Source organism: Actinokineospora enzanensis DSM 44649, from assembly GCF_000374445.1.
In the GTDB taxonomy this organism is placed as follows: domain Bacteria; phylum Actinomycetota; class Actinomycetes; order Mycobacteriales; family Pseudonocardiaceae; genus Actinokineospora; species Actinokineospora enzanensis.
This window is the reverse complement of record NZ_KB894436.1, coordinates 1-85877: the sequence shown is the minus strand read 5'-3', so window position 1 is coordinate 85877 and position 85877 is coordinate 1. Positions and strand designations below refer to the sequence as shown.

The following is an 85877-nucleotide window of genomic DNA, read 5'->3' as shown; positions in this document are numbered from 1 at the left end:
TGGGGGTGGCTGGGTTGGGGGTGGCTGGGTTGGGGGTGGCTGGGTTGGGGGTGGCTGGGTTGGGGGCTCAGCCTAGGTAGGTCACTAGGAGGTGGGTGAGTTCCTCTGGGCGGGACAGGGCGGGCACGTGGCCTGCGTTGATCTCCTCGGGCACGATGCCCAAACGGTCGTGCAGTACGCGTCGCTGGAACTCCGGTGGGAAGAAGCGGTCGTGTAGGCCGACGATGGCTCGGGTCGGGGTGTCGGGCCAGCGGTCGAGGGGCCATGGCTTGTCGAATGGGCCGTCCGACTGGCCTGGGGGCTGTGGCTCGGCCAACAGCTCGGCCAAGCGGTCCTTGGGGACGTCGTGCAGGAATGTGTCGACCACGTCTAAGGGGGCGTCTGGGTCGCGTCCGTCCGCTAGGGCGCTCGCTCGTCGTGCGTCGGCCTGGCCGGTGGCGGCCCACCAGTCGCCTGCGGACTCGCCTGCGAGTGGCACCATGGCGTTGACCAGCACGATCAGGTTCACCGGCAGCGCGTCGGCGACGATCGGGGCGACGAAACCGGCCATGGACTGGGCCACCAGGACCAGGTCACGCCGCTCCCCGATCGCGTCGATCACGGCGTCCGCGTACTCGGCGATCCCCGCCGAGTCGTCCGCGACGGGCATGTTCGGGGCGATCACCTCGTGGCCGAGCCCGGACAGCAGCGGCAGCACGTACCGCCAACCCCGGGCATCGTCACCCGCCCCGTGCAGAAGGACGAAAGTACTCATGGGCTCACCGTAATGGCGGACACCGACACCGTGTTATTGAACCAATTCACTCACGATGCGTCGCCAAGTTCAGCAACTGGCGGAGCATGGTGGTATCGGCCGAGTGAAACCCGGCCAGCGCCGCCTTCGCCGCCCGACACCGGTGGGAGATCATCAACTCCACGGTCCGCCGCGCCCCGGTCTCCACCAGCACCGCCCGCAACCGCGCGGCGTCCGGCGCGTCCAGTTGTGGGTCGCCGACGAGGTCATCGAGGAGTTTGTGCTGGTCGGCATCCGCCAAACGCCTTGCGGCAGCCAGCAGAACGGTGGGTCTGCCGATCCGGAGATCGACGAGATCGTGCCCAGGATCGCCGAAGACGGCCAGGAGATCGTCACGCAGCCTATAGGCCTCGCCCAGCGGAACACCGTAGGCAGAACAGGCCCTCAGGGTCTCATTGTCCGCGTGCGCGTACTCGGCACCGACGCGCAGTGGGTGCTCCACCGTGCATTTCGCGGACCTATAGGCGCAGACCTTGAGCGCTCGCGGAACATCCGCCGACGCGTTGTCCGCCACTGACTCCAGGTACTGCCCGACCAACGCCTCACTGCGCATGGTCGACAACACGCCCGGCGCCAGATCAGCGGCCCACGCGAACGCCAGATCACCCAACACGACCATGGCGTCGGTCCGCCGCGCCCCCTCGATCAACAACACCCGCCGCGCCGCCGGAATCCCGGCCGCGGCCTCGTCCCGCACCCGCGCCCCCACGTGGAACATCTCCAACGCGGCCGCCGCGCGGGCAACCTCCCCAGGTAAAGCCCCCACTCCCCCACCGACCCGCCACCCCGCCGCACAGAACGTGGCGGCGACCTTCCTGCTGCTGCCCAAGAACCCGCGCAATAACCGAACCGGCGCCGCCAACTCCGCCAACCACATCTCGCGCTCGGTCAAGAACTCGTCCAACACCTCGTCCACGACGGCAACATCCCCGTCCTGGACGACCCCGACAACCGACATGACTCCTCCTTTCCCTCCCCGAGCGTCCATATCGGACACTGTGCGGGCCACTCGAACCACTCGATCGAACGTCGTCATTCACCCCGGCAGGCGAAACAACACCCACTGTCACGACTTCGCGCGCTATCCCCACCGATCGGCGTAGAGCTTCTTTCCTTGGCACACAAGGAGATTCGCCGGTGTGGCCAGCCTATCCTCTATCGAGACAACGCCCGCACTCCCAGCGGTTTCGCCACGCCGCGCGAATGTGCGATTCCGAACTCGCACCGCGAGCCGTCCCCGCGCCCACACATGCCGAACCGAGCGGAGTGGGCACTCACTTCTTGCTTGACGGAGTGAGCACTCACTCCGTACCGTGGGTGTCATGACGGAGAACGCACCCCGGCGCCGGGCGCCGGGCATGAGTCCCGAGCAACGCCGCGAGATGATCGTGCAGACCGCGTTGCCCCTGGTGGCCGAGCACGGCACAGCGGTCACCACCGCCCAGATCGCGCGCGCGGCGGGGATCGGCGAGGCCACGATCTTCCGCGTCTTCGCCGACAAGGACGAGCTGCTCGACGCCTGTGTCGCGGCGGCGCTCCGCACCGAGCACGTCGTGGCGGAGGTGGCCGAGATCCCCATGGACCAGCCCCTGGCCGGGCGGCTGGCCGAGGTCGCGGCCGCGCTCGACGCCTACCTCGCGCGGATGGGCGCGGTGATCGGCGCGCTGCACAGCACCGGTCGACAGGGCCGGGGCGCGCACGGCGGCGGTCGCGCGGCCGACGCCGGCCTTGATCGGGACACGGCGCAGCGTCAGCTCGTCGAGGCCGTGGCCGAGCTGTTCCAACCGGAGCGGAGCGAGCTGCGCCTGGAACCCGAGGCCATCGCGTCGATATTCCTCGGCATGCTCTTCACCCGGACCAGGCGGAAGGAGGACGGGCCCGCGCTGGACGACTTCCTTGAGGTGTTCCTGCACGGGGCACTGACCGCGTGAACTACGACGACCTGACGCCCCGCGCCCGGACGGTGGCCACGTACGCCCTGCTCGGCTGCGCCTTCCTGGCCATGCTCGACAGCACGGTGATCGGCACCGCGCTGCCCCGGATCGTCGAGCAGGTGGGTGGGACCGGCTCCTGGTACACCTGGCTGGTCACCGCCTACCTGTTGACGTCGTCGATCAGCGTGCCGATCTACGGCCGCTTCTCCGACCTGTACGGCCGCCGCACGCTCCTGCTCACCGGCCTCGCCCTGTTCCTCGCGGGCTCACTCGCCTGCGGTTTGGCCGACTCCATGCAGGTCCTGATCGTCTCCCGGGCCGTGCAGGGCCTCGGCGCGGGCGCGCTGATCACGCTCGGCATGGCCCTGATCCGCGACCTGCACCCGCCGGGCCGCGACACCGGCATGATCCGCATGCAGACCGCGCTGGCCACCATGATGGTGCTGGGCATGGTCGGCGGCCCACTTATCGGCGGCCTCCTCACCGACCACGCCAACTGGCGGTGGGCGTTCTGGATCAACCTCCCACTCGGCGCCGCCGCCACCATCGCCCTCGCCCTGGTGCTCCCCGCCCGCAAACCCCCCGACACCAACCCCGGCCGTCTCGACATCGCCGGAATCGCCCTACTCAGTGCGGGACTGTCGCTCACGCTGATCGGCCTGAGCCTCAAGGGCAACACCAACGCCACCTGGACCGACGCCACCGTCACGATCCCGACCCTCGCGGGCCTCGCGCTCCTGGCCGCCCTCATCCCGGTGGAACGCCGCGCGACAACCCCGATCCTGCCCCCACACCTGTTACGCCTGCGCAACTACGCGGCCCTACTCACCGGCGGCTTCTTCTTCCAGATCGCCATCCTCCCCATAGGCGTCTTCCTCCCCCTGTACCTGCAACACGTTCGCGGCTACTCGGCCACCGCGTCCGGCCTGATGGTCCTGCCGCTGCTGGCAGGCATGACCATCAGCAACCGCCTTACCGCGTTCGTCATCCTGCGCACCACACACACGAAACCCGCCCTGCTGGCAGGCGCTGGTCTGGTAACCGTCGCCTCACTGGGGTTCATCAGCCTGGACGCGGCAACATCCCCGGTGACCACCGGCTTCTGGCTCCTCCTCGCGGGCCTCGGCGCGGGCCCGGCCATGGGCGGCATCACCATCGCCACCCAGAACAGCGTCCCCCGAGCCGACATGGGCACCGCCTCCGCCGGTTCCACCCTCACCAAACAACTCGGCGGCACGGTCGGCCTGGCCGTCGCCCAGACCCTGTTGGCGCACGACACCGGCCCACTCACCGCCTCGGCCATCGGCACCACCATCACCTGGACCGGCGGCATCGCGGGCCTCCTGGCGTTGACCGCGATCCTGCTCACCCGGGACATCACGATCCCCGTCAGTGGTAAACCTGGGTCGAGCCACTAGCCCACTGGGGGTCCCATGCGGAAGTACACCGTGCCCGTCCCACGCCGAGAAATAGCCATCCAGGACACCGGCGGCGAGGGCCACCCGGTCCTCCTCGCCCACGGCTACGCCCTCGACAAAACCATGTTCACCGACGTGGCCGAGATCCTGGCACCCCGATACCGAGTCATCGCCTGGGACAGCCCCGGTCACGGCGAGACCACGTCCACAGACACCGAGCCCTACTCGTACTGGGACATCGCCCGCGAACAACTCCACCTCATGGACACCCTGTCCCTCCCCCAAGCCACCATCGGCGGCGTCAGCCAGGGCGGCTTCATCGCGCTCCGCACCGCCCTGCTGGCGCCGGACAGGGTGCGCTCACTGCTCCTGATGGACACCCAGGCCGATGCCCTCGACCCGGAGGACCGCCCCCGCTACGAGCAACTGTTCGGCGCCCTCACCGAACACGGCCCCACCGAAGAACTCCGCACTTCCCTGGCCTCCCAAATCATCGGCGACCACCCAGCCGCTGTTGAATGGTCGGCCCGCTGGCAGGAGCGCGGCATCCCCCTCGGCCTCTCCGTCGACTGCCTCATGACCCGCGACAACCTCGTCCCCCGCCTCCCCGAGATCACCGCTCCAGCCTTGCTCCTGCGCGGCTCCCTGGACATGTCCATGCCCGAGGAACGCATGCTTCCGCTCTACGAGGGCCTCCCCCACTCCACACAGATTCACACCATCGAGGGCGCAGGCCACTCCCCGACGGTCACCCACCCGACCGCCACCGCCGCCGTGATCTCCGACTTCCTGACCCAACACGCGTGATTCCCCTGGTTGCCAAGCGATTCACGGATCGCTTGGCAACCTCACAACTCCAACACGTGCGCAACACCTGGATTTCCGAAAACCATAGCTATGGTGTTGCCGCGCCCAACCGCCATCCGATAAGGCGGTATTCGTCCTCCTTGAGCGAGCAGTTGCCCGTCCGGCATCACCAGCCGCCCGGTCCCCACCACCTCGCCAGTCTCTACATCAATGCGCGTGATCGCGTCATGCCGGTAACTGGACTCCCTCCGACGCCTGGAGAACTCGAACTTCCCCAACAACGTCGCCACCTGCCCGTCAAACGCGACCGCATTCAAGCCCGCCAGGCCACGAGCGCAGCCACCCAGCAACCCCTCGATACCGACCCGCACGACCGGCTGATCGGCATCGGTCACCGCGATAACCCCGTGCGGACCCGGATTGATCGACACACATGTCGACACCATGGCCCCATCCACCGCGAACACCCAGTGAAACTTCCCGTACTCGTCCCACCTCACCAGGCCCGGATGCCAGTACTCGACCCCACTCCGCCCCGTCGCGTCCGCACCATCCGGATATGGCCAGGGAATCGCGTTGTCCATGTACCCGACCCAGATGTTTCGCTCGGCATCCACGGCCACCGCCTGGACACACCGCCCGAAGTTCAACTCGGCCTCAACGACACCATCCGCGTCGACTATCCACGCCTCAGGCCGCTCCGGCGCCCAGTCACGTCCGGGTTCACGCCCGCTATAGAGGAGATATGAGTCCCCGATTCGATCCCAATGCCGAGCCCAAACCACATCACCCGACAGCTGGAGACAAAGATTTCCGTCCCAGAACTCCACCATACCGCTGTCGTCGACCACCGTCCGCAACACTGCCCGCGACAACGTCGGCTTCCATGCAGAAACATTCCCATAGTCAGGCAATGCACGCAGGCGATACACCCGATCCACGCTAGACACCGGAACCCTCACAACTCCAACACATGCGCAACCCCAGGATCCCCGATAACCATCGCGATCGTGTTCCCGCGCCCAACCGCCATGCGGTAGGGAATCACCCGCATCCCCAGCGGCATCGGGCTCCCGTCCGGCAGCACAACCCTGCCGGTCCCCACCACCTCACCGGTCTCCATATCGATCCGGGTGATCACATCGTCCAGACGCCCGGACTCGCCCCGGCGCTTCGGCCGCTCGAACCGACCCAGCACGGTGGCCACCCGACCGTCGAACGCCACCGCCTTCGGCCCCACCAACCCGCGACCGTGGCCGGTGATCAATCCCCCGGCACCCAGTCGCACAACCGGCTCATCGGCATCCGTCACGGCGACGACTCCATGCGGCCCCGAGTTGATCGTGTAAGTCGTCGCCACCATCGCGCCGTCCACCGCGAACACCCAGTGGAACCTGCCGTGTTCATCCCACCGCACCAAGCCCGGATGCCAGTACTCGATCCCAGTCCGCCCGGTCGCGTCGGCTCCCGGCGAGTACAGCCAAGGAATCGCATAGTCGCAGTAACCTACCCAGATGTTCCGATCGGCGTCCACCGAGACCATCCGGATCCAGTTCCCGAAGTTCAGCTCAGCCTCGATCACTCCGTCCGCATCGACAACCCACGCCTCAGGCCGTATCGGCGACCACTCGGCCCCCGACACACGCCCGTCGTACAACAGATACGAATCCCCGATCCGATCCCACTGTCGAGCCAATGCGGCCTCACCCGACGGCTGGAGACGATGGTCGCCATCCCAGAACTCCGCAGCGCCGCCATCGCCGACCACTGTCCGCAACACCGATCCCGCCAAGGACGGCTTCCATGCCAGAACATGCCCATACTCCGGCAACGCGCGCAGCCGATACACCCGCTCCGCGCTAGACACCAGAACCCTCACAACTCCAACACATGCGCAACCCCCGGATCACCGATAACCATCCCGATGATGTTCCCCCGACCAAAGGCCATCCGATAAGGAATCACTCCCTTCCCCAGGGGCAGCGGACTCCCATCCGGCATCACCACCCGACCGGTCTCCACCACCTCACCGGTCTCCATATCGATGCGAGTGAGCACATCATCCAGATAACCAGACTCCCCCCGCCGCTTCGGTATTACAAAGTCCCCCAATACCGTTGCCACCCGCCCATCGAACGCAACGGCACTCGGCCCCACCAAGTCACCTCCAAACCCGGCGATCAGTCCTTCCACACCAACCCGCACCACCGGTTCATCCGCATCGGTCACGGCGACAACACCGTACGGCCCCGAATTGACCGTATAACACGTTGCCGCCATGACCCCATCCACCGCGAACACCCAGTGAAACGTCCCGCATTCGTCCCACCGCACCAGAGCCGGATGCCAATATTCGACCCCGCTCCGCCCCGTCGCATCCGCACCTGGCGGGAATGACCAAGGATTCGCCTGATCCTGGTACCCGACCCAGATGTTCCGATCGACATCGACCGCTACCGTCCGGACCCAGTCGCCAAAGTTCAGCTCAGCCTCGACTGCACCCTCCGCGTCGACAATCCACGCCTCAGGCCGAGCAGGCGACCATTCACCCCCTGATGCGCGCCCGTGACAGAACAGATACGAGTCCCCGATCCGATCCCACTGCCGAGCCCGCACAGCGTCTCCAGATGGCCGAACGCGATGGTCCCCATCCCAGAACTCCCGGACGCCATCGTCGTCGAGCACGGTTCGCAACACCGATCCGGAGAACGTCGGTTTCCACGCCGAAACCCGCCCGTACTCAGGCAGTGAACGCAAGCGATACCGCGCCTCGACCCCGTCGCTCACCGGCCTAGTCCGCCAGTTCCAGTGCCTTTCGCATGGATTCGCGGGCGCGCGTACGGTCCCCGGCTACGTCATAAGCAACAGCCAACCGATACCAAGACCGCCAGTCCCCAGGAGCAGCCTCGGCCTCAGCCCGAAAGTCCTCAAAAAACGCGTCAGCAGCCGCCCGATCAACCCGCCCGGAAGGCATGCGCGGCAACTCGGACGTGTCCGGCAGACCATCCTCCGCCTGCAAACGGCGGCCCAACTCCTGTGTCCGCACACCGAATCGCAACGTCGACCACGCGACCCACGCGCCCACCAAGGGCAGCAGGATCACGCCGACGCCCAAGCCGACCGCAGCAGGTGACCCATCACGAAAAAGGGCCACCGCTCGCCCGCCGAGCAGCACGAAATAGAGCACCAGCACGGCGGTGAGCAGCAACGAAACGGTACGCGCGGACATGGCTTACAGGTCCAGCATGTTTTCCAGGCCGAGAATCAGCCCGTTCCGCCCGACGATGGTGCGCACGCCATACACGACCCCCGGCATGAACGACTTGCGATCCAACGAGTCATGCCGGATCGTCAGTGTCTCCCCGGTGCCACCGAAGATCACTTCCTGGTGCGCGACCAATCCACCGAGCCGCACCGAGTGCACCCGGATCGAGTCGACCAGCGCACCCCGCGCACCGTCCACTTCGGACGTGGTGGCGTCCGGTATGGCACCGAGACCGGCGATCTCCCGGGATTCGGCGATCAGGCGGGCGGTGTGGGCGGCCGTGCCGGACGGAGCGTCGGCCTTGCGGTTGTGGTGGAGTTCGATGATCTCGACCGTGTCGTAGTACTTCGCCGCCATCTCCGCGAAGCGCATGGACAGCACCGCGCCCAGGGCGAAGTTCGGCGCGATCAGCACGCCGACGGGAGGCGCGGTGTCCAGCCACGACTGGACCGTGTCGATCTTCGACTGGTCGAAGCCGGACGTGCCGACCACCGCGTGGATGCCGTTCGCCACGCAGAAGCGCACGTTCTCCAGCACCGCGTCCGGGTGGGTGAAGTCGACGACCACGGACGCGGGCCTGAGCCCCGCCAGGTCGTCGCCCGCGTCCAGGGCGGCGACCAGCTCCAGGCCGTCCGCCTCCTGGACCGCCGCGCACACCTCGGTGCCCATGCGGCCGCGGGCGCCGAGCACGCCCACCTTGATGTCCGTCACTTGCTCACCTCATGGAGTTGGACCGGCACGTCGTCGGTGTGAGCGTAGGGGCCCACGACGGCCGCGGCGAGCGGCCGGGCGAGCAGTTCGCGGGCGAGATTCGCCACGTCCTCGGGGGTCACGGCGGCGAAGCGTTCCAGTGTCTGTTCCACCGTCAGGTAGTCGCCATACGCCAGCTCGCCCTTGCCGATGCGGGACATCCGCGAACTCGTGTCCTCCAGCCCCAGCACCAGCCCGCCGCGCAGGCTGCCCTTCGCGCGCGCCACCTCCGCGTCGGTGAACCCGTCCCGGGCGACCTCGCGCAGCACCTCGCGCACCACGCCCGCGACCTCGCCGAGGCGGTCCGGCTGGCAGCCGGTGTAGATGGACAGGTGGCCGGTGTCGGCGTAGGCCGCGACCGACGAGTACACCTGGTACGCCAGCCCGCGCCGCTCGCGGACCTCCTGGAACAGCCGGGAGCTCATGCCCCCGCCCAGGGCCGCGTTCAGCACGCTCAACGTGAACCGACGATCGTCGTGCCGGTCGATCGCGCGCACGCCGAGCATCATGTGCGCCTGCTCGGTGTCGTCCGTGTGCAGCACCAGCCGCGGTGACGCGCCCAGTCGGGCCCGGCCCGTGCGGGGCGCGAGCGGCGCGCGGTCACCGGTCAAGCGGTCGCGCAAAGCCTTGCGTACCAACGTCAGCACACCCCGGTGCGACACGTTGCCCGCGACCGCCAGCACCATGCGCGGCATCGTGTAGCGGCGGCGGTAGAAGCCGTTGAGCGCCGAGCGGGTCATCGCGGTGATCGACTGCTCGGAGCCCAGCACCGGGCGGCCCAGCGGGTGGTCCGACATCAGCGCGGTGCAGAACGCGTCGTGCAGCAGGTCCTCGGGATCGTCGTCGCGCATGGCGATCTCCTCCAGGACCACCCCGCGCTCGGTCTCCACATCGGACTCCGCGCACACCGCGTCGAAGACCACATCGGACACCAGGTCGATCGCCAGCGGCAGGTCCTCGTCCAGGACGTGCGCGTAGTAGCAGGTGTGCTCCTTGGCGGTGAACGCGTTCAGCTCGCCGCCCACCGCGTCGATCTCCTCCGCGATCTGCGCCGCGGTGCGTCGAGCGGTGCCCTTGAACAGCAGGTGTTCCAGGTAGTGCGCGGCACCGGCCACCGACAGCGGCTCGTCGCGGGAGCCGACCGCGACCCAGATGCCGATCGACGCCGAGCGCACCCCGGGCACGTGCTCGGTGATGACCCGCAGGCCGCCGGGCAGCAGGGTCCGCTTGACCTCGGCGTCGCCGTCGCGTTCCAGCACCACGGTGCTGCCCGGCTTCTGCAGGTGGCCGGGGGTTCGGGAGGCGGAACGGCCGCGGGCACCCGAGGTGCCCGCGGCCGTCACGATGGAACGGGAGGTCACTGGGCGGGAGCCGCCTCGACCTCGGCCGCGGCGGCGGGCGCCTCGGCCGTCTCCTCTTCGCCGACCAGCACCAGGCTGATCTTGCCGCGCTGGTCGATGTCGGCGATCTCCACCCGGAGCTTGTCGCCGACCTTGACCACGTCCTCGACCTTGTTGATCCGCTTGCCGTTGCCCAGCTTGGAGATGTGCACCAGGCCGTCCTTGCCCGGCAGCAGCGAGACGAACGCGCCGAACGCGGCCGTCTTCACGACCGTGCCGAGGAACCGCTCGCCCACCTTCGGCAGCTGCGGGTTGGCGATCGCGTTGATCAGGCCGATGGCCGCCTCGGCGGACGGGCCGTCCGCGGCGCCGACGTAGATCGTGCCGTCGTCCTCGATCGAGATGTCCGCGCCGGTCTGCTCGGTGATCGAGTTGATCATCTTGCCCTTCGGCCCGATCACCTCGCCGATCTTGTCGACCGGGATCTTCACGCTGGTGACCCGCGGCGAGTAGGGGCTCATCTCGTCCGGGCCGTCGATGGCCTCGGCCATGACCTCCAGGATCGTGTAGCGCGCGTCCCGAGCCTGGCTGAGCGCCTGGGCGAGCACCTCGGACGGGATGCCGTCGAGCTTGGTGTCGAGCTGGAGCGCGGTCACGAACTCCTTGGTGCCAGCGACCTTGAAATCCATGTCGCCGAACGCGTCCTCGGCGCCGAGGATGTCGGTCAGCGCGACGTACCGGGTCTCACCGTCGACCACATCGGACACCAGGCCCATGGCGATACCGGAGACCGGCGCCTTCAGCGGCACACCGGCGTTCAGCAGCGACATGGTGGATGCGCAGACCGAGCCCATCGAGGTGGAACCGTTGGAGCTCAACGCCTCCGACACCTGCCGGATCGCGTAGGGGAACTCGTCGCGCTTGGGCAGCACCGGCATCAGCGCCCGCTCGGCCAGCGCGCCGTGCCCGATCTCGCGCCGCTTCGGCGAGCCGACGCGGCCGGTCTCGCCGGTGGAGAACGGCGGGAAGTTGTAGTGGTGCATGTAGCGCTTGTGCGTCTCCGGCGACAGCGAGTCGATCTGCTGTTCAAGGCGCAGCATGTTCAGCGTGGTGACACCCAGGATCTGGGTCTCGCCGCGCTCGAACAGCGCCGAGCCGTGCGCCCGCGGGATCAGCGCGACCTCGGCCGAGAGCGACCGGATGTCGGTGAGGCCGCGGCCGTCGATGCGGACCTTGTCGCGCAGGATGCGCTGCCGCACCAGCTTCTTGTTCAGCGAGCGGAAGGCCGCGCCGACCTCCTTCTCGCGACCGTCGAACGCGCCGCCCTCGACCGCGCCGACCTTCTCCAGGCACAGCGCCTTGACCTCGTCCAGACGGGACTCGCGGGCCTGCTTGTCGCCGATGGTCAGCGCCTCGGCCAGCTCGCTGCTGACCGCCTGCTCGACCGCGGCGAACGCGTCGTCCTGGTAGGCCGGGTAGGTCGGGAACTCGCGGGTCTCCTTGGCGGCGACCTGGGCCAGCTCGGCCTGCGCCTGGCACAGCGAGCGGATGAACGGCTTCGCCGCCTCCAGACCGGACGCCACGATCTCCTCGGTCGGCGCCTGCGCGCCGTCCGCGATCAGGTCCGTGACGTTCTCGGTGGCCTCAGCCTCGACCATCATGATCGCAACGTCATCCCCGACCACGCGGCCTGCGACGACCATGTCGAACACGGCCTTCTCCAGCTGCTCGTAGGTCGGGAAGGCGACCCACTGGCCCTCGATCAGCGCGACGCGGACGCCGCCGATCGGGCCGGAGAACGGCAGGCCCGCCAGCTGGGTGGAGGCGGACGCGGCGTTGATGGCCACCACGTCGTACAGGTCCTGCGGGTTCAGGCTCTGCACGGTGATGACGACCTGGATCTCGTTGCGCAGGCCGTCCACGAAGGACGGGCGCAGCGGCCGGTCGATGAGTCGGCAGGTGAGGATCGCGTCGGTGGACGGACGGCCCTCGCGGCGGAAGAACGCACCGGGGATGCGGCCGACCGCGTACATCCGCTCCTCGACGTCCACCGTCAGCGGGAAGAAGTCGAAGTGCTCCTTGGGCTGCTTCGACGCGGTGGTCGCGGACAGCAGCATGGTGTCCTCGTCGAGGTAGGCCACGACGCTGCCCGCCGCCTGGCGGGCCAGTCGGCCGGTCTCGAAGCGGACGGTGCGCGTGCCGTACGAACCGTTGTCGATCACGGCCGTGGTCTCGTGCACGGTGATGTCGGTCATGTAGCAGGTACTCCTCGTCTCAGGGCAGCCACACGGCCGGGGCACGGGGTCGCGTTCAGACGAGGCCGGTCTTCGATCGAAGCCTCCGGGGCGCTGCGACATCTCCTGTGTCGCTCCCGGAAACCACTACCGAGGACCGGCGAACTGGTCCCGTGCGCGCGGCGTGCTGCCCTGTCCTTGTGTTGTTCCCTATCGGTTATAAGCCCCGGGGGAGCGATCGGCGACCGCTCCCCCGGGGATCGAGCTATCGGCGCAGGCCGAGCCGCTGGATCAGCGACCGGTAGCGCTCGATGTCCACCTTGGTCAGGTAGTTGAGCAGCCGACGGCGACGACCGACCAGCAGCAGCAGACCGCGCCGCGAGTGGTGGTCGTGCTTGTGCTGCTTGAGGTGCTCGGTGAGGTCCTTGATGCGCTTGGTGAGCAGCGCGACCTGGGCCTCCGGCGACCCCGTGTCCGAGTCGTGCACGCCGTACTCGGTCAGGATGGACTTCTTCTGTTCGGTGGACAGAGCCACTCGTCTACTCCTCGGTGGTGCTTTGTGCCGTGCGGGGAAGACGGTGACGGCCGCCACGGACCGCAGCCGCACCCAAACACCAAGGTTAGCACCCTGCCATGCCGGAGTAGTCGGCGAGCAACCGCACCGCGCCCACGCGGGTGTAGATCCCGCCCTCGCTGGCGTAGAGCACCAGCTCGCGCGGGACCCACTCTGGCCCCCGGTAGTCGCGCAGTGCCGCGGCCACGCTCAGGTCCACCGGGTGTTCCCTGGGCCAGCGGGCGACGGTCACGTGCGGGACGTACTTCTGGTGGCCGCCCTCGGCTTGCCCGGCGGCCTCGGCGAGTATGGCGAGCGCGCCCCAGTCGGCGCTAGTGATTTTCCCGAACGCGACGCCGCCGAACGTGCCCGCGCCCTCGACCCGCAGCCGGGCGGGCAGCAGGCCGGTGACCCGCTCGGTCAGCTCGGCCATCCTGCGCCCGGGGTCGACGTCGCCGTAGTAGCCCACGGTGACGTGCCACTGGTGGCGCGGCGTTGGCCGCAGCGGCGGCACGATCGGGGGCAGGTGCGCGGCGAGGTCGTCGGCGACCTCGTCCGGCAGGTCGAACGCGGAGAAATAGCGCGTCACGGACGCTTGCCCGCCCGCCTGAGCAGGTCGGCGAGGTCGGGGAAGCGGTCGTCTAGCAGGCCCGCGGCGGCCGTCAGGTCGTCCGCACCGGCGAGCCTGCGCAGCGCCATGATCGCGCTGCGGCCCACGTCGACCGGTAAATTGTCCCTGGTCACGGCCGGTTTCGAGACCCGGACGTCGTCCAGCGCCTTCTGCAGCGCCTCGCGCCGCCCGGAGGCCACCTCGGGGGTCAGGATCTTGCGCTCCAACATGATCAACCGGGCCAGCACGGCCGGGTTGCCGATCTTCGCCCGGCGCCCGCTCATCACCTGGCTGAGCATCGGCGCGCTGATCCCCAGCACGTCGGCGAGGTTGGCCTGGGACACGTCGAACGCCACGACGAGCCTGCGCACCCGGTCACCGAGCGGCTCGCCGTACCACTCGCGCTGCAGCGCGATGTTGCGTTGGACGATCTTGTGGTCCTCCACCCTGGCCTCTCCCCTGCCGACAGCCCCCTGACCTGGGGAGTATCTTGCCGGCTCGGTGTTTCGTTTCGTGGAAGAACCACACAGCCCGCGCGAACGGGTCAGGCCAGCAGGTCACGGGTGCGCGCGACGTCCCGGTGCATCTCCTCGACCAGGGCCGCGCTGGAGTCGAACTTCTCCATCGCGCGCAGCCGCTCGACGAAGTCGATGGCCACCCGCTGGCCGTAGAAGTCCTCGTCCACGTCCAGCACGAACGCCTCCACCCGACGCTCGCGGCCGGAGAAGGTGGGGTTCGTGCCGACCGAGACCGCGGCCGTCAGCGGGCCCCTGGCCTGGTTGTTGAGCAGGGTGAACCGACACGCGTAGACGCCGTCGGCGGGGACCGCGGCGAACCGGGGCGTGGACAGGTTCGCGGTCGGGAAGCCCAGCTCGTGGCCGCGGCCATCGCCGCGCACCACGATCCCCTCCAGCCGGTGCGGCCTGCCCAGCGCGGTCGCGGCGGCGCGCACGTCGCCCGCGTCGATGCAGGAACGGATGTAGGTGGAGGAGAACGCCAGCTCACCGGCGGTCACCAGCTTGGCGCCCTCCACCGTGAAGCCGAACCGCTTGCCCAGCTCGACCAGCATGGGGACGTTGCCCGCCGCGCGGTTGCCGAAGGTGAAGTTCTCGCCGACCACGACCGACGCCGCGTGCAGCCGCTCGACCAGGACCTCGTGCACGAACTCGTCCGGGCCCACCTTGGACAGCTCGGGGGTGAACGGGAGCACGCAGAACGCGTCCACGCCGAGCGACTCGACCAGCTCGGCCTTGCGCCGCAACGTGGTCAGCTGGGCCGGGTGGCTCCCCGGTCGGACGACCTCGGACGGGTGCGGGTCGAAGGTGACGACCACGCTGGGCAGGCCCCGCTCGGTGGCCAGCTCGACCGCGCGCGCGATCAGCTCCTGATGGCCGCGGTGCACGCCGTCGAACACGCCGATGGTCGCCACACAGCGACCCCAGCCACCGGGGAGATCGGTCAGCCCACGCCAACGCAGCACGCCACCCAGCCTAGTGGGTCCGGGTCGGTGCCTGCCGCAACGACCCGACCGTGAGCAGGCACACGCGTAGCAAGGCTAACCATCAGTTGCCGCACCTGGTGCAATGGAGGGCGACGAAGGGAGCCGCCCGTGTCGGCCGCAGGACGCCGCGCACTCGGGATCTGGGCGACCGCGGTGGCGGTCTACCTGCTCGCCGTCTTCCACCGCAGCTCGCTCGGTGTCGCCGGATTGCAGGCCGCGGACCGGTTCCAGATCAACGCCGCCGCGCTGGGCACGTTCACCGTGCTGCAGATCGGCATCTACGCGTGCATGCAGATACCCACCGGCGTGCTCGTCGACCGGTTCGGTCCGCGCCGGGTACTGACCGCGGCCGCGGTCGGCATGGGTCTGGGGCAGGTGCTGTTCGCGATCGCCGATACCTACCCACTGGCGTTGGTCGCGCGCGGGGTGCTCGGCGCCGGCGACGCGATGACCTTCGTAAGCGTGCTACGGCTGATCGCCGCGCACTTCCCCGTTCGTCGCTACGCCGCGCTGGCCTCCGGCACGTCCGCGCTCGGTGCGGTGGGCAACCTCGCGGCGACGGTTCCGATGACGCTGCTGCTGCACCACGTGGGCTGGACAGTGACCTTCGCCGTGGCCGGTGCCGCGACCGCGCTGTACGCGTCGGTCGTCGCGCTGCGGGTGCGGGACGTGCCGGACGGGATGCCCGAGCAACGCAACCCGCCCGCATCCCTGCGCGCGGTGGTCGCGCAGGTGCGCGAGGCGTGGCGGGTACCGGGCACGCGGCTGGGCTTCTGGGTCCACTTCTCCACGATGTTCGCGCCCGGCGTGCTGGGGCTGCTGTGGGGCTATCCGTACCTGGTGCGCGCGCAGGGGATGACGCCGGGAACGGCCGGGGCCGTGCTGAGCCTGTTGGTGGTCGTGGCCATGGTGATGTCGCCGGTGACGGGTGAGCTGATCGGGCGCCACCCGACGTGGCGGGTGCATGCGGTCAGCGGCTACCTGGTCGTCGCGGTGGTGCTGTGGGGGCTGCTGCTCGGCTGGCCGGGCGGGGTGGCACCGAAACCGTTGGTGGTGGTCGCGTTCGGCGTGGTGGCGTTGGGCGGTCCGCTGTCCGGCGTCGCGTTCGCGCTGGCCCGCGACTACAACCCCCTGCACCGGACAGGCACCGCGAGCGGCGTGGTCAACGTGGGCGGGTTCGCCGCCGTCACGATCACCTCGCTGAGCATCGGCCTCCTGCTCGGCGGCAACGCGGCGGACGCGGACGCGGCCTCGTTCCGGGTCGCGTTCCTGGCCGTGGTGGTGGTGTTGCTGCTGGGTTCCTGGCGGGTGCTGGTGTGGTGGCGGCGCACGCGCGCGGTCCTGTTCGCCGCGCACGAACGCGGCGACGCCATCCCGGTGCGACTACGGCGACGGCGCTGGGACCTGGCACCGGACGCGGGCGCGGCGGCGTGAGCGGCTTAGGATTCCCGCTCGTGTCTCGTCCCGTGAAGCGCCCCACCGTCCCGCCCGGCTTGATCGTCGTCGACAAGGCCCCCGGCATGACCTCGCACGACGTCGTCGCCCGGGTGCGCCGGATCATCGGCACCCGCAAGGTCGGCCACGCGGGCACCCTCGACCCGATGGCCACCGGCGTGCTGGTGCTCGGCGTCGAGCGGGCGACCAAGCTGCTCGGGCACCTCGCGCTGGACCGCAAGACCTACCTGGCCAACATCCACCTGGGCGCCTCGACCACCACCGACGACGCCGAGGGCGAGGTGCTCACCACCGCCGACGCGTCCGGGGCGACCGACGCGGCCATCGCGGCCGGGATCGCGGACCTGACCGGGGCCATCCAGCAGGTGCCCAGCTCGGTGAGCGCGGTCAAGATCGACGGCAAGCGCGCCTACGCGCGGGTGCGGGCCGGTGAGGACGTGCAGCTGCCGCCGCGGCCGGTGACAGTGTTCCGGTTCGACCTGCTGAACACGACGCGGGTGGACGACCGGGTCGAGCTGGACGTGATGGTGGACTGCTCGTCGGGGACGTATGTACGCGCGCTGGCGCGTGACCTGGGCGCGGCCCTGGGGGTCGGCGGGCACCTGTCGGCGTTGCGGCGCACCACGGTCGGGCCGTTCGACCTGCGGGTGGCGCGGACGCTGGAGGCGTTGGCGGAGAAGCCCGAGATGTCGCTGGACATGGAGGCGGCGGTGTCGGCCGCGTTCCCCCGGCGCGACCTGGACAAGGTGGAGGCGGTCGCGCTGTCGCACGGCAAGCGCATCCCGGCGGCCGGGATCGAGGGCACCTACGGCATCTTCGACCCGCTGGGCAAGGCCGTGGCGCTGGGCGTGGACGAGGGCACCTCGGCGCGCGCCCTGGTGGCCCTGAACGTGCCCTGAACGTGCCCTGACCGTCGCTTGTGGACGGCTGGGTCAGGCCAGGACGGCGCCGACCACGGCCCAGCGGCCGGACCGCATGCGCAGCAGGACGGCGGCCAGCCGCAGGAACATGAACAGGGTCAGGCCGCTCCAGATGCCGACCAGGCCCCAGTCGAACGCCAGCGACAGCCAGATCGTGGGCAGGAAACCGGCCAGCCCGGCGACCAGCGTCGCGGTGCGCAGGAACGCGGCGTCGGCCGCGCCCAGCAGCACGCCGTCGAGCGCGAACACGACGCCCGCCACCGGTTGCAACGCGACGAAGTACCACCACGCGTGCGGTATCTCGGCGAGCACGGCCGCGTCGCCGGTGAACGCGCGCGGGAGCGCACCGGCCAGGACCGCGAACACGATCCCGAGCAGGACCCCGAACGCGAGCCCGTACCAGGACAGCCTGCGCGCGAGGTCCTTGGCCGTCGCGCTGTCGCCCGCGCCCAACGCGGCCCCGACAAGCGATTGCGCGGCGATCGCGAGCGAGTCCAGCACCAGGCTCAGGAACGTCCACAGCTGCAACACCACCTGGTGCGCGCCGACCGCGCCGACCGAGGTGTGCGCGGCGACCGCCGTGGCGGAGAGGAAACAAGCCTGGAACGCGAAGCTGCGCAGCACGAGATCGCGGCCCAGCACCAGCTGCGCGCGCATGACCGACAGGTGCGGCGCCAACGGCACCCGCTCGGACCGGAGCGCGTGCAGGAACAACACGGCCGCAACCGTTTGCCCCACCACGTTGGCGATCGCGGAGCCCTGTAACCCCCAGTCGGCGCCGTAGACGAAGACCGGGCACAGGACCGCGGACATGCCGTTGCCCGCCAGGACGTAACGGAGTGGTCGGCGGGTGTCCTGCACGCCGCGCATCCAGCCGTTGCCCGCGAGCGTCACCAGGATCATCGGCACCCCGATGAGCGCCGTGTGCAACCAGCCCGCCGCCGCGTCGGCCACCGGCCCGGACCCGGCCATCAGCCGCGCGACCGGCGCGGCCGCCACCTGCCCGAGCAGCGCCAGCACGACGCCGACACCCAGCGCCAGCCAGGTCGCCTGTACGCCCTCGGCCACCGCCCGGTCCCGGTCACCCGCGCCGTGCAGGCGAGCGGCACGGGCGGTGGTGCCGTAGGAGAGGAAGGTGAGCTGGGTGGAGAGCAGGGCGAGCACGATCGCGCCCACGCCCAGCGCGCCCAGCTCGGTGGCCCCGAGGTGACCGACGACGGCGGTGTCGACGAGCAGGTACACCGGCTCGGCGGCCAGCACCGGCAGCGCGGGCACGGCCAGGCCCAGGATCTGTCTGATCGGTGTTCGCGCCATGGTGTGTCACCCCCGGATTCGGTCGCCTCAGGACAGCATCGACCCTAGCCCGGCGCACCGACAGTCTCGTGTTGACCTCGTGTCGACCCCGGGAAATCCGGGCCTGTGGACAACTTTCAGCGGAGGCCGTCCCATCGCTCGTACTGTGCCGTCCTGGCGGGATCGCGGCGGCCGAGCAGCCAGTAGTCGATCCAGTCGAGGTTCAAGGACATGGCAGCGGCACGATGACGAGGTTGGTGCGGGATATGCGTTTCGTTCGGGTAGATCACGAGTTCGGTCGGCACGCGCAGGGTGCGGCGCAGGTAGTCGTGCACGGGGGTGACCATCAGGGCCGCGGGTCCCATCTGTTGCAGCAGCGGGCCGGTGAACCGCGTCGCCAGTGGCGCGCCGGAGCCGGGCACGAGCTCCTGCGTGGCATCGTCGGCGCCCACGGCCACGGCGAACGCCGTCGAGTGGATCATCGACTCGTCCGCGACCCGCGCGCCCCGGCTGTAGCCGAGGATGGCGACCTTCGCCGGGTCGACGAGTCCGGAGTCGACGGCGGCCCGCACGGCCGTCTCCATCGTGGCGCGCGCCTCGACGGTGTCAGCGGTGTTCGCGTTCGCGGGTTCGTTCACCAACAGCACGACATACCCCTTCGCCGCGTACACCTGCGACGGAAACGCCCACTCCTGCCGATCAGCCATGAACAACTCGCGCGCGTCATACCCGTGTGTGATCACCACCGCCGGACACCGCCCACACCCGGGCGGCACCAGCTGGTACCCGGTCGCCCGCAGCCCGGCGGGGTTCACCCACTCCACCGGCCGCGGCGCGATCACGCGTACCCGCTCCACCCATCGGTTCGGGTCGTACCCGTCCCTGATCGCCTGATTGTCGATAATGGACAGACGAGGAGGAGTCGCCGCACTCTGTCGTACGCACAGCCCACGCCGCCGCGCCGCGTCGAAGGAGCATTCCGAGAGGTTGTCGGGGAGCGTGAACACCGCCCCGCCGTCGGCGATCCGGTAGGGCGCCTCACGGCGTTCGTCCCGTACGCTCACGACATCGGCACCCCATGCGCGGGTGGCGGTGCCGCCCTCGGGCAACGCCCCGAGCCGGGCATGTCCCGGCAGCGCGACGACCGCGTTCCCCTCGACCCCGACCAACCGCCCGTCGGCCGTCCACGACGGCGGCAACGGCCGCGCCGCACCGGTGTCCATCACGGACACCTGCCCGCTGCCCAGGTCCAGTACGTTCACCCGATCGACCTGATCGGTGGGCTGCTGCGTACCGCGAGCCACGAACGCCAGCCGCTTGCCGTCAGGGGAGAACGCCATCTTCGGCTTCCCCTGCTCGGCCATCGGCCCCTGCACGGAGTCAACGACATGTCGCACCCGCACGGTATCGGCATCCCACAGCCACAGGGCGTTGCGCACCTCCTCGTACTCACCGGCGATCACCGCCCGCGGATCGCTGTACACCACGCCGTCCCCACTGGTGTCTCCCATGGGGCGCGGCGCGGTGAAGGCGATCGCGCGCCCGTCCGGGGCCCACTCGAACGCCAGCACCTTCGCCGCGTGCGGCGGCACATTCGGACTGATGAACGGCATATGCCCACCCCCGAACACCACCCCGGGAGCAGGCGACCCGAACACCTTCCGCGGCCGACCCCCACCGACATCCACCGCCCACACCTCATCGGCCCCGTCGAGCGGGGCGAGAAAGGCGACCGCACGCCCATCCGGCGACCAGCGCAGATTGGTCATTCGCTCGACCGTCCCCCGCACCTCGGCGAGCGTCCGCACCTCAGCGGGCCGAGCCAGGTCGAACACCACCAGCCTGCTGACGACCACATTGTCCACAACGGACGGTTCGGTGACCACCGCGGCCCCGGACCGGCCATCCACCGACACCGCGGTCTCGACGATCTGCCGAGACCGCACCACATCGTCGACCGTCATCGCCCGCTGCTCCACCGACCCGACGAGCTGCCCGGCCATGGTCGCGGCAAGAAAGCACTGTTGCCATCGCATACCCGCATCCTCTCGACGCACCCCAGCCTGGGCGACCGCGTCAAGGACCGTTTCCCACCACCGCCACGAGAGGTATTCCGTCAGCCACCTACACCCAGTGAGGTAGCCCTCCCGGTACGAACACGCCGCTCTCAGACTTCGCCCGGGGCGCGTCCCGTACCACTCAAGGAGTACAGGCCGCCGCCGGCTACGCTCGGCCGGGTGGATCACTGGGTGGCGCCACCGCTGGGTTGGTGGCAGGGACCGACCTGGCTGGGACGTGCCCTGCTGGTCTCCGCCTCAGTGGCGTGGGCACTCATTTCCGCGCCTGCCTGGGCGCTCGGCTGGTGGGTCCTCCCACTGTCGGCGCTCCAGATCGCCCCCGCGTTCCTGATCCGCGACCGCCCACTGATCGCCGCCCGACTCGCCTACACCGCCACCGCGCTCGCGATGGCGGTACTGGTGGTGCGCCCGGTCATGCTGCCGCACTGGCCGCTGGACGGTTACCTGATCCCGTTCGCCCCCGTGCTCGCCGTGCTCGTCGGCCGCAGCTCACCGGCCCAGGGCCTGAGATACACCCTGCTCGCCCTCGCCCTGCTGGCCACCGGCCTCCCCCTCTACGCCGGGTCCGTCGGCCCGGACGTGATGACCGGACCGCTGGCCGCCGCCACCCTCACCGCCTGCGCCGGGTTCGCCTTGGCCCACCAACGTCGTCTCACCGAATCCGCCACCCTCGCCGCCGCGGCCGAGCGGGAGGAACGCATCGCCCTCGAAGAACGCACCCGCATCGCGCGCGAGCTGCACGACATCGTCGGACACCACCTCTCCGCCATCGCCGTACGCACCGACAGCGCCCGCCACCGCCTCCCCCATGTCGACGAGACCACCCTCGCCGAACTCGCCGACCTGGGCACCGCCGCCCGCACCGCCCTCCACGAAACCCGCCAACTGGTCACCCTCCTGCGCGACGGCGACCCCGCACCCCACCCCACCATCACCGACATCCCCGCTCTCGCCGCCGCCTGCCGGGCCGCGGGCGAACAGGTCCACCTGGAGATCACCGGCGCACCCACCCACCTCCCGGCCGCCGTCCACACCGCCCTGCACCGCATCACCGGCGAATGCCTGAGCAACGCCCGTCGACACAGCCCCGGCGCCCCCATCGACATCCGCCTGCACATCACCCCCGACCGCACCGAACTGACCATCGACAACGCCCCACCCGGCGGCCGACTCCACGAACCCACCAGGCCGCACGAGGGCGCCCGAACGGCCACGACATCACCACGCCCCACCCGTTCGCTACCGGCGGCAGTCGGGCACGGGCTCATCGGAATCCGAGAGCGGGCGCTGGCACTGGGCGGGTCGTACCAGGCCGGTCCGCGTGCCGATGGCGGGTTCCAGGTCCGGGTGGTGCTCCCGACATGACGCCCACACCGAGGGAGACACCGTGATCCGCGTGTTCATCGTCGACGACCAGGCCATGGTCCGCGAGAGCTTCGCGGCGCTACTCGACGCCCAACCCGGGATGGCGGTCGTCGGCACGGCGGGCGACGGCATCGGCGCACAAGCCGGACGCCGAGCGGACGTCGTCCTGATGGACGTCCGAATGCCCGGGGTGGACGGCATCGAGGCGACCCGGCGACTGCTGGCGGGTCCCGACCCCCGGCCCAGGGTCATCATCCTGACGACCTTCCACCTCGACGAGTACGTCCACGACGCCCTGCGCGCGGGTGCCTCCGGCTTCCTGCTCAAGGACGCCCCCGCCACCGAGCTCATCAGAGCCGTCGAAGTCGTCGCCGCGGGCGAGGCCCTGCTCTCCCCCGCCATCACCAAACGCCTGATCAGCGTGTTCGCCCAGCACGCCCCACCCCGCCCGGCGCCGGACACGCTCACACCCCGGGAACTGGAGATCCTGCTGGCGGTCGCCAAGGGCCTGTCCAACGCCGAGATCGCCACCGCACTCGGACGATCCGAACTGACCGTGAAAACCCACGTCAGCCGCATTCTCACCAAGCTCGACCTACGCGACCGCGCCCAGGCCATCGTCCTCGCCTACGAAACCGGCCTGGTCACCCCGACCCGCTGAACACCAGGTCGGACACCCGAACAACGACGCCACCGAGACGCCCCAGTGCCCACCTGTGGACAACTCCGCGCACCTGCACGCCCAGGCAGGCAGGATGAAAACCGGGGGTCCCCCGCGAGTTGTCCACATGCCCGCGAACAATCGACAGCCGCCACCCGGGACTTGACCGACGCATCCGCACTGCGCCGACCAGACCCCGGCGCACCACGGATGCCGGGCCCGACGTGTCCGCCGGACCGGCCCGCATAGTCCTCAGTGGACGATCAGTGGGTGCGCCAGAACTCCGCCGAGCCCTTCGCCAACCCCTCGATGAACTGCGACGACGAGATGTTCCCCTTCAACAGGCTGTCGTTGAGCGGGTACAGCACCTTCGACACCCACTCGCCGCCCGCGATCGAGTTCACGCCGTCGAGGAACAGGGCGCGTTCCAGGTTCGGGTCGGACAGCGCGCCGTTGACGTCGTCGAGCACGTTCGGTACCGGCAGGTCGGCGCGCACGGTCAGGCTGTCCGCGACCGCGGGCAGTCCGCTCAGGTTGTCCTTGTTCAGCGCGTACGCGATGAACGCCTTGGCCGCGCCCGGGTTCTTCGCCTTCGCGGGCACTGCGAACCCGACCGGCAGCTGCTCCACCACCCGGTGCGTCGCGCCGTCCGGCTGCGGCAGCTGGAACGAGCCGAAGTCCATCGACTTGCCGTCGCCCTGCTTGGCCAGGTACGCGCCGGTCTCCACCGGGATCGCGGTCGAGCCGTACAGGTAGGTCGCGTCGCCCTTGGCCCAGCGCTGCTGCATCTGCGGGGACTTGGCGACGTCCCAACCGCTGATCAGGTAACTGCCCTGGGCGAGCTTCTCCACCAGGTCGGCCGCGCGCTGCAGGCCAGGGTCGTCGCGCCAGATCTGGCCGGTGCGGTCCGTGGCCGCCTTGTACAGGTTGCCCGCGCCGACGTAGCGCAGCGCGAACTGCGTGAAGAACGCGGCGTTCGCGGACTCCACGTCACCGTCGAGGGCGATCGCGCCGTGGCCGTCCGCGCGCGCCTTGTCGAACAGCGCGAACAGGTCGTCGGTCGTCTTCGGCAGCGCCGCGCGCCCGGCCGCGCCCTTGTCGTACCACCAGGCGCCGCCCAGCAGCAGGTACGGCACCTGGGCGAGCTTGCCGTCGGCGTTCTTGTTCTGCGGGATGTCGTAGTACCCGGCAGGCACGACGTCGCGGACCTTCTGTTCGCCCTCGCCGGTCTTGATGTCCAGCACGTCGTCGACCGGCTGCGTGCCACCCGCGTCGACCGCCGCGCGAACCTGGGTGATGTCCTGGTCGAACAGGTCCGGCACGGTGCCGGTGGACAGCGCGGGCAGCACGTTCTGCGCGAGCAGGTCGCGGCCCAGCCACTGCACGTTGACCTTGACGCCGGTCTTGTCGGTGAAGCAGCGCACCACCTTGCTCAGCACGCGGCCCTGCGGCTCGTCGGCGGTCCACATCGACCAGTAGGTGAACTCCTTGTCCCCGTCCGGTCGCAGACCGACATCGGGGCAGGGCGCGCCGAGATAGTCGTCCGCGCGCAACGGGGTCAGCGTCTGGTCACCGCTCTGGGCGCCACCACAGCCCGCGAGGAAGAGACTGGCGGCCAGCACCGGCACGACGATTGTTCTCGATCGCATGTCACCACCTGATCGCGTGCGGCGGGGGATCCGTTACCGACCCCACCCACCGCGGTTGTGCGCGCACATCCGCGTCGTTCCGACTTGTCCGCACCGGCGGACCCGGACCTGGCCCGCCACCGAACGGTTTATACCACCAGACCATAAGGCGTTCCGGCGAAAACGTCGCGAAGTCGCGGATCCGAGACCTCCGAAACCCGCTCGGCGACAGCCGATACACGCCTGCTCACACCGTGTTTCCAACGCCAATCAAGAATCCGGACCCGCCAAGCGTGGAATTCCCACGACCGGCGCACATCGCGTTAACAACCGACCGGTCCCATTCTCGACCACAGTGGACCGAATGCCCGCCGGACAGCCACCGGACATCGTATTGACGATACCTGCCCCGATCGAACAACACGTTTGTCAAGAGGGCGAGCGGTAATTCGCGCCCGATGTCGAGTGGACATGCCCACATCCGCACCATAAACACCGTACGGTCCGGCAATGATCATTCAGCAACTTGCAATGTCACCCGCGCCCGACGATCCGAGCGCTCAGGCGAAGGCGTTCTTGATCAGCATCAGCACGTCCTCGGCCGACCCCTGCGCCGGGAACCCGGCCGCCAGCCGGTGCCCGCCGCCCCCGTGCGCGGCCGCGACCGCGCGCACGTCGAACGAGCCCACCGCGCGCATCGACACCGACCACCGGCCCGGCGTCAGCTCCTTCGCCACCGCCGCAACCTCGGCTTCCTCCGTGGTCCGGACCAGGTCCACGACACTGTCCGCGTCCTCCGGATCCAGCCCCGCCAGGTCCGCCAGCGACACGACCGTCACCACCAGCCCCTGCCCACCGGCGGCGTCCGGCACCAGTTGGGCGCGCGACAACGCCGCGGACACCAGGCGCAGCCAGGCGAACGGGTGCGTGTCGCACAGTTCTCGGGTCACCGCCGTAGGGTCGACGCCCGCGTCGATCAGGCGGGCGGCCATGGCGTGGGTGTCGGCGGTGGCGCGCCGGAACAGTCCGGTGTCACCGATCAACCCGGCGTAGAGACAACGGGCGATGTCGGGCGTCAGCGACCACCCGAGTTCGTCCAGAAGGTCCAACACCAGGACGACGGTCGCCAGCGCCGTCTCGTCCAGCAGGTGATCGGTGCCGAACCGGGTGTTGGCCACGTGGTGGTCCACCACCAACACCCGACCGCCCGCGGCGATCGTCTGTGGAACCAACTCTGCCAGCACACCCAACCGCTGCGCGCTCGCACAGTCGACCGCGATGAGCAGCGGCGACACCGGCACCTCGGACGCGGGCACAACCAGGCCCGCGGTGTCCAAACCGCGCAACGACTTGGGAACTTCCGCCGGGAAACCGAACGACACCCGCACCGTCGCACCCCGCGCGCGCAACGCCAGACCCAGCGCCAACGCGCTGCCCAGCGCGTCGGGATCGGGACTGACGTGCGCCAGCACGGTCACGTCGGTGGCGGAACTGAGGAGGTCGGCCGCGGCGGCGAGATCATTACCCACCAGCCCAGGGTTCCGTGACCCACCGCGACCTGTCCAGTCGGACGCGCGTCAGTTCTTCTTGCCGAGCGCGTCACCGATGTTGCGCAGCACCTCGGGCAGCACCCGCTTCCAGTACGTCGCCGAGTGGTCACCTGGCGCGAACACCGCCGTCTTCGAGCCCGCCTTGTCGGCGAAGTCCCGTGCAGCCGGGCAGGCCGCGTCCTCGGTGCCGCAGTACACCGACACCGGCAGCCCGGCGATCGCGGTCAGGTTCCGCATCGGCTCCGTCTGCTGCCACTGCTGCTCGTCGGTGTAGATACCGGACTTCTCCGCGTCCTTCCACGACGTGTACAGCAATGGGCTCAACGCGGAGTACAGCGTCAGACCGGGCGTGCGCGCGTACTGGAACGCACCGACCGCGCCCCCCGAGACACCCAGCGTCGCGAACGGGGTGTCGGCCAGTTCCGCACGCGTCAACCAGTCCGGCAGCTCCTCCGCCAGCATCTTCTGCGGCGCGCCCAGCCAACTCTGCTTGCCGCCGTCCACCGCGACCACCGCGAACGGCCGGGTACCCGCGCGGACCGTCGCGGTGAGCAACGGCGGCAGACCCATGTCGACGAACTGGTTGGCGTCCTCGCCCTCGCCGTGCAGCGCCAGGCACACCGGCAGCGGCCCGGACACCTCGCGCGGGCGCATCACGATCATCTTCACGTCACCGATGGACGAACGCCAGGTCAGGTTGCTCACCGACGCGGCCTCCACCGCCGCGGTCGTGGCCTGCGCCGTGCGCGACGCCGTCTGCGGTGTCTGGGACTTGCCGCAGCCCGCCAGCGCCGCGGCTCCCACGGCACTCGCGACCAGGAAACCGCGTCGGGTCCAACGTCCGTCCACTCTGGAACTCCCGGGGGTGGGATGGTCTAGTCGCCCCGCCCCGCCGGGTGCGGCCCCCGACGCGGTCGGTGTCGCGCCGACCAGGCCGCCTCGACAGTGCGGGACCACAAGGTCTACACGACGAACGTCAGATGTGCGAGCCTACGAAGTACATCGCCTCGGGCAGCACCGACGTCCAATAGTTCGCGTCGTGCCCGCCCACCGCGGTCCGCGCGAGCACCGGCCGCGCCGTGTCGATCAGGCGGTTCGCCGACGGGAGCAGGGGATCCTTGGTCCCGCACCAGACCCCGAGCGGCACCTTGCCGAGTTCCGGGATGTGCCGCAACGGCTCGGTCTCCTCCCACAGCGCCCGAGTGGGAAATACGTCACGTGCGCGCGCGTCGTTCCAGGACGTGAACAACGCGGGACTGATGACGGCGGCGGCCTTGATGGAGTCGCGGTGCGCGCGCACGTAGTCGAGTGCTCCGTACGCGCCCATCGACACTCCGAGCACGGCGAACGGCGCGGTCGCGACATCGAGCTCGGCGAGCCAGCCGGGTAACTCGTCGGTCAACATCGCCACCGGATCGTCCTTGGCGCTGGTCTTGACCCAGTACGAGTCCCCGCCGTCGACGGCGACCACCGCGTACGCGGCCGCCGCACTGAGCTGACCGCCGACCCCGAGATCGGTGAACATGCTCGCCCCGGCCCCACGCCCGTGGAACGCGAGACAGACCGGCAGCGTGCCGCCCTCGGCAAGCCCATCCGGCCGATAGGTGATCAACTGGACGTCGCGCCCACGCGCCTTGGAGTGGACCTGCCGAACCTCCAACAGCTTCGGCTGCGCCTTGGACGACGGCGGCGGCCCCGGCTCCGGAATCGGCGTCCGCACCTCACTGACCGGCGTCTGATCGTGACGCAGCGCCCACGCCCCGAAGATCCCCAACCCGATCGTGGTAGCCCCAGCGCCTATCGCCCCCGCGATAGCCTGACGACGCGTGACGCGGCCGGACATGCACTCCCGGTCCCAGATTCCCCGGAGCCACCCCGACGCGCCTCCGCTCCCCCGCATCCTCCCTGGTGAACCCTGATGTCCGCCAGACCTTATGGCGATCGACACCAGATCTCCGCACGATCTTCACCCCTGTCGTGAACTTCACCCCCTCGCGTCACCCACCCCAGCGACAAGTTATCCACAGGCAAGATCAACACCAGCCTGCGCGACGCCCCGACCGAGTAGAATGGGCCTTGGGGGCTCCCCCTGGGAGCGGCGGGTTATATGTCCGGCCCGATTTCTCGATCTTGCGCCAACGTGGCGGGGGATGAGCCGCAGGCGACCACGAGCAGGCGACGCGAGCCGAGCAGTAGCGGCTGGTCACAGCGTCGGACGACCGCAAGTGGCGGGCTACCAGCAGTACGCGCAACAACTGCCTGCGCCGATCGCAAACGTCGGACGACCGCGAGTGACAGGCCGCCACGGCTGCCGGTGCCGATCGCAACGTCGGACGACTTCGAGTGACCGGCGACCACGAGCCATGGGCAACGCGAGCGTCAGCGAGCCACGAGAGCAACTGGTGGCACCGATCGCGAACCTCAGACGACTACGAGCAGCGGGCATCAGCGAGCCGCAGGCGGCGAGCGAGTCCAGAGAGACCAAGGCGCTCCAGCACCACGGCGAGGCTGAGGCGTTCAGCGACCGCACCACGCCGAAGGCGACAGGCGACAGGCGACTCGGTGCCGGGCAGGAGAACCACACTTGATCTTGGGCGGCCCTCGGCCCCCGGTATCCATTCTAGTCGGTGACACCGACAATCCAGGCGCCACAAGCGATCCCGCCTGTGGACAACCTCATCCCAGCCAGAACCGCCCACACCAGCCGAATGTCCACGAACGCAACACCGACACGGGCCATACCCGCGCGGCCCCAGGCCCACTCGCCTGGAGCCCACACACCCGTCAAGCCCGGCGGGGCGCCTGGGGATGGCTCAGCCCACTGTGGATAACTCCCAGGGGACCCCCGATATCCATTCTACCTGGGAAAACACCCAGCGCGCAGCGAGAACGATCTTGCCTGTGGATAGCTCGCCGCAACGGTTGACGGGTGCGCGGTCTTCCCGGGAGCGGGCCAAGATCCTGCTCCGAAGTCACCCTCACCCAGCCGAGGACGAACACCAGCCGGTGACGTTCACGCTGATCAGACGGCCCGCAACCAATGACTTTGACCGAGCGCTGCCCTCGGCCCCCCGGGATCCAGCCTAGCCAGGGGTACCGACAATCCGACCGCCCCGCGCACCCCGCCCTGTGGACAACCCACAGGCCCGCGCCCGTCAAGCCGGACGACGTGCCTGTGGATGGTTCAGGACCATGTGGACAACCAGCCGGGGGACCCCCGATATCCATTCTACCTGGACAAACCCGAGGATCCCCCGCCGAACGATCTTGCCTGTGGACAACCGGGACCGCTCAGTCCTCGTCGTCCTCGTCCTCCTTGGGCGCCCGATAAGGATCGGCCTCACCCGCGTAAACAGCCCCCGAGGCCTTCGCCGCCACCTCCGCGTCCGCGGCCCGCGCGCGGGCCAGCAGGTCATCGATGTGTCGTGCGTCGTCCGGGATCGTGTCGGCCACGAAGGTCAGTGTGGGGGTGAAGCGGACACCGGTCCCCTGCCCGACCATCGTGCGCAGTACCCCGCGCGCGCTCTCCAGGGCGGCGGCGGCGCCTGCGTGGTCGGGTTGGGTGTCGAGTTTGTCGCCGAGGACCGTGTAGTAGACCGTGGCATCGTGCAGGTCGGCGGTGACCTTGGCGTCGGTGATGGTGACGCGGGCCAGCCGGGGGTCCTTGACCTCGTGTTCCAGGGCGGAGGCCACGATCTGCGAGATGCGCTTCGCGAGCTTGCGGGCGCGGGGTGCGTCAGCCACGACGCTCCTTCTTTCTTCTTCGGTCGGTTGACCTGGTCAGTCTTCGGGGCCGATGAGCCTGCGCCGGGCGGACAGCAGGTCCAGCTCCGGGCGGCTCGCGACCAGTCGTTCGCACGCGTCCAGCACGTCGGTGACGTGGGCCGCGTCGGCGGCGACCGCCGAGACGCCGATCAGCGCGCGGCGGTGCAGGTCGAGGTGGCCTGCCTCGGCGACCGCGACCTCGAAGCGCTTGCGTAGCTCGGCCACCACGGGGCGGACCGCGGAGCGCTTCTGCTTGAGAGAGTGGACGTCCCCGAGCAGGACGTCGAGTTCCAGGGCACCGACGAACACCAGGCATCACCGAATGGGGTGAGTAGGAGGCCCGGGGGACCCGCGAACACGGGTCCCCCGGGCGACTGCCGACTTACGTGCGCGGCTTCTCGCGCATCTCGTAGGTCTCGATCACGTCGTCGACGTGGATGTCGCCGTACGAGCCGAGGGTGAGACCGCACTCGAAGCCCTCCCGGACCTCGACCGCGTCGTCCTTGAACCGGCGCAGCGAGCCGACCGGCAGGTTCTCCTGGATGACCACGCCGTTGCGCAGCAGGCGGGCCTTGGAGTTCCGGCGGATCTCCCCGGACATGACCATGCAACCGGCGATCGTGCCGACCTTGGAGGACTTGAACACCTCGCGGACCTCGGCGCGGCCGAGCTCCACCTCCTCGTAGATCGGCTTGAGCAGGCCCTTGAGCGCCGCCTCGATCTCGTCGATGGCCTGGTAGATCACCGAGTAGTAGCGGACATCGATGCCCTCGCGGTTGGCCAGCTCGGTGGCCTTGCCCTCCGCCCGGACGTTGAAGCCGATCACGATGATGTTGTCCGCGATGGCCAGGTTGATGTCGCCCTCGGTGATCGAGCCGACGCCGCGGTGGATGACCCGCAGCTCGACCTCGTCGCCGACGTCGATCTTCGTGAGCGCGTCCTCCAGGGCCTCGACGGTACCGGAGTTGTCGCCCTTGATGATCAGGTTGAGCTGGCTGGTCTCCTTGAGCGCCGCATCCAGGTCTTCCAGGCTGATGCGCTTGCGCTTCTGCGCGTTCTGCGCGGCCCGGTTGCGGGCGGCCCGCCGCTCGGCGATCTGCCGGGCGGTGCGGTCCTCCTCGACGACCAGGAACGTGTCGCCTGCGCCCGGCACCGAGGTGAACCCGATGACCTGCACCGGACGCGACGGGGTCGCCTCCAGGATGTCCTCGTTGAACTCGTCGACCATGCGCCGGACCCGGCCGTAGGCGTCGCCCGCCACGATCGAGTCACCGACCCGCAGCGTGCCGCGCTGCACCAGCACCGTGGCCACCGGGCCGCGGCCGCGGTCCAGGTGTGCCTCGATCGCCACGCCCTGGGCCTCCATGTCCGGGTTGGCCCGCAGGTCCAGCGCCGCGTCCGCGGTCAGCAGGATCGCCTCAAGCAGCCCGTCGATGTTGGTGCCCTGCTTGGCCGAGATGTCGACGAACATGGTGTCGCCGCCGTACTCCTCGGCCACCAGCCCGTACTCGGTGAGCTGCTGGCGGATCTTCTGCGGGTTGGCGCCTTCCTTGTCGATCTTGTTCACCGCGACCACGATCGGCACGTTGGCCGCCTGGGCGTGGTTGATCGCCTCCACCGTCTGCGGCATGACGCCGTCGTCGGCGGCGACCACGATCACCGCGATGTCGGTGGCCTGGGCGCCGCGGGCACGCATGGCGGTGAACGCCTCGTGACCGGGGGTGTCGATGAAGGTGATCAGCCGCTCGTTGCCCTCAAGCGCGGTGGCGACCTGGTAGGCGCCGATGTGCTGGGTGATGCCACCGGCCTCGCCCTCGTGCACCGTCGTCTTGCGGATGGTGTCGAGCAGGCGGGTCTTACCGTGGTCGACGTGACCCATGACGGTGACGACCGGCGGGCGGGCCCGCAGGTCCTCCTCGTCGCCTGCGTCCTCGCCGTAGCTGATCTTGAACGAGTCGAGCAGCTCGCGGTCCTCCTCCTCGGGGGAGACGACCTGCACCTCGTAGTTCATCTCCGAGCCGAGCAGCTGCAGCACCTCGTCGGACACCGACTGCGTCGCGGTGACCATCTCGCCGAGGTGGAACAGCACCTGCACCAGCGAGGCCGGGTTGGCGTTGATCTTGTCGGCGAAGTCGGTCAGCGAGGCGCCGCGAGCCAGCCGGATGACCTCGCCGCTGCCCTTGGGCAGGCGGACGCCACCGACGCTGGGCGCCTGCATGTTGTCCATGTACTCCTGGCGCTTCTGCCGCTTCGACTTGCGACCGCGCCGGGACGGACCACCCGGGCGCCCGAAGGCACCCGCGGCACCGCCGCGACCACCGGCACCGGGACGGCCGCCGCCGCCACCGCCACCACGGAAGCCGCCGCCACCGCCCGCGGGAGCACCGCCACCGCCACCGCCCCCACCGGGACCGCCACGGAAGCCACCGCCACCGCCGCCACCACCGCCGGGGCCACCGCGGAAGCCACCGCCACCGCCACCGCCCCCACCGGGACCGCCACGGAAACCGCCGCCACCGCCACCGGGACCGCCACGTGCGCCGCCGCCGGGGCCACCACGCGCGCCGCCGGGGCCGCCGCCAGGACCACCACGCCCGCCACCGGCGGGACGCGCGGGCCGGGGCGGCATCATGCCGGGGTTCGGCCGGGGAGGCATGTTGCCCGGGTTGGGCCCGGACGGCCGCGGCCCACCGGGCGCGCGGTCACCGCGGGGACCACCGGACGGGCGGTCACCGCTCGGACGCGGCCGGTCGCCGCCGGGGGCACCGCCACCGGACGGGCGATCGCCACCGGGACGGGGGCCGCCGGGACGCGGGGACGGGGCACCGCCGCCGACCCCGAACGGGTTGTTGCCGGGCCGCGGCGCGCGCGGACCGGGCTTGGGCGCCTGGGTGCGGGGCGGCACGACCTGGCCGCCCTGCTGACCGCCGCCGCCCTGGCCACCGCCGTGCGGCGACTGCGGGCGCTGCGGACGCTCGGGACGCGAGTCCTGGCGCTCCTCCTGACGCGGCGCGGGCTTCTGCTGCTGCGCCGGGGCGGCGGGCGCCGACTGCGCGGCCGGGGCCTGCGCGACGGGTGCCTGCGGCCGGGTCTCCGGACGCGGCGCGGGCTTGGGCCGCGGCGGTCCGGGCACGAAGCCGGGCTTGGGCGGGGCCGTCTGGCCGCCGCCGGTACTGGTCACGGGCGCGGGTGCCGCCTGCGCGGGGGCCTCGGCGGCTGCGGGCGCCGGGGCGCTGGTGGCCTCGGGGCGCGGCGCCGGGGGACGCGGGGTCGGTCGCGGACCGGGACGCGGCGCGGGCTTCTCGCCCTTGCCGGGGTAGGCATCCCGCAACCTGCGGGCTACCGGCGCCTCAACGGTGGAGGACGCGGACTTCACGAACTCGCCCATGTCCTTCAACTTGGCGAGTACATCCTTGCTGGTGACTCCGAGCTCCTTAGCCAGCTCGTGCACACGGGCCTTGCCTGCCACTGCTCTCCTCGTCTGATGAGGCCGGCGGCACAACCCGTCGACCTCGTCCTATCGTCGCGCGTTCATGTCTTCAGCTTCACGGCTGACTCATGACGGGTCGACCTGCTTCCTGTCCTTCACCACGGAACGGGAAGATCCCGTTCCGACATCGCCCGCGATCCGCGTTATCTCGGACCACAGACCTGCCACGTCGACCGTCCCCTGGACCCGGAGGGCCCGTGGGAATGCCCGGCGTTTCTCGGCCTTCGCCAGACACCCGGGGTCGGGGTGCACCCAGGCCCCCCGTCCCGGCATCCGGCGACGCGGGTCGGGGACCGCCGCCCCGTCCGCGAACACCACACGCAGCAATTCCGCCTCCGTCACCCGGGACCGGCAGCCGACGCAGGTCCGCACGGGGCCGGGCCTTGGTGGGCCGCCCCCGGGGCGAGCGGGAACCGGTTCCTGATGACGAACCATGGAAAGTGTATCTTGTCCGGCTCACTCAGCCGAACCGGATACCGGCTCGGGCTGAACGGGGGCCGCGTCGCTGCGGATATCGATGCGCCAACCGGTCAACCGGGCCGCCAACCGGGCGTTTTGTCCCTCTTTCCCGATAGCCAGCGACAGCTGGAAGTCCGGCACGACCACCCGGGCGGTCTTGGCCCGCTCGTCCACGACGGTGACGGACACCACCTTGGCGGGCGACAGCGCGTTGCCGACGAAGGTGGCCGGGTCGTCCGAGTAGTCGATGATGTCGATCTTCTCCCCGGCCAGCTCGCTCATCACGTTGCGCACCCGGGCGCCCACCGGGCCGATGCACGCGCCCTTGGCGTTGACCCCCGGCACGGTGGACCGCACCGCGATCTTGGACCGGTGCCCGGCCTCGCGGGCCACCGCCGGGATCTCCACGGTGCCGTCGTTGATCTCCGGCACCTCCAGCGCGAACAACCTGCGCACCAGGTTCGGGTGCGTCCGGGACAACGTGATCTGCGGTCCCCGTGTTCCCCGGGTGACGCCGACCACGTAGCACTTGATCCGGGTGCCGTGCTCGTAGCTCTCGCCGGGCACCTGCTCGACCGCGGGCAGCACACCCTCGGTGTCGCCGACCTGCACGACCACCATGCCGCGCGAGTTGGCGCGGGTGTCCCGCTGCACCACGCCCGCGATGATCTCGCCCTCCTTGGCGGCGAACTCGCCGAAGGTGCGCTCGTGCTCGGCGTCCCGCAGCCGCTGCAGGATGACCTGGCGGGCGGTGGTGGCGGCGATCCGGCCGAAGCCCTCCGGGGTGTCGTCCCACTCCTCGTCGACCTCGCCGTCCTGGCCGAGGGTGACGGCCAGCACCCGGACCACGCCGGTGCGCTTGTCGATGTCGATGCGCGCGTGCGGCTGGTGTCCCTCGGTGTGCTTGTAGGCGGTGAGCAGGGCGGTCTCGATGGCCTCGATCACCGTCTCGAACGGGATGTCCTTGTCCCGCTCGATGGCCCGCAGCGCCGCGATGTCCACGTTCATCGCGCGTCCTCCTCAGTACCGGACGCCCGACCGTCGAGCATCGTCAATTCCGCCACCGGCGGCTGCTTGAACTCCACCTCGACGACCGCGTGCGCGACCTCGCCGTACCCGACCCGGCGCAGCGCCCCGTCGACGAGCAGCTGGACCCCGCCATCGGGGTCCTCGTCCGCGATACCCACTCGGCCGATAAAGACCTGTCCCTCGATCGGGCGAATCTTCACCAGGCGCAGCTTGTTCCGCCGCCAGTGCCGCGGCCGGGTCAGCGGCCGGTCCAGGCCGGGCGAGGTGACCTCCAGGGTGTAGGGCCCGCCGAGCACGGCGTCGTGCTCGTCCAGGACCGTCGACACCGCGCGGCTGACCACGGCGACCTCGTCCAGGCCGACCCCGTCGTCCCCGTCCACCACGACCCGCACCAGCCTGCGGCGGCCCGCCTGGGCCACGTCGAGCTGCTCCAGCTCGAACCCGGTGGCGGCGATGGCCTCGGCGAGGACCGGCTCCAGCGCGGCGGTCACGGGGTCAGCGGGGCCGGGCTCCCGCTGCCCTGGTCGGCCATGTCCCTGGTTGGCCACGTTGGCCGCTCCCTGTTCTGCTCGACGACGCGATTGTCTGCCGGTCGGCGGAACCGTCCGCCGACCGTGGTCACCAAGCGTATCTCGCCCGTCCGGACGCAGCCGCTGCAGGCGATCATCCGCGCGTCCCGGTCGGCGCAACGCCGGGCCTGGCAGGATGACTGAACGTGAGCACTCCCCCCTCCCGGCTGACCCGCCGCTCCCTCCTGCTCGCCACCACGGCGGCAACGGTCGCCGCGTGCACACCCACCCCGGCGGCCCCACCACCCCCGGACCCCTTGGCCGCCCTCGCCGCCCGCGCCCGCGCCGACGCAGCCCTGGCAACCACCATCGCCACGGCGACCCCCGACCTGGCAACGTTCGCAAGCCAGGTAGCGACCGCGCGAACGGAACACGCAACGGTGCTGCAAAGGGAGGTCGACCGAGAACGCCCACCCAAGCCCTCCGCGTCGTCCTCCCCGGCCCCGACAGCACAACCACAGGCGCCCAGTGACGCGGCAGCGGCAAAGAAGGCTCTACTTGAGGGACTGTCCGCCGCCGAGAAGGAAGCAGCCGAGGTAGCCGTCACAGTGCCGCGCTACCGCGCAGGAATGGTCGGCTCAGTCGCGGCAGGCTGCGCAAGCCTGCGGGAGGTCCTGTGATGGTCCAGCCAAGCTCGGTCCCCCCGTCCCGAACCCCCCTCCCGGAGGACACCCTCGCCGCAGTCCAAGCAGCCCTAGGCGCCGAACACGCCGCAGTGTGGGTCTACGGCCTGGTAAGCGCCTACCTCCCCAAGGAATTCGACACCCCCATCGACGCGGGCGCAGCAGCCCACCGCTCCCGCCGCGACACCACCGGCCGCCTCCTGGGCGCCGCAGGCGCCGTCGCCAAACCGGCCGAACCCGCCTACGTACCACCAAAACCGGTGACCGACCAAGCCTCGGCCATGGAACTGGTAGTCACCGCAGAGCAAGACGCCACCATCGCCTGGCGCTCCGTCCTGGACCACTCTGACGACCAGGAAGTCCGCCGAAACGCAGTAACGGCGTTGAAAGACGCCGCCACCCGAGCCGTCCAATGGCGAAAACTGGCAGGCCTAACCCCCCTGACACCCCCCATGCCCGGCCAGCCACCAACCTAGGCCCCACCCACACTCCCCCGGGCCTCTTGTCCCCTCACCCCAACCACCACTAACCCAGCCACCCCAAACTCAACCACCCCTGACTGGACCACCACGCGGGATCGCGCCGGTCTCTTCCCACCCGATCCCAGGAGGCCCCCCGGGCCGAGTGGGATCGGGTGGGAAGAGACCGGCTAAAGGCGATCCCGCCGCGAGGCGAAGCCGAGCCAATAAACACAGCAGCAGCCGTTATCCCCGTCCCTGAGCCCCCAGATTGAGACCCCACACACCAACCTCAAGCCCCGGTGATGTCATCCCCCAGCCGGATCGCATCCGCGCTGATGTCCTTCAACCACTCCTGCTCAGTCTTCGACCGATCAGCAGAAGGCGCCCAGTCCGACTCCACGATCACCACCTGCGCCCCATGCAGCGCCGACTGAAACCCACCCTTACCCAAGCTGGGCAACCCATCGACCTTGACCAGCTTCGCCTTGATCGGATCGTCGACGTTCCCGGTCCCGTCCTTCTTCGTCAACGCCTGCAGATCCCCGGCAGCGTCCGTGTCCGGCATCTTCACCACCGACACCGACGTGTAGATCTTCTTGCCCTCGACCTCGGTGGTGAACAGCTGCCGGGTCAGGTTCACGCACGGGCTGTTGCCGAAGAACTTCGCGACCTTGGAGTTGGCGTACGAGTTCTTCGCGCAGTCGTTGTCGACCTGCGGGCGCGGCATGTCCGGGTGCGCGGTGAAGACGAACCGCCCGGCCTGGGCCTGGGTGGTGGGCCCCGGGTCGGCGGTGTGCTTGTCCGGGCCCTTGTCGTCGGCGATGTACCAGTAGACCAGCCCGGAGATGACCGCGACGGCGACCAGCCCGGCGATGCGGAGTGCCCAGGTCAGCGCGGGGTTGCCTGCCGCGGGCGGGGTCTCGTCCTGGAACTGGAAGGGCTCGTCGGGACGCCTGCCGCCCTGGACGCGGGGGATCCACTCGGTCTCGCCCGAGCGGTTGTACTGCTCGGGTGGCCAGGGTGCTCCGGGGCGATGAGGGTCCGACACGACCGCCGAGCGTAGTTGGTGTCGCCCGTCGGTGTCATTCGACCCGACCGGGTCGCAGCGCCGCGATCACCCGGTCGACGTCCTCGATCGTGTTGTACAGGGCGAACGCGAGCCGGGCCCGACCGGCCCGCCGGGAACACCGCACGCCCGCGCCGAGCAGGCGTTCGGCGGCGTCGGGCAGGTCGAGCGAGACGATGGCGGAGCCGCGCGGCGGCAGGTCGAGGCGGGCCCGCAGGTCGTCGGCCAGGCCGACGCAGTGGTCATGGACCGCGCGCCGGTCGAGCCCGACCAGCCACGGTAGTGTCGCGGCGGCGCCGACCTGGGTGAACCAGACGGGGGCGAGGTCGTAGGCGCGGGCGTTGTCGGCGAGCCGCAGCGGCAGCCCGTACACGGTGTCCCACGGGTCCTGCCCCGCGTACCAGTTCGCCGCGACGGGTCGGATCCAGTCCTCGGCCTCCGGCCGCACCGCCAGCCACGCGGCACCGCGCGGGGCGAGCACCCATTTGTATGAAGCGCCGACCACCCAATCGGCCCAGCCGAACTCCACCGGCAGCCAACCCACCGCCTGGGTGACGTCGAGCAACACCCGCGTACCCGTCGCACGCAGGCCGTCGAGATCGGCGATCGCGCCATCGGCGGACTGCACGGCGCTCACCGACACCAGATCGAACCCGGGCGCCCGCTCGACCAGCTCCGCCGGATCGACCTCGGTGACCGTCACCCCACGGTGCGCCTGCGCCGCGAACGGGAACGTGGCGCTGGTGAACTCCCCCCGCACCACGAGCACCCGCGTACCGTCCGGGATCCCGGCCGCCACCAGGCCGACCAGCTGCGACACGGCCGCACCGGACGCCACCCGGTCGGGGTGCACCCCGACCAGCCGCGCCCACCCCTCCCGCGCGGTGACCACGGCGGCGTCGAAGTCCGGCGGGTTGCTGCCGCCGCTCCGCCAGCGGTCCACGGAGCTCGCCACCTCGTCGGCGGCGAACGCGGGCGGGATGCCGATGCTGGCGGAGTTGAGGTAGCCGGTGGGGACGTCGAACTGCTGTCCGAAGGCGGTGCGCACGTCCCCGACCCTACGGTGGACCCGTGTACAGCGAAAAGATCGAGATCAATACCGGCGCCCGCGAGGTCGTGCACGACCTGACCGACCGGTGCGCGGAGTTCCTGACCGCGGCCGAGGCGGACGAGGGTTTGTTGCATGTGTGGGTGCCGCACGCGACGGCCGGGATCGCCGTGCTGGAGACGGGCGCGGGCAGTGATGATGACCTGTTGGCGGTGCTGGAACAGTTGCTGCCCAGGGACTTCCGGTGGCACCACCGGCATGGCACACCCGGCCATGGCCGGGATCATGTGCTGCCCGCGCTGATCCCGCCGTTCGCGTCCGTACCGGTGCTGGACGGCCGGATGGCTTTGGGCACCTGGCAGTCGGTGTGCCTGGTGGACACCAATGTGGACAATCCGATCCGCTCGGTACGCCTCAGCTACTTGCGCGGCTAGACACCAAACCATCCCCGGCCGACACAAACCCGCGACGGCGAACCCACCCGACTACGCCCGCTCCGCCGCCTCCCGAGCCGCCCGGTCGACCTTCTCGTGATACTCCGCCCACCATTCGGCCTTGTCCGAGGGCATGTTGTCCCGCCCGAGCCGCAACCCCACCGAACCGTCCACAAGCTCCCGCACGATGTCCGCGTGCCCCGCGTGCCGATTCGTCTCCGCGACCACGTGCACCAACAGCTGGTGCAACGTCGCCTCCGCGATCTCCTCCGGCCACCACGGCACCCGACCGACCGAGTCCAGCGACTTCTCCTCGATCGTGGCGTCCGCGTGCGCCCACACCGCGCGGTAAAGCTCGACGAGGTCGGTGCGGGACTCGTCCGGCCGCGCCCACATGTCGTCGTTGAGACCGGCGTCGTCGCTCGCCCAGACCGGCATGTCCGGGAACGGTCGGCCGAAGGTGCTGCCGAAGTAGCCCATCTCCACCGCCGCCAGGTGCTTCACCAGCCCGAGCAGGTTGGTGCCGGTCGGGGTCAGCGGCCTGCGTGCGTCGTATTCCGAGGTGCCGTCGAGCTTCCAGAGCATGGCGTTGCGCGCGGCCCGCAGGTACTGGTGCAGGTCCGACTTGTATTCCGAGCCAGTCATGCCGACAGCCTGCCACCGGGCACCGACAGCGGCCGGGTGCGCCGTGATCTACGGTTTCCCCGTGCGCAACCAGCGGGCCGTCATCGCCGCGACCTCGCTCACCGCGGCCTGCGGTCTGCTTGTCGCGGTCGCCGTGTTCGGCGCGGACGACCCGGAACCGGAGACCCCGCACGCGATCGTGGTCTCCCCCACCCGCACCCGTCCCGCGTCGCCGTCCTCGCCGGTGCAGCCCGGGTGGCAGGTGATCGACGACCCGCACGCCGGGCTGCGCTACGAGGTGCCGCCGGACTGGTCGCCCGCACCCGACACCGAGACGTTGGAAGCGTCCAACGGGGCGGTGTTGGGCCATCTGGTCGATTACGGCACATATCTGTGCCAGGGCGCGGAATACGGCCGCGCGTTCACCGGGACCGGCCGCGTGGACGGCGATCCGGCCAAGGTCGCAACGGAGCTGGCCGCGGCCATCGCGGCCGACCAGTACAGCGACGGCAGCCAGACCGCGAAGGTCACCCTCTCCCGCCCCACCCCGGTGGTCCGCGACGGCTCCCGCGGCACCCTGATCCGCGCCGAGGCCACGGCGACCGACACCGACACCGACCCCTGTGCCAGCGACCGCGGCACCATCACGGTGATCGCCCTGGCGACCCCCGCGGGCACCTCGGTGATGGTGACCGGCGCCGACACCGACGATCACAACGCCACGAACGCGCCGCTCGCGCCCGCGGAGACGCTGCGTGCTGTAACCGACAGTGTCCGACCACGCGGTTGAGCCGGTACTGTCCGGCCCCGTGACCTATCCCGGCAGCGACTACCAGGGGCTCGGCTTCTTCCAGCCCCCACCCGAACCCCCGCGACGACGCCTGCTGCCGATCATCCTCGCCGCCGTGGCCATCGTGCTGGTCGCGGGCGCGGTCGTCACCGTCGTCCTGCTCAACCGCCAGGCGGGCGGCACGGCCGCGCCCCCGAGCACCTCCGCGAACCGCCCCACGAGCACGACGACCACCACCACGACGGCACCGCGGCCGACCGGTGGGCAGTCCGTGCCGAACCCGGACTCGAAGATCACCTACGACGTGCCGAAGGAGTGGACGGTCCGCGCGGCGACGGACACGTACACGCTGCAGTCACTGCCCGGCGTGACGCTGACGCATTTGACGAGCCTGTCGCCCTATACGTGCGAGAACAAGAACTACAGCCGCGGAATAGTCGGAACCGGGACCGTCGAGCGCGCGGAAATCAACCAGCGCGCCACGGATCTGGCGAAGGCGTTCGGGACGGAGTTCTACGCGGGGACCAACACGGCCGAGGTCGTGGTGGGAACGCCCAAGCGGATCACCCGGACCGGGGACAACGGGGAGGAAGCGGTCGGGGTCGAGATCACCGCCACCGTGACGACCGCCGGGGACGGGTGTCTGGCGGGGCAGGGGGAGGTGGTCGTGGTGCTGCTGGACTACCAGGACCAGTTCCGGTTGTTGGTGGTGAACGGGGACCTCAAGGGCGGACCGGACACACCGCCGTCCCCTGGTGCCGACGACCTGGAGTCGATCGCCACCAGCGGCCGTCCGGTCGGCTGAGCCCACGAGGCGGGGGCGGGCGTCCGGCACGGTCAACCCGACCCGCCTGCCCGGCAACTCACGATCCAGCACGACCGACCCAAGATCAAAGACCTGCTCCGCCCCCCAGCGCCCCCACAACAAAGCCCACCGCTCCCAGGGGGATCCCCCTCGGCCATTCTACTCGGTGGGGGTGGCAAAGGATCTTGGAATGGGCTTCGAGGGGCGGGGCTGTGGATAACTTCTGTCGCTTGGTCGGGTGAAAATCGGGAGGGGGCGCGGGCGGGATCCACTGGTGGTCGGGCATGTCACGATGGCGGGGTGACTGAGCCGCGCATACTCGTCCTCTGGGATGTCGATCAAACGCTCGTCGACTACCGGGGCACCGGTCTCCGCTGGTACGCCCAGGCGTTGGGGACCGTGCTCGGGGTCGACATGGTGCACGTCCCCGCCTTCCCCGGTCGCACCGAGCGGTCGATCACCATCGAGGTGCTGGAGGCGCACGGGATCGACTGGACCGAGGAGCATGTCGAGCGTGTCTTCGCCGAGCTGATCGCGATCGCCGCCGCCGCGCGCCCCGAGTTCGCCGTGATCGGGCGGGTGTTGCCGGGGGTCGCCGAGGTGCTCGAACAACTCGGCGGGCGAGCCGATGTCGCGCAGTCGCTCGTCACCGGGAACCTGGTCGAGCTGGCCGAGTACAAGCTGGCCGCGTTCGACCTCCACCACCACGTCGACCTGGAGATCGGCGGCTACGGGTCGATCTCCACCGACCGGCACGAGCTGGTGGCGGCGGCCGTGCGCGCGGCGGAAGGCAAGCACGGCACGCGGTTCGCGCCGGAGGCCGTCGTGGTCATCGGGGACACGCCGCATGATGTGGCGGCGGCGGTCCAGCACGGGGCGGTCGGGGTCGGGGTGGCCACCGGGCGGTACGGGGTGGAGGAGCTGCGGGCGAGCGGGGCACATCTCGTGTTCGCGGACCTGTCCGACCCGGGTGCCGTCGTGGCGCGGTTGGTCGAACGCGCGGGTTCGGCGTCCGGGGAGGTCGGGGACCAACTACGGTCTGGCGCATGAGCAACCCCGGGGGTCCGTACTGGCAGGAGCCGTACCAAGTGGACCCGCTCACCGGCAAACCGGTGAGTTACCAGCCACCGCAGCCCACTGGGTACCAAGGTTTCGGCATGTACGACCCGCCGCCGCCCCCACGGCCGCCGCGCAACCGGACACCCTTGGTGGTCGGCCTGGCGCTCGCCGTGGTGGTGGCGATCGGCGCGGTGGTGACGGTCGTGCTGGTCAACCGGGACGACTCCGACCAGGTCGCGGATCCGCCGCCGACCACCAGGACCGTCGACCCGCCGCGGTCGGTGACCAAGCCGCCGACGACCACGCGCAAGCCGGGCAAGACGCCGACCACGACGCCCGCCGAGCCCGCGGTGCCGGGTTGGCAGCCGGTGCAGTCCGACCGCGAGCACGCGGGCTACGACGTGCCCAAGGACTGGGAGATCGCGACCCCGGACACGATCGTCGGGTTCGAGGACAACGACGGCAAGCCCACCGCGGTCATGCACGACGTGGCCACCTACAAGCCGGAGGCGTGCCCCAACTCGCGCGGCTCCTACCGCGGCCACACCGGGTTCGTCAGCGCGGGCACGGTCGACCCGCAGCGGGCCGCGGTGAACGGGGTGCGGTTGTTCGCCGAGGCGGCCGCGCTCAACAAGGACGGCTCCAAGGCGCCGGTCAGCACGGCCGACCCGACGCCGGTGAAGGTGGCCGACGGCAAGGTCGACGCGGTGCTGGCAACGGCGACGTTGACGGTGAACGAGCCGGGCGACTGCCCGTCGCCGACCGTGTCGTTCACCGCGGTGGCGTTCACGAACGGGTCGCAGACCACGCTGTTCATGATGTACCTGGACCAGGGCGTGCCGGACGCGCTGCCCAACGACGTCGCCGCCCGCGTGGTGTCCAGCCTGCGCCCGATCACGGGGTAAGGGCCGTGTTCCACGGCCGACTCGCGAGACGCCCCGGTCCGGGTCACGTGCGGAGCCGTACGGGCGGCTCGGTCGCCGCGCTCGCCGCAATGTCGGCCTTCGTCTGAAACGGAACGGGCCCCGCGATCCACTCGCGGGGCCCGTTCTCGATCAATCCGCCTCAGCCGCGGACCAGCCCGACGACGTGCGCCGCGACCTCGTCCACCGGCACCTCGGTGCGCGTGTCGGTCGCCCGGTCCTTGACCTCCAGCACGCCGTTGGCCAGGCCCCGACCCACGACCACGATCGTCGGCACGCCGATCAGCTCGGCGTCCTTGAACTTGACCCCCGGCGAGGCGGTCCGGTCGTCCAGCAGCACCTCGACGCCCTGGGCGTGCAGCTCCTCGGCGAGCTTCTCCCCCGCGGCGCGCAGCGTCTCCTCCTTGCCCGCGATCACCACGTGCACGTCGGCGGGCGCCACGTTGCGCGGCCACACCAGGCCCGCCGCGTCGTGGTACTGCTCGGCGATCACCGCGACCAGCCGGGACACGCCGATGCCGTAGGAGCCCATGGTGATGGTGACCGGCTTGGAGTCCGGGCCGAGCGCGGTCAGCCCGAGCGCCTCGGCGTACTTGCGGCCGAGCTGGAACACGTGCCCGATCTCGATGCCGCGCGCCGCGACCAGGGTGCCCGCGCCGTCGGGGGCCGGGTCGCCCTCGCGGACCTCGGCGGCCTCGATGGTGCCGTCCGGGGTGAAGTCGCGGCCCGCGACCAGGTCCACTACGTGGTGGTCGCCCTTGTCCGCGCCGGTGACCCAGGCGGTGCCGGTGACCACGCGCGGGTCGACCAGGTAGCGGACGCCGTTGTCGAGCAGCGCGCGCGGCCCGATGTAGCCCTTGACCAGGAACGGATGCTTGGCGAAGTCGGCCTCCTCCAGCACCGCGACCTCGGCGGGCTCCAGCGACGCCTCCAGCCGCTTGGTGTCCACCTCGCGGTCGCCGGGCAGGCCGACGGCCAGCAGCTCCCATTCCTTGGCCCCGGGCTTGCGGGTCTTGAACAGGATGTTCTTGAGCGTGTCGGCGGCGGTGAACTCGCGGCCGAGACCCGCCTGGTTGAGGAAGTCGACCAGGGTCTCGATGGTCGGCGTACCGGGCGTGTGGTGCACCTGCGCCTCGGGCAGGTCCGCCACGTCGCGCGCGGGCGGCGCGGTGGTGACCACGGCCTCGACGTTGGCCGCGTAATCGGAGGCGGTGCTGCGCACGAACGTGTCCTCGCCGATGGGCACCTCGGCCAGGAACTCCTCCGAGGCCGAGCCGCCCATCGCGCCGGAGGTCGCCTTGACGATCACGTACTTGAGGCCCAGCCGGTCGAAGATGCGCACGTAGGTGGCGCGGTGCGCGCCGTAGCTCGCGGCCAGGCCCTCGTCGGTGAGGTCGAAGGAGTAGGAGTCCTTCATCAGGAACTCGCGTCCGCGCAGAATGCCCGCGCGGGGGCGCGCCTCGTCCCGGTACTTGTTCTGGATCTGGTACAGCGAGACCGGGTAGTCCTTGTACGAGGCGTACTCGCCCTTGACGGTGAGCGTGAACAGCTCCTCGTGCGTGGGGCCGAGCAGGTAGTCGCCGCCCTTGCGGTCCTTGAGGCGGAACAGGTTCGGGCCGTACTCGGTCCACCGGTTGGTCGCCTCGTAGGGCTCGCGCGGCAGCAGCGCGGGGAACTGGATCTCCTGCGCGCCCATGGCGTCCATCTCGGCGCGCACGATGGCCTCGATCCGGCGCAGCACCCGCAGGCCCAGCGGCAGCCAGGAGTAGACGCCCGGGGCGACGCGACGGACGTACCCGGCGCGCACCAGCAGCTTGTGGCTGGGCACCTCGGCGTCCGCCGGGTCCTCGCGCAGGGTGCGCAGGAACAGCGACGACATCCTGGTGATCACGGTGAGGCTCCTCGGGGTCTTGCACGAGTGGTGCTGGTAGAGCGTAATGACCGACCGCTGGTCAACGCATCGGGGTTAGCACCCGCCGCTCCGTGACGATGGCGGTGACCAGGTCGGCGGGGGTGACGTCGAAGGCGTAGTTGAGCGCGGCCGTCCCGGGCGGCGCGGTGCGGGCGCCGGCGAACCCGGTGACCTCGTCGTCGGCGCGCACCTCGATCGGGATCGCGGCCCCGTCCGGGGTGTCCGCGTCCACGGTGGACTCGGGCGCGGCCACCACGAACGGGATCCCCGCGCGGGCGGCGGCCAAGGCCAGCGGGTAGGTACCGATCTTGTTGACGACATCGCCGTTGGCCGCGATCCGGTCGGCCCCGACCACGACGGCGTGCACCAGCCCGTTGGCGATCACCGACGGCCCGGCGGAGTCGACCACCAGCGTGTGCGGCACGCCGAGCCTGCCCAGCTCCCAGGCGGTGATCCGCGCGCCCTGCAGGAGCGGCCGGGTCTCGTCGGCGTAGACGTGCCCGAGGCGGCCACGCTCGTGCAGCGCGCGCAACACCCCGAGGGCCGTCCCCCACTCGACGCACGCGAGCGCGCCCGCGTTGCAGTGCGTGTGGGCGTTGACGAGGCCGGGGACGCGCTCGGCCAGCCAGTCGGCGCCGCGCTCGGCCAGGGCCCGGTTGCGGCGCACGTCGTCCTCCAGCACGAACGTCGCGGCCCGGACGACGGCGTCGATGCCGTGATCGAGGTGCCGGAGAACCTGATCGACACCCCAGGAGAGGTTCACCGCCGTCGGCCGCGCGTTGCGGACCCGGTCCGCCAGGGCGCGAACCTCGTCGAGATCCGAAGTGGACAACGCGGCGAGGGCGACCCCCAGCGCCCCGGCCACCCCGAGCGCGGGCGCGCCCCGGACGGCGAGCGCGCGGATGGCGTCGACGAGGTCGTCGACGGTGTGCAGGTCGAGAGTGCGAAGCTCGTCGGGAAGCCGGGTCTGGTCGATGATGACGATGCGGTCGTTCCGCCAGTCGATGGTGCGCACGGCACCCATTGTGTCGGTGGTCTGGGCTACGTGTCGGTGTTCTGGGCTACCTTGCCTGCATGAGCATCAGCATCGCGGGCGCCACCATCGACTGCGCCGACCCACGCACCCTCGCCGCCTTCTGGACCCAGGCCCTCGGCTACGAGATCCAGGCCGACTACGAGGGCGAGTTCATCTTCCTCGCCCCCACCGACCCGAACGGCCCCTCCACCTTCGTCGGCCTCCAGCGCGTCCCGGAACCCAAACTCGGCAAGAACCGCGTCCACCTCGACTTCCACACCGAGGACCGCCCGGCCGAGGTGGCCCGCCTCGTCGCCCTCGGCGCCACCGCCCACGGCGAACACTCCGTCCCCGGCATGACCTGGACCGTCCTCACCGACCCCGAGAACAACGAGTTCTGTGTCGGCTCCTCCGCCTGAGCTGTCCACAGGCAAGATCATCGCACTGGCGGACCGCCCGTTTTCCCAGGTAGAGTGGAATTCGGGGGTCCCCAGGGCAGTTATCCACATCCCCCCGAAGCATCCACAGGCGGCGCTCCGCGCTTGACGATCCCCGCGCCAGGTGGATATCCACAGGCAAGATCCACACCCGCCCCGCTCTCCGCTTTCCCCAGATAGAATGGATTTCGGGGGTCCCCGGCCAGTTGTCCACACCCTCGCCGAACCATCCACAGGCACCGATCACGGGTTGACCAGGATTCGGCCCGATGAGTACACCGAGGATTCCTCGCGCGGCCGGGTTCTTTACGCTCATCGGGTGCTCGTGCTGCTTCCGCCGTCGGAGACCAAGAGCGAGGGCGGCGACGGCGCCCCGCTCGACCTGGCCACGCTGTCGTTCCCGGAGTTGACCCCGGCCCGCGAGCGGATAGCGACCGCGCTGGTGAACCTCTCAGGCGACCTCGCCGCGAGTCTCGCGGCGCTCGGCTTGTCGGATCGGCAGGTCGACGAGGTGGAGCGCAACGCCGAGTTGTTCACCTCGCCCACCCGCCCCGCGCTGCAGCGCTACACCGGCGTGCTCTACGACGCCATGGAGATCGGCAAGTTCACCAAGGCGCAGCGCAGGCGCGCGGACGGTCGGCTGGTCGTGGCGTCCGCGCTGTTCGGTGTCGTGCGCGCGGCCGACCCCATCCCCGCCTACCGCCTGTCCGGCGCGACGGTCCTGCCCCCGCTCGGCGGCCTGCGTGGCGTATGGCGGGCGGACCTGGAGAAGACTCTGTCCACTGTGGACGATCTGGTGGTCGACCTGCGTTCCGGCGCCTACGCGAACCTCGCGGACATCCCGAACGCGGTCACCGTGCGGGTCGTGACGGAGGGCGCGGGCGGGCGACGCAAGACCGTCAGTCACTTCAACAAGGCGTACAAGGGAAAGCTCGCCGCCGTACTCGCGACGGTGCCGCGCGAACCGGGGTCCGTGCGCGGCATCGTGTCGGTCGCCAAGGCGGCCGGGATGCGGCTGGAACCGACCGGGAAACTGGCGCTGGACCTGGTCGTCGAATAATCGGTTGCCTGCGCGCGGGTGTGTGGTGGATGGTGTGCGCGACATACCCGGCTGGAAGGAGGTGCACGCGGTGAACGTGACCGTCGTCGTGGGCGCCTGCCCACCCGCCCCACTCGGCTGAGGTGTCGGTGGGGCGACCTTCCAACCGAGGAGTCCCACCCCGTGTTCGACCAGAACGACCCCCAGCCCACCCGCTCCGGCCGACTCACCGAGGCCGAGCGCATCCGCCTCGCCCGTCTCCGCGAGGACGCCTACACCGCGGACCTGGAGCTGCCCGAGGGCACCGACCGCTGGTCCACCTGGCCCGACGCCGAGCAGGGGCCGCACCCGCGCCCCTCCTGGCTGGTCACCGACCTCGCCGCCGCCGACACCGAGCTCGGCGTGCTGAAGACCGGCAAGGAAGCCGACGTGTTCGTCATCGAACGCGCCGTCCCGGGCGGGCCCACCTGCCTGCTCGCCGCCAAGCGCTACCGCGCCGCCGAACACCGCCTGTTCCACCGGGACGCCGGATACCTGGAGGGCAGGCGGATGAACAAGTCCCGGGAAGGCCGCGCGATCGCGAACCGGACGTCGTTCGGGCGCAACCTGATCGCGGAACAGTGGGCGGCGGCCGAGTTCAAGGCCCTGTCCCGGCTGTGGTCGGTCGGCGCGCCTGTCCCGTATCCGGCGCAACGGGACGGGACGGAACTGCTCCTGGAGTACCTCCACTCCTCCGGCCAGGCCGCGCCCCGGTTGGCCCAGACCCGGCCGGACGCGTCGGAGTTGCGGGAGCTGTGGGAACAGTTGGTCGCGGCGTTGGAGCTGTTCGCGTTGCAGGGGCTCGCGCACGGGGACCTGTCGGCCTACAACGTGCTGGTGCACGAGGGACAGCTGATGGTGATCGACCTGCCACAGGTCGTAGACCTGGTAGCCAACCCGACGGGCCGCGAGTACCTGGCCCGGGACATCGCCAACATCGGTCGCTGGTTCATTTCGCGCGGACTTCCGCCGGAAATCGCCGACACCGAGTCCCTGATGACCCACCTGCTGGTCACCGCCGGTCTGGACTGATCCCGGACCGCCGAACTTCACCCGTCCGAGCGACAGAAGTTATCCACAGGCCGCCCCTGCCCGCCCCTGTTCCAAGATCCACTGGCGCCCCCACCCGGTAGAATGGGCCCGGGGACGCCCCCCGGGATTGGGTGGGGGCCGGCCTGGGCGCGGCTGTGGATCGCAGGCGTGGGTGTGGCTGGTCGTGATCTTGCCGGTGAGCGTCACAAGTGAATGAGAAACACTGTTGCGGTTCGGAACGCCGCAGGTCAGCAAGCCTCGTCCCCGCGCACGCGGGGATGCTCCCTTCGGCATGGACAGGATGTTGCTAGACCAGAACTCGTCCCCGCGCACGCGGGGATGCTCCCCAGTCGCGCACGTCGAGGACGATGTCCGCCTCCTCGTCCCCGCGCACGCGGGGATGCTCCCGCCAGCGCGGTGTTGTCCAGGATGGTCCCCGTCTCGTCCCCGCGCACGCGGGGATGCTCCCTGCACGCCATGACCCTGTACCGACCCGACCCCCTCGTCCCCGCGCAGGCGGGGTGTCGTCGCTTTCGACGGAGGAGTGAGGTCGGTCGAACGAGCGGACACCCCACCTCTCCGGTGTCCGTGAGCTGCCAAAACGTGATCCTGGTCCCGCGATGTCGGGTTCCTCCACACCATCGGGTAGAGTTGTGGGGCATCGTTAGCGTTTTGCCTCGGCGTCGATCCAGGCTCCGGATGGCCAGCGGTGTCACCCAACCACCCGTCGGCGTGAAACGCGCCGGGCTCGTCCGTGTGAAAGCCTGCCGGCCTCCCCAGGAGGGCGGAGCCTCCCGAGACGTGCCATCGTCCGGAGAGGACCCCGTGCAGAACTCTGTCCTGCCCACGAACGACCCCGTCGACGTCGAGGAGCGCAAGCCTCGGCACCGGCAGAGCGGCAAGGGCCGCTACGAGGACACCACCGTCAGCTTCGCCGATCTCGGTCTGCCCAAGCCGCTGCTGCGCGCGCTGGCCGACGCCGGGATCGACTCCCCCTTCCCCATCCAGTCCGCGACCCTGCCGGACGCGCTGGCGGGTCGGGACGTGCTGGGGCGTGCCCAGACCGGGTCGGGCAAGACGCTCGCGTTCGGGCTGGCGCTGTTGGCCCGGCTGGACGGCGGCTCGTCGGCGCCGCTGCGGCCGCGTGCACTGATCCTGGTGCCGACCCGTGAGCTCGCCCTGCAGGTCAGCGACGCGTTGACGCCGCTGGCGAAGTCGCTGGGGCTGTGGTGCCGCACGGCCGTCGGCGGCATGTCGTTCCCGCGGCAGGCCGAGGCGCTGCGGCGCGGTGTCGACCTGCTGATCGCCACCCCGGGTCGGCTGTCCGACCACGTGCGGCAGGGCACCTGCGTGCTGGACTCGGTGCAGTTCAGCGCGATCGACGAGGCCGACCAGATGGCCGACATGGGGTTCCTGCCGCAGGTTCGGGAGATCCTCGACCTCACCGACCGCGACGGCCAGGTCCTGCTGTTCTCCGCGACCCTGGACGGCGACGTCGACCAGCTGGTCAAGCGGTACCTGCACGACCCGGTGACGCACTCGGTGGACGTGGCCACGGCCAGCGTGTCGACCATGGCGCACCACCTGCTGCTGGTGTCCAAGCAGGACAAGGCGGACGTGATCACCGAGATGGCCGCGCGCGACGGCCGCACCATCATGTTCGTGCGCACCAAGCACCACGTGGACCGGCTGGCCGAGAAGCTGCGCTCGGTCGGCGTGCGCGCGGGCGCGCTGCACGGCGGCAAGACGCAGGGCGCGCGCAACCGCGTCCTCAGCCAGTTCCGCGACGGCGACAACCCGGTGCTGGTCGCCACGGACGTGGCCGCCCGCGGCATCCATGTCGACGGCGTCAGCCTGGTCGTGCACGTCGACCCGCCTGCCGACCCCAAGGACTACCTGCACCGCGCGGGTCGCACGGCGCGCGCGGGCGAGGCAGGCACCGTGGTCACGGTTGTCACGCACGAGCAGCGCCGCGGCGTCGTCCGCCTGACCGACAAGGCGGGCGTCAAGCCCGAGCACACCCGGGTCCGCCCCGGTGACGCGGAACTGGTCCGCATCACCGGCGCTCGCGTCCCCAGCGGCGAACCGGTGATCGACACCCCGCCGCCCGCCCGCCCCCCGCGCTCCGGCCACGCCGCCCCGCGTCGTCGCCGTTTCGAGGGCAAGCGCGAGTTCGAGGGCGGCAACCCCCGCCGCCGCGAGCACCAGCCGCGCGACCGCGACCACAACGGCGAGCACCCGCGCGAGCACGCCCCCCGCCGTACCCGCGACTTCCAGCCCCGCGAAGGCGCCAACCGGGCCGCCCGCCGCTCCGGCCTCCCCCGAGGCTGGCGCGAGGGCGACCGCCGCGGCGCCGACCGCGGCTGACAGTCACCATCACGGAGAAGGCCACCCCGGTGCTCGGGGTGGCCTTCTCCGTTTCCTGATCTTGCCCAGCACGCCCGCCGACCTGTGGATGGCTCGGCCCGATGTGGACAACTCCCTGGGGACCCCCGAAATCAATTCTACCTGGGGAAAGCAGAGAGCGAGACGGGTGTGGATCTTGGTTGTGGATAAGTCTCAGTCGGACAGGCGGTTGGCGCGTTCGGAGAGGTAGCGGCGTTCGACGAGGCTCGTGGCGCGGCGGGCGGCTTCGCGGTAGGCGGTGTGGGCGGCGGTGGGGTTTCCGGACATTTCCAGGAGGTGGGCGCGGATGGCGTGCAGGCGGTGGCCGCGAGCTATGTGCTTGTCGGATTCGACGGTCCGCACCAGGGCAAGGCCTGCTTCCGGACCGTCGACCATGGCGACCGCGACAGCCCGGTTGAGGGTGACGACCGGGCTGGGGGCGACGTGTTCCAGGAGTTCGTAGAGGGCGGCTATCTGGGGCCAGTCGGTGGCGTCGGCGGCGGGGGCCTCGCTGTGCACGGCGGCGATGGCGGCCTGTAGCTGGTATGGGCCGACGGGGCCGCGGGGCAAGGTGGCCGTGATCAGGGCGATGCCTTCGTCGATGAACGCGCGGTTCCACCGAGTGCGGTCCTGGTCGGCGAGGGTGATCAGTTCGCCGGTCGGACCGGTTCGGGCGGGGCGGTGGGCGTCGGTGAGGAGCATCAGGGCGAGGAGGCCGGACGTCTCGGGGTCGTCCGGGCGGAGGCGGTGCAGCCAGCGGGTGAGGCGGATCGCCTCGTCGGAGAGGGCGGGGGTGGTGAGGTCGGGGCCCGCGGAGGTGGTGTGGCCCTCGTTGAAGATCAGGTAGAGGACGTGCAGGACGGCGCCGAGGCGGTCGTCCGCGGGTTCGCCGAAACCGCTGCCCTTGATCGTCTGCTTGGCGCGGCTGATCCGTTGCGCCATCGTCGTCTCCGGGACCAGGAACGCGGCGGCGATCTGGGCCGTCGTCAGGCCGCCGACGGCGCGCAGGGTCAGGGCGATGCGGCTGGGTTCGGACAGATCCGGGTGACAGCACAGGAACAACAGGCGCAGCGAGTCGTCCACTGTGGTGTCCGGGTCGTCGGCCGGGCGGCCCAGCAGCGCGGACTGCGGGGTGGCCGCGAACACCGCGTCCTCGCGCCTGCGGCGGGACTCGTCGCCGCGGAGCAGGTCGAGTAGGCGGCGGGAAGCGACCGTGATCAGCCAGCCGCGCGGGTTGTCCGGCAGCTCGACCCGCCACTGCGTCGACGCCGCCAACAGCGCCTCCTGCACGGCGTCCTCGCACAAGTCGAACCGGCCGTGCCGTCGCACCAACACGCCGAGGACCTGCGGCGCCAGCTCGCGCAGCAGGTCCTCGACGCGGGTCACCGGGACTCGTGCAGGACCGGCCACAGTTCCACCGGCTCCGCGTCCGCCCACGGCATGTCCGCCGCGATCTCGTGTGCCCGCTCCTCGCTCGCCACGTCCAGCACGAACAGGCTCGCGATGTACTCCTTGGCCTCCAGGTACGGGCCGTCGGTCACCGCGGGCGCGCCGCCCTCGCGCCGGACCAGCCGGGTGTTGACCGCGTCGCCAAGGCCGTAGGCGCCGAGCAGCTCGCCGGTCTCCCGGTACCTGGCGTTGAACGCCTCCTGCTTCTCGATCGCCGCGGGCCACGACTCGGCCGGGAAGGACGTCCACTTCTCCTGGTTGCCGTAGACCAACATCAGGTACTTCATCGCCGAACCTCCCTGTCGCCGGCCCCGACGGCCGGTCTCTCACCGGGAAGTCGGAACCGTCGGCCGCTCCTCGACATCCTGCCGGACGGAGTTCGGCGGCTCTTCCCGACGGGTTGCGGCGGGATGAGGTGATCTTGGGCGGCCGTCGGCCCCCTGGAATCCATGCCAGTGGGTGGGGGCGACAGTTTCGGGGGGCTGGTGATCTTGGCTGTGGACAGGTGGGGTGTCAGCGGGTGCGGGCGCGTTTTATAGCAGGGTGAGTTGGGGTGGGGTGTGGTCCGGAGCGGTGCGTTGGGCGGGGGCGGGCCATGCGGGGTCCTCGCTGGGGGCGGGGCGGGCGAAGGTGGGGTTGAGGCCGTGGCGGCGTAAGAGCGGGGTCAGGCGGTCGTTGAGGGACTGGCGGTAGCGAGGGTCGGCATAGCTGGAGTGGCCGTAGATGCGGCGGTACAGGGGAACGAGGGTGGGGTGTTCGCGGGCCAGCCAGGCGGCGAACCATTCTCGGGTGCCGGGGCGTAGGTGCAGGGGGATCGACATCACCGAGGTGACGCCGGTGGTGGCTATGGCGGCCAGGAGGGAGTCCAGCTGCTCCACGGAATCGGTCAGGCCGGGGAGGATGGGGGCCACGAAGACCGTGCAGGGGATGCCGGAGTCGACGATGCGGTGGATCATCTCCAGGCGGGCCTGCGGGGTCGGGGTGCCGGGTTCGAGGCTGTTCTGCAGTTCCCGGTCCAGCAGGGCGAGCGAGACCGCGAGGGAGACCGGGACGTCGGCCGCGGCGGCGGTCAGGGTCGGCAGGTCGCGGGTGAGCAGGGTGCCCTTGGTGAGGATGGACAGTGGGGTGCCGGACTTGGCCAGGGCGCGGATGATGCCGGGCATCAGCTTGTAGCGGCCCTCGGCCCGTTGGTACGGGTCGGTGTTGGAGCCCATCGCCACCGGTTCGCGGGTCCAGGACGGGGACGCGAGCTGGCGGGTGAGGACCTGGGCGGCGTTGACCTTCACCACGATCTGGGTGTCGAAGTCGCGGCCGGCGTCCAGGTCGAGGTAGGTGTGGGACTTGCGGGCGAAGCAGTTGTGGCTCACCACGCCGTTGGCGACGAAGTCGCCGGTGCCGGTGGTGATGTCGAACAGCGGGAGCTCCAGGCCCAGCGGTTCCACCGAGATCACGTCCAGGCGGGCGCCGGATTTGATGGCGGCGTCCTGGATGTCGCGTTTCTCGGTCGCGGCCGGGTCGGTGGTGTGGAACAGGCGCAGGTGTTCGGTGAGACCGCCGTCCACGCGCACGCAGGCCTTGCCGCCGGGGGCGCGGCGGGACTCGACCGCGTACTGGAAACCGAAGGCGCGCAACGCCTCCGTGACCGCGGCGAGGGCGCGGGTGCCCAGGTTGGGCAGGCGCAGGATGCGGTGGGCGAAGGTGCCGTCGGCGTCGAACACGCCTGCCAGCAGGCCCTTGCGCCATTCGTCGGTGGGGGTGCGGGGCCAGTCGACGGGGAGGTTGAGGGCGAGCTCGCCGGTGAGATACTCGGCGACGCGGGCGGTGGCGCGCGGTGCGGACGCGCCCGCGCCGTCGCCGCGGGCGATGCCGCACAGGTAGCCGCGGCGGTAGTCGGCGGTGTCCTTGGGGGGCTGGGCGAAGCGGCCGGTGCCCATCAGCTTGTTGCCGACCGTCAGGTGTGGACGGCGGTCGGGGCCGGAAACGCCGCCGGTGACGTGCTTCCAGCCGCGCTCGGTGAGGAAGCGGTGGTCGCCGCTGGCGATCAGCTGGGTGCCGTCGGCCAGGGTGACCCGGTGCGCGGGCTTCACCGTGGACCAGTGGTCGAGCACCTCGGTGACCACGTAGCGGCGGTAGTTGCCGCGCCGCTCGGTGCCGTAGATACGCTCGCCGACCTTCAGCTCCGCCAACGGTTTCGTGGTGCCGTCGGCCATCAGGATCGGGGTGTCGCCGTGCAGGCAGTAGCTGCACGCGTGGGTGCAGCCCCGGTATGGGTTGACGGTCCAGCCGAACGGCATCGCGGACTTGTCCGGCACCTTGTTCAACACCGACTTCGCCAGCACCTCGTGGAACACCACCCCGGCGAACTCGGGAGTGCGCACGCTGCGCACCAGGCCGGGCAGACCCGGCAGGGCCTGCTGGTCGCTCACGCCGTCGGCTCGCTGGTTGTCCCATCGCACGGCCATAGTCGAACACACGTTCGAACGCGACGCAACCGGTTCCACCCGATCGGGATGGATCAGTTCCGGGGTCCACCCTGGATTCCCGACGCACGCCCGCTGACGAGGGCGTTACCGGGCCTGGGGCACGATGTCGCGGTGCAGGACTGGGAGACCCAGCCGATCCCCCGGATCACCGAGGACCGGCACCGCAGGCCCGGCGGCGGCCTCGACCGTCCGCACCAGCGCGCGCGCCGCCCCGAGCCGGAACAGCGCGATGCTCCAGAACGCCGCGTACCCGAGCGTCGCGGGGCCGAGCGGGCGGACCGGCGCGGCGACGATCCCCGCGCGGACAACTGGGAATCACGCGAGCAATGGGAAGCACACGAGCACGACGAGCGACGCAGTCGTGATGAACCCGACCGCGAACCCGAACCGGACGACGACACCGGGCATGGTCTTGTAACCGGGCACGGACACGGTCATGGGCACGGGCCTGCCGCCCCCGCCTCACCGCGGGTGCGCAAACTGCTGGCCGCCCTGCTGGCGCCGTTCGCGCTGGCCGCGGTGATCGGCATGATCGTGCTGTTCCCCACCGGTTCCGGTCCGGAGGCCAAGGGACAGCAGGCTGTGCGCGGCACCATCACGGCCGCGCAGACCGGCCCGTGCGTGCAGGGGGACCCGCAGCCGGGCGACGCGCAGGGCAATCAGTGCCTGACCGTGGCCGTGCAGATGAGCGACGGCGCGGCCGCGGGTAGCGACATCCGCACCACCGTGCCGATCGAGCCGAGCTCGCCGCGGTTCGCCGTGCGCGACGACGTCGTGCTCGCCTACAACGGCGGCGACCCGCTCAGCGGTGCCTCCTACCAGCTCGTCGACTTCCAACGCGGCGTGCCGCTGGCCGTACTGGCGGCGCTGTTCGCGATAGCGGTGCTGGTTCTGGGCCGGTGGCAGGGGCTCAAGGCGCTCGGCGCGCTGGGCCTGAGTTTCGCGGTGCTGCTGCTGTTCGTGCTGCCCGCGATCCTGTCCGGGGAGAACCCGCTGCTGGTGGCCGTCGCGGGCGCGGGCGTGATCATGTTCGGGGTGCTGTACCTGACGCACGGGCTGTCCGCGCGCACGTCCACCGCCGTGCTGGGCACCATGGTGAGCCTCGCGCTGATCGGCGTCCTGAGCGCCGCGTTCAGCGCCGTGGCCAAGCTGACCGGGCTGGACGACGAGACCGCGACCCTGGTCGGCACGCTCGGGCACGGCATCGACACCCGGGGCCTGCTGCTGGCCGGGATCGTGATCGGCGCGCTTGGCGTGCTCGACGACGTGACTGTCACCCAGACCAGCGCGGTGTGGGAGCTGCGCGCGGCCAACCCGGCGCTGACCTGGCGGCAGCTGTACGCGGCAGGCCAGCGGATCGGCCGCGACCACGTGTCCTCGGCGGTGAACACGCTGGTCATGGCCTACGCCGGGGCGGCGCTGCCGGTGCTGCTGTACTCGTCGCTGTCCGGGGTGGGGCTGGGCACGATCCTGCAGTCGCAGAGCATCGCGCAGGAGGTCGTGCGGACGCTGGTGGGCAGCATCGGGCTGGTCGCGGCGGTCCCGGTGACCACGGCCGTCGCCGCGCTGGTCGCGGTCCGCGAACCGGCGGGCACGCTGCCGGGAACGCGGGCGAGTGGTCGGCGGCGCGCGGGTGTCACTCCAGCGAGGCGACGAACCGCGTGATCGCCTCCGGGTGCAGCCGCTGCGCGAGCCTGCCGGTCGGCGCAACCGACGCGATCCGGTAGAGGGGCCTGTCGGCGGCGGCCTCCCCCTTCGCCTCCGCGCGCAGCTGCGCCACGAGCAGCTGGGAGAACACCAGGCCGCCGGTGTTCTCGCTGGCGGCCAGCGCGTCGGCCAGCTTGCGCAGCACCAGGATGCCCAGCTCGCGCACGCCGGTGCCGGAGTAGGTGGCCAGCGGCAGGTTGATCGACTTGCCGCCGCCGCTGATCAGCAGCCCGACCGTGCGGATGCCGCGCATGTCGGTGACCATCAGCTCCAGCTGCTCGGCGGTCTTCAGGTCCACCGACTTGCGGCCGATGGTGCGGGCCACCACCCGGCTGCCGCCCTCCAGCCACAGCGTGCGGCGGGCGAACGCCCAGGCCATGAACAGCAGCAGCGCGGCGATCACGGCCGCGGTGACCAGGCCCGGCCAGCGGCCCGCGATCAGGCCGACCACGCCGCCGATCGCGGCGCCGACGACCACCGCGAAGACGATCGACGCGCGCCACCGGCGCCGGGTCGGTTCCACGATGCCGAGCGGGGTGTTGCCGGGTCCGGCGGGCTTGTCGGTCATGCTCACAGCCCCCTGCCCCGGCCGCGGTCCAGGTCGATGGCGCCGGTGAGGAACGGGTTGCCTGCGCGTTCCCGGCCGATGGTGGTGGTCGGGCCGTGACCGGGCAGCACCACCGTGTCGTCGGCCAGCGTGAGCAGCTTGCGCAGGCTCTCGGTCATCCGTTCCATCGAGCCGCCGGGCAGGTCGGTGCGGCCGATCGAGCCCGCGAACAGGGTGTCGCCCGCGAACAGCAGCTGACCGCCCTCGTCGGTGCGGTGCCGGAACGTGACCGAGCCCTCGGTGTGCCCGGGGGTGTGGTCGACGGTGAAGGACAGGCCCGCCAGGTCGAGCTTCGCGCCGTCGTCCAGCTCGCGCACCTCGCGGGGCTCGCGCAGGGTCAACGGGCCGAAGAAGCGGGCCGTCTCCGCGCTCAGGCCGCGCATGGGGTTTTCGAGCATGTAGCGGTCGTCGGGGTGGATCCAGGCCGGGATGTCGTTGCCGTCGCAGACCGGGGTGACCGAGTACATGTGGTCGAGGTGCCCGTGCGTGAGCACCACCGCGACCGGTGACAGCCGGTGCTCGCGCAGCGCCGCCGCGATGCCCTCCTCGGCGTCCTGGCCCGGGTCCACGATCACGCACGGCTCCCCCGCGCCGGGCGCGACGAGGAAGCAGTTGGCCTGGAACGCGCCTGTCGGGAAGCCGACGACGAGCACGGGGAAACCTCCGGTCACGGAATTCTTGGCTTTTTCTTAGCTTAGTGGGCCATACCTCCACGCGGTCCTTACCGGGGCGCCCCCTAGACTGCGCGCCAGCCGGCAGGTCAGGACATGACGGGACAGGTCAGGAGGGTGCCAGGTGCCGACCAACCAGCAGCGCCGAGAGGCGGCCAAACGGAAGTTGGAGCGCCAGCTCGCGAATCAGGCCGAGCGCGCCCGCAAGCGCCGCATCGTGGGCGTGGTCAGCACCGTGGTCGGCGTCGTCGCCGTCGTGGGCGTGATCTACTGGCTGGCCAACATCGGCGGTGACTCGGGCACCGACCCGGCCGCATCGCAGTCGCCGACGACGCCCCCGGAGACCACCGCGGGCGACACGCCCCCGGACACGCCCGCCTCGATCCCCACCGAGCTGGCCGCGGTGCCCAAGCGCCCGACCCCGCTCCCCGCGAAGGTCGACTGCTCGTACCCGGCCGAGGCCGACCACCCGGCGTCCAAGCCGGTGAAGGCGCCCGCGGACAAGGGCATCTCCGCGCAGGGCACGCTCACCGCCACGCTGAACATCAACGGCGCGGACGTGAAGGCCACGCTGGACCGTGGGCTCGCGCCGTGCACGGTCAACAGCTTCGAGAGCCTGGCGAAGCAGGGCTACTTCAACGACACCACCTGCCACCGGCTCACCACCGGGGACGGGCTGCAGGTGCTGCAGTGCGGCGACCCGTCGGGGACCGGCAGCGGCGGGCCGGGGTACACGTTCGATGACGAGGTGTTCCCGGAGATCAAGTACGGCCGGGGCATTCTGGCCATGGCCAATGCCGGGAAGAACCCGGAGACGAACAAGGGGACCAACGGTAGTCAGTTCTTCATCGTGTATGGGTCGGCTGAGCTGCCGCCGAACTATACGGTGTTCGGGTCCATTGATGCCGCGAATCTGGAGCCGATCGACGAGATCGCCAAGGCTGGGACCATCTCGCAGGGGTCGCCGGGGGATGGGAAGCCGAAGAATCCGGTGACGATCAAGACGGTGCTGGTGGGGTAGTAAAGAGGTTCTTTGGTGGCGGCGGTCGCTTCGGCGGCCGCCGCTGCTTTGTGTCCAGGGGTTGTCGGCCCAGCTCGTGTCCCGATGGGTGGGGATGACGGGGGCGGGTGTCAGACTGCGGGGGTGAACAGGGTGCTCGGTGGTGTGGTGCGGCGGACGGTCGTTCTGGTGGGGGCGGCGCTGGTGGCTTCGGGGTGTGCGGCGACGGTGAGTGGGGAGCCGGTCGTGGCGGCGGGGGCGGGGGCCACGACGACGCGTGGGGGTGCGGCGACCACCACCGCCGGGAGTACGCGGACGAGTTCGGGCGGGTCGGGGAAGCGGTGTGCGTATCGGGCGGATGGGGAGGTCACGCAGAATCCGGCGCATCGGCTCTCGGGGAAGCCGGAGGCGGTTGCCGAGGACAAGCCGGTGACCGTGGTCGTGGACACCAGCTCGGGGGCCATCCCGGTGAAGCTGGATGTGGCGAAGACCCCGTGCACGGTGCGGAGTTTCGTGTTTCTGGCCACTCAGGACTACTTCACGAACACTACCTGTCATCGGTTGACCGCGTACGAGCAGCTGAAGGTGTTGCAGTGCGGTGACCCGTCGGGGACCGGGACGGGCGGGCCGGGGTATGTGGTGCCGGACGAGTTTCCGGTGGGGTTGAAGGCAGCCGGGGGCGGGAGTGTGATCTATCCCAGGGGGACGGTGGCGTTGGCCAACGCGGGGCCGGGGACCGGGGGTAGCCAGTTCTTCGTGGTGTATGGGGATTCGGCGATTCCGCCTACGTATTCGGTGTTCGGGGAGACCGATGCCACCGGGTTGTCCACTGTGGATCAGGTCGCCGGGCGAGGGGTGTCGCCGTCGAGCAGTGATCCCGGGGATGGGCAGCCTGCCACCACCGTGACGATCGTTCGGGCGACGGTTCGGGAGTGACGGTGGGGTATCACGAGCGGGAGGTCGGGCGGCCCGGGGTGCACTGTGTGTGGACTCGGTCGACGGAGGTCGCCGGGCGGGTGCTGGTGGTTCCCGACGCCTGTGTGGACGTGATCTGGCATCGGGAGAGTGGGCGGCTGTGGGTCGCCGGGCCGGATACCGGGCCACAGGACTCGGTCGTTTCGGCGGGGACGTTGGTGGGGATTCGGTTTCTGCCCGGGGATGTCGCGTTGGGGGTACCTGCTTCCGAGTTGCGGGACTCGCGGGTGCCGTTGGATGCGTTTTGGCGTGGGGCTGGGGTGTTGGCTGCCCGGTTGGCTGATTGCTCGACTGATGCCGAGGCGCAGGGGGTGTTGGTTTCCGCGTTTCCCTGTTCGCCGGATCCGTTGATCGGGGCGGTTCGGGGGATGGTCGGGGTGCCGGTTCGGGAGATGGCCGCTCGCTTGGGGGTTGGGGAGCGGCAGTTGAATCGGCGGTGTCAGGGGGCGTTCGGGTATGGGGCGAAGGTTTTGCATCGGGTGCTGCGGTTTCAGGGGGCGGTGCGGATGGCTCGGGGTGGGGGGTCGTTTGCTGACGTTGCCGATCGGTGTGGGTATGCGGATCAGGCGCATATGGCTCGGGAGGTTCGAGGGTTTTCTGGGGGGTCGTTGAGGTTGTTGGTGGGATGATGAGCCGCGATTCTGACGTGGCACCGGTTACCGGTTCCGTTTGTACAGAGGTCTGTCGGGCGGGTTAGAGGCGGCCGAAGGTTTTCAGGGTGGTCAGGGTTTCCAGGGTCATCCAGCCTGCCCATTCGAACTCGACCACGGGGGTCCAGGTTCCCCAGCGGACTCGCCAGCCGCCGTCCTCGTGTTGGCTGGAGATGAGGTTGTCCAGGCTGGTGTCGAGTTCGGCGTCGGTGAACCAGGATCGGGCCAGGCTGTCCGGGGTGGACGCGTACTCGTGGGGGACGTGTAGTTCGGCGGGGTTGTAGCCGTCGGGGGTGGTGCCCTGGCCGTCGATCAGGACGAAGTTGTTGTCTCGGACGAGTTTGCCCAGTTTGGCGGCGGCGGCCTCGGCGCGTGGGCGGTCGGGAGCGGCGTCGAGGAAGGCCAGGCAGCCCAGGGCCTCGTAGGGGTGGGTCGTGGTGAGGGACTCGATGCGGGGCCAGCAGAACTCGGCCGCGCGGTCGATCCAGGGGTGGGTGTGGCCTGCTTGCCAGAGGGCGCCGACGAGGTTGGCGGTGGGGAGCAGGGATGCCTGGTCGGGGTCGGAGATCTGCCACCAGGGGGCGCGTGGGTAGTCCTGGATGTTGGGGTGGACGAAGGTGACCCCGCCCTCCGGGGTGGTGATGGACTCCAGGTAGCGGAGCACGTCGTCGGCGGGGGCGTCGACCTCCCGCAGCACGTGCAGGGCGAACAGGGTGGTCACCGGTTGGCTGCCGGGGCCTCGGCCGTCGGGTTCGAGGGCGTTGCCGTAGCCGCCGTCGGGGTTCTGGTAGGCGGATAGGGCTGTCAGGACCGGGGCCGCGGGAGCGCCCTTGAACAGGTGCTCGTAGCGGCGGCGTTCCAGGATGCGGGCGGTGCGGTGGATGAAGTCCTCGGCGCGGCTGACGGCGTCCTCGGTGCGTGTTTTCACCCGTTCAACGTAAGGCGTTCGGTCGGGTCTGTCTTGAACGAAACGGACAACCTACGACGCCGACGTCACCCGGTAGACGTCGTACACGCCCTCGACGCTGCGGACGGCCTTGAGGACGTGGCCCAGGTGTTTCGGGTCGCCCATCTCGAACGAGAAGCGGCTGACGGCGACCCGGTCCCGGGACGTGGTCACCGAGGCGGAGAGGATGTTGACCTTCTCGTCGGCCAGCACCTTGGTCACGTCCGACAGCAGGCGGTGCCGGTCGAGGGCCTCGACCTGGATGGCGACCAGGAAGATCGAGGACTCGGACGGGGCCCACTCCACCTCCAGGAGGCGCTCGGGCGTGCGCAGCAGCTCGTCGGCGTTGGTGCAGTCCGTGCGGTGGACGCTGACGCCGCCGCCTCGGGTGACGAAGCCCAGGATGTCGTCGCCGGGGACGGGGGTGCAGCAGCGGGCGAGCTTGACCCAGACGTCCGTGGCGTCCTTGACGATCACGCCCGCGTCGCCGGAGCTGCGGCGGCGGGTGATGGTGGACGGGGTGGCGCGTTCGGCCAGCTCGTCCTCGGCGTGGTCGACGCCGCCGAGCAACGCCACCAGGCGCTGGACGACGTGGCGGGCGGAGACGTGGCCCTCGCCGATGGCCGCGTAGAGGGAGCTGACCTCGGGGTAGCGGAGCTCGCGGGCCAGGGCGGTGACCGAGTCGGCCGACACCAGGCGCTGCATCGGGAGGCCGACGCGGCGGACCTCCTTGGTGATGGCGTCCTTGCCCGCCTCGATCGCCTCTTCCTTGCGCTCCTTGGCGAACCACTGCTTGATCTTGGCGCGGGCCCTCGGCGAGGCGGCGAAGGCCAGCCAGTCGCGGCTGGGTCCGGCGCCCTCGGCCTTCGAGGTGAAGATCTCGACGACCTCGCCGTTCTCCAGCTTGCGCTCCAGCGCCACCAGCCTGCCGTTGACCCGGGCGCCGATGCAGCGGTGGCCGACCTCGGTGTGCACGGCGTAGGCGAAGTCGACCGGGGTGGACCCGGCTGGCAGGGTCTCCACGTCGCCCTTGGGGGTGAACACGAAGATCTCGCGGGTGGCCAGGTCGTAGCGCAGCGACTCCAGGAACTCGCCCGGGTCGGCGGCCTCCCGCTGCCAGTCCAGCAGCTGCCGCATCCACGCCATCTCGTCCACGTCGACACCGGCGTGGGTGCCCTTGGTCTCCTTGTACCGCCAGTGCGCGGCGATGCCGTACTCCGCCGTGCGGTGCATCTCGTGGGTGCGGATCTGCACCTCCAGCGGCTTGCCGTCCGGCCCGATGACCGTGGTGTGCAGCGACTGGTAGACGCCGAAGCGGGGCTGGGCGATGTAGTCCTTGAACCGGCCGGGCATCGGCTGCCACAGGGCGTGCACCACGCCCATCGCGGCGTAGCAGTCGCGCACGTCGTCGACCAGGATGCGCACGCCGACCAGGTCGTGGATGTCGTCGAAGTCGCGGCCCCGGACGATCATCTTCTGGTGGATGGAGTAGTAGTGCTTGGGCCGCCCCTCCACCCGCGCAGTGATGCGGGAGGCCCCCAGGTCGGCCGACAGCTGGTCCTTGACCGTCTGCAGGTAGGTGTCGCGCGACGGCGCGCGGTTGGCGACCAGGCGGACGATCTCGTCGTACTTCTTGGGCTGCAGGATGGCGAACGCCAGGTCCTCCAGCTCCCATTTGACCGTGGCCATGCCCAGCCGGTGCGCCAGCGGGGCGAGCACCTCCAGCGTCTCGCGGGCCTTCTTGGCCTGCTTCTCCGGCGGCAGGAACCGCATGGTGCGCATGTTGTGCAGCCGGTCCGCCAGCTTGATCACCAGCACCCGGGGGTCGCGGGCCATGGCGATCACCATCTTGCGGATGGTCTCCGCCTCGGCCGCGGAGCCGAGCTGCACCTTGTCCAGCTTGGTGACGCCGTCGACCAGGTGCGCGACCTCGTCGCCGAAGTCCTCGCGCAGCTGGTCCAGCGAGTACTCGGTGTCCTCCACGGTGTCGTGCAGCAGCGCGGCGACCAGCGTGGTGGTGTCCATGCCCAGCTCGGCCAGGATGGTGGCGACGGCCAGCGGGTGGGTGATGTACGGGTCGCCGGACTTGCGCCGCTGACTGCGGTGCATCTCCTCGGCGACGTCGTAGGCGTGTTGCAGCAGCGCCAGGTCGGCCTTGGGGTGCAGCTCGCGGTGCACGGCGGCCAGCGGCTCCAGCACCTGCTTGACCGGCGCGGCGCGCTGCGCGGTGATGCGCCGGGCGAGCCGGGCCCGCACGCGGCGGGTCGGCCTGCCCGGGGGCTGCTCGCCCCCGGTCGCCGCAGGTGCGGTTCCTGTCTGCACGTCCTGGGTCACCCATGCCCCCCGGCCGTCCGGAGCCGCACCCTCACCTGGATGGCGGGTGGCACGGTCACGACTGTCCGGGTCACGGGTGTGGCCCGGGTACCGAGGATAACTCCGGAACGCCCGATGACCGGGGATCGGGGCGACGAACCGCACCACAGGTACGACGAACCGACACCCGGGACGGCGTCGCGGTGGTCACCCGGATACCGCCCGTCGCGGCTACACGGCGTGAACGGCGTGCACGGGAAGCGGTACGCGAGCTCGCCCGTCCAGGGCAGTGATCTCCACCACGACCAGCGCGCCGGTGACCGTCGCGCCCGCCCGCTCGGCGAGTCCGACGGCGGCGGCGAGGGTGCCGCCGGTGGCCAGGACGTCGTCCACCACGGCCACCCGCGCGCCGGGCCGGAGCGTGTCGGCGGGTAGCTCGAACGTGGCGGTGCCGTACTCCAGGTCGAAGGTCACCCGGTCGGCGACGGCCGGGAGCTTGCCGGGCTTGCGCACCGGCACCACGCCAAGGCCGCGGGTGGCGGCCAGGGCGGCGCCGAACAGGAACCCGCGGGCCTCCAGCGCCAGCACGGTGTCCACATCGGGGGCCAGAGTCTCCCCCAGCGCGTCGACCACCGCGCGGAACGCGTCGGCGTCGGCGAGCAGGGGGCTCAGATCACGGAACAGGACGCCCGGCTCGGGGAAGTCCGCGACTTCCCGGATGAGTCCGAGCGCCCTGTCCAGAGACGCGTGCGGCAAAGGTCAGCGCCGCTTCTTGCCGGACGGCTTGCCTGCCGGTTTCGGCGCGGGCTGCTTGGCCGACTTGCGCCGGGCGTCGGCGGCCTTGGGGTTGCGGGCCGGGACGCTGGAGGCGACCGCGTAGGCCTTCTCCCGGCGCAGCTCCGACTCCAGCTCGTCCTCGGACAGATCCGCACCCTCGTGCTGGGCGTCGTGCTTGCGGGCCAGGTTCGCCCGGCGCAGCGCGACCCGCTGGGCCTGCTCCTGGAACTTGGGCTCGGTCATCTTCAGGTCGACCAGCATCGGGGTGGCCAGGAAGATCGACGACAGCGCGCCCGCGAGCATGCCGGTCAGCTGCACCAGTGCCAGGTCCTGCAGGGTGCCGACGCCGAGCAGGCCGACGCCGACGATGAGCAGGCCGCAGACCGGCAGCAGCGCGAACAGCGAGGTGTTGATCGAGCGCATCAGGGTCTGGTTGAGCGCCAGGTTGGCCGCCTCGGCGTAGGTGCGCCTGGTCAGGCCGAGCAGGCCGCGGGTGTTCTCCTTGACCTTGTCGAACACCACGACGGTGTCGTAGAGGGAGAACCCGAGGATGGTGAGCAGGCCGATGACCGTGGCCGGGGTGACCTCGAAGCCGACGATCGAGTAGATGCCCAGGGTGACCACGACGTCGTGGATGAGGGCGCCGAGCGCGGCGACCGCCATCCACTTCTCGAAGTAGAGCGCCAGGAAGATCGTCACCAGGAACAGGAAGATGCCCAGCGCCCAGAGCGCCTTGCTGGAGATCTCGCCGCCCCAGGAGCCGGAGACGGCGCTGTCGCTGATCTGGCCCGCGCCGGTCTTGCCGTCCGCGGCGCGCGGCTGCAGCTTGTCGGCCAGCGCCTGCTTGAGGGTGGTGACCTCGGGGACGCTGAGCGTCTCGGACTTGATCTGGATGGTGGTGTTGGCGCCGGTGCCGACCCGCTGCACCGCGGACGCGTCCTTGTGCACGGCGTCCCGGAAGACCTGTTCCACCCGGTCGGTGGAGATGTCGCCGGTGGCGCTCACCGCGGGCATGGAGATCTTGGTGCCGCCCTCGAAGTCGATGCCGAGGTTGAAGCCCCGGAACACCATCGAGGCGATGCAGACCAGCACCAGCGCGCCGAAGATCACGTACCAGCGCTTGCGCTTGCCGACGATGTCGAACGCGCCGGTGCCGGTGTAGAGCCGCTCGAAGACGCTGTGCCTGCCGCCCTTGGCGACGTCGCCGGTCGCGGTGAGCGCGGTGGTCTCGTTGGTGGACATCTCGTCACACTTCCTTCGCGCCGGTGCTCGCCGGGACCTTCGCGGCGCGCTGGGCCGCGATCGACCGGTGCACGGTACCGAGGCCGGAGTACTTCGGGTGGGTCAGCAGCTTGGACCGGGACGCCAGCGCGACCAGCGGGTGCGTCACCAGGAACACCACGACCAGGTCGAGCACGGTGGACAGGCCAAGGGTGAACGCGAAGCCGCGGACCTGGCCGACGGCCACGATGTAGAGCACCGCGGAGGCCAGGAAGCTGACCGCGTCCGCGGACAGGATCGTGCGCCGGGCCCGCACCCACGCCCGCGGTACCGCGGAGCGGAACGTGCGGCCCTCGCGGACCTCGTCTTTCAGCCGTTCGAAGAAGATGACGAACGAGTCCGCGGTGATACCGATGGCGACGATGAACCCGGCGATGCCCGGCAGGTCGAGCGACAGCCCGATCCAGCGGCCGAGCAGCACCAGCACCGCGAACACGATCACCGCGGACAGCGCCAGCGACAGGATCATCTGCAGGCCGAGCAGCCGGTAGTAGACCAGGCAGTAGATGAAGACCAGCAGCAGGCCGAGGCCGCCCGCGATCAGGCCCGCCTCCAGCGAGGCCAGGCCCAGCGTCGCGGACACCGTCTCGGCCTCCGAGGAGCTGAACGACAGCGGCAGCGAGCCGTACTTGAGCACCTGCGCCAGGTGCTGCGCCTCGCCCTGCTTGAAGCCGCTCTGGCCGCCGGTGATCTGGGTCTGGCCGTTGATCGCGCCCTGGATGGTGGGCGCGGACACGACCTGGGTGTCGAGCACGAACGCGGCGCGCTCGTTGACGTGCGCGGCGGTGTACTCGGCCCAGGTCTTGGAGCCGCCGGACTTGAAGTCCAGGGTGACCACGTAGCCGATGCCCTTGGCGTCCCGGGTGGCGGCGGCGTTGTCGATCTCGGTGCCCTCCAGGAAGGACGGGCCGAGGATGAACTTCTCCTGGCCGTCCTGGCCGCAGGTGGCCAGCGGCAGCTTGCCGTCGTCGTTGCCGACCAGCGGGTCGGGCTTGGTGCAGTCGAGCACGGCCAGCGCGGTCTGCTGGGCGGCCTGGTCGGCGGGCACATCGGTGCCGTCGGCGCCCTTCGACGGGCCCAGCTTGGCGTTCTGGCGACACTTCTTGCCCGCGGCGATCAGGTCGCCCTGCGCGGCGGACGGGTTGGTCAGCAGCGTGGCGTACTGGACGCACGGGTCGTCGGCCGCCGGGGCGCCGCTCGCGGGCTCGGTGGCCGGGGCGCCGGTGGCGGGCGCGGCGGGCGTGGTCGTCTGCTGCTGCTCCAGCGCGGGCGCCGGGCGGCCCTGCGGGGCGCCCGTGGTGGGCGCGCCGGTGGCCGCGGCGCCGGAGGTGGGCGCGGCGCCGGTGGTCGGCGCGGCGGAGCCGGTCACCTCCGGCAGCGGCGGCTCGGCCGGGTTCGACGGGTTGGTCTGGACCTGCGGGGTGGCCTGCGCCGCCTGCAGCACCGGCCGGAACCGCAGCTGCGCGGTCTGGCCGAGGTCCTTGGCCTTCTCGCCGTTCTCGCCGGGGACCGTGATGACGATCGTGTCGCCGTCGAGCACGACCTCCGCGCCCTGCACGCCGGTGTTGTTGACGCGGGCCTCGATCAGCTGCCGCGACAGTTCCAGCGAGTCCTTCGACGGCTTGACGCCGGTCTCCGTGCGCGCGGTCAACGCGACCCGGGTACCGCCCTGCAGGTCGATGCCCAGTTTGGGCTTGGCCTGATGGTCGCCGGTCGCGAAGACCAGCGCGTACAGGACAGCGACGACAGCTACGAAGAACGCCAGATAGCGTCCTGGGCGGATCTGCCCAACCGGTGGTGCCACGGTCGGTCCGTCTCCTCGGCTCGCGCGGGCCGCGCACGGGGTGTGACGTGCACGCCGCGATAGGTGGTCATGACACTGCGCCCGCACCCGGACGACTCCGGCGGGTGGGGGCGCAGCGTACCTGCTGCGGGGTCAGTTCAGTGTTGCATGGCTCACGCTGCGCCCATCGGCGTGGGCTGAGCGTGAAGCCGGTCGAACCGGACCCCGCGGTTCGGCTTCGGTTCGTCCTCAGTTCTTGGACTTGCCGGTGTCCGAGTCGGCGGGCTCGGCCGGGATGGCCTCGTGCGTCCCGTCCACCACGTCGTCGGTGGCCTCGTCCTCGTCGACCACGTCCGGGCCGACCTTCTCCCGGATGGCCTGGCGCAGCCACACGGTCTCCACGCCGGGCGCGATCTCCAGGCCGATGGTGGCCTCCTCGGAGATGTCGGAGACCGTGGCGTACATGCCGGAGGTGGTCATCACCCGGTCGCCGACGGCCAGCGCGTTCTGGAGCTCCTGCTGCTGCGCCACCATCCGCTTCTGCCGACGCGAGCCGAGGATCAGCGGGATCGCCAGGACGGCGACCAGCAACAGGGGGAGCAGAGCCTGGTTCATATCTCTCCATCCGCGACAGCGGTCCGGTTGCCGGGACCCGGGTGGGCCGGTCCGCCGCTGCGAAAAGTCCGATTGTTCGGGTTGTCTCGGTCGAGTCTGCCAGCCCGGCGGGGGTGCGCGTACCGCTCCCCGCGCCGCCGTGTGCGACCCGTCACTCGTCGAACAGGGTAGGCGCCGCCCAGCCCGGTGCGTCCGCGGGGGCGGTGAGCCCCAGGTGGGACCACGCGAGCGCGGTCGCCACCCGACCCCGCGGCGTCCGGGCCAACATGCCCGCCCGGACCAGATAGGGCTCGCACACCTCTTCCACGGTAGTCGGTTCCTCGCCGACCGCCACGGCCAATGTGGCGACGCCGACCGGGCCACCGCCGAACGAGCGCACCAGCGCGGCCAGCACGGCGCGGTCGAGCCGGTCCAGGCCGAGCTCGTCGACGTCGTAGACCTTCAGCGCGGCGCGGGCGATCTCCCGGTCCACCGCGCCGTCCGCGCGGACCTCGGCGTAGTCGCGGACGCGGCGCAGCAGGCGGTTGGCGATGCGCGGGGTGCCGCGGGACCGGCCCGCGATCTCCTCGGCGCCGTCCGGACGCAGGTCCACGCCGAGGATGGCGGCGGAGCGGCGGAGCACCAGCTCCAGGTCGGCGGGGACGTAGAACTCCATGTGCGCGGTGAAGCCGAACCGGTCGCGCAGCGGGCCGGTGAGCGAGCCGGACCGGGTGGTGGCGCCGACCAGGGTGAACGGCGCGATCTCCAGCGGGATGGAGGTGGCGCCGGGGCCCTTGCCGACCACCACGTCGACCCGGAAGTCCTCCATCGCCAGGTAGAGCATCTCCTCGGCGGGGCGGGCGATGCGGTGGATCTCGTCGATGAACATGACCTCGCCCTCGACCAGGTTCGACAGCATCGCGGCGAGGTCGCCCGCGCGTTCCAGTGCGGGGCCGGAGGTGATCCGGATCGGCCTGCCCAGCTCGGCGGCGATGATCATGGCGAGGCTGGTCTTGCCCAGTCCGGGCGGGCCGGAGAGCAGCACGTGGTCGGGCGGCGAGCCGCGTCGGGTGGCGCCTTGCAGCACCAGTTGCAGCTGCTCGCGGACGCGGGGCTGGCCGACGAACTCGCCAAGGCTGCGCGGGCGCAGGCTGGACTCGTCGTCGCGCTCCCCCGGGCCCGCCACCGGGGAGAGGTCGCTCCACTCGCCGTCGGTCATCAGCGCTTGCGGCCCAGGGTGGCCAGGGCCTGGCGGAGCACGGACGAGGTGTCGGCGGCGCCGTCGGCGGCCAGCACGGTGTCGACGGTCTGCTCGGCCTGCTTGAGCGGGAACCCGAGGCCCACCAACGCCTCCACGACCGAGCCGCGGACCTGCCCGCCCGCCGGGGCGACCGGGGACTCGCCCGCGACCAGCGCGCCGACCTTGTCGCGCAGCTCGATGATCAGCCGTTCGGCGCCCTTGCGGCCGATGCCCGGGACCTGGGTGAGCACGGCGACGTTGCCCTCGGACAGCGCGGCCCGCAGCTGCGCGGGTTCGAGCACCGCGAGCGTGGCCAGTGCCAACCGGGGACCGATACCGGAGACGGTCTGGAGCAACCAGAACAGGTCGCGCGCCTCGGCGTCGGCGAAGCCGAACAGGGTCAACGAGTCCTCGCGCACGACCAGCGCGGTGGACAACGCGGCCTCGTCACCACGGCGCAGTGTCGCGAGCGTGTGCGGGGTCGCTTGCACGGCGAAGCCCACTCCCCCGACCTCGATGACCGCGTGGTCGAGACTGATCGAGGCCACCTGGCCCCGCAAAGAAGAGATCACTTCCGCACCGTCCTGCTCTCCCGCGCCGCGGCGGCCAGCCTCGCACGGTGCTTGCGCGCCAGTTCCGCCGCCCTCGCCTCCGCCTCGGCCATCCGCGCGCGCAGCGGCGCCCGCCACAGGTGGCAGATGGCGATGGCCAGCGCGTCCGCGGCGTCGGCGGGCTTGGGCGCGGCGGCGAGGCCGAGCAGCCGGGTGACCATGGTGGTGACCTGGGCTTTGTCCGCCCGGCCCGACCCGGTGACGGCGGCCTTGACCTCACTGGGCGTGTGGAACATGACCGGCAGGTCGCGGCGGGCGGCGGCGAGCGCGACCACGCCCGCGGCCTGCGCGGTGCCCATCACCGTGCGGACGTTGTGCTGGCTGAACACGCGCTCGATGGCGACCACCTCGGGCCGGTGCTCGTCCAGCCACGCCTCCACCGCGTGCGAGACCTTGAGCAGCCGGGTGGGCAGGTCGTCGTCGGCGGGGGTGCGCACGACATCGACGGCCACGGCCCGGACCTGCCTGCCCGCGCCGCCGTCCACCACGGCGATGCCCAGCCGGGTCAGGCCGGGGTCGACACCCAGCACGCGCACCGCGTCGGCTCCCGTCTCGAATGAACACTCGTTCGAGACCCTACGGGGTGCGCGCGCGGCGGATCAGCCCGACACGCGGGGGACGGTGATCGGCTCCTCGATCAGGTGCGGGTCCAGCGGGGTGGCCGGGGCGAACCACGGTTCGGTGTGGGCGGCCTGTGGCCGGGCGCGCCAGGAACGGCAGACGCGGTCGAGTCGGACGGGGTAGATAGTGAGGTCGCCGTCGGTGTCGATGCGCAGGCGCAGGAAGCCCTTGCGGTCCTCGATGCTCTGGCCCGCCATGACCTCGTTGAGGTTCACGCCGACGCGGCTGGCGAGCATCAGGTAGACGGCGACGATCTCGGCGTCGATGAAGCCGACGAGCAGCGGCGTGCCGATGGCGACGACCGCGAGCGTGGCCCAGTCCTGGGCGGCGCCGTGCGGGAACACGTCCTGGTAGAGCCAGATCACGACGAACGACCAGCCGACGCTGAGCGCTATGTGCGCAAGGGCGTGCAGTATGCCCACTGTCGTGCGCGTGAGCGGAGGCGCGTGTTTGCCGCCTATGCGGGCGAAGGTGAAACCCGCCAGCAGCAGCACGGCTCCTACCAGGACCGCGGGCGCCCAGCTGGCGACAAGTCCGAAGAAGCCCTTGAGACCGATGTCGGCTTGGACTATCCCGTAGAGGACCGCGAGGGTCATGACCGTCTGGAAGATGCCGGTGAGACCCCAGAAGCCCGGATTACGCCATGGGAGGCCGAGGATGCCTGCGGCGTAACGCTCGGAGGTCGCGCTGTCCGGGTAGCGGGTGACCAGGTCGTAGGAGGTCTGCGGGGACGGTGCGCGCACGCGGGACTTCTTGGGCGGTAAGGAGAGTTCCTCGGGCAGTGCGTGCGTGGCGGCGAGGTAGGCACCGCCGATGCCGCAGGTGATGGCTTGACGGGTGCCGTCGCGTTCGGTGAAACGGGCGTAGTGGTGTTTGTCGCCGGACAGCATCACCCGCGTTTGAGCGCCCCTCGCGCGGACTATCTCGCGGTCGAAGAAGTCCAGGGTGTCGTAGCCCTTGGTGGGGCCGTCGGAACCCGCGTCCACCCAGTCCGGGCTGGGGGTGCAGAGGATGACGGCGTCGCCCTCGCGCATGTCCTCGGTGGCGCGGCGGAAGTACTCCAGCTGCGGGGCGTCCACGTAGTCGTCGAACTGGGTGTCGATGGCGAGCAGCCACCAGCGTTGCGGCAACCGGATCGCGAAGTACGAACGGGACTGTTCGGTCTGCCAGCCGCCGAACCACCGCTTCTGGGCGAAGACGCGCAGGAACGCGGTGAGGCCGTCGTACCAGTCGTGGTTGCCGGGCAAGGCGAACAGCGTCGGCGCCGCACCGTCCACGAGGGGTAGCGCGGCGCGGTAGACGCCCTTGGACCGGTCTTCATACGCGCGGGTGGAGGCGAACGGGTAGACCTCGTCGCCGCCCATGACCAGGAGGCGACCGCGCGGTAGGCGGTGCCCGTCGAGATCGAGTTCGGGGGCGGCGAGGAGACTGGCGACGGAGTAGGTGGCGTCGAAACCGTCGCCGAGATCGGCCACGTAGTCGAACCAGAGGGCGTCGGTCGCGGAGTGGTCGTGCAGGTCGGCGGGGAGACTGCCCTGGATCTCGCGCTTGTCCGCGTAGGACCCGAAGATCTCCGCGACCAGCGACTGGAACCCGGTGGTGATCAACACTCGCGGCGCCAGCCAGCGGACCGCCTGCTGGGGCTGAAACCCCAGTTCGGCCTCGGTCTGGTCGGTCGGGCGCGGACGGACGGACTCGGCCATGGGGCGGCCCCTTTCCTGCGCGAGACCAAGATCGTAACCACGGTCCGGGGCGGTGCGGGGCCGGAGTTCCTAAGCTGTGACCGTGACCGATCCCCGTGCGCTGGCGACGGCCCTGGACCTGCGACCCCTCCCGACCGAGGGCGGCCTGTGGAGCCGGTCGTACGCCGACGACACCTTCTCCGCCATCTACTACCTGCTCGAATCCCCCGCGTTCTCCGCGTGGCACCGACTCGACCGACCGGAGCTGTACGTCCACCACGCGGGCGCGCCGCTGACGACCCACCTGATCGGGCCGTCCGGCTATCGATCGGTGACCCTGGGCTCGGACGTGGCGGCGGGCGAACGACCGCAGCTGCTGGTGCCCGCGGGCACGTGGCAGGCGTCGGAGACACCATCGTGGTCGCTGGTCGGCACGGTGGTGGTCCCGCCCTACACCGACGACTCGGTGGAGTTCGCTACGGCGTCCCTGGTCGCGGACCGGCCTGAGCTGGCACGACTGCTTCCCCCATGATCGGCAACCTGGCCCCGAGGCGGCTGAACGGTGCGGGCCTCGCCGACATGCTCGGGTCGGTCCTCACGGGCCGTCGATCCCGGGCCGCCAACTCTCGGGGTGGCCGCTGGCGGTGAGGATGGGCTGCCAGTCCGCGAAACCTTCCGGCGCCCTGCGGCTCCACGGGAAGTGACCGTCCGGTGTGGCGACGATCAGCTGGAGCGCCGGGAACTGGCCGGAGGGGTAGAGCAAGAGGGCGCTGCCGAGGAACTCCGGGTAGAAGTCCTGGTGCACCCGCTCGACGACCACCGGGGTGCCGTCGAAGAAGTCCAGGTAGGGCAGGCCGGGGAAGAACCGCTCACCCGCTGCGGCGCGCTGGACGTAGGCGGAGATCAGGGTGGGCATCATGTTCACCGGTAACCCGATGACCACGGCCTCGGGGGCACCGAACCTGCGCCAGGCCCCGACCGAGAAGGCGTAGGGGGCGCCGAACTCGTCCCCGGGCACCTCGACCACGGCGTGCCCCTCGCTGTCGGCGGTCTGCAGCAACCACTCCCGCAGTTCCGCCTGCTCCTCGGTGATCTCATCCAGCGACAAGGGAACTCCTGGTGTTGGGGACCCCCAGTCTGCCCTCGGGGAGTCACCACTCTCAAGGGCGTTCGCCTGGCTGTGGCCGGAACCGAACGCCACTCCCCGAACCGAACAGAACGGACCGGCGGGGAAGCCCGCCGGTCCGTCGTGCAGCTGCCAGGAGGGGTCAGTCGACCTCGGCCATGACCTCGTCGGAGATGTCGAAGTTGGCGTAGACGTTCTGGACGTCGTCGCAGTCCTCCAGGGCGTCGATGAGTTTGAAGATCTTGCGGGCGCCGTCGGCCTCCAGGGCGACCGTCAGCGACGGGAGGAAGCTGGCCTCGGCGGAGTCGTAGTCGTAGCCCGCGTTCTGCAGGGCGGTGCGGACCGCGACCAGGTCGGTGGCCTCGGAGACGATCTCGTAGCTGTCGCCGATGTCGTTGACCTCCTCGGCGCCCGCGTCCAGGACGGCCATGAGGACGTCGTCCTCGGCGAGGTCGTTCTTGGGGAGGACGACCACGCCCTTGCGGTTGAACATGTACGCGACCGAGCCCGGGTCGGCCATGTTGCCGCCGTTGCGGGTCATGGCGGTGCGGACCTCACCGGCCGCGCGGTTGCGGTTGTCGGTGAGGCATTCGATCAGGACCGCGACGCCGTTGGGGCCGTAGCCCTCGTAGGTGATGTTCTGCCAGTCGGCGCCGCCCGCTTCCTCACCGCCGCCGCGCTTGCGGGCGCGTTCGATGTTGTCCTGCGGGACCGAGTTCTTCTTCGCCTTCTGGATGGCGTCGTAGAGCGTCGGGTTGCCGTCCGGGTCACCGCCGCCGGTGCGGGCCGCGACCTCGACGTTCTTGATCAGTTTGGCGAACAGCTTGCCACGCTTGGCGTCGAGGGCGGCCTTCTTGTGTTTGGTCGTCGCCCACTTGGAATGGCCGCTCATCTCTCCTCCGTCATTCGCTACCGGTGTCTTCGAGCCCGCGGACCGTGTCGACGACCAGGTCCACGAACAGGCGGTGCACGCGCGCGTCGCCCGTCAGTTCCGGGTGGAACGAGGTGGCGAGCACGCTGCCCTGCCGAACGGCGACGATCCTACCGGCGGCGGCTCCGGCCGTCGGGGTGTCGGGCACCCTAGCCAGCACTTCCACCCGCGGCGAGGTCGATTCGACCCACGGGGCGCGGATGAAGACCGCGTGCACCGGACCGCCGTCGACGCCGTCGACGGCCAGGTCTTCCTCGAACGAGTCGACCTGCCTGCCGAACGCGTTGCGGCGCACGATCATGTCCAGGGCACCGAGCTGGTGCTGGTCGGGGCGGCCGTCGAGGACCTTCTCCGCGAGCAGGATCATCCCGGCGCAGGAGCCGTAGGCGGGCATGCCCGCCGCCAGCCGGGCCCGCAGCGGGTCCAGCAGCTCGAAGGTCTCCAGCAGCCGGGACATGGTGGTGGACTCGCCGCCGGGCAGCACCAGGCCGTCCACGGCGGACAGCTCGGACTCGCGGCGCACGGTGACGGCGCGCGCGCCGCCCGCTTCCAGGGCGGCGATGTGCTCGCGCACGTCACCCTGCAGCGCGAGCACCCCGATCAGCGGTCGATCTGCCGACACGGTGGTGTTCCTCCTGTTCCAGACCCGATCGTCCAGGGTAGTCGGCCTGGTCGGGGCTCGGGTCAGGCGACCCCGGCCAGGCGCAGCAGGGCGGTGGTCGTCGCGGCCGCGATGACCACGACGACGAAGGGGGCCTTGCGCCACGCGAGCACCCCGCCGACCAGTACGCCCGCGGGCAGCGACCAGCCCGCGAAGGACTGGCCCTTGGTGAGCGAGCTGGTGGCGACCAGGGCGACGAGCAGCACGAGGGCACCGGTGGAAAGCAGTTCCCGCACCCGGTCGGGCATGGTGACCCGGTCGCGCAGGAGGGTGCCGCCGAGGCGGAACGCGTAGGTGCCGAGAGCCAGCACCAGGATCGGCAGGATGGTCACGCGACCACCTCCTCACGGCGGCGGGGCACGGCTACCAGTCCGACGAGGGCCAGCAGCACGGGTACGCCCGCGGGCAGGAACGGCGTGGTGGCCAGGGCGACGGCCGCGCCGAGCAGGGCGGGCCGGGCCTTGCCCGCCTCCTTGAGGGCGGGCAGGACCAGCGCCAGCATGACCGCGGGGAACACCGCGTCCAGGCCGAGCGCGTTCGGGTCGCTGACCAGCGTGCCCGCCAGCGCCCCGGCCAGCACGCCCACGTTCCAGGCCACGAACAGCGAGGCCCCGCAGGCCCAGTAGGCGGCGCGGGCCCGGACCGGGTCGCGCTGGGCCATGGCGAAGGCGACCGACTCGTCCACCAGCAGGTGGCTGCCCACCAGCCGTGCGGGCAGGCCCCGGCCGATCACGTCTCCCACGGCCAGGCCGAACGGCAGGTGTCGGGCGTTGAGCACCAGGCCGCCGAGTACTGCCGCGATCGGGTTGCCGCCGATCGCGACCACGCCGACGGCCAGGTACTGCGAGCCGCCCGCGAAGATCAGCACCGACATCACCACCGGTACCCACAGGGCCAGGCCCGCGGCCACCGCGATGGCGCCGAAGGAGGCGCCGTTGACCGCGGCGGCGACCGCGATGGCCAGTACCCCGCGCCACAGCTCGGCATCCAGTGTTCGCCAGATCGAACGCATAGTCCGATATGATGGACACCGATGGCCCGTTCGTCAACGCGAACGGATCGTTCGTCACATCGAACATCGGGTGACCACCAGGGAGCGGAAAGTGGAGCAGCGCGGAGCACTGCTGGACGTCATCGCCCGCTCGCTGCGCCGCGAGCGGGAACGAGTGGGGCTCTCGCTGAGCGAGCTGGCCAAGCGGGCCGGAGTGGCCAAGTCGACGCTCTCCCAGCTGGAGTCCGGTTCGGGCAACCCGAGCATCGAGACCCTGTGGGCGTTGAGCGTGACCCTGGGCGTGCCGTTCAGCAGACTGGTCGAGCCGCCGCGGCCGCGGGTGCAGGTGATCCGCCTCGGCGAGGGCCCGGTGGTCTACTCCGAACGCGCCGACTACTCGTGCACGCTGCTGGCCTCCAGCCCGCCGCACGCCCGCCGCGACGTCTACCTGACCAGGGGTGAGCCAGGCAGCAGGCGGGAGTCGGAGCCGCACGCGCCCGGGGTGGTCGAGCACGTGGTGCTCAGCTCGGGGCGAGCCCTGGTCGGGCTGACCGACGAGCCGGTCACGCTGGAGCCCGGCGACTACATCTGCTACCCCGGCGACCTCCCGCACGTGTTCGAGGCGCTGCTGCCGGGCACGACCGCCTGCCTGGTCTCCGAGCACGTGTGACCCCGGGGGCGCGCGGCCCCCGGGGCGCCGCGATCACCAGCCGCGCTCGGCGAGCCGGTGCGGCTCGGGCACGTCCTCCACGTTGATGCCCACCATGGCCTCGCCAAGGCCGCGGCTGACCTTGGCGATCACATCCGGGTCGTCGTGGAAGGTGGTGGCCTTGACGATGGCCTCGGCGCGCTGGGCCGGGTTGCCGGACTTGAAGATGCCGGAGCCGACGAACACGCCCTCGGCGCCCAGCTGCATCATCATCGCCGCGTCCGCCGGGGTGGCGATGCCGCCCGCGGTGAACAGCACGACCGGCAGCTTGCCGGTGCGCGCGACCTCGACGACCAGGTCGTACGGGGCCTGCAGCTCCTTGGCCGCGACGTAGAGCTCGTCCTCGGGCAGCGAGGTGAGCCGCTTGATCTCGGCGCGGATCTTGCGCATGTGCGTGGTCGCGTTGGACACGTCGCCGGTGCCCGCCTCGCCCTTGGAGCGGATCATGGCCGCGCCCTCGGTGATCCGGCGCAGGGCCTCGCCCAGGTTGGTGGCGCCGCACACGAACGGCACGGTGAACGCCCACTTGTCGATGTGGTTGGCGTAGTCGGCCGGGGTGAGCACCTCGGACTCGTCGATGTAGTCGACGCCGAGCGCCTGCAGCACCCTGGCCTCGACGAAGTGGCCGATGCGGGCCTTGGCCATGACCGGGATGGAGACCGCGGCGATGATGCCGTCGATCAGGTCCGGGTCGCTCATCCTGGCGACGCCGCCCTGCGCGCGGATGTCGGCCGGGACCCGCTCCAGCGCCATCACCGCGACCGCGCCCGCGTCCTCGGCGATCTTGGCCTGCTCGGCGTCCACCACGTCCATGATCACGCCGCCCTTGAGCATCTCGGCCATGCCGCGCTTGACCCGGGTGGTGCCGGTCTCGGGGGTGGGGGCTGCGGTCTGCTGGTCGGACACTGCGGGCGACCTTTCTCTCGGCGGTCGGCGGGTGGGGACCCGCGCGCGGCGGCGGGAAGCCGCTGACCACAGGTTACGGCCGAAATGGCCCGGTGAAGGTGGCCAATCGGGACCTATCTCGTCAGGCCACTCGGCGGTTTTGCGTCCCGCCCGGACCGACTGTCCGGCGGCCGGGGGGTAAACGGTCGGGAACGACTCGGGACTCTCGCGGGGTTGTCGAGCCACCGATATCGGTGTGAGATCGAACACACGAGTGCCGATGGGGAGCCCCGGCGGCTCCCCGACCGAGTGGAGGTGGGGCGCCATGGGGTCCAAGAACTCCGAGAACGGTCAAGCCGAGTCCGGGGTCGCGGTCAGCGATCCGGGACAGGTGCGCAATGTCGTGCTGGTCGGGCCGTCCGGGTCCGGCAAGACCACGCTCGTCGAGGCGCTGCTGGCCGCCTCCGGTGTGGTCGGTCGGGCCGGGTCGGTCACCGAGGGCACCACGGTGTGCGACCACGACCCGGCCGCGGTGCGCCAGCAGCGCTCCGTCGGCCTGTCGGTCGCGCCGTTGGTGCACGACGGGGTGAAGGTGAACCTGATCGACACCCCCGGGTACGCGGACTTCGTCGGCGAGCTGCGCGCCGGGCTGCGCGCCGCCGACGCCGCGCTGTTCGTGGTCTGCGCCGCCGAGGGCGTGGACGCGACCACGACCACGCTGTGGGCCGAGTGCGCCGCCGTGGGCATGCCGCGCGCGCTGGTGATCGCCCGGCTGGACCACGCGCGCGCGGACTTCGACGCCGAGCTGGCGGCGTGCCAGGCCGCGTTCGGGGCCAACGTGCTGCCGGTCTACCTGCCCACCCCGGACGGTGCCGGGCTGCTCGGGCTGATCACGCAGCGGCGGTTCGACTACACCGACGGGCGTCCGCCGACCGTGTCCGAGGCATCGGCGGACGATCTCTCGACGATCGGCGAGGTCCGGGACCGGCTGCTGGAGGGGATCATCGCGGAGAGCGAGGACGAGACCCTGATGGACCGCTACCTGGCCGGGGAGGCGATCGAGCCGGGGACGATCATCGCCGACCTGGAGACGGCGGTGGCCAGGGGCTCGTTCCACCCGGTGTTCCCGGTGTGCGCGACGACCGGGTTGGGCCTGGACGAGCTGTTGGACGCCCTGTCGCGGGCGTTCCCGTCGCCGTTGGAGCACGCGTTGCCTGAGGTGACGGACCCGCAGGGGCGGCCGCGCGCGGCGATCACGGCCGACCCGGACGGGCCGTTGGCGGCCGAGGTCGTGCGGACCGCGGTCGACTCGTACGTCGGGCGGGTGTCACTGGTCCGGGTGTTTTCCGGGACGTTGCGGCCGGAGCGGTCGGTGCACGTGTCCGGGCACGGGTTGGCGGATCGGGGGCACGAGGACCACGACGCGGATGAGCGGGTGGCGCACATCTACTCGCCGTTGGGGTCCTCGCTGCGGGAGGTGCCCTACTGCGTGGCTGGTGATCTGTGTGCGTTGACGAAGGTGGGGTCGGCGGAGACCGGGGACACCGTGTCCGCTCCGGAGGACCCGATCCTGATGGCGCCGTGGGCGATGCCCGAGCCGTTGCTGCCGGTCGCGGTGGCCGCGAAGACCCGTAGTGATGAGGATGCGTTGGCGCGCAACCTGTCGCGGCTCGTCGCCGGGGACCCGACGTTGCGGTTGGAACGGAACGCCGAGACGCATCAGCTCGTGTTGTGGTGCATGGGCGAGGCGCACGCCGATGTGGTGCTCGACCGGTTGCGGGCCGGTGGGGCGGATGTCGAGACGGAGCCGGTGAAGGTGTCGCTGCGGGAGACGTTCGCCGGGACCGCCCGGGGACATGGGCGGCATGTGAAGCAGTCCGGTGGGCATGGGCAGTACGCGGTGTGCGATATCGAGGTGGAGCCGCTGCCGACCGGTACCGGGTTCGAGTTCGTGGACCGGGTGGTCGGCGGGTCGGTGCCGCACCAGTTCATCGGGTCGGTGGAGAAGGGGGTCCGGGCCCAGCTGGAGCGGGGGCTGCACGCCGGGCATCCGGTGGTGGATATCCGGGTGACGCTGGTGGACGGGAAGGCGCACAGTGTGGACTCGTCCGATGCCGCGTTCCAGACCGCCGGATCGTTGGCGCTGAAGGACGCCGCGGAGAAGACCAGGATCTCGTTGCTGGAGCCGGTGGACTCGATCCGGGTGCGGTTGCGGGATGAGCATCTCGGGGCCGTGCTCGGGGATCTGTCCGCTCGGCGTGGGCGGGTGTTGGGTACTTCCGCGGATTCCGCGGGGTACACGGTGGTGTTGGCGGAGGTGCCCGCTACCGCGCTGTTGCGGTACGCGATCGACTTGCGGTCGTTGACGTCGGGGGCGGGGGCGTTCAGTCGGGAGTTCGCCCGGTTCGACCCGTTGCCCGCCTCGTTGGCCACCCAGTACGCGTGATGCCGGAGGGGGTGGTCGTTGCCGCCGCCCCCTCGCCCGGTGTCAGCGGACGGCCTTGAGGGTTCCGTCCCAGGTCTGGCGTTCCGACAGCAACTCCGCGAGCTGGACCGGGTAGACGGTGTCCGCGGTGGACCGGAGGTCGTCGACGGTCCACCAGCGGTGTTCGGCGATGGTGGCCGTCTCCAGGTCGGTGAAGCCGGAGGTGTCCACGGTGGCGTCGGCGGGGAGGTGGGCCAGGAAGAACCACTCCTCGCCGTCGTAGTTGCGGCCGTCGAAGCTGAACAGCACCCGCCTGCGCCAGATGGGGCCGGTGAGGGAGTCGGCCGGGAGGTCGATGCCGGTTTCCTCGCGGAGTTCGCGGGCGGCGGCGGAACGCAGGTCCTCCCCCGGTTCCACGCCGCCGCCGACGGTGAACCAGTAGCTGTCGCCGGTGCGGGCCGGGTCGTGGCCGTGGAACAACAGCACCCGGCCCGCGGCGTCCAGCAGCACCACGCGCGCGGCCGGGCGTGGACGCGGGACGTCCTCCGACAGGTCCGGTTCGGCGATCTCCAGGTACTCCGGGCTGGGCGCCGTGCCCGCCAGCTTCAACCAGCGGACCGGACGGCGGCGGCGCAGGGCGAGGGTGTCGCGGACGGCGTCGCTGTGCACGCGGCGGGCGATGACCACCCGTTGTTCCGCGTCCACGAGTTCGGTGACCAGGGCGAGGGCCAGGTCTTGACGGTCCACGGAGGACAGTTCACGGCTCAGGTCGTTCTCGGCGGACTCCCGATCCGGCCGGGGTGCGCGTTCGGCGCGGTCGGCCAACACCCGGAGACGGTCGCCGGGGGACGGGTCGAGGACGCCGGAGACCGCGCGGGCGACGACGGCGCGGCGGGCCAGGGCGGCGTCCAGGGCGGCCCAGGCGGCGTCGGTGCGGACGTGCAGGCGGTCCAGGCGGTTGGCCGTGCCCACCAGCCAGATGCCGAAGAGGACCAGGGCGGCCATGGCCGCCAGGATCGGGTACCAGTCGCTCACGGCACCTCCCCCACCGCGCGCGGGTCCGCGGCGACGGCCTGCTCGTAGACGCGCAGGACGCGGGTGGCCACCGCCGCCCAGTCGAACATCGCCACCCGGCGGCTGCCCTCGGCGGCGAGGGTGGCGCGGCGGGACGGGTCCGTCAGTACCGAGCGCAGGCCCTCGGCCAGGGCATGCGGGTCGCCGACGGCGGTGAGGACGCCCGCGTGGCCGTCGTCCAGCACGCGGCGGAAGGCGTCCAGGTCGCTGGCCACCACGGGGGTGCCCGCGGCCATCGCCTCGGTGAGGATCATGCCGAAGCTCTCGCCGCCCAGGTTGGGCGCGCAGTACACGTCCACGCTGCCGAGCATGCGGGCCTTGGTGGGGTCGTCGACCGGGCCAAGGAGGTCGATCCGGTCGGCCAGCCGGGTGCCCATGGTGCGGCGCAGCTCGGCCTCGTCGCCCCGGCCCACCACCAGCAGCCGCAGGTCGGGCAGGTCGTCGGCCAGTTCCTGGAAGGCGCCGAGCAGGATGGGCATGCCCTTGCGGGGCTCGTCGTAGCGGCCGACGAAGCCGATCGTGCCGCCCGCGCGCGGGTAGCCGGGCAGTGGCTCGGCGTCCCGGTAGAACGGGACGTCCACGCCGTTGGGGATCTCCACCGCGTCGCCGCCGAGGTGCTCGACCTGGACCCGGCGGGCCAGCGCGGACACCGCGATGCGGGCCGTCACCTTCTCCAGGAACGGTTGCAGGACGGCCTGGAACGCGCTCAGCGTCCGTGACCGCGGGGTCGAGGTGTGGAAGGTGGCCACGATGGGGCCGTCGGCGATCATCAGGGCCAGCATGGACAGGCTGGGCGCGGTCGGCTCGTGCAGGTGCAGCACGTCGAAGTCGTGGTCGCGGATCCAGCGGCGGACCCGGGTGTAGGAGAGCGGGCCGAAGGACAGGCGGGCGACCGAGCCGTTGTACGGGATGCCAAGGGCACGGCCCGCCGGGCGGACGAAGTCGGGCACCGGGGTGTCCTCGTCGGCCGGGGCGAGCACGTCCACGTCGTGGCCCAGGGTGTGCAGGGCGCGGGCCAGGTCGAGCACGTGCGACTGGACGCCGCCGGGCACGTCGAGCGAGTACGGGCAGACGATCCCGATGCGCAGGCCCATCAGCGCCGCCCCCGGGGCGCCTCCCTGGCCGCGAGCGCGGCGCGCCGGTCCGCGGGCAGGTCGTCCAGCCACAGCTTCTGCAGCATGTGCCAGTCGGCCGGGTGCGCGGCGATGTCCGCGGCGAGGATGTCGGCCAGGGTCTGGGTGGCGGCCTGGATGCCGCGCACGCCGTCGACCTTCACCGGCGGGTGGATGCGCAGGCCCCAGCCGTCGTCGGTGAACCAGAGGCCCGCGGGCAGCAGGTGGGCGCCGGTGCGGGCGGCCAGGTAGGCGGGGCCCGCGGGCATCCGGGTCCGGTGGCCGAAGAAGGTGACCGGCCGACCCGCCGGGGTGAGGTCGCGGTCGGCGAGCAGGCAGACGATCCCGTTCTGGCGCAGCCGCTCGGCCAGCACCACGGCCGGGTTCCTGTCGCCGCCGGTGGCGGGCAGGATCTCGAAGCCGAGCGACTCGCGGTAGGCGACGAACTTCTCGTACAGGGACTCGGGTCGCAGCCGTTCGGCGACGGTGGTGAACCGCCCGTGCTCGCCGACCAGCCAGACGCCTGCCGCGTCCCAGTTGCCCGAGTGGGCCAGTGCGAGCACGACGCCGTTGCCCTCGCGCAGGGCGGCGTTGACGTACTCGTTGCCGGTCATCGCCGACTTCACTCTGGCGTGGATCTCGGTGTGGTCCATGGTGGGCAGCCGGAACGCCTCCATCCAGTACCGCGCGTAGGAGCGCAGGGACTGGCGGACCAGGTCGTCGAGCTCGGCCGGTCCGGCCTGCGGCACCACGCGGGCGAGGTTGGCGCGTAACTGGCGGGTGCCCGCACCCGCGCGGCGCGCGGCGAGGTCGGCGCCCGCGCGGAACAGTGTGGCCGCGAACGGCTCGGGCAGCGTGCGCGCCAGCCGCCAGCCCAGCCCGTAGCCGCCCGCCTGCAGGCGGTCACCCCAGCCGCTCATCGGTCCTTCCCCTCCAGTGCCTTTCCCTCCGGCGCCGTTCGCTCCGGCGCCTCGGCCACCGTGCGCGCCGAGCGCCGCACCGCGAGCAGCCGCTGCGCCACCGTGACGACCGAGCCTGCGGCCAGCAGCCACAGCGCGACCGGCACCGCGTAGTCCACGCCGAGCCCGGTCAGGCCGGTGCCGACCAGAGTGATGATCAGCCGCTCGGCCCGCTCCACCAGCCCGCCGTCGGCGTCCAGTTCGGACGCCTCGGCGCGCGCCTTCACATACGAGATCACCTGGGCCAGCACCAGGCAGACCAACGCGGCCACGGCGGTGGTCCGGTCGTGCGCGACCTCGAACAGGTACCAGGTGATGCCGCAGAACAGGGCGCCGTCGGCGAGCCGGTCGCAGGTGGCGTCGAGCACCGCGCCGTAGCGGGTGCCGCCGCCGAGCGCGCGCGCCATGGCCCCGTCGAGCAGGTCGAACATGGCGAAGCCCCACACCACGAGGGTGCCCGCGAACAGGTGCCCGGCCGGGAACAGCCACAGCGCGCCCGCGATGGCGCCCGCGGTGCCGAACAGGGTGACGGCGTTGGGCGTCAGTCCGACGCGGACGAGCGACGCGCCGATCGGATCGGTGACGCGCGAGACAGTGGCACGGGCGAAGATGTTCAGCATGGGGCTGGCGGCGCACCTAACAGCGGATTCCGGGCTGGCCCGGGCAGCCTAACCGGCGCGCGCCCGCGTGCGCCGCGCCACCCTCAGCCCAGCTCGCGGTTGCCGGGCAGGCACTTGTCCGGGTCGAGCCCGTCCAGCACGGCCACGCTGATCTGGCCGAGGACGGCGACCTGCTCGGGGGTGAGCCGGTCGAACAGCGCCTCGCGCACGGTGGTGACGTGGCCGGGGGCGGCGGCGGCCAACGCGGCGAAGCCCTCGTCGGTGAGCACGGCGATGGAGCCGCGCTTGTCGGTGGGGCACTCGCGGCGCTCGACCCAGCCCGCCTCCTCCAGCCGGGAGACCGCGTGCGAGAGCCTGCTCCGGCTCGCGCCGCGCAGGCCCGCCAGCTCGCTCATCCGCAGCGCGCGGCCGGGCGCGTGGGAGAGGACGACGAGGATCTCGTAGTAGGTGTAGGGCATCGCGGAGTCGCGCTGGAGCTGCTTGTCCAGGTGGTCGCCGAAGGCCCCGACCATGGTGATGAAGGTGCGCCAGACATCGCGCTCGGCGTCGGTGAGCCAGCGGGTGTCGTCCATGCCACCAGTCTACTGGTTGAACTCTCAACTTGCTCGGGCTATCGTCGCTGTTGAGTGTTCAACTACCCGATCGCACGGAGGCACCCCATGACGCTCGCCCAGCTCCCCGGGTTCATCGCAGGCACCTGGGACATCGACGCCGCCCACTCGGACATCGGCTTCACCGTCCGGCACATGGTCGTGAGCAAGGTCAAGGGCCGCTTCGACGGCGTCACCGGCCACCTGGTCACCACCGACGACCCCGCCCAGGCGAGCGTCGCGGTCGACATCGACCTGCGGACCATCAACACCTACAACGAGCACCGCGACAACCACCTGCGCTCGGCGGACTTCTTCGAGGTGGAGACCTACCCGGAGATGACATACCGCGCCTCCGGCGTGCGCGCGTCCGGCGACGGCTACGTACTCGACGGCGAGCTGACGCTCAAGGGCGTCACCAAGGTCGTCCCGCTGCACTTCGAGCTGAACGGCTTCGGCCCGGACCCGTACGGCGGCACCCGCGTCGGCTTCTCCGGCACGACCGAGATCAACCGCAAGGACTTCGGCGTCAACTTCGAGGGCGTGCAGAACGGCATCGCCGTGGTCGGCGACAAGATCACCGTCCACATCGAGCTGGAGGCCGTGCTCCGCGCTGGCGAATGAGCGGCAGCGGACCCGGGTCCTGACTCTCTGGCTAGACCGGCCAGGCGTCGGCGAGCAGGGTCCGGGTCTCGCCGAGGAGCTGCGGGAGCACCTTGGTGTGCCCGATGACGGGCATGAAGTTCGCGTCGCCGCCCCAGCGGGGGACGAGGTGCTGGTGCAGGTGGGCGGCGATGCCCGCGCCTGCGACGACGCCCTGGTTCATGCCGATGTTGAAGCCGTGCGGGGCGGCGACCTTGCGCGCCACGCGCATGGCCTGCTGGGTGAAGCGGGCCAGCTCGTCGGTCTCGGCCTGGGTGAGGTCGGTGTAGTCGGCCACGTGGCGGTAGGGGACGACCATGAGGTGGCCCGGGTTGTAGGGGTAGAGGTTGAGGACGGCGTAGACGGAGTCGCCTCTGGCGACGATGAGGGCATCTTCGTCGGTGAGGGCGGTGAGGCTGCAGAAGGGGCAGCCTTCGGGCTCGGTGCCTTCGGGTTTGTTCTCGCCTCGGATGTAGGCCATGCGGTGGGGGGTCCAGAGGCGCTGGAGGGTGTCGGGGATGCCTGTCCCGTCCTGGGGGACTAGCTCTGGGCCGTCGGAGGGCGGGGGTGTTGGCATGGGGTCGATCCTAGTGGCGGGGGGGG

85 protein-coding genes are annotated in these 85877 nt (G+C 70.8%); 27 read left to right on the top strand and 58 right to left on the bottom strand.

Annotation, left to right across the window (positions count from 1 at the left end; genetic code table 11):
- Positions 1-67: 67 nt before the first annotated feature.
- Both C503_RS0130325 and C503_RS46360 read right to left on the bottom strand, forming a co-directional pair.
- Positions 68-754, bottom strand: coding sequence for an alpha/beta fold hydrolase (locus C503_RS0130325; protein WP_026316852.1), 687 nt, complete (start codon positions 752-754; stop codon positions 68-70).
- A gap of 46 nt (positions 755-800) precedes the next feature.
- Positions 801-1751, bottom strand: coding sequence for a polyprenyl synthetase family protein (locus tag C503_RS46360; protein ID WP_018685990.1), 951 nt, complete (start codon positions 1749-1751; stop codon positions 801-803).
- Positions 1752-2115: 364 nt separating this feature from the next.
- On the opposite strand from C503_RS46360, the gene C503_RS0130315 reads away from it, so the two are divergent.
- Genes C503_RS0130315 through C503_RS0130305 form a run of 3 tightly spaced genes read left to right on the top strand, consistent with a single transcriptional unit; the run spans position 2116 to position 4952 of the window.
- Positions 2116-2724, top strand: a complete 609-nt coding sequence (locus C503_RS0130315; protein WP_026316851.1) for a TetR/AcrR family transcriptional regulator — start codon at positions 2116-2118, stop codon at positions 2722-2724.
- A complete protein-coding gene (locus tag C503_RS0130310) occupies positions 2721-4145 on the top strand; it encodes an MFS transporter (RefSeq protein WP_018685988.1) in 1425 nt (474 codons plus the stop codon). Before C503_RS0130315 ends, C503_RS0130310 begins: the two co-directional genes overlap by 4 nt.
- A 15-nt stretch (positions 4146-4160) precedes the next feature.
- Positions 4161-4952, top strand: a complete 792-nt coding sequence (locus tag C503_RS0130305) for an alpha/beta fold hydrolase (protein ID WP_018685987.1) — start codon at positions 4161-4163, stop codon at positions 4950-4952.
- Between the two features lie 41 nt (positions 4953-4993).
- On the opposite strand, the gene C503_RS0130300 is transcribed toward C503_RS0130305, so the two are convergent.
- The 11 genes from C503_RS0130300 to C503_RS0130250 all read right to left on the bottom strand — a co-directional run bounded on the left by C503_RS0130300 (position 4994) and on the right by C503_RS0130250 (position 15184).
- Complete coding sequence (locus C503_RS0130300; RefSeq protein WP_245572618.1) at positions 4994-5884, bottom strand: hypothetical protein; 891 nt, start codon at positions 5882-5884, stop codon at positions 4994-4996.
- A 26-nt stretch (positions 5885-5910) separates the two neighbouring features.
- The gene (locus C503_RS0130295; RefSeq protein WP_245572617.1) at positions 5911-6801 is read right to left on the bottom strand and encodes a hypothetical protein; all 891 of its coding nucleotides are present in this window, start codon (positions 6799-6801) and stop codon (positions 5911-5913) included.
- Positions 6802-6827: 26 nt separating this feature from the next.
- Positions 6828-7739, bottom strand: a complete 912-nt coding sequence (locus C503_RS45070; protein WP_245572616.1) for a hypothetical protein — start codon at positions 7737-7739, stop codon at positions 6828-6830.
- 4 nt (positions 7740-7743) lie between these two features.
- Positions 7744-8181, bottom strand: a complete 438-nt coding sequence (locus tag C503_RS0130285) for a tetratricopeptide repeat protein (RefSeq protein WP_018685983.1) — start codon at positions 8179-8181, stop codon at positions 7744-7746.
- Between the two features lie 3 nt (positions 8182-8184).
- A complete protein-coding gene (gene dapB, locus C503_RS0130280) occupies positions 8185-8928 on the bottom strand; it encodes a 4-hydroxy-tetrahydrodipicolinate reductase (RefSeq protein WP_018685982.1) in 744 nt (247 codons plus the stop codon).
- Complete coding sequence (locus C503_RS0130275) at positions 8925-10328, bottom strand: M16 family metallopeptidase (RefSeq protein WP_018685981.1); 1404 nt, start codon at positions 10326-10328, stop codon at positions 8925-8927. Before C503_RS0130275 ends, dapB begins: the two co-directional genes overlap by 4 nt.
- Positions 10325-12562 carry a polyribonucleotide nucleotidyltransferase gene (locus C503_RS0130270; RefSeq protein WP_018685980.1) on the bottom strand — a complete coding sequence of 746 codons (2238 nt, stop codon included), beginning with the start codon at positions 12560-12562 and terminating at the stop codon, positions 10325-10327. Before C503_RS0130270 ends, C503_RS0130275 begins: the two co-directional genes overlap by 4 nt.
- A gap of 244 nt (positions 12563-12806) precedes the next feature.
- Positions 12807-13076, bottom strand: coding sequence for a 30S ribosomal protein S15 (rpsO, locus tag C503_RS0130265; RefSeq protein ID WP_018685979.1), 270 nt, complete (start codon positions 13074-13076; stop codon positions 12807-12809).
- 85 nt (positions 13077-13161) lie between these two features.
- Entirely contained in the window at positions 13162-13683 is a 522-nt protein-coding gene (locus tag C503_RS43730) for a 2'-5' RNA ligase family protein (protein ID WP_018685978.1), read from the bottom strand.
- Entirely contained in the window at positions 13680-14150 is a 471-nt protein-coding gene (locus C503_RS0130255; RefSeq protein ID WP_018685977.1) for a transcriptional regulator, read from the bottom strand. Before C503_RS0130255 ends, C503_RS43730 begins: the two co-directional genes overlap by 4 nt.
- 98 nt (positions 14151-14248) lie before the next feature.
- Positions 14249-15184 carry a bifunctional riboflavin kinase/FAD synthetase gene (locus C503_RS0130250; RefSeq protein WP_084477384.1) on the bottom strand — a complete coding sequence of 312 codons (936 nt, stop codon included), beginning with the start codon at positions 15182-15184 and terminating at the stop codon, positions 14249-14251.
- A gap of 129 nt (positions 15185-15313) precedes the next feature.
- Here C503_RS0130250 and C503_RS0130245 point away from each other — a divergent pair, with 129 nt between their 5' ends.
- Positions 15314-16639, top strand: a complete 1326-nt coding sequence (locus tag C503_RS0130245; protein ID WP_018685975.1) for an MFS transporter — start codon at positions 15314-15316, stop codon at positions 16637-16639.
- Positions 16640-16659: 20 nt separating this feature from the next.
- On the top strand, positions 16660-17559 hold the full coding sequence (truB, locus tag C503_RS0130240; RefSeq protein WP_026316849.1) for a tRNA pseudouridine(55) synthase TruB: 900 nt from the start codon (positions 16660-16662) through the stop codon (positions 17557-17559).
- 33 nt (positions 17560-17592) lie between these two features.
- On the opposite strand, the gene C503_RS0130235 is transcribed toward truB, so the two are convergent.
- Together C503_RS0130235 and C503_RS46355 are read right to left on the bottom strand one after the other, a co-directional pair.
- A complete protein-coding gene (locus C503_RS0130235; RefSeq protein WP_018685973.1) occupies positions 17593-18894 on the bottom strand; it encodes an MATE family efflux transporter in 1302 nt (433 codons plus the stop codon).
- 116 nt (positions 18895-19010) lie between these two features.
- Positions 19011-20909, bottom strand: a complete 1899-nt coding sequence (locus C503_RS46355; RefSeq protein WP_018685972.1) for a PD40 domain-containing protein — start codon at positions 20907-20909, stop codon at positions 19011-19013.
- Between the two features lie 201 nt (positions 20910-21110).
- Here C503_RS46355 and C503_RS47010 point away from each other — a divergent pair, with 201 nt between their 5' ends.
- The gene (locus C503_RS47010; RefSeq protein WP_018685971.1) at positions 21111-22316 is read left to right on the top strand and encodes a sensor histidine kinase; all 1206 of its coding nucleotides are present in this window, start codon (positions 21111-21113) and stop codon (positions 22314-22316) included.
- A 22-nt stretch (positions 22317-22338) separates the two neighbouring features.
- Complete coding sequence (locus C503_RS0130220; protein ID WP_018685970.1) at positions 22339-22977, top strand: response regulator transcription factor; 639 nt, start codon at positions 22339-22341, stop codon at positions 22975-22977.
- A gap of 263 nt (positions 22978-23240) precedes the next feature.
- Here C503_RS0130220 and C503_RS0130215 read toward each other — a convergent pair whose 3' ends face one another.
- The 4 genes from C503_RS0130215 to C503_RS0130200 all read right to left on the bottom strand — a co-directional run bounded on the left by C503_RS0130215 (position 23241) and on the right by C503_RS0130200 (position 27929).
- Positions 23241-24626, bottom strand: a complete 1386-nt coding sequence (locus C503_RS0130215; protein ID WP_051114972.1) for an ABC transporter substrate-binding protein — start codon at positions 24624-24626, stop codon at positions 23241-23243.
- Positions 24627-25165: 539 nt separating this feature from the next.
- Positions 25166-26134, bottom strand: a complete 969-nt coding sequence (locus tag C503_RS0130210) for a DHH family phosphoesterase (protein WP_018685968.1) — start codon at positions 26132-26134, stop codon at positions 25166-25168.
- 48 nt (positions 26135-26182) lie between these two features.
- Positions 26183-27004, bottom strand: a complete 822-nt coding sequence (locus C503_RS41385; RefSeq protein ID WP_018685967.1) for a twin-arginine translocation signal domain-containing protein — start codon at positions 27002-27004, stop codon at positions 26183-26185.
- Between the two features lie 127 nt (positions 27005-27131).
- Positions 27132-27929 carry an alpha/beta hydrolase gene (locus C503_RS0130200; protein ID WP_018685966.1) on the bottom strand — a complete coding sequence of 266 codons (798 nt, stop codon included), beginning with the start codon at positions 27927-27929 and terminating at the stop codon, positions 27132-27134.
- A gap of 628 nt (positions 27930-28557) precedes the next feature.
- On the opposite strand from C503_RS0130200, the gene C503_RS46345 reads away from it, so the two are divergent.
- The gene (locus C503_RS46345) at positions 28558-28743 is read left to right on the top strand and encodes a hypothetical protein (protein ID WP_156893621.1); all 186 of its coding nucleotides are present in this window, start codon (positions 28558-28560) and stop codon (positions 28741-28743) included.
- A 703-nt stretch (positions 28744-29446) separates the two neighbouring features.
- Here the strand turns inward: C503_RS46345 and rbfA are convergent.
- From rbfA to rimP, 6 genes are all read right to left on the bottom strand, one after another.
- Positions 29447-29899 (bottom strand): 30S ribosome-binding factor RbfA, encoded by a 453-nt coding sequence (gene rbfA, locus C503_RS0130195; RefSeq protein ID WP_018685965.1) that lies wholly within the window; start codon positions 29897-29899, stop codon positions 29447-29449.
- A 36-nt stretch (positions 29900-29935) separates the two neighbouring features.
- On the bottom strand, positions 29936-30229 hold the full coding sequence (locus C503_RS0130190) for a DUF503 domain-containing protein (RefSeq protein ID WP_018685964.1): 294 nt from the start codon (positions 30227-30229) through the stop codon (positions 29936-29938).
- 73 nt (positions 30230-30302) lie between these two features.
- A complete protein-coding gene (infB, locus tag C503_RS0130185) occupies positions 30303-33389 on the bottom strand; it encodes a translation initiation factor IF-2 (RefSeq protein WP_026316846.1) in 3087 nt (1028 codons plus the stop codon).
- Positions 33390-33476: 87 nt separating this feature from the next.
- The gene (locus C503_RS45060) at positions 33477-33845 is read right to left on the bottom strand and encodes a YlxR family protein (RefSeq protein WP_084477381.1); all 369 of its coding nucleotides are present in this window, start codon (positions 33843-33845) and stop codon (positions 33477-33479) included.
- Between the two features lie 21 nt (positions 33846-33866).
- Positions 33867-34877, bottom strand: coding sequence for a transcription termination factor NusA (nusA, locus tag C503_RS0130180; protein WP_018685961.1), 1011 nt, complete (start codon positions 34875-34877; stop codon positions 33867-33869).
- Positions 34874-35389, bottom strand: coding sequence for a ribosome maturation factor RimP (gene rimP / locus C503_RS0130175; RefSeq protein WP_018685960.1), 516 nt, complete (start codon positions 35387-35389; stop codon positions 34874-34876). Before rimP ends, nusA begins: the two co-directional genes overlap by 4 nt.
- 224 nt (positions 35390-35613) lie before the next feature.
- Between rimP and C503_RS45055 the strand changes: the two genes are divergently transcribed.
- Together C503_RS45055 and C503_RS45050 are read left to right on the top strand one after the other, a co-directional pair.
- Entirely contained in the window at positions 35614-36087 is a 474-nt protein-coding gene (locus C503_RS45055; protein WP_245572615.1) for a hypothetical protein, read from the top strand.
- Positions 36087-36566 (top strand): ferritin-like domain-containing protein, encoded by a 480-nt coding sequence (locus C503_RS45050; RefSeq protein WP_084477388.1) that lies wholly within the window; start codon positions 36087-36089, stop codon positions 36564-36566. Before C503_RS45055 ends, C503_RS45050 begins: the two co-directional genes overlap by 1 nt.
- A gap of 274 nt (positions 36567-36840) precedes the next feature.
- Here C503_RS45050 and C503_RS41380 read toward each other — a convergent pair whose 3' ends face one another.
- Together C503_RS41380 and C503_RS0130160 are read right to left on the bottom strand one after the other, a co-directional pair.
- Complete coding sequence (locus C503_RS41380; protein WP_018685958.1) at positions 36841-37599, bottom strand: hypothetical protein; 759 nt, start codon at positions 37597-37599, stop codon at positions 36841-36843.
- A gap of 34 nt (positions 37600-37633) precedes the next feature.
- Positions 37634-38665 (bottom strand): aminotransferase class V-fold PLP-dependent enzyme, encoded by a 1032-nt coding sequence (locus tag C503_RS0130160; RefSeq protein ID WP_018685957.1) that lies wholly within the window; start codon positions 38663-38665, stop codon positions 37634-37636.
- 23 nt (positions 38666-38688) lie between these two features.
- Between C503_RS0130160 and C503_RS0130155 the strand changes: the two genes are divergently transcribed.
- Complete coding sequence (locus C503_RS0130155; protein ID WP_018685956.1) at positions 38689-39099, top strand: secondary thiamine-phosphate synthase enzyme YjbQ; 411 nt, start codon at positions 38689-38691, stop codon at positions 39097-39099.
- A gap of 51 nt (positions 39100-39150) precedes the next feature.
- Here C503_RS0130155 and C503_RS0130150 read toward each other — a convergent pair whose 3' ends face one another.
- On the bottom strand, positions 39151-39744 hold the full coding sequence (locus C503_RS0130150) for a DinB family protein (protein ID WP_018685955.1): 594 nt from the start codon (positions 39742-39744) through the stop codon (positions 39151-39153).
- 61 nt (positions 39745-39805) lie between these two features.
- Here C503_RS0130150 and C503_RS0130145 point away from each other — a divergent pair, with 61 nt between their 5' ends.
- From C503_RS0130145 to C503_RS0130130, 4 genes are all read left to right on the top strand, one after another.
- The gene (locus tag C503_RS0130145) at positions 39806-40513 is read left to right on the top strand and encodes a DUF8017 domain-containing protein (RefSeq protein ID WP_156893620.1); all 708 of its coding nucleotides are present in this window, start codon (positions 39806-39808) and stop codon (positions 40511-40513) included.
- A 19-nt stretch (positions 40514-40532) separates the two neighbouring features.
- A complete protein-coding gene (locus tag C503_RS0130140) occupies positions 40533-41318 on the top strand; it encodes a DUF8017 domain-containing protein (RefSeq protein WP_156893619.1) in 786 nt (261 codons plus the stop codon).
- 300 nt (positions 41319-41618) lie between these two features.
- Positions 41619-42368, top strand: coding sequence for a haloacid dehalogenase-like hydrolase (locus tag C503_RS0130135; protein ID WP_018685952.1), 750 nt, complete (start codon positions 41619-41621; stop codon positions 42366-42368).
- Positions 42365-43282 carry a DUF8017 domain-containing protein gene (locus tag C503_RS0130130; protein ID WP_156893618.1) on the top strand — a complete coding sequence of 306 codons (918 nt, stop codon included), beginning with the start codon at positions 42365-42367 and terminating at the stop codon, positions 43280-43282. The genes C503_RS0130135 and C503_RS0130130 overlap by 4 nt, the downstream gene beginning before the upstream one ends.
- A gap of 160 nt (positions 43283-43442) precedes the next feature.
- On the opposite strand, the gene C503_RS0130125 is transcribed toward C503_RS0130130, so the two are convergent.
- Positions 43443-45191, bottom strand: coding sequence for a proline--tRNA ligase (locus C503_RS0130125; RefSeq protein ID WP_018685950.1), 1749 nt, complete (start codon positions 45189-45191; stop codon positions 43443-43445).
- A 61-nt stretch (positions 45192-45252) separates the two neighbouring features.
- On the bottom strand, positions 45253-46236 hold the full coding sequence (gene mtnA / locus C503_RS0130120) for an S-methyl-5-thioribose-1-phosphate isomerase (protein ID WP_018685949.1): 984 nt from the start codon (positions 46234-46236) through the stop codon (positions 45253-45255).
- 50 nt (positions 46237-46286) lie between these two features.
- Between mtnA and C503_RS0130115 the strand changes: the two genes are divergently transcribed.
- From C503_RS0130115 to C503_RS0130100, 4 genes are all read left to right on the top strand, one after another.
- A complete protein-coding gene (locus C503_RS0130115; protein ID WP_018685948.1) occupies positions 46287-46646 on the top strand; it encodes a VOC family protein in 360 nt (119 codons plus the stop codon).
- 337 nt (positions 46647-46983) lie between these two features.
- Positions 46984-47724, top strand: coding sequence for a peroxide stress protein YaaA (gene yaaA, locus C503_RS0130110; RefSeq protein WP_018685947.1), 741 nt, complete (start codon positions 46984-46986; stop codon positions 47722-47724).
- A gap of 162 nt (positions 47725-47886) precedes the next feature.
- Positions 47887-48774, top strand: a complete 888-nt coding sequence (locus C503_RS0130105; protein WP_018685946.1) for an RIO1 family regulatory kinase/ATPase domain-containing protein — start codon at positions 47887-47889, stop codon at positions 48772-48774.
- 825 nt (positions 48775-49599) lie between these two features.
- Complete coding sequence (locus tag C503_RS0130100) at positions 49600-51141, top strand: DEAD/DEAH box helicase (RefSeq protein WP_018685945.1); 1542 nt, start codon at positions 49600-49602, stop codon at positions 51139-51141.
- Positions 51142-51333: 192 nt separating this feature from the next.
- On the opposite strand, the gene C503_RS0130095 is transcribed toward C503_RS0130100, so the two are convergent.
- From C503_RS0130095 to C503_RS41375, 3 genes are all read right to left on the bottom strand, one after another.
- Complete coding sequence (locus C503_RS0130095) at positions 51334-52545, bottom strand: RNA polymerase sigma factor (RefSeq protein ID WP_018685944.1); 1212 nt, start codon at positions 52543-52545, stop codon at positions 51334-51336.
- The gene (locus tag C503_RS0130090) at positions 52542-52895 is read right to left on the bottom strand and encodes a YciI family protein (RefSeq protein ID WP_018685943.1); all 354 of its coding nucleotides are present in this window, start codon (positions 52893-52895) and stop codon (positions 52542-52544) included. Before C503_RS0130090 ends, C503_RS0130095 begins: the two co-directional genes overlap by 4 nt.
- A 246-nt stretch (positions 52896-53141) precedes the next feature.
- Positions 53142-55070, bottom strand: coding sequence for an intein-containing Rv2578c family radical SAM protein (locus C503_RS41375; protein WP_018685942.1), 1929 nt, complete (start codon positions 55068-55070; stop codon positions 53142-53144).
- Between the two features lie 132 nt (positions 55071-55202).
- Between C503_RS41375 and C503_RS0130075 the strand changes: the two genes are divergently transcribed.
- Complete coding sequence (locus C503_RS0130075) at positions 55203-56756, top strand: YibE/F family protein (protein ID WP_245572614.1); 1554 nt, start codon at positions 55203-55205, stop codon at positions 56754-56756.
- Here the strand turns inward: C503_RS0130075 and C503_RS0130070 are convergent.
- Both C503_RS0130070 and C503_RS0130065 read right to left on the bottom strand, forming a co-directional pair.
- Positions 56728-57366: a hypothetical protein gene (locus tag C503_RS0130070; RefSeq protein ID WP_026316845.1), complete on the bottom strand. Its 639-nt coding sequence runs from the start codon at positions 57364-57366 to the stop codon at positions 56728-56730. The two genes, C503_RS0130075 and C503_RS0130070, sit on opposite strands and share 29 nt — an antisense overlap.
- A gap of 2 nt (positions 57367-57368) precedes the next feature.
- Complete coding sequence (locus tag C503_RS0130065) at positions 57369-58058, bottom strand: MBL fold metallo-hydrolase (RefSeq protein ID WP_018685938.1); 690 nt, start codon at positions 58056-58058, stop codon at positions 57369-57371.
- 142 nt (positions 58059-58200) lie between these two features.
- On the opposite strand from C503_RS0130065, the gene C503_RS0130060 reads away from it, so the two are divergent.
- Entirely contained in the window at positions 58201-59097 is an 897-nt protein-coding gene (locus C503_RS0130060; protein ID WP_018685937.1) for a peptidylprolyl isomerase, read from the top strand.
- Positions 59098-59207: 110 nt separating this feature from the next.
- Here C503_RS0130060 and C503_RS47440 read toward each other — a convergent pair whose 3' ends face one another.
- Positions 59208-59447: a hypothetical protein gene (locus tag C503_RS47440; protein WP_211222490.1), complete on the bottom strand. Its 240-nt coding sequence runs from the start codon at positions 59445-59447 to the stop codon at positions 59208-59210.
- Positions 59448-59505: 58 nt separating this feature from the next.
- Between C503_RS47440 and C503_RS47435 the strand changes: the two genes are divergently transcribed.
- Together C503_RS47435 and C503_RS48775 are read left to right on the top strand one after the other, a co-directional pair.
- Positions 59506-60012 carry a peptidylprolyl isomerase gene (locus C503_RS47435; RefSeq protein WP_211222489.1) on the top strand — a complete coding sequence of 169 codons (507 nt, stop codon included), beginning with the start codon at positions 59506-59508 and terminating at the stop codon, positions 60010-60012.
- Positions 60009-60680 (top strand): helix-turn-helix domain-containing protein, encoded by a 672-nt coding sequence (locus tag C503_RS48775; protein WP_018685935.1) that lies wholly within the window; start codon positions 60009-60011, stop codon positions 60678-60680. Before C503_RS47435 ends, C503_RS48775 begins: the two co-directional genes overlap by 4 nt.
- 64 nt (positions 60681-60744) lie before the next feature.
- Here C503_RS48775 and C503_RS0130045 read toward each other — a convergent pair whose 3' ends face one another.
- The 10 genes from C503_RS0130045 to C503_RS0130000 form a co-directional block, all read right to left on the bottom strand.
- The gene (locus C503_RS0130045; protein ID WP_018685934.1) at positions 60745-61629 is read right to left on the bottom strand and encodes a hypothetical protein; all 885 of its coding nucleotides are present in this window, start codon (positions 61627-61629) and stop codon (positions 60745-60747) included.
- A 51-nt stretch (positions 61630-61680) separates the two neighbouring features.
- Positions 61681-63969: a RelA/SpoT family protein gene (locus tag C503_RS0130040; RefSeq protein ID WP_245572620.1), complete on the bottom strand. Its 2289-nt coding sequence runs from the start codon at positions 63967-63969 to the stop codon at positions 61681-61683.
- A gap of 222 nt (positions 63970-64191) precedes the next feature.
- Positions 64192-64716, bottom strand: coding sequence for an adenine phosphoribosyltransferase (locus tag C503_RS0130035; RefSeq protein WP_018685932.1), 525 nt, complete (start codon positions 64714-64716; stop codon positions 64192-64194).
- A gap of 3 nt (positions 64717-64719) precedes the next feature.
- Complete coding sequence (secF, locus tag C503_RS0130030) at positions 64720-65979, bottom strand: protein translocase subunit SecF (RefSeq protein WP_018685931.1); 1260 nt, start codon at positions 65977-65979, stop codon at positions 64720-64722.
- Positions 65980-65983: 4 nt separating this feature from the next.
- The gene (secD, locus tag C503_RS0130025; RefSeq protein ID WP_018685930.1) at positions 65984-67822 is read right to left on the bottom strand and encodes a protein translocase subunit SecD; all 1839 of its coding nucleotides are present in this window, start codon (positions 67820-67822) and stop codon (positions 65984-65986) included.
- Positions 67823-68050: 228 nt separating this feature from the next.
- The gene (gene yajC / locus C503_RS41365) at positions 68051-68416 is read right to left on the bottom strand and encodes a preprotein translocase subunit YajC (protein ID WP_018685929.1); all 366 of its coding nucleotides are present in this window, start codon (positions 68414-68416) and stop codon (positions 68051-68053) included.
- Positions 68417-68567: 151 nt separating this feature from the next.
- Positions 68568-69614 (bottom strand): Holliday junction branch migration DNA helicase RuvB, encoded by a 1047-nt coding sequence (gene ruvB, locus C503_RS0130015; protein ID WP_026316842.1) that lies wholly within the window; start codon positions 69612-69614, stop codon positions 68568-68570.
- The gene (ruvA, locus tag C503_RS0130010; RefSeq protein WP_026316841.1) at positions 69614-70207 is read right to left on the bottom strand and encodes a Holliday junction branch migration protein RuvA; all 594 of its coding nucleotides are present in this window, start codon (positions 70205-70207) and stop codon (positions 69614-69616) included. The genes ruvB and ruvA overlap by 1 nt, the downstream gene beginning before the upstream one ends.
- Entirely contained in the window at positions 70204-70782 is a 579-nt protein-coding gene (gene ruvC, locus C503_RS0130005; RefSeq protein WP_018685926.1) for a crossover junction endodeoxyribonuclease RuvC, read from the bottom strand. Before ruvC ends, ruvA begins: the two co-directional genes overlap by 4 nt.
- 63 nt (positions 70783-70845) lie before the next feature.
- Positions 70846-72570, bottom strand: a complete 1725-nt coding sequence (locus tag C503_RS0130000; protein WP_018685925.1) for a metallophosphoesterase family protein — start codon at positions 72568-72570, stop codon at positions 70846-70848.
- Positions 72571-72652: 82 nt separating this feature from the next.
- Here C503_RS0130000 and C503_RS0129995 point away from each other — a divergent pair, with 82 nt between their 5' ends.
- Positions 72653-73081, top strand: a complete 429-nt coding sequence (locus tag C503_RS0129995; RefSeq protein WP_033401202.1) for a cupin domain-containing protein — start codon at positions 72653-72655, stop codon at positions 73079-73081.
- A gap of 63 nt (positions 73082-73144) precedes the next feature.
- Here C503_RS0129995 and C503_RS0129990 read toward each other — a convergent pair whose 3' ends face one another.
- From C503_RS0129990 to C503_RS0129970, 5 genes are all read right to left on the bottom strand, one after another.
- Positions 73145-73657 (bottom strand): DUF4262 domain-containing protein, encoded by a 513-nt coding sequence (locus C503_RS0129990; protein WP_018685923.1) that lies wholly within the window; start codon positions 73655-73657, stop codon positions 73145-73147.
- A gap of 160 nt (positions 73658-73817) precedes the next feature.
- A complete protein-coding gene (locus C503_RS0129985; protein ID WP_018685922.1) occupies positions 73818-74567 on the bottom strand; it encodes a YebC/PmpR family DNA-binding transcriptional regulator in 750 nt (249 codons plus the stop codon).
- 10 nt (positions 74568-74577) lie between these two features.
- On the bottom strand, positions 74578-75228 hold the full coding sequence (gene pdxT / locus C503_RS0129980) for a pyridoxal 5'-phosphate synthase glutaminase subunit PdxT (protein ID WP_018685921.1): 651 nt from the start codon (positions 75226-75228) through the stop codon (positions 74578-74580).
- A gap of 62 nt (positions 75229-75290) precedes the next feature.
- Complete coding sequence (locus C503_RS0129975) at positions 75291-75599, bottom strand: AzlD domain-containing protein (RefSeq protein ID WP_018685920.1); 309 nt, start codon at positions 75597-75599, stop codon at positions 75291-75293.
- Positions 75596-76279 (bottom strand): AzlC family ABC transporter permease, encoded by a 684-nt coding sequence (locus tag C503_RS0129970; protein ID WP_018685919.1) that lies wholly within the window; start codon positions 76277-76279, stop codon positions 75596-75598. The genes C503_RS0129975 and C503_RS0129970 overlap by 4 nt, the downstream gene beginning before the upstream one ends.
- A gap of 91 nt (positions 76280-76370) precedes the next feature.
- Between C503_RS0129970 and C503_RS0129965 the strand changes: the two genes are divergently transcribed.
- Positions 76371-76928: a helix-turn-helix domain-containing protein gene (locus tag C503_RS0129965; protein WP_018685918.1), complete on the top strand. Its 558-nt coding sequence runs from the start codon at positions 76371-76373 to the stop codon at positions 76926-76928.
- Between the two features lie 33 nt (positions 76929-76961).
- On the opposite strand, the gene pdxS is transcribed toward C503_RS0129965, so the two are convergent.
- Positions 76962-77873 carry a pyridoxal 5'-phosphate synthase lyase subunit PdxS gene (gene pdxS, locus C503_RS0129960; protein ID WP_018685917.1) on the bottom strand — a complete coding sequence of 304 codons (912 nt, stop codon included), beginning with the start codon at positions 77871-77873 and terminating at the stop codon, positions 76962-76964.
- 304 nt (positions 77874-78177) lie between these two features.
- On the opposite strand from pdxS, the gene C503_RS0129955 reads away from it, so the two are divergent.
- A complete protein-coding gene (locus C503_RS0129955) occupies positions 78178-80298 on the top strand; it encodes an elongation factor G-like protein EF-G2 (protein WP_018685916.1) in 2121 nt (706 codons plus the stop codon).
- A gap of 42 nt (positions 80299-80340) precedes the next feature.
- Here the strand turns inward: C503_RS0129955 and C503_RS0129950 are convergent, their stop codons facing one another.
- From C503_RS0129950 to C503_RS41360, 5 genes are all read right to left on the bottom strand, one after another.
- On the bottom strand, positions 80341-81312 hold the full coding sequence (locus C503_RS0129950) for an NUDIX hydrolase (RefSeq protein WP_018685915.1): 972 nt from the start codon (positions 81310-81312) through the stop codon (positions 80341-80343).
- Positions 81309-82439: a glycosyltransferase family 4 protein gene (locus tag C503_RS0129945; RefSeq protein WP_026316838.1), complete on the bottom strand. Its 1131-nt coding sequence runs from the start codon at positions 82437-82439 to the stop codon at positions 81309-81311. The genes C503_RS0129950 and C503_RS0129945 overlap by 4 nt, the downstream gene beginning before the upstream one ends.
- Positions 82440-82444: 5 nt before the next feature.
- Positions 82445-83383 (bottom strand): phosphatidylinositol mannoside acyltransferase, encoded by a 939-nt coding sequence (locus C503_RS0129940; RefSeq protein ID WP_018685913.1) that lies wholly within the window; start codon positions 83381-83383, stop codon positions 82445-82447.
- On the bottom strand, positions 83380-84042 hold the full coding sequence (pgsA, locus tag C503_RS0129935) for a phosphatidylinositol phosphate synthase (RefSeq protein ID WP_018685912.1): 663 nt from the start codon (positions 84040-84042) through the stop codon (positions 83380-83382). Before pgsA ends, C503_RS0129940 begins: the two co-directional genes overlap by 4 nt.
- A gap of 83 nt (positions 84043-84125) precedes the next feature.
- The gene (locus C503_RS41360) at positions 84126-84614 is read right to left on the bottom strand and encodes a MarR family winged helix-turn-helix transcriptional regulator (protein WP_018685911.1); all 489 of its coding nucleotides are present in this window, start codon (positions 84612-84614) and stop codon (positions 84126-84128) included.
- A gap of 87 nt (positions 84615-84701) precedes the next feature.
- On the opposite strand from C503_RS41360, the gene C503_RS0129925 reads away from it, so the two are divergent.
- Positions 84702-85256, top strand: a complete 555-nt coding sequence (locus tag C503_RS0129925; RefSeq protein WP_018685910.1) for a YceI family protein — start codon at positions 84702-84704, stop codon at positions 85254-85256.
- Positions 85257-85287: 31 nt separating this feature from the next.
- On the opposite strand, the gene C503_RS0129920 is transcribed toward C503_RS0129925, so the two are convergent.
- Positions 85288-85851, bottom strand: coding sequence for an HIT family protein (locus tag C503_RS0129920; protein ID WP_026316837.1), 564 nt, complete (start codon positions 85849-85851; stop codon positions 85288-85290).
- Positions 85852-85877 lie beyond the last annotated feature (26 nt).

What these genes read in the sequence shown, in the direction of transcription:
- C503_RS46360 (WP_018685990.1), bottom strand. Translation starts at nt 1,751, where the DNA reads ATGTCGGTTGTCGGGGTCGTCCAGGACGGGGATGTTGCCGTCGTGGAC.
- C503_RS45060 (WP_084477381.1), bottom strand. Translation starts at nt 33,845, where the DNA reads ATGGTTCGTCATCAGGAACCGGTTCCCGCTCGCCCCGGGGGCGGCCCA.
- C503_RS0129920 (WP_026316837.1), bottom strand. Translation starts at nt 85,851, where the DNA reads ATGCCAACACCCCCGCCCTCCGACGGCCCAGAGCTAGTCCCCCAGGAC.
- C503_RS0130285 (WP_018685983.1), bottom strand. Translation starts at nt 8,181, where the DNA reads ATGTCCGCGCGTACCGTTTCGTTGCTGCTCACCGCCGTGCTGGTGCTC.
- C503_RS0130000 (WP_018685925.1), bottom strand. Translation starts at nt 72,570, where the DNA reads ATGGCCGAGTCCGTCCGTCCGCGCCCGACCGACCAGACCGAGGCCGAA.
- C503_RS0130215 (WP_051114972.1), bottom strand. Translation starts at nt 24,626, where the DNA reads ATGCGATCGAGAACAATCGTCGTGCCGGTGCTGGCCGCCAGTCTCTTC.
- C503_RS0130305 (WP_018685987.1), top strand. Translation starts at nt 4,161, where the DNA reads ATGCGGAAGTACACCGTGCCCGTCCCACGCCGAGAAATAGCCATCCAG.
- C503_RS0129940 (WP_018685913.1), bottom strand. Translation starts at nt 83,383, where the DNA reads ATGAGCGGCTGGGGTGACCGCCTGCAGGCGGGCGGCTACGGGCTGGGC.
- mtnA (WP_018685949.1), bottom strand. Translation starts at nt 46,236, where the DNA reads ATGGGTGCCGTGCGCACCATCGACTGGCGGAACGACCGCATCGTCATC.
- secF (WP_018685931.1), bottom strand. Translation starts at nt 65,979, where the DNA reads ATGTCCACCAACGAGACCACCGCGCTCACCGCGACCGGCGACGTCGCC.
- C503_RS0129970 (WP_018685919.1), bottom strand. Translation starts at nt 76,279, where the DNA reads ATGCGTTCGATCTGGCGAACACTGGATGCCGAGCTGTGGCGCGGGGTA.
- C503_RS46355 (WP_018685972.1), bottom strand. Translation starts at nt 20,909, where the DNA reads ATGCGATGGCAACAGTGCTTTCTTGCCGCGACCATGGCCGGGCAGCTC.
- C503_RS0130325 (WP_026316852.1), bottom strand. Translation starts at nt 754, where the DNA reads ATGAGTACTTTCGTCCTTCTGCACGGGGCGGGTGACGATGCCCGGGGT.
- ruvB (WP_026316842.1), bottom strand. Translation starts at nt 69,614, where the DNA reads ATGACCGACGGCGAGTGGAGCGACCTCTCCCCGGTGGCGGGCCCGGGG.
- pgsA (WP_018685912.1), bottom strand. Translation starts at nt 84,042, where the DNA reads ATGCTGAACATCTTCGCCCGTGCCACTGTCTCGCGCGTCACCGATCCG.
- C503_RS0130150 (WP_018685955.1), bottom strand. Translation starts at nt 39,744, where the DNA reads ATGACTGGCTCGGAATACAAGTCGGACCTGCACCAGTACCTGCGGGCC.
- C503_RS0129925 (WP_018685910.1), top strand. Translation starts at nt 84,702, where the DNA reads ATGACGCTCGCCCAGCTCCCCGGGTTCATCGCAGGCACCTGGGACATC.
- C503_RS0130090 (WP_018685943.1), bottom strand. Translation starts at nt 52,895, where the DNA reads ATGAAGTACCTGATGTTGGTCTACGGCAACCAGGAGAAGTGGACGTCC.
- C503_RS45050 (WP_084477388.1), top strand. Translation starts at nt 36,087, where the DNA reads ATGGTCCAGCCAAGCTCGGTCCCCCCGTCCCGAACCCCCCTCCCGGAG.
- C503_RS0130315 (WP_026316851.1), top strand. Translation starts at nt 2,116, where the DNA reads ATGACGGAGAACGCACCCCGGCGCCGGGCGCCGGGCATGAGTCCCGAG.
- C503_RS0129985 (WP_018685922.1), bottom strand. Translation starts at nt 74,567, where the DNA reads ATGAGCGGCCATTCCAAGTGGGCGACGACCAAACACAAGAAGGCCGCC.
- C503_RS0129955 (WP_018685916.1), top strand. Translation starts at nt 78,178, where the DNA reads ATGGGGTCCAAGAACTCCGAGAACGGTCAAGCCGAGTCCGGGGTCGCG.
- C503_RS41360 (WP_018685911.1), bottom strand. Translation starts at nt 84,614, where the DNA reads ATGGACGACACCCGCTGGCTCACCGACGCCGAGCGCGATGTCTGGCGC.
- C503_RS0130235 (WP_018685973.1), bottom strand. Translation starts at nt 18,894, where the DNA reads ATGGCGCGAACACCGATCAGACAGATCCTGGGCCTGGCCGTGCCCGCG.
- nusA (WP_018685961.1), bottom strand. Translation starts at nt 34,877, where the DNA reads ATGAACGTGGACATCGCGGCGCTGCGGGCCATCGAGCGGGACAAGGAC.
- C503_RS0130070 (WP_026316845.1), bottom strand. Translation starts at nt 57,366, where the DNA reads ATGACCGACAAGCCCGCCGGACCCGGCAACACCCCGCTCGGCATCGTG.
- yajC (WP_018685929.1), bottom strand. Translation starts at nt 68,416, where the DNA reads ATGAACCAGGCTCTGCTCCCCCTGTTGCTGGTCGCCGTCCTGGCGATC.
- C503_RS0130130 (WP_156893618.1), top strand. Translation starts at nt 42,365, where the DNA reads ATGAGCAACCCCGGGGGTCCGTACTGGCAGGAGCCGTACCAAGTGGAC.
- C503_RS0130270 (WP_018685980.1), bottom strand. Translation starts at nt 12,562, where the DNA reads ATGACCGACATCACCGTGCACGAGACCACGGCCGTGATCGACAACGGT.
- C503_RS41375 (WP_018685942.1), bottom strand. Translation starts at nt 55,070, where the DNA reads ATGGCCGTGCGATGGGACAACCAGCGAGCCGACGGCGTGAGCGACCAG.
- C503_RS0130115 (WP_018685948.1), top strand. Translation starts at nt 46,287, where the DNA reads ATGAGCATCAGCATCGCGGGCGCCACCATCGACTGCGCCGACCCACGC.